This is a genomic window from Staphylococcus sp. GDH8C109P (genome assembly GCF_017893405.1).
Lineage (GTDB): Bacteria > Bacillota > Bacilli > Staphylococcales > Staphylococcaceae > Staphylococcus > Staphylococcus cohnii.
Map to the genome: position 1 here is coordinate 115344 of NZ_JAESMX010000019.1, position 115343 is coordinate 230686.

General features: G+C 32.2%; 105 protein-coding genes, 1 tRNA gene, 2 pseudogenes and 1 riboswitch (2 of these 109 cut by a window edge). Of the genes and pseudogenes, 32 read left to right on the forward strand and 76 right to left on the reverse strand.

Annotation, left to right across the window (positions count from 1 at the left end):
- The 3 genes from rsmH to bshC form a co-directional block, all read right to left on the reverse strand.
- Positions 1 to 461, reverse strand: the 5' end (the start) of a protein-coding gene (gene rsmH, locus KA867_RS10165; protein WP_210137922.1) for a 16S rRNA (cytosine(1402)-N(4))-methyltransferase RsmH. 475 nt of this gene lie to the left of the window's left edge; the window shows 461 of its 936 coding nt (coding positions 1–461); its start codon is at positions 459 to 461; the stop codon falls past the left edge of the window.
- A gap of 14 nt (positions 462 to 475) precedes the next feature.
- The gene (gene mraZ / locus KA867_RS10170; RefSeq protein ID WP_046208714.1) at positions 476 to 907 is read right to left on the reverse strand and encodes a division/cell wall cluster transcriptional repressor MraZ; all 432 of its coding nucleotides are present in this window, start codon (positions 905 to 907) and stop codon (positions 476 to 478) included.
- A 149-nt stretch (positions 908 to 1056) separates the two neighbouring features.
- Positions 1057 to 2670: a bacillithiol biosynthesis cysteine-adding enzyme BshC gene (gene bshC / locus KA867_RS10175; RefSeq protein ID WP_210137923.1), complete on the reverse strand. Its 1614-nt coding sequence runs from the start codon at positions 2668 to 2670 to the stop codon at positions 1057 to 1059.
- A gap of 275 nt (positions 2671 to 2945) precedes the next feature.
- Here bshC and KA867_RS10180 point away from each other — a divergent pair, with 275 nt between their 5' ends.
- The gene (locus tag KA867_RS10180) at positions 2946 to 3386 is read left to right on the forward strand and encodes an N-acetyltransferase (protein WP_210137924.1); all 441 of its coding nucleotides are present in this window, start codon (positions 2946 to 2948) and stop codon (positions 3384 to 3386) included.
- 153 nt (positions 3387 to 3539) lie between these two features.
- Here the strand turns inward: KA867_RS10180 and KA867_RS10185 are convergent, their stop codons facing one another.
- From KA867_RS10185 to zapA, 17 genes are all read right to left on the reverse strand, one after another.
- Entirely contained in the window at positions 3540 to 4226 is a 687-nt protein-coding gene (locus tag KA867_RS10185) for a YjjG family noncanonical pyrimidine nucleotidase (protein ID WP_210137925.1), read from the reverse strand.
- A gap of 162 nt (positions 4227 to 4388) precedes the next feature.
- Positions 4389 to 4523 carry a beta-class phenol-soluble modulin gene (locus tag KA867_RS10190; protein WP_210137926.1) on the reverse strand — a complete coding sequence of 45 codons (135 nt, stop codon included), beginning with the start codon at positions 4521 to 4523 and terminating at the stop codon, positions 4389 to 4391.
- Positions 4524 to 4570: 47 nt separating this feature from the next.
- On the reverse strand, positions 4571 to 4705 hold the full coding sequence (locus KA867_RS10195; RefSeq protein ID WP_019469302.1) for a beta-class phenol-soluble modulin: 135 nt from the start codon (positions 4703 to 4705) through the stop codon (positions 4571 to 4573).
- 30 nt (positions 4706 to 4735) lie between these two features.
- The gene (locus KA867_RS10200) at positions 4736 to 4870 is read right to left on the reverse strand and encodes a beta-class phenol-soluble modulin (RefSeq protein ID WP_019469301.1); all 135 of its coding nucleotides are present in this window, start codon (positions 4868 to 4870) and stop codon (positions 4736 to 4738) included.
- 986 nt (positions 4871 to 5856) lie between these two features.
- Positions 5857 to 5930: transfer RNA gene (locus KA867_RS10205), tRNA-Arg, on the reverse strand.
- A gap of 275 nt (positions 5931 to 6205) precedes the next feature.
- A complete protein-coding gene (locus KA867_RS10210; RefSeq protein WP_210137927.1) occupies positions 6206 to 6715 on the reverse strand; it encodes a metallophosphoesterase family protein in 510 nt (169 codons plus the stop codon).
- A complete protein-coding gene (locus KA867_RS10215) occupies positions 6715 to 7296 on the reverse strand; it encodes an XTP/dITP diphosphatase (protein ID WP_210137928.1) in 582 nt (193 codons plus the stop codon). The genes KA867_RS10210 and KA867_RS10215 overlap by 1 nt, the downstream gene beginning before the upstream one ends.
- A gap of 15 nt (positions 7297 to 7311) precedes the next feature.
- On the reverse strand, positions 7312 to 8106 hold the full coding sequence (gene racE / locus KA867_RS10220) for a glutamate racemase (RefSeq protein ID WP_019469298.1): 795 nt from the start codon (positions 8104 to 8106) through the stop codon (positions 7312 to 7314).
- 369 nt (positions 8107 to 8475) lie between these two features.
- The gene (gene sdhB / locus KA867_RS10225; protein WP_210137929.1) at positions 8476 to 9300 is read right to left on the reverse strand and encodes a succinate dehydrogenase iron-sulfur subunit; all 825 of its coding nucleotides are present in this window, start codon (positions 9298 to 9300) and stop codon (positions 8476 to 8478) included.
- Between the two features lies 1 nt (position 9301).
- Complete coding sequence (gene sdhA / locus KA867_RS10230; protein ID WP_210137930.1) at positions 9302 to 11065, reverse strand: succinate dehydrogenase flavoprotein subunit; 1764 nt, start codon at positions 11063 to 11065, stop codon at positions 9302 to 9304.
- Positions 11066 to 11105: 40 nt separating this feature from the next.
- Positions 11106 to 11717 carry a succinate dehydrogenase cytochrome b558 subunit gene (locus KA867_RS10235; RefSeq protein ID WP_019469295.1) on the reverse strand — a complete coding sequence of 204 codons (612 nt, stop codon included), beginning with the start codon at positions 11715 to 11717 and terminating at the stop codon, positions 11106 to 11108.
- Between the two features lie 339 nt (positions 11718 to 12056).
- A complete protein-coding gene (gene uvrC / locus KA867_RS10240; RefSeq protein WP_457315162.1) occupies positions 12057 to 13892 on the reverse strand; it encodes an excinuclease ABC subunit UvrC in 1836 nt (611 codons plus the stop codon).
- 442 nt (positions 13893 to 14334) lie between these two features.
- The gene (gene trxA / locus KA867_RS10245; RefSeq protein WP_019469293.1) at positions 14335 to 14649 is read right to left on the reverse strand and encodes a thioredoxin; all 315 of its coding nucleotides are present in this window, start codon (positions 14647 to 14649) and stop codon (positions 14335 to 14337) included.
- An 81-nt stretch (positions 14650 to 14730) separates the two neighbouring features.
- Complete coding sequence (locus KA867_RS10250; RefSeq protein ID WP_210137932.1) at positions 14731 to 17079, reverse strand: endonuclease MutS2; 2349 nt, start codon at positions 17077 to 17079, stop codon at positions 14731 to 14733.
- Positions 17080 to 17088: 9 nt separating this feature from the next.
- Complete coding sequence (polX, locus tag KA867_RS10255; protein WP_210137933.1) at positions 17089 to 18801, reverse strand: DNA polymerase/3'-5' exonuclease PolX; 1713 nt, start codon at positions 18799 to 18801, stop codon at positions 17089 to 17091.
- A 111-nt stretch (positions 18802 to 18912) separates the two neighbouring features.
- Positions 18913 to 19434 (reverse strand): CvpA family protein, encoded by a 522-nt coding sequence (locus KA867_RS10260; RefSeq protein ID WP_210137934.1) that lies wholly within the window; start codon positions 19432 to 19434, stop codon positions 18913 to 18915.
- Positions 19434 to 19700, reverse strand: coding sequence for a cell division protein ZapA (gene zapA, locus KA867_RS10265; RefSeq protein WP_019469289.1), 267 nt, complete (start codon positions 19698 to 19700; stop codon positions 19434 to 19436). The genes KA867_RS10260 and zapA overlap by 1 nt, the downstream gene beginning before the upstream one ends.
- 300 nt (positions 19701 to 20000) lie before the next feature.
- Here zapA and rnhC point away from each other — a divergent pair, with 300 nt between their 5' ends.
- Entirely contained in the window at positions 20001 to 20939 is a 939-nt protein-coding gene (gene rnhC, locus KA867_RS10270) for a ribonuclease HIII (protein WP_210137935.1), read from the forward strand.
- Between the two features lie 93 nt (positions 20940 to 21032).
- Here the strand turns inward: rnhC and pheT are convergent, their stop codons facing one another.
- From pheT to KA867_RS10300, 6 genes are all read right to left on the reverse strand, one after another.
- On the reverse strand, positions 21033 to 23435 hold the full coding sequence (gene pheT, locus KA867_RS10275) for a phenylalanine--tRNA ligase subunit beta (RefSeq protein ID WP_210137936.1): 2403 nt from the start codon (positions 23433 to 23435) through the stop codon (positions 21033 to 21035).
- Positions 23435 to 24493 carry a phenylalanine--tRNA ligase subunit alpha gene (pheS, locus tag KA867_RS10280; RefSeq protein ID WP_107386411.1) on the reverse strand — a complete coding sequence of 353 codons (1059 nt, stop codon included), beginning with the start codon at positions 24491 to 24493 and terminating at the stop codon, positions 23435 to 23437. Before pheS ends, pheT begins: the two co-directional genes overlap by 1 nt.
- A 327-nt stretch (positions 24494 to 24820) precedes the next feature.
- Entirely contained in the window at positions 24821 to 25561 is a 741-nt protein-coding gene (locus KA867_RS10285) for a TrmH family RNA methyltransferase (RefSeq protein ID WP_210137937.1), read from the reverse strand.
- Positions 25562 to 25578: 17 nt separating this feature from the next.
- The gene (locus tag KA867_RS10290) at positions 25579 to 26523 is read right to left on the reverse strand and encodes a M23 family metallopeptidase (RefSeq protein ID WP_210137938.1); all 945 of its coding nucleotides are present in this window, start codon (positions 26521 to 26523) and stop codon (positions 25579 to 25581) included.
- A 124-nt stretch (positions 26524 to 26647) separates the two neighbouring features.
- The gene (gene rpmF / locus KA867_RS10295) at positions 26648 to 26821 is read right to left on the reverse strand and encodes a 50S ribosomal protein L32 (protein ID WP_019469283.1); all 174 of its coding nucleotides are present in this window, start codon (positions 26819 to 26821) and stop codon (positions 26648 to 26650) included.
- 81 nt (positions 26822 to 26902) lie between these two features.
- Positions 26903 to 27439, reverse strand: a complete 537-nt coding sequence (locus KA867_RS10300; protein WP_192946792.1) for a YceD family protein — start codon at positions 27437 to 27439, stop codon at positions 26903 to 26905.
- Positions 27440 to 27565: 126 nt separating this feature from the next.
- Between KA867_RS10300 and KA867_RS10305 the strand changes: the two genes are divergently transcribed.
- Positions 27566 to 28705: a nucleotidyltransferase gene (locus tag KA867_RS10305; protein ID WP_210137939.1), complete on the forward strand. Its 1140-nt coding sequence runs from the start codon at positions 27566 to 27568 to the stop codon at positions 28703 to 28705.
- A 224-nt stretch (positions 28706 to 28929) separates the two neighbouring features.
- Here the strand turns inward: KA867_RS10305 and KA867_RS10310 are convergent, their stop codons facing one another.
- The 3 genes from KA867_RS10310 to rsmD form a co-directional block, all read right to left on the reverse strand.
- Positions 28930 to 29436, reverse strand: a complete 507-nt coding sequence (locus KA867_RS10310) for a MepB family protein (RefSeq protein WP_210137940.1) — start codon at positions 29434 to 29436, stop codon at positions 28930 to 28932.
- 172 nt (positions 29437 to 29608) lie between these two features.
- Positions 29609 to 30094: a pantetheine-phosphate adenylyltransferase gene (gene coaD / locus KA867_RS10315; protein WP_210137941.1), complete on the reverse strand. Its 486-nt coding sequence runs from the start codon at positions 30092 to 30094 to the stop codon at positions 29609 to 29611.
- A gap of 1 nt (position 30095) precedes the next feature.
- Complete coding sequence (rsmD, locus tag KA867_RS10320; RefSeq protein ID WP_210137942.1) at positions 30096 to 30638, reverse strand: 16S rRNA (guanine(966)-N(2))-methyltransferase RsmD; 543 nt, start codon at positions 30636 to 30638, stop codon at positions 30096 to 30098.
- Positions 30639 to 30703: 65 nt separating this feature from the next.
- Between rsmD and KA867_RS10325 the strand changes: the two genes are divergently transcribed.
- Entirely contained in the window at positions 30704 to 31093 is a 390-nt protein-coding gene (locus KA867_RS10325; protein ID WP_210137943.1) for a DUF7147 family protein, read from the forward strand.
- A gap of 94 nt (positions 31094 to 31187) precedes the next feature.
- On the opposite strand, the gene KA867_RS10330 is transcribed toward KA867_RS10325, so the two are convergent.
- Complete coding sequence (locus KA867_RS10330; protein ID WP_210137944.1) at positions 31188 to 31439, reverse strand: YlbG family protein; 252 nt, start codon at positions 31437 to 31439, stop codon at positions 31188 to 31190.
- A gap of 131 nt (positions 31440 to 31570) precedes the next feature.
- Here KA867_RS10330 and KA867_RS10335 point away from each other — a divergent pair, with 131 nt between their 5' ends.
- Positions 31571 to 32497: a glycerophosphodiester phosphodiesterase family protein gene (locus KA867_RS10335; protein WP_210137945.1), complete on the forward strand. Its 927-nt coding sequence runs from the start codon at positions 31571 to 31573 to the stop codon at positions 32495 to 32497.
- A 67-nt stretch (positions 32498 to 32564) separates the two neighbouring features.
- Here KA867_RS10335 and KA867_RS10340 read toward each other — a convergent pair whose 3' ends face one another.
- Complete coding sequence (locus KA867_RS10340) at positions 32565 to 32999, reverse strand: YlbF/YmcA family competence regulator (protein ID WP_210137946.1); 435 nt, start codon at positions 32997 to 32999, stop codon at positions 32565 to 32567.
- A gap of 11 nt (positions 33000 to 33010) precedes the next feature.
- A complete protein-coding gene (locus tag KA867_RS10345; protein WP_210137947.1) occupies positions 33011 to 34060 on the reverse strand; it encodes a CAP-associated domain-containing protein in 1050 nt (349 codons plus the stop codon).
- 180 nt (positions 34061 to 34240) lie between these two features.
- Between KA867_RS10345 and KA867_RS10350 the strand changes: the two genes are divergently transcribed.
- Positions 34241 to 36496 carry an ATP-binding cassette domain-containing protein gene (locus KA867_RS10350; RefSeq protein ID WP_210137948.1) on the forward strand — a complete coding sequence of 752 codons (2256 nt, stop codon included), beginning with the start codon at positions 34241 to 34243 and terminating at the stop codon, positions 36494 to 36496.
- Between the two features lie 195 nt (positions 36497 to 36691).
- Here KA867_RS10350 and KA867_RS10355 read toward each other — a convergent pair whose 3' ends face one another.
- Positions 36692 to 37168 (reverse strand): DUF420 domain-containing protein, encoded by a 477-nt coding sequence (locus KA867_RS10355; protein WP_210137949.1) that lies wholly within the window; start codon positions 37166 to 37168, stop codon positions 36692 to 36694.
- 24 nt (positions 37169 to 37192) lie between these two features.
- Positions 37193 to 38104: a heme o synthase gene (gene cyoE, locus KA867_RS10360; RefSeq protein ID WP_210137950.1), complete on the reverse strand. Its 912-nt coding sequence runs from the start codon at positions 38102 to 38104 to the stop codon at positions 37193 to 37195.
- Between the two features lie 279 nt (positions 38105 to 38383).
- Here cyoE and KA867_RS10365 point away from each other — a divergent pair, with 279 nt between their 5' ends.
- Positions 38384 to 39292, forward strand: a complete 909-nt coding sequence (locus KA867_RS10365; RefSeq protein ID WP_210137951.1) for a COX15/CtaA family protein — start codon at positions 38384 to 38386, stop codon at positions 39290 to 39292.
- A 62-nt stretch (positions 39293 to 39354) separates the two neighbouring features.
- On the opposite strand, the gene KA867_RS10370 is transcribed toward KA867_RS10365, so the two are convergent.
- The 3 genes from KA867_RS10370 to KA867_RS10380 all read right to left on the reverse strand — a co-directional run bounded on the left by KA867_RS10370 (position 39355) and on the right by KA867_RS10380 (position 45047).
- The gene (locus KA867_RS10370) at positions 39355 to 42810 is read right to left on the reverse strand and encodes a pyruvate carboxylase (RefSeq protein ID WP_210137952.1); all 3456 of its coding nucleotides are present in this window, start codon (positions 42808 to 42810) and stop codon (positions 39355 to 39357) included.
- A gap of 367 nt (positions 42811 to 43177) precedes the next feature.
- Entirely contained in the window at positions 43178 to 44413 is a 1236-nt protein-coding gene (gene ftsW, locus KA867_RS10375) for a cell division peptidoglycan polymerase FtsW (protein WP_210137953.1), read from the reverse strand.
- A 358-nt stretch (positions 44414 to 44771) separates the two neighbouring features.
- Positions 44772 to 45047, reverse strand: a complete 276-nt coding sequence (locus tag KA867_RS10380; RefSeq protein ID WP_019469266.1) for an Fpa/YlaN family protein — start codon at positions 45045 to 45047, stop codon at positions 44772 to 44774.
- 343 nt (positions 45048 to 45390) lie between these two features.
- On the opposite strand from KA867_RS10380, the gene KA867_RS10385 reads away from it, so the two are divergent.
- Positions 45391 to 45873 (forward strand): hypothetical protein, encoded by a 483-nt coding sequence (locus tag KA867_RS10385; RefSeq protein ID WP_210137954.1) that lies wholly within the window; start codon positions 45391 to 45393, stop codon positions 45871 to 45873.
- The gene (locus KA867_RS10390) at positions 45874 to 46047 is read left to right on the forward strand and encodes a DUF2197 domain-containing protein (RefSeq protein WP_107384369.1); all 174 of its coding nucleotides are present in this window, start codon (positions 45874 to 45876) and stop codon (positions 46045 to 46047) included.
- Between the two features lie 610 nt (positions 46048 to 46657).
- Here the strand turns inward: KA867_RS10390 and typA are convergent.
- The gene (gene typA / locus KA867_RS10395) at positions 46658 to 48505 is read right to left on the reverse strand and encodes a translational GTPase TypA (protein ID WP_210137955.1); all 1848 of its coding nucleotides are present in this window, start codon (positions 48503 to 48505) and stop codon (positions 46658 to 46660) included.
- A 100-nt stretch (positions 48506 to 48605) separates the two neighbouring features.
- On the opposite strand from typA, the gene KA867_RS10400 reads away from it, so the two are divergent.
- A complete protein-coding gene (locus KA867_RS10400; RefSeq protein WP_019469262.1) occupies positions 48606 to 48797 on the forward strand; it encodes a DUF5325 family protein in 192 nt (63 codons plus the stop codon).
- 194 nt (positions 48798 to 48991) lie between these two features.
- Here KA867_RS10400 and KA867_RS10405 read toward each other — a convergent pair whose 3' ends face one another.
- Complete coding sequence (locus KA867_RS10405; RefSeq protein ID WP_210137956.1) at positions 48992 to 49807, reverse strand: inositol monophosphatase family protein; 816 nt, start codon at positions 49805 to 49807, stop codon at positions 48992 to 48994.
- Between the two features lie 247 nt (positions 49808 to 50054).
- Between KA867_RS10405 and KA867_RS10410 the strand changes: the two genes are divergently transcribed.
- Positions 50055 to 50666 carry a YktB family protein gene (locus KA867_RS10410; RefSeq protein WP_210137957.1) on the forward strand — a complete coding sequence of 204 codons (612 nt, stop codon included), beginning with the start codon at positions 50055 to 50057 and terminating at the stop codon, positions 50664 to 50666.
- Between the two features lie 735 nt (positions 50667 to 51401).
- Here the strand turns inward: KA867_RS10410 and KA867_RS10415 are convergent.
- On the reverse strand, positions 51402 to 51914 hold the full coding sequence (locus KA867_RS10415) for a DUF4064 domain-containing protein (protein WP_210137958.1): 513 nt from the start codon (positions 51912 to 51914) through the stop codon (positions 51402 to 51404).
- A 237-nt stretch (positions 51915 to 52151) separates the two neighbouring features.
- Between KA867_RS10415 and KA867_RS10420 the strand changes: the two genes are divergently transcribed.
- A complete protein-coding gene (locus KA867_RS10420; RefSeq protein WP_107521390.1) occupies positions 52152 to 53477 on the forward strand; it encodes an Nramp family divalent metal transporter in 1326 nt (441 codons plus the stop codon).
- A gap of 240 nt (positions 53478 to 53717) precedes the next feature.
- Here the strand turns inward: KA867_RS10420 and auxB are convergent, their stop codons facing one another.
- The 12 genes from auxB to KA867_RS10480 form a co-directional block, all read right to left on the reverse strand.
- The gene (auxB, locus tag KA867_RS10425; RefSeq protein WP_210137959.1) at positions 53718 to 54911 is read right to left on the reverse strand and encodes a lipoteichoic acid stability factor AuxB; all 1194 of its coding nucleotides are present in this window, start codon (positions 54909 to 54911) and stop codon (positions 53718 to 53720) included.
- 74 nt (positions 54912 to 54985) lie between these two features.
- The gene (locus KA867_RS10430; protein WP_210137960.1) at positions 54986 to 56059 is read right to left on the reverse strand and encodes an ABC transporter substrate-binding protein; all 1074 of its coding nucleotides are present in this window, start codon (positions 56057 to 56059) and stop codon (positions 54986 to 54988) included.
- The gene (locus KA867_RS10435; protein ID WP_210137961.1) at positions 56059 to 56868 is read right to left on the reverse strand and encodes an ABC transporter permease; all 810 of its coding nucleotides are present in this window, start codon (positions 56866 to 56868) and stop codon (positions 56059 to 56061) included. The genes KA867_RS10430 and KA867_RS10435 overlap by 1 nt, the downstream gene beginning before the upstream one ends.
- A gap of 5 nt (positions 56869 to 56873) precedes the next feature.
- On the reverse strand, positions 56874 to 57677 hold the full coding sequence (locus KA867_RS10440; protein WP_210137962.1) for an ABC transporter permease: 804 nt from the start codon (positions 57675 to 57677) through the stop codon (positions 56874 to 56876).
- On the reverse strand, positions 57670 to 58764 hold the full coding sequence (locus KA867_RS10445) for an ABC transporter ATP-binding protein (protein WP_210137963.1): 1095 nt from the start codon (positions 58762 to 58764) through the stop codon (positions 57670 to 57672). Before KA867_RS10445 ends, KA867_RS10440 begins: the two co-directional genes overlap by 8 nt.
- 11 nt (positions 58765 to 58775) lie before the next feature.
- A complete protein-coding gene (locus KA867_RS10450; RefSeq protein WP_210137964.1) occupies positions 58776 to 59315 on the reverse strand; it encodes a helix-turn-helix domain-containing protein in 540 nt (179 codons plus the stop codon).
- Positions 59316 to 59479: 164 nt separating this feature from the next.
- On the reverse strand, positions 59480 to 59758 hold the full coding sequence (locus KA867_RS10455) for a UPF0223 family protein (protein WP_210137965.1): 279 nt from the start codon (positions 59756 to 59758) through the stop codon (positions 59480 to 59482).
- A gap of 240 nt (positions 59759 to 59998) precedes the next feature.
- Positions 59999 to 61405, reverse strand: a complete 1407-nt coding sequence (gene lpdA / locus KA867_RS10460) for a dihydrolipoyl dehydrogenase (RefSeq protein WP_210137966.1) — start codon at positions 61403 to 61405, stop codon at positions 59999 to 60001.
- A 3-nt stretch (positions 61406 to 61408) separates the two neighbouring features.
- On the reverse strand, positions 61409 to 62710 hold the full coding sequence (locus tag KA867_RS10465; protein WP_210137967.1) for a dihydrolipoamide acetyltransferase family protein: 1302 nt from the start codon (positions 62708 to 62710) through the stop codon (positions 61409 to 61411).
- Between the two features lie 145 nt (positions 62711 to 62855).
- Positions 62856 to 63833: an alpha-ketoacid dehydrogenase subunit beta gene (locus tag KA867_RS10470; RefSeq protein WP_040030519.1), complete on the reverse strand. Its 978-nt coding sequence runs from the start codon at positions 63831 to 63833 to the stop codon at positions 62856 to 62858.
- Between the two features lie 3 nt (positions 63834 to 63836).
- A complete protein-coding gene (gene pdhA / locus KA867_RS10475) occupies positions 63837 to 64949 on the reverse strand; it encodes a pyruvate dehydrogenase (acetyl-transferring) E1 component subunit alpha (protein WP_019467848.1) in 1113 nt (370 codons plus the stop codon).
- A 264-nt stretch (positions 64950 to 65213) separates the two neighbouring features.
- On the reverse strand, positions 65214 to 65840 hold the full coding sequence (locus KA867_RS10480; RefSeq protein ID WP_210137968.1) for a YkyA family protein: 627 nt from the start codon (positions 65838 to 65840) through the stop codon (positions 65214 to 65216).
- A 122-nt stretch (positions 65841 to 65962) separates the two neighbouring features.
- Between KA867_RS10480 and def the strand changes: the two genes are divergently transcribed.
- A complete protein-coding gene (def, locus tag KA867_RS10485; protein WP_210137969.1) occupies positions 65963 to 66514 on the forward strand; it encodes a peptide deformylase in 552 nt (183 codons plus the stop codon).
- Between the two features lie 53 nt (positions 66515 to 66567).
- On the opposite strand, the gene KA867_RS10490 is transcribed toward def, so the two are convergent.
- The gene (locus KA867_RS10490; RefSeq protein ID WP_107505180.1) at positions 66568 to 66840 is read right to left on the reverse strand and encodes a hypothetical protein; all 273 of its coding nucleotides are present in this window, start codon (positions 66838 to 66840) and stop codon (positions 66568 to 66570) included.
- Positions 66841 to 67323: 483 nt separating this feature from the next.
- Here KA867_RS10490 and KA867_RS10495 point away from each other — a divergent pair, with 483 nt between their 5' ends.
- Entirely contained in the window at positions 67324 to 67539 is a 216-nt protein-coding gene (locus KA867_RS10495) for a DNA-dependent RNA polymerase subunit epsilon (RefSeq protein ID WP_210137970.1), read from the forward strand.
- On the forward strand, positions 67539 to 69404 hold the full coding sequence (gene rnjA, locus KA867_RS10500) for a ribonuclease J1 (RefSeq protein WP_210137971.1): 1866 nt from the start codon (positions 67539 to 67541) through the stop codon (positions 69402 to 69404). Before KA867_RS10495 ends, rnjA begins: the two co-directional genes overlap by 1 nt.
- A 268-nt stretch (positions 69405 to 69672) precedes the next feature.
- Here the strand turns inward: rnjA and KA867_RS10505 are convergent, their stop codons facing one another.
- The 3 genes from KA867_RS10505 to KA867_RS10515 form a co-directional block, all read right to left on the reverse strand.
- A complete protein-coding gene (locus KA867_RS10505) occupies positions 69673 to 70332 on the reverse strand; it encodes a potassium channel family protein (RefSeq protein WP_019467854.1) in 660 nt (219 codons plus the stop codon).
- A gap of 89 nt (positions 70333 to 70421) precedes the next feature.
- Positions 70422 to 71438: a cytochrome d ubiquinol oxidase subunit II gene (locus tag KA867_RS10510; protein WP_210138067.1), complete on the reverse strand. Its 1017-nt coding sequence runs from the start codon at positions 71436 to 71438 to the stop codon at positions 70422 to 70424.
- On the reverse strand, positions 71438 to 72790 hold the full coding sequence (locus KA867_RS10515; protein WP_210137972.1) for a cytochrome ubiquinol oxidase subunit I: 1353 nt from the start codon (positions 72788 to 72790) through the stop codon (positions 71438 to 71440). Before KA867_RS10515 ends, KA867_RS10510 begins: the two co-directional genes overlap by 1 nt.
- Positions 72791 to 72990: 200 nt before the next feature.
- Between KA867_RS10515 and KA867_RS10520 the strand changes: the two genes are divergently transcribed.
- Positions 72991 to 73230 carry a glutaredoxin family protein gene (locus KA867_RS10520; protein ID WP_210137973.1) on the forward strand — a complete coding sequence of 80 codons (240 nt, stop codon included), beginning with the start codon at positions 72991 to 72993 and terminating at the stop codon, positions 73228 to 73230.
- A 406-nt stretch (positions 73231 to 73636) separates the two neighbouring features.
- On the opposite strand, the pseudogene KA867_RS10525 reads toward KA867_RS10520, so the two are convergent.
- From KA867_RS10525 to auxA, 6 genes and pseudogenes are all read right to left on the reverse strand, one after another.
- Positions 73637 to 73904 (reverse strand): annotated as a pseudogene (locus KA867_RS10525) (transposase); the annotation flags it as partial.
- 265 nt (positions 73905 to 74169) lie between these two features.
- Positions 74170 to 75885 (reverse strand): phosphoenolpyruvate--protein phosphotransferase, encoded by a 1716-nt coding sequence (gene ptsP, locus KA867_RS10530; RefSeq protein ID WP_210137974.1) that lies wholly within the window; start codon positions 75883 to 75885, stop codon positions 74170 to 74172.
- A gap of 1 nt (position 75886) precedes the next feature.
- Complete coding sequence (locus KA867_RS10535; RefSeq protein ID WP_019467646.1) at positions 75887 to 76153, reverse strand: phosphocarrier protein HPr; 267 nt, start codon at positions 76151 to 76153, stop codon at positions 75887 to 75889.
- Positions 76154 to 76315: 162 nt separating this feature from the next.
- Entirely contained in the window at positions 76316 to 76861 is a 546-nt protein-coding gene (locus KA867_RS10540) for a DUF697 domain-containing protein (RefSeq protein ID WP_210137975.1), read from the reverse strand.
- 58 nt (positions 76862 to 76919) lie between these two features.
- Positions 76920 to 78089, reverse strand: a complete 1170-nt coding sequence (locus KA867_RS10545) for a class I SAM-dependent rRNA methyltransferase (RefSeq protein ID WP_210137976.1) — start codon at positions 78087 to 78089, stop codon at positions 76920 to 76922.
- A gap of 223 nt (positions 78090 to 78312) precedes the next feature.
- Positions 78313 to 79614: a lipoteichoic acid stability factor AuxA gene (gene auxA, locus KA867_RS10550; RefSeq protein WP_210137977.1), complete on the reverse strand. Its 1302-nt coding sequence runs from the start codon at positions 79612 to 79614 to the stop codon at positions 78313 to 78315.
- A gap of 239 nt (positions 79615 to 79853) precedes the next feature.
- On the opposite strand from auxA, the gene graF reads away from it, so the two are divergent.
- The 4 genes from graF (at position 79854) to KA867_RS10570 (ending at position 83461) form a co-directional block, all read left to right on the forward strand.
- Positions 79854 to 79988, forward strand: a complete 135-nt coding sequence (gene graF / locus KA867_RS10555; protein WP_019467642.1) for a glycopeptide resistance-associated protein GraF — start codon at positions 79854 to 79856, stop codon at positions 79986 to 79988.
- Between the two features lie 488 nt (positions 79989 to 80476).
- Positions 80477 to 80578, forward strand: a riboswitch (TPP riboswitch).
- Between the two features lie 74 nt (positions 80579 to 80652).
- On the forward strand, positions 80653 to 81228 hold the full coding sequence (locus tag KA867_RS10560; RefSeq protein ID WP_019468131.1) for an ECF transporter S component: 576 nt from the start codon (positions 80653 to 80655) through the stop codon (positions 81226 to 81228).
- Between the two features lie 12 nt (positions 81229 to 81240).
- Entirely contained in the window at positions 81241 to 82662 is a 1422-nt protein-coding gene (locus tag KA867_RS10565; protein WP_210137978.1) for an ABC transporter ATP-binding protein, read from the forward strand.
- Complete coding sequence (locus KA867_RS10570) at positions 82655 to 83461, forward strand: energy-coupling factor transporter transmembrane component T family protein (protein WP_210137979.1); 807 nt, start codon at positions 82655 to 82657, stop codon at positions 83459 to 83461. Before KA867_RS10565 ends, KA867_RS10570 begins: the two co-directional genes overlap by 8 nt.
- Before the next feature lie 208 nt (positions 83462 to 83669).
- Here the strand turns inward: KA867_RS10570 and purD are convergent, their stop codons facing one another.
- The 11 genes and pseudogenes from purD to purE all read right to left on the reverse strand — a co-directional run bounded on the left by purD (position 83670) and on the right by purE (position 94905).
- Complete coding sequence (gene purD / locus KA867_RS10575) at positions 83670 to 84914, reverse strand: phosphoribosylamine--glycine ligase (RefSeq protein WP_210137980.1); 1245 nt, start codon at positions 84912 to 84914, stop codon at positions 83670 to 83672.
- A 22-nt stretch (positions 84915 to 84936) separates the two neighbouring features.
- Positions 84937 to 86415 (reverse strand): bifunctional phosphoribosylaminoimidazolecarboxamide formyltransferase/IMP cyclohydrolase, encoded by a 1479-nt coding sequence (gene purH, locus KA867_RS10580; protein WP_245355970.1) that lies wholly within the window; start codon positions 86413 to 86415, stop codon positions 84937 to 84939.
- A 21-nt stretch (positions 86416 to 86436) separates the two neighbouring features.
- Positions 86437 to 86997 (reverse strand): annotated as a pseudogene (gene purN / locus KA867_RS13470) (phosphoribosylglycinamide formyltransferase); the annotation flags it as partial.
- Between the two features lie 2 nt (positions 86998 to 86999).
- A complete protein-coding gene (gene purM / locus KA867_RS10585) occupies positions 87000 to 88028 on the reverse strand; it encodes a phosphoribosylformylglycinamidine cyclo-ligase (protein ID WP_210137982.1) in 1029 nt (342 codons plus the stop codon).
- Positions 88021 to 89508: an amidophosphoribosyltransferase gene (gene purF / locus KA867_RS10590; RefSeq protein WP_210137983.1), complete on the reverse strand. Its 1488-nt coding sequence runs from the start codon at positions 89506 to 89508 to the stop codon at positions 88021 to 88023. Before purF ends, purM begins: the two co-directional genes overlap by 8 nt.
- Complete coding sequence (gene purL / locus KA867_RS10595; protein WP_210137984.1) at positions 89487 to 91676, reverse strand: phosphoribosylformylglycinamidine synthase subunit PurL; 2190 nt, start codon at positions 91674 to 91676, stop codon at positions 89487 to 89489. The genes purF and purL overlap by 22 nt, the downstream gene beginning before the upstream one ends.
- The gene (gene purQ / locus KA867_RS10600; RefSeq protein ID WP_210137985.1) at positions 91669 to 92340 is read right to left on the reverse strand and encodes a phosphoribosylformylglycinamidine synthase I; all 672 of its coding nucleotides are present in this window, start codon (positions 92338 to 92340) and stop codon (positions 91669 to 91671) included. Before purQ ends, purL begins: the two co-directional genes overlap by 8 nt.
- The gene (gene purS, locus KA867_RS10605; protein ID WP_210137986.1) at positions 92340 to 92600 is read right to left on the reverse strand and encodes a phosphoribosylformylglycinamidine synthase subunit PurS; all 261 of its coding nucleotides are present in this window, start codon (positions 92598 to 92600) and stop codon (positions 92340 to 92342) included. The genes purQ and purS overlap by 1 nt, the downstream gene beginning before the upstream one ends.
- Position 92601: 1 nt before the next feature.
- Complete coding sequence (gene purC / locus KA867_RS10610) at positions 92602 to 93303, reverse strand: phosphoribosylaminoimidazolesuccinocarboxamide synthase (RefSeq protein WP_210137987.1); 702 nt, start codon at positions 93301 to 93303, stop codon at positions 92602 to 92604.
- Positions 93303 to 94436 carry a 5-(carboxyamino)imidazole ribonucleotide synthase gene (gene purK / locus KA867_RS10615; protein ID WP_210137988.1) on the reverse strand — a complete coding sequence of 378 codons (1134 nt, stop codon included), beginning with the start codon at positions 94434 to 94436 and terminating at the stop codon, positions 93303 to 93305. Before purK ends, purC begins: the two co-directional genes overlap by 1 nt.
- On the reverse strand, positions 94423 to 94905 hold the full coding sequence (gene purE / locus KA867_RS10620) for a 5-(carboxyamino)imidazole ribonucleotide mutase (RefSeq protein WP_107384865.1): 483 nt from the start codon (positions 94903 to 94905) through the stop codon (positions 94423 to 94425). The genes purK and purE overlap by 14 nt, the downstream gene beginning before the upstream one ends.
- A 204-nt stretch (positions 94906 to 95109) precedes the next feature.
- On the opposite strand from purE, the gene folD reads away from it, so the two are divergent.
- The 7 genes from folD (at position 95110) to rihC (ending at position 102830) form a co-directional block, all read left to right on the forward strand.
- Positions 95110 to 95967 (forward strand): bifunctional methylenetetrahydrofolate dehydrogenase/methenyltetrahydrofolate cyclohydrolase FolD, encoded by an 858-nt coding sequence (gene folD / locus KA867_RS10625; protein WP_019468145.1) that lies wholly within the window; start codon positions 95110 to 95112, stop codon positions 95965 to 95967.
- Between the two features lie 758 nt (positions 95968 to 96725).
- Positions 96726 to 97043, forward strand: coding sequence for an immunoglobulin-like domain-containing protein (locus KA867_RS10630; protein ID WP_210137989.1), 318 nt, complete (start codon positions 96726 to 96728; stop codon positions 97041 to 97043).
- A 266-nt stretch (positions 97044 to 97309) separates the two neighbouring features.
- Complete coding sequence (gene qoxA / locus KA867_RS10635; RefSeq protein WP_210137990.1) at positions 97310 to 98431, forward strand: cytochrome aa3 quinol oxidase subunit II; 1122 nt, start codon at positions 97310 to 97312, stop codon at positions 98429 to 98431.
- A complete protein-coding gene (gene qoxB, locus KA867_RS10640; RefSeq protein WP_210137991.1) occupies positions 98431 to 100419 on the forward strand; it encodes a cytochrome aa3 quinol oxidase subunit I in 1989 nt (662 codons plus the stop codon). Before qoxA ends, qoxB begins: the two co-directional genes overlap by 1 nt.
- Positions 100409 to 101014, forward strand: coding sequence for a cytochrome aa3 quinol oxidase subunit III (qoxC, locus tag KA867_RS10645; RefSeq protein WP_107385238.1), 606 nt, complete (start codon positions 100409 to 100411; stop codon positions 101012 to 101014). The genes qoxB and qoxC overlap by 11 nt, the downstream gene beginning before the upstream one ends.
- Entirely contained in the window at positions 101011 to 101301 is a 291-nt protein-coding gene (gene qoxD / locus KA867_RS10650; RefSeq protein WP_107385237.1) for a cytochrome aa3 quinol oxidase subunit IV, read from the forward strand. The genes qoxC and qoxD overlap by 4 nt, the downstream gene beginning before the upstream one ends.
- Before the next feature lie 620 nt (positions 101302 to 101921).
- On the forward strand, positions 101922 to 102830 hold the full coding sequence (gene rihC / locus KA867_RS10655; protein ID WP_210137992.1) for a ribonucleoside hydrolase RihC: 909 nt from the start codon (positions 101922 to 101924) through the stop codon (positions 102828 to 102830).
- Between the two features lie 608 nt (positions 102831 to 103438).
- Here rihC and KA867_RS10660 read toward each other — a convergent pair.
- Positions 103439 to 104617, reverse strand: coding sequence for a serine hydrolase domain-containing protein (locus KA867_RS10660; RefSeq protein WP_210137993.1), 1179 nt, complete (start codon positions 104615 to 104617; stop codon positions 103439 to 103441).
- Positions 104618 to 104635: 18 nt separating this feature from the next.
- Positions 104636 to 106294, reverse strand: a complete 1659-nt coding sequence (locus KA867_RS10665; RefSeq protein ID WP_210137994.1) for a phospho-sugar mutase — start codon at positions 106292 to 106294, stop codon at positions 104636 to 104638.
- A 462-nt stretch (positions 106295 to 106756) separates the two neighbouring features.
- Here KA867_RS10665 and KA867_RS10670 point away from each other — a divergent pair, with 462 nt between their 5' ends.
- From KA867_RS10670 to KA867_RS10685, 4 genes are all read left to right on the forward strand, one after another.
- A complete protein-coding gene (locus KA867_RS10670) occupies positions 106757 to 108040 on the forward strand; it encodes an LCP family protein (protein WP_210137995.1) in 1284 nt (427 codons plus the stop codon).
- 22 nt (positions 108041 to 108062) lie between these two features.
- The gene (locus KA867_RS10675; protein WP_019468155.1) at positions 108063 to 108533 is read left to right on the forward strand and encodes a DUF2538 family protein; all 471 of its coding nucleotides are present in this window, start codon (positions 108063 to 108065) and stop codon (positions 108531 to 108533) included.
- A gap of 78 nt (positions 108534 to 108611) precedes the next feature.
- The gene (locus KA867_RS10680; protein ID WP_210137996.1) at positions 108612 to 109034 is read left to right on the forward strand and encodes a GNAT family N-acetyltransferase; all 423 of its coding nucleotides are present in this window, start codon (positions 108612 to 108614) and stop codon (positions 109032 to 109034) included.
- Between the two features lie 235 nt (positions 109035 to 109269).
- Positions 109270 to 113868, forward strand: a complete 4599-nt coding sequence (locus tag KA867_RS10685; RefSeq protein ID WP_210137997.1) for a GW dipeptide domain-containing protein — start codon at positions 109270 to 109272, stop codon at positions 113866 to 113868.
- A gap of 416 nt (positions 113869 to 114284) precedes the next feature.
- On the opposite strand, the gene KA867_RS10690 is transcribed toward KA867_RS10685, so the two are convergent.
- A complete protein-coding gene (locus KA867_RS10690) occupies positions 114285 to 114707 on the reverse strand; it encodes a MarR family transcriptional regulator (protein WP_019469107.1) in 423 nt (140 codons plus the stop codon).
- A gap of 204 nt (positions 114708 to 114911) precedes the next feature.
- Here KA867_RS10690 and KA867_RS10695 point away from each other — a divergent pair, with 204 nt between their 5' ends.
- A protein-coding gene (locus tag KA867_RS10695; protein WP_210137998.1) for an acyltransferase family protein crosses the window boundary here: on the forward strand, positions 114912 to 115343 show its beginning. 573 nt of this gene lie beyond the right edge of the window; 432 of the gene's 1005 nt are visible here — the first part of the coding sequence; the start codon lies at positions 114912 to 114914; its stop codon lies beyond the right edge, outside the window.

The following is a 115343-nucleotide window of genomic DNA, read 5'->3' on the forward strand; positions in this document are numbered from 1 at the left end:
TAGCGATGAAAAATTCTAACTAATTTTTCAAACGACCATTCATTCACTACTTCATATGCTGATAATGATTGTGTTTGATCCATACGCATATCTAATTTCGCATCATTATGATAACTAAAACCTCTTTCAGGCACGTCTAATTGTGGGCTAGACACACCTAGGTCATAATAAATGCCATCTACTTTTTCAATATTTAAATCATCTAAAATTTCAGTCAATTTTCTAAAGTTGCTGTGCACGAAGGTAACTTTATGTATATGGTCTTTCAATACTTCTTTTGCATTTTCAAGTGCTGTTGTGTCTTGATCAATTGCAATAAGTCTACCTTCGTCTCCAATTTGATTTAATAAATAGAGGGCATGACCTGCTCCACCTAATGTACAGTCGACATATATGCCATCTTTTTTAATATTTAAGTAATCTATAGTTTCTTTTAGCATAACGCTGACATGATGAAACAATTTAACGCCTCCATTTAAAAATCAAAGTCAATTAAGTCTTCGGCAATATCTTCAAAACTATCTTCTGATTCATCATAAAAATCATTCCAAGTTTCTCTATCCCAAATTTCTATGCGATTTGAGACACCAATTACCGTACATTCCTTACTTAAATTGGCATATTTCCTCAAATTCTGAGGAATATTAATACGCCCTTGCTTATCTAATTCTACTTCGACAGCGCCTGAAAAGAACATACGCATAAATTTACGCGCATCTTTTTTTGTCATTGGTAAGGTTTTCATTTTCTCTTCAATTACTTGCCATTCTTCTAAAGTGTAACCAAATAAGCATTTATCAAGGCCTCGGGTAATTATAAAACGCTCATTTAGGTCGTAACGAAATTTGGAAGGAACAATCATACGTCCCTTAGTATCCAATTGATGCTCGTATTCACCCATGAACATTTATAATCACCTCACCTTCTTATGTATATAATTTACCACATCTCACCACTATCCTCCACTAATTATACAAATTTCACCAAAATTTCTTGAAACATAGAAAAAAACACCCGATTCATCTTAATGATGAATCAGGTGTTTTCGTTGTCGCTCTAAGGTTTTATCAATATATGATCAAATGTGTAAGAAAGTGGTGGATAGGTGGAGGGACTAAACACATCTATCCCAAAATCATTCATAATTTGAAGTGGATTCCATATTCTTTCTTGTAATCCACCCATTGGATGGAGTGTTTTACTTAATGTCTCAAAATGTTTCATGCTAATGTCATTTTCTCTTTCGATATTTAATAAGTACCGTTTTAGCAAATAATCAAATTGTTTTTGATGTATTTCATTATTTTTATTTAACAATACTTTATTATCATGATTGTCTGTAACTTCTGCTTGCAGAGATTGAAATAAATCCTTTTGTTGTTCTTTCAGTGCTTCAATTTGTTCTATAAAAGATTGTGACGCTTTGGATCTAATAAACTGTGCTTTGTCTGCCTCGATTCCTTTTTCAATGATATCATTACGGTTCAATTGATAATGTGCTAATAGCTTTTCAATTCTATCATTTATATAAGTAATTCTTAATCGAGGTAAAACGATAGGCATGGATACTTCTAATGTTCGAAAAACTTCACTTAATTCTGTCCAATATTTAATTTCACTTGGACCGCCTATAAAGGCTACTGTATTAAATAGCCACTCTTCCATTACTGGCCTTGTAACGACATTATTAGAAAATCTTTCTGGTTCTGTTTCTACTATATTAAGAAGCTCTTGTTTCGAAAACGACTTCTCTGATTTATTTAAATAAAATCTCCCATTTTCAAAAGTTAATAGTTGTCTTACACCCTCATCATGCATGAACAAATGCACATTCGTCTCTGTCTGTATCATTTGCTCTAAGCCATCAGCCATCGTTTGAGCTTGCGTTTGTCTAAAGGCATCGTCCACTGAATGATGCTTTTCAATCATGTTTCTAAACATTGGTTTTTCTAATTGACGCAACGCTTTATCATTTGCATCTATCAGTAATAATCCATAATGTTTGAAAACTTCGTGTAATAACGCTTTAAACATGTCAGTCCAACCATCATAATGATCGATAATATTTCTACACATGTTTAATAATTTTGAAGAAGCCTCAGTTTCTTTTAGTTCTTTAAAAAATTGATTTAAAGCTTTATGTAACGCTTCTTTATCTGGCAAATACTTTGAAACACTAGACTCTGGTGGCATCATTGTACTATATCTAATTTTTTGTAAAGTTGCTTTGTGCTCATTAAAAACATAAGTATGATTTACTTCATCAAAATCATGATCTTCACCCGCAATCCAAAAAACAGGGACAACGTGCGTATCGTAATCTTTTGATAGTTTTTCACTTAATGTAATAATTGAAAATATTTTATGGAACGTGTATAAGGGTCCACCATACAAACCGGCTTGTTGGCCTCCGATCACAACTTTCGCACCATTACTAAGTGCTTTTAAATTGTCATTTTGTTGATGATCTAACGTTAAATCACCCATGTATGCTTCAATGATTTTAGCTAGTGACGCTTCTCTTCCGTTATTTTCGATAAGTAGTCTTTTTTTATAATCATGTTCATTCATCGCATCAAGATGATAATATTTAGCTAAAGTTGAATCACTATTTTTAACATTCGATATAAATTGATCTTTTTCATTAAGTTTCGTTGTCATACAATCCATTCGTAATTCTCCTTACGTTACTCTATTCCTATATAGTATAAAGTTTATATTCAACATTGACAATTTTACGGCTTATAAATTGATTGGAAATTATTTTAAATATGTATAAACGTTGTTGTCCAATATTCATACAAGTTATCAGCACTGTATATTATATAAAAACAATGAGCAAATTATTATTGTTATTTTACAAAATGTTTTAAGCATTCATTTTTGTGAAATATTCAATAAAATAAGGTATAATAGTTAGTAATAAAGCAAAGGGGGAAGCTAAAGTGAGTAATGTTAAACGACTAGATATTAATTACAAAACCGACGAATTATTTGAAGATTTTAGAAACTTCGGAAATGAAGATTTATATTTAGTAGATGAATTACGCGGTGAAATGATAGACGCTAGTTCAGACTCACCATTTTATGGCATATATGTTGGTGATAGGTTGGGCGCTCGTATGGCTTTATACCGTAAAGGAGAAGTTGAAGATGTATACTTCTCAGATTTTGATGATTATAACATTTTATGGAAACTAGAAGTTTTACGTGATTTCCAAGGTCGTGGTTACGGTAAAGCGTTGTTAGATTTTGCTAAGGAACAAGGCCAACCTATTAAAGTTATTGCACGTAATCAATCAAAAAATTTCTTCATTAATCATGGATTTAAAGATATTGAACAACAAAATAAAGATGGTCACGATATACTTATTTGGACACCTTAATTTTCATTTCCAATACCTTTAAAATAATACACTCATTTTTATAATATAGTAGATACTTATTAATAAAGTAATTTTTTCATTTCTTGAATGATTATTAACATAATATGAAGCGTGAATTAAAATCAATTTTTCTGATTGTAATTCACGCTTCTTTTATTTTGCTATATCTAACAATTGATCAAGCGATTTGATAGTATAATCCGGATTAATTTCTGTGTCATTTATTTTATTTCTTGGATTAAACCAACATGTTTTTATTGCAGCATTTTTCCCACCTAAAATATCTGATGTTATTGAATCACCAATAATCATTGCATGGTCCCTTTTATCATGACCAATTTCATTAAATACAAAATCAAAAAATTCTGGCATCGGCTTTTGATATCCTGTTTGCTCAGATACATAAACACCTTTAAACCAATTTCCCATTTTTGTTTTTGCTATGCGTCTTTCTTGTGTTTCTAAAACACCATTTGTAACAATATATAGATCATGTGTATCTTTGAGCATTCTCAACGTTTCCACCGTGTTCATAAAATACTTTATTGGAGCATTTGCGAGTTCATCTCGAAAGATTACGTCTGCTTCTTCTCCATTAACATTGATTTGATGTAAATCAAAATACACTTCAAACCTTTTACTTAAAACTTCAGTTTTTGATAATTGATTTTGTTGAAATGCTTCCCAATGCGCTTGATTTACAGTCATAAATTGATTTAAATCATCTTGGTTTGTCTTTAAATTATATTTTTTTGTAAGTTGATGAAATGCATATGCTTCTGCGTCATGAAAATCAACAATTGTATCGTCAAAATCAATAAGCAAACATCTTTTATTCATATTTCTAACCCCTTAATGATATCTTTTAAAAAACTATGTTAGTTATGTCGTCATCAATATGTATACATAGCAGAATTTTATTTCATCATACCATATTTTATATCTCAGCAAACAAAAAAGGCCAAGGTTATTACCTTGGCCAGTCCGTCATAGAAATTTATATTAGAATCCGAATAATTTACTTGCTAAACTTACGCCATTTTCTACGATGCTTACAATACTTGTACCTAATTTAGCACCATCGCCTGCTATACCAGCTTGTACTGTATCTTTAATCGCATTAAATAAACCTTCCATTATAAACACCCCTCACTATATTTTTAAAATAAGCTAAGTACTCAATTTTAAAATCCGAAAAGTTTACCTAGTAAACCTACACCGCTTGAAACGATATCTACAATACTTGTACCTAATTCTGAACCGTTACCTGATTTTGCTGCTTCAACTGTGTTTGCAATTGCTTCTGCTAATTTAGTCATAATTTATTTCTCCTTTATTATTTATTTATATTAGAATCCGAATAATTTACTTGCTAAACCTACACCGTTTTCTACGATGCTTACGATACTAGTACCTAATTTAGCACCGTCCCCTGCTATGCCAGCTTGTACTGTATCTTTGATTGCGTTAAATAAACCTTCCATTATAAACACTCCTCATTATATGATAGATGCTTATGACTGCTTTTTATGTTTTAAACGATACTGTTAATTTGTTATTTAATTAAGTATCGTTTGTTATCTATAACTATAAGACATTTACATATAAAATTGTGCTTTAATTCATACTTCATTAAATAATCGTAAAAACTGTAGTGAAAAACATATCTTCTTACAGTTTTGAATGCTCAACTGTATTTTGTACAATTCTATGTTATACAACTTAGACGAGCATTTTTAATTATAATATATATATAATTAAACTTACCGAATAATTTAATGCTAATTAAGCTCGCTATGTAATATATCAATGTTTTTAATACGAAAGACTTTTTATTAACTTTATAAATAACATTAAAAATGCACTACTTCAAATTGAAGTAGCGCAAACGCAAAATGATCATTAAATTATATATTACCTTATAGTTATATATTAAATACCATTTATTGTTAGACTGAAACAGAGTTTAATGTCTCAATTATCTATAAACAATTTCAGCACCTTGCAAATTTGGATGATTAAACATTAAAAGACAATGTATTTTGATAGTTATAGTTTAATGATCAAGTGGAAGTTTAAATTCACTATATTAAATAATACTTATTGGCATAATTTTCAAAATGCTAATTCACTTTATGCAATAACTAATTTCATCTGTAAATTTACTTTTGCAGTGGGCTGATTAACTATTTTATGATTTTAATAAACAGTATGTTTGTATCCACTATGTGTGTCAACTATATGTAAATAAAATTTAAAACAAAATAAAAAGACTGCTGATATATCAGCAGTCTAGTCAGAAATGCATAAATTAATTTATGTATTTTTACACTTTTAGTGTCCTGGGAGTGTTTATACACATTTACTTGAAGAACATAAAAAAAGCAGGGCCAACATGTAAGAGAAATATTCTCTTGACACATATTTGACACCTGCACACTTGAAACGTTGTCATAACAACGGTTTTTAGTGTCCTGGGAGGGATTCGAACCCCCGACCGATGGCTTAGAAGGCCATTGCTCTATCCAGCTGAGCTACCAGGACATTATCTTTTGAACACAAGAATAATTATATCTAACTTGCACTGATAAAGCAATACTCTATCCCTTAAAAATAAATATGATTTTTCACTATTGTAAACTTTTTATCATAATATTGCTAATTTATTTAAATTCTTTAAATTGAGAAATTCATTAACGTTAGCGTTTTTTTTACAACTTTATATTCCTTAAATATTTGTTGCATCTAACTATTTATAGAAATAAGAGAATGACGCTACGATTAAATTATTTCTAAACGTAGCTCCATCCTCCGTCTTTTTATATTGTAAAGTTTTCACTGCTAATGATTTCATGATTTCGATTACGGAAATTTAAAGTCGCATCTAAACTCGTATCATCAATAAGCAATTCTGCATATGTTTCTTCAATATTACTTCTCGACTGTGAAATACTGCCGGGATTTATTACATGCACACCATTTATTGCTTCATGTTTAGCAACATGCGTATGTCCATAAAATGCAAATTTGCAGTCTGCTGCTTTTGCTTGTTCTGCTAAAGGTATTCTTGTACGATTCACTTGATATAAATGACCATGCGTTAAAAATGCATTGATACCATTTATTTTAATTGTTTGTTCATTTGGAAACTCAGGATAAAAATCGGTATTTCCTTTTACTCTATAAAAATGACTGAGTTCACTATCATCATAAGCAAATTCAGAGTCACCTAAATGAATAGCAGCATCTACATGTTCATGTTGATTTATAATATCAAACAACACACCATGTTCGGTATGATTGTCACTAACTATAATCCATTTCGACATTATTGATCACCTTCTAGGTATTGTTGTAGTTGTTCTATTGCTTTACCTCTATGACTAATTTGCCCTTTTTCTTCAGCAGTTAGCTGAGCCATTGTTTTATTTTTGTCTTCTACGAAAAAGATGGGATCGTAACCAAAGCCATGTTCACCAATTTTATTTAGTGTGATTTCTCCTTGTACAGTTCCTTTAAACTGTACTGTATCTTCACCTGGTGCACTCATGCTAATAACACAAACAAATTGCGCACTACGGTCGGTTTCATCACCCAATTTAGTTAAAAGTTTTTCAATATTTGCATTATCATCTTTAGTTTCTCCAGCATAGCGAGCTGAATATATACCAGGTTCACCATTTAACGCAAAAACTTCCAATCCACTATCATCAGCAATAACACGTTTATTTAATGCTTGCGCAGCTGCTTCAGATTTTAATTTTGCATTTTCTTCAAAGGTGTCACCCGTTTCCTCAACATCAAAACCTTCGATGATTTCTGATATACCTATAACATTATAATCAGGAAAAATAACTCTAAAATCGTTTATTTTCCCTTTATTATTTGATGCAATAACAATATCTTCCATTATTTACGCCTCACTTTAAACTTCTATTTTTTCAACTGTTGCTTTCATATTTAACCATTCTTCAATAATGCGTTCAATATGTTCTGTTTCTCCTGTAGCAAAAAATTTATGTTCGGGCTGCTTTTTATAACCTGCATGTTCGTTACTGAACGTTAATAATGCACTCACTTCTCTCGCTGTTTCTAAACCAGATGAAATAACTACTTTTTCTCCGTGAAAATAATCATTAATTGGTTGATACAGTAATGGATAATGCGTACATCCTAAAATAACTGTATCTGCTTTGCTGTTCCTCCACTGTTTTAATGTTTGATGTATAACAATACTCGTAATCGTTGGATCTTTGTATCTCATTTGTTCTACAAGTGGAACAAAGCCTGGACATGCAACCCCAGATACTTCTACATTCGGATTAATTTGTTTAATGTGATGTCTGTAGGCCTCTGATTTAATCGTACCTTCTGTACCTAATATTAAAACATTTTGATTTTTTGTTGTCATAATGGCTGTTCTAGCACCTGGTTCTATTACACCAATAACAGGTATCGCTAATAAATTTTGTAAATGTTTTAATGCGACTGCCGTTGCGGTATTACACGCAATCACTAGCATCTTGATATCGAACGTCATAAGCTTTTCAGCTAATTCCGTAGTAAATTGTCTTACCTCCGAAGCTTCTCTTGGCCCATAAGGACAACGTTTTATATCTCCTAAATAGTAGATTGTTTCATTTGGTAATTGGCGCATGATTTCTTTAGCTACTGTCAAACCTCCAACGCCAGAGTCTATAACTCCAATTGGTTTTTCCATATATTGTTCATCCTTAAATATTTTCTTGTCTTTTATTGTAGCATAGCTGTGTTTTCAAAATCATTTTACAAGAACTAAAATTCTAAATAACAGGCGTTTCAGATATTAAATTTAGTCATATGATTCGCATAAATAAAAGGTAGACATGTTGTACATCTTCGCCCTTTTAATTATAATAAAACGAATTATTAGTTATATATAAAGTACTGCGCCACTGATTAACCTTTACAACGTCAGTGATTTAAACATGTTTAATACGAAATCTACTTTTACTATACACTTAATCATTAAGTTAAATTTATAGTTATATCATATTTCATAAAAAAACTGCCAACAAAGTTAGTACTTTGTTGACAGTCTTAATATATATTAATTTACTTGGTGGTCTGAACCAAAGAATGATTTAAACATATGGAAAGAAGTTTCACGGTTTAATGCTGCAATTGAAGTCGTTAAAGGAATACCTTTAGGACATGCGTTAACACAGTTTTGTGAGTTACCGCACTCTTGTAAACCACCTGCGCCCATCAATGCATTTAAACGTTCATCTTTAGTCATTGAACCTGTTGGGTGTAAGTTAAACAATCTAACTTGTGAAATAGCTTGCGCACCAACAAAGTCGTTATTTCTTGTAACATTTGGACAAACTTCTAAACATACACCACATGTCATACATTTAGATAATTCATATGCAGTTTGACGTTTTTTCTCTGGCATACGAGGTCCTGGCCCAAGATCATACGTACCATCAATCGGTACCCATGCTTTCATACGTTTCAAGTTATCGAACATTCTACTACGATCAACTTGTAAGTCACGAATCACTGGGAATGTACTCATTGGTTCTAACTTAATTGGTTGTTCTAATTGATCAACAATTGCTGTACAAGATTGTCTTGCTTTACCATTGATAACCATAGAACAAGCACCACAAACTTCTTCTAAACAGTTCATATCCCAAATAACAGGTGTTGTTTTCTCACCTTTACTATTAACCGGGTTCCGTCTAATTTCCATTAAACAAGCAATAACGTTTAAATTCTCTTTATAAGGAATTTCAAACTCTTCTTCATAAGGTTTAGATTCTGCATCATCTTGTCGTTTAATGATAAATTTAATTGTTTTTTGATTTTGTTGTTGGCTTTGTTGTTCGTTTTGCACTTGCGTTTCATTTACTTCTTTAGTATCTGCCATTTTATTTACCTCCTTTAGAACTACTTGAATAGTCACGTTTACGAGGTGGGATTAAACTTACATCTACGGGTTCGTATGTAAATTTAGGCGGTTCTGTTTTTCCTTGATATGATGCTAAAGTCGTTTTTAACCATTCTTCGTCGTTTCTCTCAGGGAATTCAGGTTTATAATGTGCCCCACGAGTCTCATTTCGGTTGTATGCACCGATTGTAATTACACGTGCTAGTACTAACATATTCCATAACTGACGAGTAAAGAAGACTGCTTGGTTACTCCATGTTTGTGTATCTTCAATGTCAATATTTTGATAACGTTCCATCAATTCTAGAATTTTTTTGTCTGTTTCCAATAATGCTTTATTATCACGTACAACAGTAACGTTTGCTGTCATAACTTCACCAAGTTCTCTATGAAGTTTATATGCATTTTCTGTACCATTCATATTCAATAAATTATTGAATTTATCTTGTTCTTCTTTAACGCGTTTTTCATAAATGCTATCGTCCAAATCAGTATATGATTTTTCAATATTTGCAACATATTCAATTGCATTTGGTCCTGCAACTGTTCCGCCGTAAATAGCAGATAACAATGAATTAGCACCTAAGCGGTTACCTCCATGTTGTGAGAAATCACACTCACCAGCTGCAAATAAGCCTTTGATATTTGTCATTTGATCATAATCTACATAAAGGCCACCCATTGAATAGTGGACTGCTGGGAAGATTTTCATTGGTACTTTTCTTGGATCATCACCTGTGAATTTTTCATAAATTTCAATGATGCCACCTAATTTTACATCCAGTTCGTGCGGATCTTTATGTGAAAGATCAAGGTATACCATGTTTTCACCGTTAATACCTAATTTTTGATTAACACATACATCAAAAATTTCACGTGTTGCAATATCACGAGGTACTAAGTTACCATAATCTGGATATTTTTCTTCTAAGAAGTACCATGGTTTACCATCTTTGTATGTCCAAATTCGTCCACCTTCACCACGAGCTGATTCACTCATTAATCGTAATTTGTCATCGCCAGGGATTGCAGTTGGATGAATTTGAATAAACTCACCATTTGCATAAATTGCTCCTTGTTGGTAAACGATTGATGCAGCAGAACCAGTATTAATCATTGAGTTAGTTGTTTTACCAAATATAATACCTGGACCACCAGTTGCCATAATAACTGCATCTGAACCAAATGATTTTATTTCAGAAGATGTCATATCTTGAGCCACAATACCTCTGGCCATATTGTCATCATCTTTGACAATACCTAAGAATTCCCATCCTTCATATTTTGTAACTAAACCATCCACTTCATAACTACGTACTTGCTCATCTAAGGCATACATTAATTGTTGTCCAGTTGTCGCGCCAGCATATGCCGTTCTGTGATACATCGTACCACCAAAGCGACGGAAATCTAGCAAGCCTTCATTCGTTCTATTAAACATTACACCCATACGGTCAAGTAAATGTATAATATTCGGCGCTGCTTCTGCCATTGCTTTTACTGGTGGTTGATTCGCTAAGAAATCTCCACCATAAACTGTGTCATCAAAGTGAACAGCAGGTGAGTCACCCTCACCTTTCGTATTGATTGCTCCGTTTATGCCACCTTGTGCACATACGGAGTGTGAACGTTTAACAGGCACTAATGAGAACAAGTCAACGTGTGCGCCTTGTTCTGCTGCTTTAATTGTTGACATCAGACCGGCAAGTCCTCCACCGACAACAATAATTTTCTTCTCTGCCATAAATAGTCACTCCCCTAAATATATCTGAAACATTTTTAAATTATACGAACGCAAGAATAGCACTTATTCCGATATACGAAACTACGATAAATACAACAAGTGATACCCATGTAAAAATTTGTTGTGATCTTTTAGATTGTAAAACACCCCATGTAACTAAAAATGACCATAAGCCATTTGCGAAGTGGAATGTTACAGAAAGTAAACAAATGATATAGAAAATTAACCAACCTGGATTAGATACAATATCATGTACCATATCGAAGTTTACTTCTTGACCTAATGCACGTTGAATACGTGTTTGCCATAAATGTATAGCAACAAAAATAAACGTTATAATACCTGTGATACGTTGCAATAGGAACATCCAATTTCTAAATTGAGAGTAATGTCCTACGTTTTCTTTTGCCGTGAAGGCAATATGTACACCATATACCGCATGATATAGAATTGGAATATAAATTACGATAAACTCCAATGCAATCAAGAATGGTAAAGATTCCATAAATCCTGCAGCCTTGTTAAACGCTTCAACGCCTTTTGTAGCTTGGTGGTTAACAAGTAGATGAACTAATAAGAATCCACCTATCGGTATTACGCCTAACAAAGAATGTAAGCGTCTTAAATAGAATTGATTTTTCGAATATGCCAAAAGGAAGTCCCCCCTGTGAAACAATTAATTTTTTGGTATCCTTTTTTAAAGTATAAATGTGATGATACTTATCAACTAAAACTAAACAACAACATGTTATGCAATCGCTTTATATTTATAGCAATACAAACTTCAACATGTATGTATAAAACAATGAAGTAATACCCCTAGTTGAATTTAACAATTGTTTTATTATTATTTAGATTTAAGTGATAATTTTTCTCAATTAGTAAACGCTTCCATATACTTTTAAAAAAAGAATCCCTGTTATTTGTTATTGTAACACTAATTCATAAAATTTTGGGCATGAGAATGATTCTCATGCCATATTCTTTTTTTCTATCTGTTATATAGTGCGTGATGAAGATTCTCAGCGACTTTTTGAGGTAAACCAGAAGATTTTAAATCTTCGATACTTGCTTCTTTCATTTTCTTTATGGAACCAAAAGTTCGTAATAGTTTTGTTTTGCGTTTAGAACCAATACCATCTACGGTATCTAAAACTGATTGTAAACCGGATTTCTGACGTGTCTGTCTATGGAACGTAATTGCAAATCTATGAACTTCGTCTTGTATTCTTTGAAGTAAATAAAACGCTTGGCTATTTTTTTTCAAAGGTACAATCTCTGCACTTTCACCATACAGTATCTCTGAGGTTTGGTGTTTATCATTTTTACGTAGCCCAGCAACTGGTATATCCAAACCCAATTCGTTTACAAGCACATCGATTACTCCATTCATATGACCTTTACCACCATCGACGATGATTAAGTCTGGTAATGGCGTACCTTCGTTTAAAACACGTGTATAACGTCTACGCACAACTTCTCTCATCGATTTATAGTCATCTGGGCCATCCACCGTTTTAATTTTATATTTACGGTATCCTTTTTTATTAGGTTTGCCATCAACAAATGAAACCATAGCTGAAACAGGGTGCACACCTTGAATGTTTGAATTGTCAAAAGCTTCAATACGAATAGGCGTTTGAATCCCCATATGATCTCCTAATTCCTCAATCGCCTTCACGGTACGTGATTCATCTTTAGCAATGAGTTCAAATTTATTCTCTAGCGTAACTTCAGCATTATGATTCGCTAAATCAATCATTTCTTTTTTCTTACCTTTAATAGGTTGGACTATTTTCGTATCAACTACCGATTGAATGATGTCTTTGTTTAAATTTTTAGGAATATGGACTTCTTTAGGAAGTATGTGCTGATTTAAATCATAAAATTGACCTATAAAAGTATAAAATTCTTCTTCTTCTGTTTGTTGCAATGGAATCATTGTTGCATCTCGCTTAATCATATTCCCTTGTCTAATGAAAAATACTTGAACACACATCCAACCTTTTGACACACTATATCCAAAAACATCTCTTATAGTATTATCCGAAGTTGTAATTTTTTGTTTTTTAGTTAAATTGTGAATATGTTGTATTAAATCTCGATACTCTTTTGCTCTTTCAAAATCTAGTGCTTCACTCGCTTCATTCATTTTTTGTTCTAAATTATTCAATATTGTTTTATCTTCGCCATTTAAAAAGTCAGTAATTTCTTTGGTCATTTCAGCATATTTATTTAAATCTACTGGGTAAACACAAGGACCTAAACATTGGCCAATATGGTAATACAGACACAATTTATCGGGCATTTTATCACACTTTCTAAATGGATAAATTCTATCTAATAACTTTTTTGTCTCTTGTGCTGAATATGCATTAGGATAAGGCCCAAAATATTTTCCTGTTCCTTTTTTAACTGTGCGTGTCACAATTAACCGAGGATATTTTTCTTTAGTGATCTTAATAAAAGGGTAACTTTTATCATCTTTCAACAAAATGTTATATCTCGGTTGATATTGTTTAATCAAATTAAGTTCGAGCAACAATGATTCTGTTTCACTCGAAGTTACAATATATTCGAAGTTTCTAATTTCTGAAACGAGCCGTGTCGTTTTTGCATCATGTGCACCTGTAAAATAAGACCTTAATCTATTTCTTAATTTTTTAGCCTTGCCGACATAAATAATTTGATCATTTCGATCTTTCATTAAATAGCAACCCGGTTCAGTAGGAACGACAGTTAATTTTTGTTTAATATCTTCTTGGTATTTTTCCACATTAGTCCCCCCTTTCTTGTAAGAATATACTATTAAAATAAGAAATATCATTTGCATCACAGTTGTATAACACTGAATGTTTATGTGCAAATATAAAATTGCAATTCTAATATTCATTATAGATTATACATTATCATTAAACCAAAGTATTCGTTTGAAGATGAAATATGTGGCAAGTAAAAAATTTTAAATATTATATATAAAGCGCCTTAATCTATAAGCGCTGGTGAATCAAAATATTTTAAACACTGAAACTTTTTCGTAAACTTAATTTAGAGGTTAAACAACACAGAATAATATAGAGTATAGAGATACAGTCAATTTTAGTTATGAAGATAAGGTGAGTTCGCATTTTTATACCAATGCTCTAAATAATCAGAATGTAAACCTAGCTCTATAAAAATCATAAAAGCTACGATTTCAGCCAAACTGACAAAAAACACAGAAAAAACCTGAGACAATCATTGATGTCCCAGGTCGTTTCGTTGTGCTTTTATAAGTGTTTCTCAATTACTTCTGCTAAGTTTTCTTTAGGTTGGAAACCTACAACTTTATCGACAGGTTCACCATCTTTAAATAAAATTAAAGTTGGGATACTCATTACTTCAAATTTAGCAGCTGTTGATGGATTTTCATCTACATCAAGTTTTAAAATATTAGCTTTTCCATCATAATCACCAGCTAATTCTTCTAATACTGGAGCAATCATCTTACAAGGGCCACACCATGTTGCCCAAAAATCTACTAAATTGACACCTGATTGAATATTTTCATCAAAGTTTGAATCTGTTACTTTTACGATTGCCATAACTGCCAATCCTCCTTAAATTTCAAATGATGAAGAAATTATAACAGACTTTGTACAAATCTGCATACCTCTTGCTCACATTTATTTCAATTCTGCTACGGTCACGCCAAATCCGCCTTCACTTGGCATGCCGTTCCTATATGATGACACATTTTTATGTTGTTTTAAATGTTTTTGCACACCTTTTTGCAATGCACCTGTACCTTTACCATGAATAATATATACTTGTTCATAATTACTTAATACAGCTTGGTCTAAATATTGATCAACCGCAACCATAGCTTCATCATAGCGGTAGCCACGTAAATCAAGTTCCATTTTAATACTTTGACGATTTTCACGTTTTACCATTTTAGAAGGTGCTTCTTTCGTCTTTTGTGTTTTTTCTAAATCACTGGTTGGTAATTTCATTTTAATGATACCCATTTGAACAACTGCTTCATTATCATCTAATAATTCTAATATTTCACCTTTTTGCCCATAAGTCAGAACTTTTACTTCATCGCCAACCTTAATCTCATCCCATTTTTTCTTTTCAACATTTTGCTTTATTGACTTAGCTTCATATTGATCATCCAACTGTTTCTTTTTATTGATAAGCTCATGTTCTTTTACATCAGCACCTTTTTTATCTCTAAGTTCGCGTAATTCTTTAATGATCTCATCTGCTTCTTGGGTAGCGGCTTTCACGCGTTGATTGGCTTTTTCTTTGGCTTCACTCATTAATTGCTTCTCTTGATTACGATATTTATCGTACTCTTTTTCAAGTTCATCATGTGTTTCTTGAGCTTCTCTTAATAAACTATCTAATTCAATTCTCTGTTCGTCTACACGTTTAGAATTTTTTTCTAATGAAGCAATCATTTCATTTATTTCTTGCTCATCCTGTCCTATCATTGCTTTCGCATTTTGAATCACTTTCATATTGAGTCCTAATTTTTTTGAAATATCGAAAGCATTAGAACGTCCCGGTACACCCATGAGCAATTTATATGTTGGGCTTAATGTATTAACATCAAACTCTACACTAGCATTCATCACACCTGGTCTATTGTAACTATATGCTTTAAGTTCAGGGTAATGCGTTGTCGCCATTACTAATGAACCTATTTCATGAACATGATCTAAGATACTCATCGCTAAAGCTGCGCCTTCGCTTGGATCTGTCCCAGCACCGAGTTCATCAAATAGAATTAAACTATTTTTAGTTGTATGGTGTAAGATTTCAACAATATTTTTCATGTGTGATGAAAAAGTTGAAAGTGATTGTTCAATAGATTGCTCATCTCCGATATCACAATAAACATTTTCAAAAATGCTTAATTTACTACCGTCTAAAGTAGGAATCAACATCCCTGATTGTGCCATTAATATAACAAGTCCGAGGGTTTTTAGCGTTACAGTTTTTCCCCCTGTATTAGGACCAGTGATAATCACAGTTTCAATATCGTCTGCAAATTCAATCGTATTCGCTACAACGCTATCACTATCTAACAAAGGATGAAATGCCTTGGGTAAATAAACAGTTCGATTGCTAGTAAACTCAGGTTTCGTACCTTTGATTGAACGTGCATAACGTGCTTTAGCGGTTAAAAAGTCAATTTGCCCCATAATATTTTCTGAAATTAAACAAGCGTCCGCTTCAGCTGCTACATAACCCGTTAACTCAGTTAAAATACGTTCACGTTCAGCCGCTTCATCATTTCGTAGACGACTAATTTGATTATTCATTTCAACGATAGACGAAGGTTCAATGTAAAGTGTTTGCCCAGAAGCTGATTGATCATGAACGATGCCATTAAAATCTTGACGGTATTCTGCTTTTACGGGAATAACATTGCGTTCATTGCGCACTGTTATAATAGCATCTGACAACTTTTTCTGGTTAGCTTGACGCTTAACAATTTTGTCCAAGTTTTGTTTTATTCGTTGCGTCGTACCAGAAATTTTACTCCGGATACCTTGTAATTCGTAACTAGCGTTATCGAACAAGTCATTAGCATCACATTTTTGATGGATATTTTGATACAACTCTGAAAGCACAGGTAATTGTTCCATCCGATCGTGAAGAATAGCATAATTCACTACTTCTTCTTCTTCTAATAAATTATTATAAAATGTCTTATATTGATTTTGAATTTGAATTAAACGTTTAATTGCATTAAGTTCTTTAACACTTAATACACCACCGATTGTCGCCCTATGAATCAGTGATGAAATCTTAGATAATCCACTCAAACTGGGTAAACGATGCTTATTATATATTTGAGCAATTTCATCCGTTTCATTCATTTGAAATTCGACAGTTTGAAAATCAGTTGCTGGTACCATTTCAACAACTTTCTCTCTACCTAAGTCACTCATGGTTTCTTTTTCAACAAGTGCTTTTATTTTATCGAATTCTAAGACATTTAATGATTTTTGTCTCATATAATCCCTCTATTTCTTCAATTTTATATTATTTTCAATAAATGTTTTAAAGGACGCTCTATCCATTGTATTAATAACGCTTTCTTTTTTTACAAAACCTTTTTGTGCAGTAGCTATACCATATTTCATAAATTCTAAGTGATCTACGTGATGCGCATCAGTATTAATCGTTAGTTTAACATTAGGATGTTTTTTAACGATATCTGCATTTAAGTCCAAGCGTTTAGGATTCGCATTGATTTCTAAAATAGTATTTGTTTCTTCTGCGATTTCACATAATTTATCAATATCAGGTTCATAACCTGTACGTTTACCTATGATACGTCCTGTTGGATGTGCAATATGTCGGACATAAGGATTACGACATGCTTGTTCTAGTCGATACATAATATCTTCTTGAGATTGGTTAAAACTTTGATGTATCGCTGCGATGACATAATCTAACTGTGCTAATATTTCATCATCATAGTCTAAACGGCCATCAGGTAAAATGTCCATTTCAATGCCTGAATATATATCAATGTCATCATATTTTTCGTTTAACGCTTTAATTTCTTCATTTTGTCGCAACAACCGTTCAACAGAAAGCCCATTGGCGACTTTTAAGCTTTGAGAATGATCTGTAATAACCATAAACTCATAACCTTTTGCGATATTTGCTTCAATCATATCTTCAATACTAAAAGCACCATCACTATATGTTGTATGCATGTGAATATCACCATTGATATCATTGATATTGATAATATCTGTTAAATCTTTGTCAAATTCGCTACCATCTTCACGTAGTGCAGGTTCAATCCAATTCACCCCAAAGTGATTATAAATCTCTTGTTCACTGTTATATTGGATTAGTTCGCCATTCGCTTTTTCTATACCATACTCACTAACCTTTTCGTTGCTTTCCTTTGCCAATTGACGGATTCGAATATTATGATCTTTTGAACCTGTAAAGTGCTGTAGTGTATGGTAAAAAGCAGATGGTTCGATTAATCTAAAATCTACGCCAATGGTTTCATCATCATATGTTAACTCTAATGACACTTTTGTTGCTCCAACTGCCACTTCTTTAACCTTATTAGGAATTTTTAATAAAGCTTTTTGAACTTCTAAAGGTTGATTCGTGCTTATAATATAATCTAAGTCTTTACTCATTTCTTTATAGCGTCGGAAACTACCTGCAACTTCATATTTTTCTATCGTCTCAATCGATGACAAATAATCACTAATTTCTATATTTAGTCCTCTCATTTGATCAATTGGATAACGCTCTTTTTTCGCGCCTAATGCTTTTACTGCTTCAAGAATATTCTTTTCAGTTTTCTTAGCGAATCCACTTAGTTCACTTACTTTTCCTTCTTCACATGCTTTTTGCAATGCTTCTTTTCCATCAATATTAAGCGCTTTATATAATTTCGCTATTTTTTTGCTACCAAGGCCTTGTATTTTAAGTAAAGAAATTAACCCTTCTGGCACCTCTTCTTGTAATGTTGCTAAAGTCTTAGAATTACCTGTTTCTCTATACTCATTGATTACGTCTCCTACGCCCTTACCAATTCCTTTTAATTCTGTAACATCTTCGATTTGGTCTAAAGGCCGTTCATCTATTTCTAAGCTTTGAGCCGCTTTTCTATAAGCTGAAATTTTGAAAGTGTTTTCGCCTTTTATTTCCATATAAACCGCAATTTTTTCTAATAATTGAATAATTTCTTTTTTAGTCATTTATTTCACTCCATAGAAAAAGGTCAAGACAGCAAAACCAAACCATTTTGGTATTTTAGTTATGCCTTGACCCCCTAGTTTTTTAAATCTATAAATTTCATATCAATATCTTTATAGTTGCGTGATAAACATTGTGATAAATGGAATATGTAATAATATATGTTCTGTTATAATCGAATGAGAAAGTTGTTGTTGTATCGTCGCATTAGGATAAATCGCACAACTATATAACAAAATAGCATTGATGATTAACGATGGAAAAACACTTAAAATTACACCACATAACCTGCTCGTAATATTTGGTAACTTTTGTTTAAGCGTATAATCAAATATAACAATAATGCCATAACATATTACTTTTGTAATCAGAGCAATCGTTACAAAGGCGACAATATGCTCAAAACGTTGTTGTAAATTATCAAATTGAAATGCAAAATTCATGTCGTAAGCACGTGTCTTTGGATATGGTACAAATAGCTCCAAGCGTTGTGCTATTTGTAAATAATATTGTTGAGACATCCACAAAGAAAAAATGGTTGCACTTAAATGTATAGCTGATAACCACACGCCTCTTCTAAATCCAATAATGCCAATATATATAAAGATGACAGCTATCACTATATCAACAATCATTAATCTTCACTGTGTTTCAATTGATTTATTTCTTGTCTTAAACGATCATTCTCTTCTTCCACTTGTACTTTTTCATGCATGATATTAACTGCAGTAAGAATGGCTTTTCTAGTTGTGTCTAAACCCGCACTTTTACTTGCTAACTCTTTGAGTCTCTCATCTACCAAATGTGCTACATAACGGATATGCTCAGGATTATCTTCTCCGACGATTGTATAATGTTGATCATTTATAGTTACGTTAATCCGATTTTTAAACTCACCCATATAATAACTCCTGACTTTTGTATTTTATTTCTAATCTAAATGTTTTTACTTTATTTATATTTATATGTTGGTAATTTATAATATTTATTACGAACTATTATACACGACAAGATATTTTTTTGTAAGAGGTGGGAATTGTTCTATTTGAAATATTTAATGATTATAAAACAATTGTTTAATTCACATTCATTAAAGTCATATTGCTAGTTATATCATAAATAGCTTACTTATTTAAATTTATGATATGATATGCATTGTTAAATTTTAAAATACGTTATACGAACAAAGAGAGGTCACTAAATGACTAATATAGTACATAAATTAACAAATTCAGAGATTCAACAATTAATGACTAAAATCAATTTTGATACAACTAATCTTTCACAAGGTATGAAAGCACGTACAAAGCATCGCAATACTGCGATTACGATATATAATTCTAATAAAGTAATGTTTCAGGGTAAAGATGCTGAAGCTGTAGCAAACGCTTTATTACCTAATAAATCAGTTTCACCCAAAAATAATACAAAACATGGTAGTACCAAACAAACTAATCAGCACATCTCCTACAACCAATACCAATGTATCGGCAGTGACGAAGCAGGTAGCGGTGATTACTTTGGACCACTAACAGTTTGTGCAGCTTATGTATCAAAAAAACACGCTCAAATCTTAAAAACACTTGGCGTAGACGACTCTAAAAGACTTACTGATCCTAAAATTATAGAAATTGCTGAACAAATTATCACTTTCATTCCACATTCATTATTAACAATGCATAATGAAAAATACAACGAGAAACAAAAAGCCGGTTGGTCTCAAGTTAAAATGAAAGCAGTTTTGCATAACGAAGCAATTAAAAATGTCGTTGCAAAAATTGACACAGACGAACTTGATTATATCGTTATTGATCAATTTGCTGAACCTGGCGTATATAAAAGATATGCACTTAGCGAACTGCCGTTTGAAAATAAGACAAAATTTGAAACGAAAGGTGAATCAAAATCCATAGCAATTGCTGCTGCTAGTATTATTTCACGTTATGTCTTTGTGAAAAATATGGATCAACTTTCAAAGTACGCTAAAGTTGAGTTACCTAAAGGCGCCAGTAATAAAGTGGATTTGGCCGCTGCAAAAATCATTGATAAAAAAGGTGTCCATTATTTAGATACCATGACCAAAAAACATTTTGCTAACAGAACAAAAGCCTTAAATTTAATAAATAAAAAGCATCAATAATCACTTCCTTGTAAATCATACCATTACTAATGCAAAATAAAGCCTTGAATCATCGCCACAAGCGACATAGATTCAAGGCTTTATTTATATATACTATCTAATCGTTGCACCTTCTGCTTGTAAAGCTTCTAAAATACGATCATGTACTTCATTTACTTTATCATCAGTAAGTGTTTGTTTTGTATCTAAGTATGATAAACGCAGTGCAATTGATTTTTCATCTTCTGCCACATGTTCACCTTCATAAACATCAAATACTTCTGTTTTTTGTAAAATGTCGCCACCGTTATTTTTAATCACATTAACGATTTGCGCTGATGGCGTTGCACGATTAATGACTAGTGCTATATCTCTTGATACACCAGGGAATCTTGGTATTGGTTGATAATTAATGTAACCTACTGAAACTGACATCAACTTATCGTAATTAAGTTCAAATACATAAGTTCGTTTTAAATCATAATCATTTTCAGTTTGCGGATGTAATTCCCCTACGAATCCAACAATTTCATTATTTAATTTAACCAATGCAGTTCTACCAGGGTGTAATCCAGTTATTTCACCAGCTTCATATTCAAATTGAATGTCTAAAATTTCTGCAATACGTTCTACGATACCTTTTGCTACAAAGAAATCAATTACTTCCTTTTTACTTTGCCAAGTATTAACAGCATAATCTCCTGTTAGTATACCACTTAAATATTCTACTTCGTCGGGTAATTGATCTTCCCCATTGCCGAAGAATACACGGCCTAATTCATATAGCGCAACATGATGATTGCTTCGAGCTACATTATAAGACACACCATCAATGAGATGAGGAATCAAACTCTGTCTCAAAGTAGCATGTGCTTCACTCATAGGCATCAACAATGATATCGTTGAGCGATCTTGCAATGCAAAATCAGTTGCACGTGCTTTATCTACAAGTGAATAATTAATCGCTTGGCTTAAACCGGCACCTTCTAATGTCGCTTTTACTATTCTTGTTTTTGCTTGTCTATCATTTAATGTACCCGGTGTTACATGTTCAAACACAGGTAGCGTTGAAGGAATTTCATCATAACCGTATATTCGAGCAATTTCTTCGATTAAATCTTCCTTGATTGTAATATCTTTACGACGAGACGGAACCATTACTGTTAATGTATTACCTTCCCGTGTTGTTTCAAAGCCTAGTTGCACAAAAATCGCTTCAATTTCTGCTCTCGATAAATCAAAACCAATCGTTTTGTTCACTTTTTCAACAGTAATTTCAATTGGAGTAACAAATTGGCCAAGGTCGCCTTCAGCTACACGATCTTTAACCACCGTTCCACTCGCATATTGTTGTAACAAGTAACAAGCTCTATCTACAGCTTCATCTACAAATTCTGTCGCAATACCCTTTTCAAATCGACTTGAAGCTTCACTACGCAAATTTAAACGTCGGGATGTGTGTCTAATTGAAACTGGGTCAAAAATTGCACCTTCGATGATGACATTTGTGGTATTTTCAGTCACCTCTGAGAAATCACCGCCCATAACACCAGCAATTGCAATAGGACTATCACCATTAGTAATAACAATATCACTTTCTTTTAATGTTCTCTCTTGATCATCTAGTGTTGTCATTTTTTCTTCTGCTTTGGCTTGGCGCACTTCTATTTGATTAGAGCCAATGTGGTCTTTATCAAACATATGCAGTGGTTGACCATATTCTAATAATACATAATTTGAAATATCTACAACATTATTGATTGGTCGTATACCTGCTTTAATCAATCTCATTTGCATCCATTCTGGTGATGGTTGAATTTGAACATTTTTTACTATTCTAGCACTGTAGTATGGTACCTTGTCTTGGTTTTGAACATTAATACTTAATTCATCAGTGGCTTGTTCGTTCGTTGTCTCGCTTTGTGTTTCTGGTTTTTTTAATGGCATATTATAAAGTGCAGCTGTTTCGTAAGCTGTACCTATCATACTTAACGCATCTGCTCTATTTGGTGTTAAATCAAATTCCATAACTTGGTCATTTAAATATAAAGCCGTAAGCGCATCTGTTCCAGGTTTGACATCTGAGGTAAATACATATATGCCCTCTTCAAATTGTTTAGGAACAAGATTTGAGGAAATACCAATTTCTTGTAATGAACAAATCATGCCTTCTGAACGTTCACCTCGTAATTTTGCTCTTTTGATTTTTATTCCACCGGGTAAACGTCCACCTACAGTTGCCACAATGACACTCTGACCTGCATCTACATTAGGTGCACCACAAACAATTTGCACTGGTGCTTCTTCACCTATATCAACCTGACATAAACTTAGTTTATCAGCATCTGGATGCGGTGCTTTAGATTGAATATGTCCAACTACTAAATTTTTAATGTCTTTTGTGTAATCAATAATATCATCTACTTCAATACCTGTACGTGTAATTTTTTCTGCTAGAACATTAACAGGTTGATTAATTTCTACAAATGTTTCTAACCATTCTTTTGAAATAAACATTATAACTCACCTCTATCTTCTACTGCTTTAAATTGGTCTAAGAAACGCACATCATTCGTATAGAAATGACGTATATCTTCAATACCATACTTGAGCATCGCAATTCTATCTGGTCCCATACCAAAAGCAAATCCTGTATATTTCGTTGCATCAAATCCAGCCATTTCTAGTACATTCGGGTGAACCATACCAGCTCCTAAAATCTCTATCCAACCTGTTTGTTTACAGACATTGCATCCTTCACCACCACATTTAAAACAAGAAACATCAACTTCTACAGATGGTTCAGTAAATGGGAAGTAGCTTGGACGAAGACGAATTTCTCTGTCTTCTCCAAATAATTGTTTAGCTAACAACTCTAATGTCCCTTTCAAATCACTCATTTGAATATTTTCGTCTACAACTAACCCTTCAATTTGCGTAAATTGATGACTGTGTGTTGCATCGTCAGAATCACGTCTATAAACTTTACCAGGACATAATATTTTCACTGGTCCTTGACCATTACGCTGTTCCATTGTTCTCGCTTGAACTGGTGACGTATGTGTACGCATTAAAATATCTTCTGTAATATAAAAGCTATCTTGCATATCTCTCGCTGGGTGAGATTTTGGTAAATTTAATGCCTCAAAATTGTAGTAGTCTTTTTCAACTTCATATCCATCAACAATTTCATAGCCCAATCCTAAAAATAAATCTTCAATTTCTTCAATCGTTCTTGTTAAAGGATGCTTAGCACCTATTGAAATTTTACGGCTAGGCAACGTTACATCAATTTTTTCTTCTTTTAACTGTTGTTCTAATTTTGCATTTGCTAAAACCTCTCGACGAGATTCAATCTCACCTTCGATCGTTTGTCTCACTTCATTTACTTTTTGGCCATATGCTGGTTTCTCTTCGTTTGATAATTCTTTCATATGTTTCATCAAACCAGTCACTGAACCTTTTTTACCTAGATATTTGACTTTGACATCTTGTAACTCTTTTTCATTTTGAGCTTCATTTATATCAACTAATGCTTGTTGTTTAATCTCAGACATTGCCTCTGTTTGTGCCATACTTTTCCTCCTATTTAAGATCTGTATTTTCAAATAAACAATAAATGCATACAAAAAAGCTTTCATCCCTTGAAACTGGGACGAAAGCTTTCCGTGGTACCACCCAAATTTATGCGCACGCATACACTTGTAATCTTTGATAACGGAAATGATTTCCGACTTAAATTTCTTTAAGTAACCAAAAAGATGAAAAAAACCAATCACAGCGGATTATCTTTCAGTCTATGAATAATCTCCCTTGAACAACTGTCTCAATTAGTTTACGTCTTTTTATAGGTTATTATTTTTCATTGATATTAGTATTATATACGAAGTTCATTCAAAGGGTCAACCTTTGAGGTGATACAACAGTATGCTACCAGCTATGGCAACATTTAAACTTTCGGCTTGCCCATATATGGGAATGTTTAAATTCTGAGTCGTTTGTGTTAATAAATTAGGGTTGACACCTTCTCCCTCATTTCCCAGGAGCAGTGCAAAATTTTCTTGATGTTCCATTTGATTATAAGGAATAGCGTTCTCTAACGCTGTGCCATAAACATTTCCACTAAAACCATCTATAAATTCACTTAAATCTCTAGTGATAATAGGAATATGAAAAACACTACCTTGACTTGCACGTAGTACTTTATCTTGATAAGGATCTGCGGTTCCTTTTTCTAACACAATTAAATCAATACCTGCCGCATCGGCAGTACGTATTAATGTACCCATATTGCCAGGATCTTGGATACGATCTAACAATAGTACTTGCTGGTATGCGCGGTCCTCATAATGTACTTTTTCTATAATCGCAAAGAATCCCTGTGGTGTCACCGTACCAGACAACGACTCCGCAACTTTTATATTTATTTCATATACTTCTTCTGCATCATTCACTAATTGCTCATCTAGTCTATCGATATCAATAGCGAATAATTGTAATATTTTTATATTACTCTTATATGCTTCATCTATTAAGTGTACACCTTCAATAAGTACATGACCTGTTTTATCTCTTTCACGTTTCTTTTTTAATTTATTTGCACTTTTAATTTTATTATTTTGTGCAGAAGTTATCATTTCCATAATATAGCCTCTTTATTTCAATTTTTAAATATATGCCTGATATTTGAACTTAACTGCTTACATCTGCTAGCTAAGTCAAATTGATTTTCTATAATAATACTGTCTCCACTATAACTTACCATATCACCTTTTTCAGGCAAAACGTTATCTAGTAACCTAATCTTATATGTTTTGGCGAATTGTGGGTTGTTTTGATTCATAATTTGAAAATGTATGTGCGGTTCCATTGTATTACCCGAATTTCCTACTCGTGCAATTAATTGCCCACGCCTTATATAATCTCCAACATTTACTTCAAAGGCGTCTGGTTTAAGATGTGCTATCATACTATACTCTTTACTTGTATGTTTAATAATAATGTAATTACCTTCAGGATGTTTCATATTATTTTCACCTGGTGGTGCATCTGGTATTCCATCTACAATGTCTATGACAACGCCATTTGCTGGTGCAATCACACTTTGACCATAACTATAGTAACTTTCACAGCTATTAGGATTGCCCTGATAAGTAAGATGATCCTTCTCAAAAATTAAATCTAATGCATGACTTTGATTTTTGTATGAGTAATGATGGTTTAAAAGTTCATTTTCACCACCAGCGTAAACAAACCAACTGTTTAAAACTGGTATCGTATACCTTAATTTCGTTTCTTTATACTTGTTTGCCAAGTTAATAGGCATAAGAACGAAACCAATAATTTCATGATATTTATTTAAAGTCACACTAATACCAGATGTTTGTTTTACATCCAACCATATGTATTCTTCTTTATAATTGAGTTTTATGTGTTTATATAATATATTTTGATGTCTCATTGTATTATAAGATTTCAATAATCTTTCTAATTCCTGATAGGAAGAAATTTCTTGAAAATAATCACTAAACTGATTATATAACCATTCGCTATCACTTTTTTCTATTTTTTCTAAAATTACTTGTGCATTTATTTCAATCATCATTTACACAACCCATCAATTGTATATAACATTAGTATTATAAAATAAAAAATCGCTCAAAAATTATTATATGAATAATTAATGAACGATTAATCTCGGCTATACATTAGCCTTTAAATAAATGAAATTATTTAGATACAACTTCTTCACCTTTGTATGAACCACAGTTCTTACAAACACGGTGAGATAATTTGTATTCACCACAATTTGGGCATTCTGTCATACCAGGTACTGAAATTTTAAAATGCGTACGACGTTTATTTTTTCTTGTTTTTGACGTTCTTCTTTTTGGTACTGCCATGATATATCCTCCTTATAATCATACATTACTAAATTATTTTCAGACTCAATAATCTATTATACTATAAATTATTTAAATCCGCTATTGCTCTTCGTCATATAATTGTTGTAGTTTTTGAAGCCTAGGATCGATTTGCTCAGTTTCCTCTTCTTCAGCAAGCTCAACCACTTGTTCCTCGTCAATAACTTCCCAACCATTACCTTCACGTAACATCTGATCGCTATTATTTGCAAAAGCACGCATTGGCTTTTCTATAATAACAAGTTCTTCAGCAATATCTTTTAGATTAATCATGCCGTCTGTGGCATCATGATAATGCTCATCTTCCTCGTCATCACTTATATACGCGTTACCTTCTAAATCAAAAATTTCTTGTGATTTTATATCAATAGGAACTTCGACTGGTACTAACGTACGGGCACATGCCATCGTATAGGTCCCAGTTATATGCATATCTGCAATGACTTCATTTGATTTGACAGTTAGTTCACCCTCAACATCAATATCAGATAGATCTATTAAATCTAATGATTTTACTAAATGATCAAAATTCACCGTTTGATGGAACTCAAATGGTTTATCTTGGAATTTTCTTAATTGTGTTATTGACCATTTCATATGGCTTCACCTCTAACAAGCACAAAATTTATTTTAACTTTATAGATAAAAGTTGTCAAGATTTTTTCTTAACACAAATTAATCTGATACAATATCTATAATGAATTCTGAAAGGGAGAATTGCAAATGAAAAGCGTTGCACTAGTCACTGAATATAATCCTTTCCACAATGGTCACTTATACCACGCCCAGACATCAAAGTCAATAACTGATTCTGAAATATCAATAGCCATTATGAGTGGTAATTTTGTTATGAGAGGGCAACCAGCTATATATAATAAATTTATACGCACCCGAATGGCATTGAGTGCTGTCGATTTAGTCATTGAATTACCAGCAGTAGCTGCTTTATCAGCAGGCCAATATTTTGCTGAAACAGCTGTCCAAATCGCAAGTTATGTTGATGCAAATCATCTATCATTTGGTAGCGAATCAGGTGACATCGATTCATTTCACGAATTGCAAAAAGACATTTCTAAAATAGAACAAACATCTGAATTTTCAATGAAACTAAAAGAAGGCAAAAGTTATCCCAGAATATTAAGTGAACTTTTAAACAATCATACGTTATTATCTTCTCCTAATAATACACTAGGTGTTTCTTATATGCGGGCAATTCAAAAGCTAGCACCACATATCGAACCTTGGACAATATCAAGAGAAAGTAGTCATCACCATGATTTCAACATTTCAAACTTAAATTTCGCTAGCGGCACTGCCATTCGCAATGCATTACATACTCAAAACGACCTATGGAAATCGGTTGTTCCCAATTCAATACAACAGCTTTACCAAGAACCACACGCGACTGTAGAAGATACGTTTCCGTATATTAAATATGCTATTTTAAGTCATACAGCCCATTCATTGAAAAATATCTATACGATGAGTGAAGGATTAGAAAATCGTATTTTAGATAAAATCAGATATGCTTCATCATTTGAGCATTTAATATCATTGATTAAAACAAAAAGATATACATATACACATATACAACGTATATTAATGAATATTTTACTAAACTTTCAACACAATCATAAACATAACGACATAAAAGCAGTGCATATCCTTGGTATGTCACCAAAAGGTCAACAATATTTAAAATACTTAAAACAAAAATTTCCAGAACGTCATTTCATTACGCAACTAAATCAACAAAATGCGCATTTATTTGAGCAAGAAATCCATTCAACACACATTTACAATTTGCTTTCTAATCGTACAGAAACAGATTTTAATACACATGTATTACGTATTGAAAATTGAATAATTACTACTCGAAAACATCTAAAATTTCATTTCTAGTATAATCACCCTGAGAATGAATTTATTAAAATTTCTTTCTCAGGCTTTTTTATAGTATGACACTTTAGTATTCGGTTCATTTTTTTGATAGTATTTCAATATATGATTTGCGCAATATTATGTATCATTTACTGTTCGCAATTAGTCGAAACAAAATGATTGATGTCCATATTAAATATCTTGAGTTAACACTTTGAATATAATTCAATTAGCTTTTGTTCATCAACACCATTTGACAAATCAACAAAATATTCGAGTTGCCATTTTTGACTAAACTGTGCAGTTTTGTTTAAATCATTTTCCCAACTTGGATAAACACGAAAAGCCATTTTCCCTTTGTTATTTTCAGAACTAATTATACCCTTATGCATGAGTATTTCTTTTTGAAAAACGAATTGTCCTTTATGTACGCCATCTATAATATTTACAACCAATTTATCTGCTATTTCATCATAAGTAAAAGGTACATTACTCCCTTGATTATTTTTATGCCATAATGCAACAAAGTAGCCGTGTTTCTTCGGTGTTTTTTTAGCTAATCTACTTTTAAAAGTGATGTTATTAAAAATAAAATTGATAGCTTCATAATCTTGATTCCAGGTTTCTATATTTAAATCTTTCAATGAAAATGCTAATTTCGTTTCTTTTAATTTATTAAATAATAGACTCGAGTTAAAATTGATGATTATCACCCTTTTATATTCTATTGTTCATCTTGAAGTGTGCAACGTTTATTTTCTCCCGTTCTGCTCAAAGCATAAAGAACCACTAACCCAACAAGTTGCGAAGTGGTATTAAGGATTACCTGAGCTTTAGCTCATGCATAAGAACCACTAACCCAACAAGTTGGGAAGTGGTTCTTTATCATTTCTTAAACTTTTCATTCAACGCTTTTTCAACATGTTCTGGTACAAAATCTGATACATTAGCCTTATATGCAGCCACTTCTTTCACTACACTCGAACTAATAAAGGAATAATTTGTACTTGTCATCATATACATAGTTTCTACATTACTATTTAACTTTTTGTTCATTGAAGTCAATCTCAATTCATATTCAAAATCACTTACAGCTCTTAATCCTCTAATAATTGTTTGCGCACCAATTTCATCACAAAAATCTACAAGTAATCCATTAAAATGATGTACTGTAACATTATCAAGATGTTTTACAGATGCTTCTATTAATTCAATGCGCTCATCAACTGAAAAAGTCCCCGATTTACTGTTATTTTTTAAAACACAAATATGCAATTCATCGAAACGATCGGCACTCCTATCAATGATGTCAATATGACCATATGTAATTGGATCAAAACTTCCTGGAATCACTGCTTTAGTTGTAGACATTTTAATCTCCTTTTTCTAATAACAAAGTGTCTGTTAATCCATAATGATATCTTTTAATCACTTGAAATGATTTTGTATCAATCTCTTCTTTATGATTGAACTCACAAACGATAATACCATTTTCTTTTAATAAATTAAACTTTATAATTCCGTCCAGCGCTTCATCAATTAATCCTTTATCATAAGGTGGATCTAAAAATATAACATCAAATTGCATTGCTCTTTTTGAAAGTGCTTTAAGGGCTCTATCTGCATTATTTTTATATACTTCCGCTTGGTCAGAGATGTTTAAGTTTTGAAGATTCGCTTTGATGATTTTTATTGCTTTAAAATTTTGATCTACAAAGATTACTTTTTCCATTCCCCGAGATAATGCTTCAATACCTAAAGCACCACTTCCAGCAAATAAATCTAAGCCGATACCTGATACTTCATGTAGGCTGTTAAAAATACCTTCCTTAACTTTGTCCATCGTAGGCCGAGTGTTACGGCCTTCCATACTTTCTAATGGTTTACTTTTATGGATTCCAGAAATCACTCTCATTGAGAAACACTTCCATTCTTTAAGTTATTTTTATATAATACATACTGCATGAAAGGAGGGGCAAAATGAAACAAGCATTTATACAATTGGGCGAAGGCCTTACGGACTTATTTGAATTTACAACACTTATTGAATACAATCATGCAAGAATTGAGCATATCGTTTATTTCCACACCCCTACTTTTGATAAACAATTATCTTCAGTGGCTATTATTATGAAACCTACACATGGTAAACATTTCCAAGCGATGTATATTATGGTAAACGCGGTTAAATATCCATATCCTCATTCAAACAAAAAATTCGATTTAATTAATGAACATGCAACACATTTCAATATTGATGTAAAAGAAATTGATGTGCAACCACCTGAGCATTTTCATTCCAACAGTATTTATTTCAATTATCTCATCAGTGTATTGCGACTTCAAAGATGGATACCACCATTACAATAATCGTAAATAAAACAAAGTCAAGTAGCTATATATAAATCTAATGTGACTTTGCTTGTTAATTAAAAATTTATTTAAATATCATATAATCATGTAATCAAGAAAATTCATGTTGTTCTTTGGGGTATTCCTTTTTAAGGTATTTATAAGGAGAACCTGCAATATGTTTTACATATTTTAAGTTCATAAGTTTATCTACAATTGCGTCCGCTTCTTCTTCATTTATATACATAATAACATAGCGTTGTAGTTTGTTCGTACTGACAATATGTCCAAATTTTCTAATTTGGCGTTCGTGTTTCATATGTTTTAAATATATAACTAAACTTGTTCTAGATACAATATTCATACAATTATCACTCCATTTATTAGCCACTTTATAATATCATGTCTAATTCGATTAATAAATAACAATTATTTTGAACAATAGCTAACATTTGCTATATTACTGTATATACTCAAATCAAGGAGGATTTGCGCATGACAACAATTAACAAATTAATAAAAGGTGCATTTCTAGGTACCGTTGGTTTAGTAGGTAGCGTTATTTTCTTTTCTAAATATAAAGCTAAACCTATGAATCAAGAAATCCCGCCCTTTTTCTCTAAGCCTGCACCGTATATCTTTGCACACCGTGGTGGCATGGCAGTGAAACCTGAACTGACAAAACTCGCATTTGACAATGCTTTATCACATCACATTGATGGATTCGAAATTGATGTGAGATTGACTAAAGATCAACAATTAGTGGTTTTTCATGATGCAGACGTTGATCGTACGACAAATGGCTCAGGAAAAGTAGCAACACATACTTTAACAGAATTAAAGCAATTAGACGCAGGTTACCATTTCACTGATTTAAATGGGGCAACACCTTATCGTAATCACACTGACGCTAAAATACTAACTTTTGATGAATTATTAAAATTATATCCTAACACACTTATAAATGTTGATCTTAAAGATGATTCACAAAGTGATCAAGGTAAATTAGCACCTAAAATCATTTATGATATCATTGTTAAAAACCACGCGCAAAATCGCGTTTTAGTTACTAGTTTTCAAAGTGATCAAGTTGAAAGATTCAAAAAAGAAAGCAACTACACAATAGCTATTGGAGCAAGTCAAAGCGAAGTGGCAGAAGGCTTCTTAAAATTCAAATCAGGTTTAGGCAATACATTTAAACCACAAGCACATACATTTCAAATGCCAGTGACTTTTAAAGGTATTAAATTGACTTCACCTAAATTTATACAGTGGTTAAATGAACGTAATATCGTCCCTGGCTTTTATGGTATTAATAATCTAGATTTAATGAATGATTTAACCAAAAACGGGGTGCATACTATAGTCACTGATAGACCTGATTTAGCAGAACGTTTTAAAAACACTTATCAAAATAAATAGTTATATAAAAGCTGGGTCACAACAAGTGCCCAGCTTTTATATTAATTAACATTACAGACCTGATTTGCTATAAGGAGCAGCTACAAGAACCACCCGTTGCACAACCACTAGCATCTTTTTGGAAAAATGGATTACCTGTTTCAATCTTTACATTTTCAGACACAGCATAAGCTATTTTCACTATAACTTCGTCTATTAAATCTTGTAATGCAACCTCTTTTTGTTTGTAATCCATAACTACTGGTAGCATTTCATAAGCACGTTTTCGTTTGCGTGTTTCTAACATCACTTTTTGATAATCTGGATGATATTTTCCAAATCTCATTATTTCATCATATTGCGCTTTTGATTTTAAAAAAGCTTGATAGAGCAAATGCGCTTCATCATTTTCTTGTAAATTTTGTTCTGCTATTTTAAATGAATGATATAATCGTGAATCAAGTATTTTATCACTTAAATCCTCAATATCATCAAGAATGTTCAAAGTTTCTTCTGTTATCATTATAACCTCTCCTACTTATCTTCAATGAAAATAATTGTATAATAACCGTTTGACACTTCGCCGCCGACTTCATTGTATTTAGAATTTAACATTCTTGATCTATGAATATCAGAGTTTAACCAACTATGGATTAAAGTTGGTACTTCGTTAAAATCATATCCTACATTTTGACTAGTAGAAACAAAAGAAATATTTTGTTCATTAAGCTTTTGTTTTAAGGCATCTTCTGTAAATTCTACACTATCAGTATCAATTGCTTCGTACAAATTATACGATGCAATATGAGCTACGTCATTATTGATTTTTAAAGGCTTAGCATCTTTTAATTTACGCATCTCATTAGTTATTTCATAAAGTGTCATCAATTGATTTGCATTTTGTTCATATGGTATTTTTTTATAATTATTTTTCACTTTTTTATCTTCTTGCGCAGTAATCATTTGATAGGGTTTAAATGCTATTAATGCTTCACTATCTAAATATCTTACACCTACGATTTCGTTAGCTTGTTGATCAATATAAACTTGTGCATAAACATTATTGAATTTTATTAGTGTCTGTGTTTTCATATCTGAATCTGAAAGTTCTATTTCATACGCTTTTCCATTAGCTTTAATCGTTGGCTCTGGATTGATACTGTACTTTTCAAAAACATGTGCCGCATTATCACCAATTTCTACTGGATTAACGTTAGCATTTTTACCAGTGGCATAAACTGATTTAATTTTATTTTTTTTCGTTGTGACAAGATAATACTGATCTTTTTGTTTATATACGTAGTTTTTAAAACCACCTTTATATGAATAGACTCTATCTGCTTGACCATAATTATCAGTTAAATTATGTAAATCTTGTCCAATCCAAGTACCCACACCTTTTTTTAGTTTAGGATTTTCAACATTTGTTTTTTTGTTTTGAAAATCTTTGTTTTGTGTTGTTTTTGAAGTTTCTTTATTAGGATTTTCTAAAACATCAAATTTCAAACGCGGTGAGTAAAATAGATAAATTATAAAACAAATCAATAATAATACACCAATAACTTTAATTATTAGTTTCTTCATCGCTCATCCACCTACATTATTCTTTGGTTCATTGTACATGTTTATAACAGATACAAGCAAGGCATGTCCTCAAATTTGTTAATTTGTAATAAACCCTTTACATTTTCACCATAGATTATATTTGCATGACGTAATATACAATAGAATTTTGGGTATAAAATAAATGAAGGGGTGACAAATATGTCAATCATTCGTATACATGGTGCGAAACAAAATAATTTAAAAGATATTTCTTTAGATATACCAAAACATAAAATTTCTGTATTCACGGGTCGTTCTGGTTCAGGTAAGTCATCATTAGTCTTCAATACAATTGCTGCCGAATCGGAACGTTTACTTAACGAAACATATTCTACATATATACAAAATCAATTAAAACAATTTAGTAAAGCAAATGTAGATTTAATAGAACATTTACCCGTAGCTATGATTATCAATCAAAAAAGGTTAGGTGGTAATTCGCGTTCTACAGTAGGTACAATCTCCGATATTTATGCTTCAGTGCGTTTATTATGGTCCCGTATCGGAACACCATTTGTAGGATATTCTGATATTTTTTCTTTTAATAATCCAAACGGTATGTGCGAAACATGCTCTGGTCTTGGATACGTAGAAGATATTAATTTGGAAGAACTGTTAGATTTTGAAAAATCTTTAAATGAAGACGCAATCCGTTTTCCCTCTTTTAGACCGGATAGTTGGCGTGGTAAACGTTATTTATATTCTGGATTGTTTGATAATGACAAGAAATTGAAACATTATGATAAAAAAGAATTGGATACTCTGTTATACACAAAACCTACTAAATTGAAAAGCCCTCCAGCAAACTGGCCAAAAACTGCAAAATTCGAAGGACTTATTCATCGATTTAGACGCTCTTTTTTATTAAATGACAATTTTGAAAAAAATAAATTCAAACATGATATTGAAAGAGTTGTCACATCAAAAAAATGCCCAACATGTGGTGGTAAAAGATTAAATCAAAATGTATTACAATCCAAAATTAATGGCTTAGATATCGCTGAGTTCACGCATTTATCTATTGATGAAGCAATGACTTTTATTCAAAAATTAGAATCTACCAAAGCACAATTTATAATTAGCCCTTTGCTAAAGCAATTAGAATCTCTTAGTTATATTGGACTTAATTATCTCACTTTGGATCGTGAAACGAAAACGCTGTCTGGTGGGGAATCTCAACGTATTAAACTTATCAGGCATCTAAATAGCCCTTTAAGTGACTTAGTATATATCATAGATGAACCGAGTATCGGGCTACATCCTGAGGATATTCAAAAAATAAATGAAATCATTCAATCATTAAAAAATAAAGGTAACACAGTTCTGGTAGTAGAACATGACCCGGACGTAATCAAAATTGCAGATCACGTCATAGATTTAGGGCCGTATGCTGGGAAAAATGGTGGTGAAATTATTTTCACTGGTAACTATTCTGATTTATTATCATCAAATTCCAGTACTGGAAAAGCATTAAAGAAAAAACATAAATTGAAATCATCCATAAGGCAAACAGATGCGTTTATTGACTTAAATCATATGACGCAAAACAATTTAAAAGATATTTCAGTTCGTATCCCTAAACATGCAATGACCGTTGTAACTGGTGTAGCTGGTTCTGGCAAGAGCACACTTATACATGGCGGCTTACAAAACAATGAAGACGCTATTATTATCGATCAAAAACCCGTACACGCTTCAAGTCGTTCTCACTTGTTAACATACCTAGATATATTTGATGATGTTCGTACCTATTTCAGTAAAAATACTGGGTTGAAGAAGTCATTATTCAGTTACAACTCTGAAGGTGCCTGTCCTGAGTGTCATGGAAAAGGTGTGCTAAAAACGGAGCTTGCATTTATGCCAGACTTCACCCAAATTTGTAGTGTTTGTGGTGGTAAAAGATATAAGCCTGAAGTTTTAAATGCAACTGTCTCAGGCTATTCTATAGCAGATATATTGAACTTAACAGTGGATGAAGCTTTAGACTTTTTTAATACAAATCAGTCTATTGCACAACCTTTGCAATCACTGAAAGCAACAGGTTTAAATTATATGAATTTAGGACAAACACTTGATACATTATCTGGTGGAGAAATACAACGTGTTAAACTGAGTAAATATTTGACACACATTGTGAGTAATCACATTTTTGTATTTGATGAGCCTACTACTGGCTTACATGAAGATGATATACCAATCATTTTAGCTTGTTTTGATAATTTAATTGACCAAGGTAATACAGTAATTGTCATTGAACATAATTTAACAATGATGACAAATGCAGACTGGATTATTGATATAGGGCCATATGCTGGAAACAAAGGTGGTAAATTACTTTACCAAGGAAATCCAGATGGCCTGTTAGCAAACACTGCTTCTGTTACGGCTAAACACTTAAAAAGATATTTATCTTAAGTTAATTTTTAAAACTTTCATTTAAATCATTTGAGTGAAACGACACGCAAAATTGGAGTTACAAAAATTATAAAAAAGAATCTATCACTTAAACAGATAACTTCTGCAACTTTAAAATAAAAATAACCTGAGACACTGCTGTGTCTCAGGTTATTTTTAGATGTAATGATTATTTTAGCTTAGTCCATCAATATTTTAACTAAGTATATTTATAAAACCGAAAGTTGCTTTCAACAATGATGTTGTTTCTCCACCTGGATATAATACATAGAGTAATACATAAACCATCACTCCTGTGATAGCAGTACAAAACCAAACAATTGATGCAATTGGTCCTACAAATCTATGAAGTTTAAATTTGTCTTTGAAGGCAGTGATGATTTGGAAAAGTCCTAGCAGACCACCGATAGTAGCTAAATTGATATGAAAAACCAAGAAGATTGTATAATAAATCTTAATTGAATCTGGGCCACCAAAAGCAGTATTACCAATAAATATCGTTCTCGAAGCATAAATAATAAAGAAAGTTAGCGCAAATATAGCAGCAAGTAACATAAATTTTTTATGACTTTCGATTTCTCTTTTCCATATTTTACGCCATCCTATTGCAATAAAGATTGCGCTTATCACTATACATGTTGTGCTAATTGTAGGTAAGATTGGTAAATTCATATATTCCATCCTTATTAATATTTATTAGAACATTTTAATTAATGAAACAACAACAACGAGTACGAAGAAAACTACTAAATAGTTTAAAGAGTATATAAACATTTTTGTTGCCCATTTTGTTTGATCTGAATCTTTTTTAAAACTCGTTAAACCTAAATATAACCAGCCTAAATTTAATAATGTAGCTAATATGATAAATGTTGTACCAAGATCACTCAATAAAAATGGTAGTGGTAATAACAATACTAGCCAGATAAACATACTCACTCTCGTGCGTTTGAAACCTTTAACAGAAGGTAACATTGGAATATTTGCCAAACTATATTCATCTTTACGCTTTATTGCCAATGCATAAAAATGTACTGGTTGCCAACAAAATATTACTAAGAAAAGCGCTACAGCAATCATACTAATATTGCCTTCGATAGCTGTCCAACCTATTAACGGTGGCACAGCACCCGGAAAACTCCCAATCACTGTATTCCAAACTGTATGACGTTTAGACCAAATTGAATAAAATGACACATATCCAACAATACCTAACAATCCTATTACACCAGATGGTATATTTAAAGCAAATAATAATGCTTCCCCTACGAGCATCATTCCAAAACTAAGTAATAATAAATTTCTATTTGAAATTTTTCCATTAACTGAAGGTCTTTGCTGTTTACTTGGCATGATACTGTCAATATCTTGATCATAGTAATTATTTAAAGCGCATGCGCCCCCCATAATTAATGTCGAACCTACCAACATCATTAAAATCTGTGGTATTGACGAGAGGAAGGAATGATTTGCCAACACAATTGCAAGCCATGAACCAGCGAATGCTGGAATTAAATTGCCCTGAACTAGTCCCATTTTAATAATTTGTTGTAACTCTTTAAACGTTACACGACTAGAATTATGCGACAAAGTTTGTTCTTTGTTCATAATTTCCCTCCTAATTTTTCCATATAATACAATGATATATCAATTTACTGTGATTGACTACATTTATACAAAGTTATTTGTGACACTTTATCGACATTCACAAATAGTCATTTTTGTGACACAATTAGAAACGTATTTCTTGTTATAATAATAGTTAAGTTTTATTTAAAAATATAAAAGTAAATGTAAAGAGTCTTTGGTTTAAACTATAAATGATTGATATCATTGTAGCTGAATCATTACTCATATCTGTTTTATTTATTTGTGGGGGGTTAATTCTTGTTTAACAAAAAAAACCTGAAATGGTTATCTGTATTGGCAGCAATAATAATGGCATTTGTACAGCTCGGAGGTGCGTTGGTTACTAAAACTGGTTCAGCTGATGGTTGTGGCTCTGACTGGCCATTATGCCATGGTGCTTTTTTACCTCAAAATTTGCCTATACAAACAATAATTGAATTAAGTCATCGTGCAGTATCAGGTCTATCTTTAATTCTTGTTTTATGGCTAGTGATTGTTGCTTGGAAACACATTGGTTATATCAAAGAAGTTAAACCGTTATGCATGATTAGTATTGGTTTCCTATTATTGCAAGCACTTGTTGGTGCAGCAGCAGTAATGTGGCAACAAAACGATTATGTTTTGGCATTACATTTTGGTATTTCATTAATTTCATTTTCTTCAGTATTTGTTTTAACTTTAATTATCTTTGAGATAGACCGTAAATACGAAGCTGATGAATTATTTATTCGTAAGCCGCTTAGAATTTATACGTGGATTATGGCAATCATTGTATACTTAACGATATATACTGGTGCGTTAGTTAGACATAAAGAAGCAAGTTTAGCTTATGGTCAATGGCCGCTTCCATTTAATGATTTAATACCTCATAACGTTCAAGATTGGGTGAATTTCACTCACAGAGGTATGGCTTTAATCGCTTTTATTTGGATTTTAATCACGTTTGTTCATGCAATTAATAATTACAAAGAAAATCGAACAATTCGTTTCGGCTATACCGCTGCATTTATTTTAATAATTTTACAAGTGATAACAGGTGCTTTATCTATTATTACTGAAGTGAATTTATTAATCGCTCTATTACACGCATTATTCATAACAATATTGTTTGGATTGATTGCTTACTTTATTGTATTGATGCTAAGAACCATACGAAGTGGCGGTTAATCCACTTTAATTAACATATAAAATGGCTGTGATACATTAACCGTATCACAGCCATTTTTTGTTTAATCTTCTTGTTCTTTTTCAATTTCTATTAATAAGTCACCTGTTTCAATGGCATCGCCATTTTGAACTGTCACTTTTCTTACGACTCCATCAAACGGTGCTTGAATCGTTGTTTCCATCTTCATTGCTTCAGTGATCAATAATGCTTGTCCACTCGTCACAGATTCACCCTCAGCAATTTTTACTTCAGTAACTGATCCTGGCATTTGTGCGCCAATGTGATTTGGATTTAGTTTATCTGCTTTGGGTTTGACACTTGCATTGGCTTTAACATTTTCATCTTGTATGAAAATACGTCTTGCCTGACCATTCATATCATAAAATATTGTACGTACACCTTTTTCATCAGGTTCCGTAATCGTTTTAAGTGTAATAATTAATCGTTTTCCTGTATCAATTTCTATTTCTACAGTCTCATTAGCTCTCATACCAAAGAAAAATGTTGGTGTATCTAAAAGTGATACATTTCCAAATTGTTCTTGCGTCGCAATAAATTGTTCATACACTTTTGGATATAACACATAACTGATTACATCTTGTTCAGTGACTTCTTTTTGTTGTTTTTCCTCTAATTCTTGTCTTACTGTTTCGAAATCAACTGGCTTTAAATATTCACCTGGTCGTTCAGTTAATGGTGTTTGACCTTTCAATATTACTTTTTGAAGGTCTTTATTGAATCCATTAACTGGCTGACCAATTTCTCCTTTGAAAAATGATACTACTGATTCAGGGAAATCTAATTTATGTCCATCTTTGATTACGGATTGCTCATCTAAATCATTTTGAACCATGTATAAGGCCATATCGCCAACAACTTTTGATGAAGGTGTTACTTTAACAATATCACCGAATAAGAAATTAACACGCTTATACATATCTTTTACTTCATTAAATCTGTTACCTAAGCCTAAACTTTTCGCTTGTTGACGTAAATTAGAATATTGTCCACCCGGCATTTCATGTTGATAAATTTCTGTGTTAGGTGATTTAATATCACTTTCGAAATCGCTATAGTATTGACGTACAGTACCCCAATAATGTGACAATTCTTCCATTCCATCAATGTCTGCACGCATGCTTCTACCGAAACCATTCAGTGCATAATACAATGAATTAGCACTTGGTTGACTTGTTAAACCACTCATTGATGCAACTGCTGTGTCAATAACATCTACGCCTGCATCAATAGCTTCTTTATAAGTTAATAGTCCATTACCACTCGTATCATGTGTGTGTAAATGAATTGGTAAATCAACTGCTGCTTTTAACTCACCGATTAATTCGTAAGCTGCTTTCGGTTTTAATAAACCAGCCATATCTTTAATAGCTAATATATGGAATCCTTCTGATTCGAGTGTTTTCGCCATATTTACATAGTAATCTAACGTGTAAATATTAGAACGATTTGCATTTAAAAAATCTCCTGTATAGCAAATAGCGCCCTCTGAAATTTTACCTGCTTCTTGAACTGCTTCATTTGCAACTTTCATTTGATCTATCCAGTTTAACGAATCAAAAATACGGAAGACATCTATACCTGCATCAGCACTTTCTTTCACAAATTTTTTAATGACATTATCTGGATAATTTTTATAGCCAACAGCGTTAGATGCACGTAAAAGCATTTGGAATAATACATTTGGAATCGCTTTTCTCAATCTTTCAAGTCTTTCCCATGGATTTTCCTTCAAGAAGTTGTAAGCAACATCAAATGTTGCACCGCCCCACATTTCTAATGAAAAACTATCTTTCATTACATCAGCTGTTTTAGAAGCAATATTCATCATATCTTTAGTTCGTACGCGTGTAGCCAACAATGATTGATGTGCATCTCTGAAAGTAGTATCTGTAATTAATACATCCTCTTGCTGTTTCAACCATTCTGCAACTGCTTGTGGTCCTTTATGATCTAATAACTGCTTCGTGCCTTCAAATTTTTCGACAACCTTTTTTGGAACCTGAGGGATTGGTGACGTTTCATAAATTGGTTTCGGTCTTTTTTCTACGTTAGGAAAACCATTGATAGATACATTACCAATATACTCTAACGTTTTCGTACCTCTATCTAATGTAGGCTCAATATCAAATAATTCTGGCGTACTTTCGATAAACTTAGTTGTGTAGTCGCCAGTCTTAAATTGTGTATTTCTCATAACATTGATTAAAAATGGCACATTTGTTTTCACACCACGAATACGCATTTCTTGTAAAGAACGGTCCATTTTTTCATTTGCTTGTTTAAATGTCATACCATGTGTAGATAATTTTACAAGTAATGAATCATAATACGGTGAAATTTCAGCACCTTGGAAACCATCACCTGCGTCAAGTCTGACCCCGAAGCCACCACTTGAACGATAAGCTATAATTCTACCAGTATCTGGCATAAAGTCATTTGTTGGATCTTCAGTTGTAATACGACATTGAATTGCATAACCTAATGTTTGAATATCTTTTTGTTGTGGCATGCCAATTTCATTATCAAATAGCTTTTCACCATCAGCTACAAGAATTTGAGTTTTAACGATATCTACGCCAGTCACCATCTCAGAAATCGTATGCTCAACTTGTACACGTGGATTGACTTCTATGAAATAAAAATCGTCTCCAGATACTAAAAATTCAACTGTGCCAGCATTCACGTACTCAATTTTCTCCATTAATTGAATCGCAGCGTCACATATACGTTCTCTCAAATCATCAGTAAGTGCAACAGATGGTGCGACTTCAACAACTTTTTGATGACGTCTTTGAACAGAACAATCACGTTCATATAAATGAACAATGTTACCATGTTCATCCCCAATGACTTGTACTTCAATATGCTTTGGATTATCTATATATTTTTCAATATAAACCTCACTATTACCAAAAGATTTTTCCGCTTCAGATTTTGCTCTGTGGAACGCTTCCTCTAATTCATCTTCGGAACGCACAATACGCATACCTTTTCCACCGCCACCACTTGTAGCTTTAATCATCAAAGGATAGCCAGCTTCATTTGCAAAAGCAATTGCATCGGATTGACTATCAATTGGTCCATCTGTACCTGGAATAACTCTCAAATCAGCATTAATTGCTGTAGTTCTTGCCTTAACTTTATCACCAAACATGTCTAAATGTTCGACACGTGGTCCGATAAACTTAATCCCCTCTTCTTGGCAACGTTTGGCAAAGGTTTCATTTTCGCTTAAAAATCCATAACCAGGATGAATTGCGTCCACTCCTGCACGCTTCGCAACATCTAAGATGCGTTCTATATCCAAATATGATTCTGCTGGTCCTAAGTCTTTCCCAACTAAATATGACTCATCAGCTTTATATCTATGTAATGATCCTTTATCTTCATTTGAATAAATCGCAACCGTTTTTATATTTAATTCTGTTGCAGCCCTAAAAATCCTTATTGCTATTTCTCCACGATTGGCTACCATAAGTTTATTAATTTGTTTCAAATCATGGTCCCCCTTAAATTTTGAATTTTCTAAAAAGTTGAATATAAAATTGATTATAGCAAAATACGAACTATGTATACAGTAAAATAGTTTTCACATTATTTAAAATTACAATATGATTAATGCTTTTATTTTTAACATAGCAATCTCCTTTTTAGTGCAATGAGTACTTAAAATTTGATACCTATCGCATTTAAAAGAGATTATATCACAAAACTAACATAACACAAAGTTATCATTATTGATAACTTTAACTTATTAAAAGCGTTATATTTGCTAAGTTTTTCAAAAGTAGCTGATATCGTTAAAAAAATAAGCAAACGTTTTCAACATCTGAATGTTGAATCGTTTGCTTATTTTGCGCGTATTAACCATTTTTAGGAACGCTAAAATGTTGCGTATGTTTACGTTGTTGTCTTTTTTTTGATTCATCAACTTTAATTTGTTTAGCGGTAATTAATAATAGTCCCATTGCAATACTTAGACTGATCATTGACGACCCACCAAAGCTAATAAATGGTAATGGAACACCAGTTAAAGGAATCGTACCTGAAATACCACCTAAATTGACAAATGTTTGACTACCTATATAACTAGCAACACCTACACAAACCAGTTTATAAAAGTATGAACTCGTCTTACTCGCAAGTTCAAATGCTCTATATACAATAAAGAATAATAAGCAAATGACAATTAGTCCTCCAACAAGTCCAAGTTCCTCACAAATAATAGAAAAAATAAAGTCAGTATGTGGTTCAGGCAAGTAACCTAACTTCATAATGCTGTTTCCTAAACCGCGGCCTAATAAACCGCCATTACCAATTGCAATTAATGAATTAGAAATATGATAACCTGTACCTCCTTCATTGCTGAACGGATCTGTAAGCGTACTAAATCTAGCAGTTAAATAATCTGGCACAAGTCCTATCAGTAAAAACAAGCCACCAATGAGTACAATACCTGTGAGTATCATTAATCCATATTTTAGCGATTTTTGAACTCCAATACCTGCATAAAATAGGATTGAGAAAAAAATTATTAATATTAATAATGTTTGACCAACATCGCGTTGTAAAAATACAAGACCGATACAAATAGCAGATAAAATAATTGGAGAAGTCATAAGTTTAGGATTTTTAAAAACTTTTGGCCTTTTCTTTTCAATCATATATGGAATATATAATATCAAGGCAATTTTTAATAATTCTGATGCTTGTAAATTCATAAAACCTAAATTAATCCAACTTTTTGAACCATTAATATTACTTCCTACTAATAGAGTTGCTACTAACAATAAGATAATGCCAAGCATCATCCATTTTTGAAACTTAATCGTTTCTAGTAACTTCACATTCATTACGAATGCCATAAAAAAAACAAGAATGATACTCATAATTACGTACATTAATTGTCTAGTATAAAAATATGTTCCTGTTACAGGTACACCACCTGTTAAAGAACCTTTAGTGGCTGCAACCATACTTGCACTATATACCATGACTAAGCCAATGAGACATAACAACAAATATGTAATTACTAACGGATAGTCAATATATTTAGCATTCTTGCTAATATACTGAAAAAAATTCTTTATGTTATTCATTCGACATATCATCCAATTCTATTTTATATATTCTTTACATATTAATCATTTTTTAATAAACGTTTCAATCATTTTCATTAATCCAAATACTGAAATTGTTTTAAAATTTCATTGTACCTTTAATAGTATATCAAAAAATGTATTCATTTTTCGAACAAATATAATCTGTTGTTCAATCATTATCAAAGCGTAACATCATTTATTATCCAACAAAAAAAGTGGCTACGATACAATCAATATAATATTGACATCTTAGCCACTTCAAATATCTTATGTAGTTTTTTAACTACTTTAATTCGTTTTATATCATTTTATCTAGTAAAAATAAATTTATACTTTTCAAAATTAGCGAATCCAATTAAACGTTTGTAAATGCTTCGTGTAATTTAGACAATTCTTTTTCTAAACGAAGCATTAAATCTTTGCCCGCTTCTCTATCCACTAAGCCTAGTTCAACAGCAAAATCAACTTCTTTTTGTAAACCAAACATTTGTGTATCAAGAACTTCTTCATACAATGGGCATTGAGGTAATGTAAGATTATCCATTTGAACTTTAATCAATTGAAGAATCCTGTCTGCATCTTTATTTAATTGGTCATATGCCGCACTGTTTAATTTTTGGCCCTTTACCATGACATACTCCCCCTATCAATTGTAACTTTATATGTAAAAGTTTATCTTACTGATACAGAAAAAGCAAGTGAATTCAGTAATATACTAAGGCTAGTTATTTATGATAATATTGGAATTAGTGATATATTTATTTTAGTTACATATACAATTAATAAAACGAACTACACAATTCATTGTGATATGAGCGTTCAAACAATAGGTATTTTTAATTTTGCGATGCGTCTTCAATGATACAAACTATTTAATTATGTTCAAATTCACAAAAATGTCAATTATTGTAACGACTGAACTTGTTGTCGAATCGTTTTATTTAAAATTTTTAAAATATATTAGGAGTGGGATTATGATTCAAATTAAGGGCGAAGTTAAATTTCCAATTACTTTAGACAGTACTACTTGGATATTTGATGATAGAAAAGTTAAATTAGAAGATTTAGAGAATGGTGTATTTGATGGTACTAAACCTATCAATTTCAATGACAACCGCGAATGGAATCGTGCAATCTTAGAAGGACAAACAAATCCTCCAACACTAAATTCAGAAATTAAATATCGAAAAAGAGCAGTTTTAAAAGATTCATTTGTAATTAATATGTCACCATTTTTCAAAAATGCTGAACCACATGATCATGCAAAAGCAATACGTCTGTTTAATGATGAAGCTTCTATGGAAGTACCAATAGACCTACTACCATATCTTTTCTTCCAATTTGCTCGTGATGGCAAAAGACTTTATGACGATAACTTCGTTGATAGTTTTGTCTATATACCAGAACAAGGTTATTCATATGAGTTCAAGTATGTTACTCATATCGAGGTGATTTAAATGATAAAAGTGCAATGTATTATCTGTGATACTGAAGTATTCATTGATCAAAATACATTAGAAGCTAAAAGATTAAGAAATGATCCAATGCACACTTTTATGTGTGACGAATGTAAAAGTCGTCTAGATACCCCAAAACAACGAAAACAAGAAAGCACTTTCGACCATCGATAACATATTTTTTATAACCTTAATGTTGTTTTAACCGAAAAATTAAAACCTGTCATCATAATATTAGTAATCGTTGAAAGAAGTCCACGACGATTGTCAATGATTATTAATATTACAAATTAAACGGATCGTTTAATTCTAAAAATTTACCCCATGAAAGTTTCTATTAATTTGAAACTTTCATGTTTTTTTATATCAACGTTTCTTTTTTAATTACTTTCTTGATGTGAAACAATACTTAGCATGTAAATACAAATATACACGCTAACGTTGATCAATGAAAATTATTTTAAATCTCATTGATCACTTTCTAGGCATTCACCACACAATCAAAGTATTTACCTACACTTTAATAAATGCAATTAAATCAATTTACCTTAGTGTAATACATATAATAGTTATACTCTAATGCAACACATCTCATACTAAATCCTTCAAATTAGAAGATTGAAATTTGAACTGACTTTATTACTAAACACCACTCATTATCTGTTTACTCAACGATATAATGTCATAAAAAAAACAATGTCAATCTCTATATTATTCCAATAGAAATTGACATTGTCATGTGAATCAACGATATTTATCTCTCGTTATTTTGAAAATTTACTAATTATTCTTCTTCTTGCATTAATTGTTTGATTCGTTTCGATTCTTTTTCACGCGCTGCTTTTTCTAAAATTGTTTTTCTAATACGAATCGTTTCAGGTGTTACCTCTACTAATTCATCATCATTGATAAATTGTAATGCTTCTTCTAAAGTTAATTTTCTTGGTCGTTTCATTGTAACTGTTTGATCTTTTGTAGCTGAACGTACGTTAGTTTGATGTTTTTCTTTCGTAATATTTACTGTTAAGTCATTTTCACGATTGTGTTCACCAACAATCATACCTTCATAAACTTCAGTTCCTGGTTCCATAAAGTTTGTACCACGATCTTCTAGTCCCATAATCGCATATGAACTTGCTTGACCTTTATCCATTGAAACAAGCGCACCATTTCTTCTACCACCTATACGGCCTTTAACACGAGGTTTGAATTCTTCAAAAGTATGGTTAATAATGCCATAGCCACGTGTCTGTGACATAAACTCAGTAGTATAACCGATTAAACCACGAGCTGGAACCATGAATATAAGACGAGTTAAACCATTATCCGTTGTCACCATGTCTAACATTTCACCTTTACGTTGTCCTAATGACTCAATGACAGCACCTGTATATTCTTGAGGTACTTCACATTGCACACGTTCAAATGGTTCACATTTAACGCCATCAATTTCTCTTAAGATAACTTGAGGTTTAGAAACTTGTAATTCATAACCTTCACGTCTCATATTTTCAATTAAAATAGATAAATGTAGTTCCCCACGTCCTGCAACGATCCATTTATCCGGTGATTCTGTTTGAGTTACTTTTAATGATACATCTGTTTCTAATTGTTCATCTAAACGTTCTTGAATTTGACGAGATGTTACGAAGTCACCTTCACGTCCAGCAAATGGTGAATTATTCACTCTAAATGTCATTTCCAATGTAGGCTCATCAATTCTTAGAACTGGTAAAGGATCTTGATGATCATTAGGTGTTACAGTTTCACCTACGTTAATATCTTCCATACCTGAAACAGCAATTAAATCACCAGCATAAGCTTCTTCAACTTCTTCACGTTTTAATCCGAAATAACCGAAAATTTTAGTTACTCTGAAATTCTTAACTGAGCCATCTAATTTTAATAAAGATACACTATCACCAACACGCATCGTTCCTCTAAACACACGTCCTACACCAATACGTCCAACGTAATCGTTATAATCCAATAATGCTATTTGGAATTGTAACGGTTCATCTCTATTATCAATTGGAGCTGGTACATAATCAATAATTGTCTCGTAAAGTGATTGCATGTTTTCATCTTGTTTTTCAGAATCTAAACTTGCAGTACCATTAACAGCTGATGCATAAACAACAGGGAAATCCAATTGCTCATCGTTAGCTTCTAATTCAATAAATAAGTCTAATACTTCGTCTACTACACCTTCTGGTCTAGCTTCAGGTTTATCAATTTTATTTACAACTACTACAGGTTTTAAATTTTGTTCAAGTGCTTTTTTCAAGACGAAACGTGTTTGTGGCATTGTACCTTCATAAGCATCTACAACTAAGATTACACCATCAACCATTTTCATAATACGTTCAACTTCTCCACCGAAATCGGCGTGTCCTGGCGTATCTAAAATATTGATTCTGTTATCTTTATAATTAATTGCCGTATTTTTAGCAAGAATTGTTATGCCTCGTTCTCTTTCTATGTCGTTAGAATCCATTGCTCTTTCATCTACATGCTCATTTTCACGGAATATTCCTGATTGTTTTAATAATTCATCTACTAATGTTGTTTTACCATGGTCAACGTGAGCGATGATTGCGATATTACGAACATCTTCTCTTATTTTAGTCATTTTATACAATTTCCTTTCTCGAGTAAATTCCCACTTTTCTTTGCAACTTTTTTATTATATCATATAATTGGTTAAAGAAAACTATAAAGGTGTGGTTGGGATGCAACAAAAAAAATCTAAATCAATATTCTGGGTACTCGCTATCATAGCTGTTATATTATTGCTTTTATTTAGCTTTAGTATCGCTGCTACAAATGTTCCAATGATGATTTTAACATTTATACTATTCATTGCAACATTTGGGTACGGTTTCACTTTAAAAAAGAAATATCGTGAAAATAACTGGCTATAATTGTCAAAATAAATAGGGACAGAAAATCATTTTGAAAATGTATTTTCTGTCCTTTTTTTACGTTGACTTAAATTTTAAAAATGAATTAAAGTTTTTGTTTTGTTCTCTACTCGTTATCTTATTCATTGTTTTTTCATATATCTTTTACTTAAAGATATAAAATTTTGCCTAATAGTATGATTAAAGTGGTTAACTTAATGTTTCAAACGTTTTTGTAATGCTTCGATGATTTCATTATTTTTTTGAAAATGAAATTCTAATAATTCCGCATGTAATTGTGGATTTGCCATTACTATGGAACTTGGTTCATATATAGACAAGGTGTCACCCATTAAATCTGTACCAATGCCACCTACTTCCTGCAGTATGATTAAACCGCCAGCAAAATCCCAAGGTTGTAATCTTGGTGTAATGTAGCCTCCTAATTTACCAGTAGCAACATGAATGATTTCTAGCGCAGCTGAACCATAAGCTCTCGCGCTTCTAGCTTCGTCCACAATTGGTTTGAACACTTCACCCAATCTTGGTTTTGTAAGCCAATTAGGATTGATGCCAATTATGCTTGTACTTAAGGGACTCGATTGAATTGCAGGTAGCAAGTTGCCATTTTCAAATGCACCTTCACCAACTTTTGCATGGTAAAGTTTATCATTTATAACATCGTATACAAATCCTGCGTATGGTTTACCATCATTAAATATACCAATAGAAATTGCAAAGTTTTCTTTTTGGTGTACAAAATTCAACGTTCCATCAATTGGATCAATAACCCATACAATGCCTGATTCATCTTTAAGGTCATGTCCATGTCCTTCTTCACCAATCACTAAATGCTCTGGATAAGTCTGCTTGATATTGTCAAAAATATATTTTTCTGTCGCTTTATCAACATTTGTCACTAAATCATTGGGATTTGACTTAGTTTCTATTTCTATACCTTTTTTCATGATTTTTTTTACATTGATGCCCGCTTCTAAAATAAGGCCTTTTGCAAACTCATAAACAGTCATTGTATCCCTCTCCTTTTTACGACTCACTTTTCATTAATATTTAATAAGATATAGAACTATATATTTAAAATAGTCAATTGTATGTAATATCATATTAGTTAATAATACTATGTTTTTACCCTAATTCATAGGTTTATACACGTTGCTGTACAATGTGCGATTGTTCAAATAAAAAAACAAAGTCAATGTTTATAGTGTTATAATTATGCTAAAATATAAACGAATAGATGCACACTAGGAGGTTAAAATGGCTAAATATATATTTAAAACAAACGATTTCAAAGCATTTACTGTTGATGGTTTAGATAACAGAATGGAAGCTTTGAATAAACATGTTCGACCACAATTGCATGAACTAGGAGAATATTTTTCTCAATATTTAGAGGCAACAACTGGAGAAGTTTTTTATCCACACGTTGCTAAACATGCAAGACGAAGTGTAAATCCACCTAAAGATACATGGGTCGCTTTTGCAACCAACAATCGCGGTTATAAAATGTTACCACATTTTCAAATAGGTCTTTTTGAAAACCAATTATTTGTCATGTACGGTGTTATGCATGAAGCAAAAGATAAAGCACAGCGTGTGAAGGTTTTTGAAGAACAATTTCATTCACTTAGAAATTTACCATCTGATTATAGCTTAAGCTTGGACCACATGTCTCAAGAAAAAACATATATTAAAGATATGTCAGATGATGAAATACAAAGTGCAATTGATCGTGTTAAAAAAGTAAAAAAAGGTGAATTATTTGTTGCACGTACCCTTGCTCCAAATGCGGACGAATTAAAAACAGATAAAACCTTTTTAAACTTTTTAGAAGAAACCTTCGAACAGCTATTAAAATTTTACAACTAAAGTTTTATTTTTAATTCTATAAATAAACTAAGATATCAATAGATTTATTCAACATAATAAACACCACCACTGCTTAATTTACATATATTATAATATTGACAGTGATTTGGGACGACTCTTGCGAGAAGAGCTCTAGCCGAAGACTACAGGCTAAGGCAGTGCCCGCGGAAAGCGTGCATAAAAAACTGCTAACAAAGTCGGAGGCTTTGTCGACAGTCTGAACCACCTTTTATAAAAAGGTGGCTTTCTCATCTCAATTTTTAGAAATTCAAATCAATGAGACAAGATAGTCTTTGAATTAGTAATATTTTAGTGTGATATTAGCAGTGATTTATGCCGACTCCTGCGGGAATAGCACTAGCCGAAGACTACAGGCTAAGGCAGTGCCCGCGGAAAGCGTGCATAAAAAAAACTGCCAACAAAGTCGGAGGCTTTGTCGATAGTCTGAACTAAGATATAAATATTTTAGACTATAAACAGCGACAATTTCTATTTAAAATAGAAGTTGTCGCTGTTTTACGTTTATAAATAATACATTAGCATGTTGTGATATCTATCTTGTTATTAATATAATCAAGAAAAAAGGATGGTGTCTTAAACTCCTGAATTTGTATTGTATATAAAATCAAAATTTGTACTAACAACTAAACTGCTAACATAGTTAATACTTTGTTAGCAGTTAGCGTATATTTTCAGTTTTTATAGATCATTTATTACTAAGCCTTTTCACATAACTTAATAAATATAAGGATCCTCATCTTTTTTCTTTTTTAATTCTTGTTCTGGATTCATATCACTCTTTTGTCGTTGACCAATATCTTTGGCATCTTCACTAAAGTCATTTTGTTGTATTTGATTATGATATTGTGGTTGACCCTTGTCTTTTTTCACTAATAGCATAATTCCAGCAATAATCCAAAGTATTAACGCAATAAAATTACCAGTAAAAAGACTAATTAAAGCTGCAGCAATTAAAAGACAACCAGCTAAAATTCTGTTTCCTTTAATTGTAAATACGCCACAGAATCCTAGAATCGTCGCGAATAATAAAAATCCACCTTGCATTAATATTGAAGCTTTAAGTGCATCTGCCGATATTGACATACCTTGTTGTTCATATATTTGATTTAATGCTTCCTTGGATTCGGGAAAATTCAATAAAATTAGTCCCAAAATCATGAGTATTAAAAATAATAAACTAAGACCGTTTGCAATCCAAGCAAGGATTTTTTCTGCTTTCCGATTCATCATTTTTCCTCCTATTCTTTCATTATCACTATCATAGCAAATTTAACAAAATTACAAAATTACAAAGTGTTATTTTCTATATTTCAAAATATTAATTTACTAATAAAAAATTAAAAGCAGTAAAATTTTATCTAAATAATTACTTGTTATTAGGTTGACCTAATATTTTTTTTGGAGTAACCTATAAAAAGTTAGTTAGAAGTATAGGAGGTATCATTATTGGCTAATAATATAAAAATGCATAATAAAAGTTTAGAAGAAATCAACAATACGGTTTCTATTAATAGTAATGGTAAATTTAGTCAAAAGTTATTATCTTATTTAGGTCCAGGGTTATTAGTAGCAGTTGGTTACATGGATCCAGGAAATTGGATTACTTCAATGCAAGGTGGTGCACAATTTGGATACATTTTGCTATTCGTAATTTTACTCTCTAGCTTATCTGCAATGTTACTTCAAAGTATGACGGTAAGATTAGGAATAGCGACAGGTATGGATTTAGCACAAGCTACAAAATATTACTTAAACAAACCTTTAGCTTTTGTTTTTTGGATTATTGCTGAATTAGCTATTATTGCAACTGATATCGCAGAAGTTATCGGTAGTGCGATAGCATTAGATTTATTGTTTGGCATTCCACTACTTGTCGGTGCACTTATCACGGTATTGGACGTATTTTTATTACTCTTTATCATGCGATTTGGATTCCGAAAAATTGAAGCGATTGTAGGTACGTTAATTTTCACGGTACTTGTGATCTTTATATTTGAGGTGTTTATTGCTTCACCTCATGTCAATGAAGTGTTAACTGGTTTTGTACCAAGCAAAGAAATAATAACGAATAATAGCGCATTGTTTATTGCTTTAGGAATTATTGGGGCTACGATTATGCCACACAATTTATATCTACATTCTTCAATTGTTCAATCAAGAATGTATGATAGAAATAGTTTAAAATCAAAAGCACATGCAATTAAATATGCTACGATGGATTCTAATATTCAACTTTCGATTGCATTTATCATTAATTGCTTATTACTCGTTTTAGGAGCTGCCTTATTTTATGGTGTTAATACTGATCAATTGGGTGGTTTCTACGATTTATATCACGCTTTACAAAATCAGCCTGTATTAGGAGCTTCTATGGGTGCAATTATGAGTACCTTATTCGCAGTTGCTCTATTAGCATCAGGCCAAAATTCTACAATTACTGGTACAATGGCTGGTCAAATTGTAATGGAAGGGTTTTTGCATCTTAAAATTCCAAACTGGTTACGTAGACTAGTTACGCGTCTACTTGCAATTTTACCTATCATATTCTGTATCATTATTTTCAAAAGTGATGAAGCAAAAATTGAACAATTGCTAGTATTCTCACAAGTATTTTTAAGTTTAGCTTTACCGTTCTCATTAATACCTTTACAGCTGGCAACAAATAATCGTTATTTAATGGGTCAATTTAAAAACAGAACCTGGGTTAATACAATTTCATGGCTATTAATCATTATTTTAAGCATATTAAATGTATACTTAATATTAGAAACATTTAAAGAACTCATGTAACCATGCGACTGCAACTCAAATATTTACAGAGAAACAAAACTGACGATTTCTTTGCGAAATTGCGGTTTTGAAATGTGCTGACGCCCGGGGTAATGATATGAGCGAGAGACTACAGGCTCGAGCCATATCCCCAGGCAAGCATGCACGATCAAAATCGAAATATTTTAAATATAAAGAGGGCCAATCCATATTAAGGATTGGCCCTCTTATTTTGTGTATAGCATAGTGCAAATAAAATCTTTATTTTTCTTTATCTGAATCTACCGCTTCATTTTGTTTAGTTTTACTTGATTGACTTTTTGCTTCATCAATCTCTGATGATTCAGCAGTTTGACTTGTGATTTTCTTTCGTTCTTCAAAGTTCATTCTTCGTTGACTAACTGCACTTGGTTGTTGTTTACGTCTTTCTTTTTCACGCTGTTTACGTGCTTTTTTTTCTTGCTTAATTCTAGCTTTTTCTTCAGCTTTTTCTTGTTTCAATCTAGCAGCTTCCTCAGCTTTTTCTTGCTTGATTCGCTGTTGTTCTTCATAAGCTTCTTGTTGAAGTTGTTGTTCTTTTTCAAAAGCTTCTTGTCTTTGTCTAGCTTCTATTTCAGATTCTTCACTATCGATATTTGCGTCCTCTTGTTCATTTTGAAGATTTTCATCAAAATCATTTGGCTGCTTTCTTGATTTATAATTGTATTTAGCCTGTCGAGATAATACTTGAGGTTCTTCCTCTTTTGAATTAATATCCGAATTTACTTTGTCTGCAATTTCGGAACTATATCCACCTCTTCTTAATTGTTGTTCTTGATTTGATGGTTGTTCTAAGTCAGAAGTATCTTGTTGTACATTATATTGTGGATTTGGTTCAGATTTTGGCTCAGGTCTCGGTTCAGGGTTTGGCTCATATTTTGGTTCTGCTTCTTTTTCTTGACCATAGTCATTATAACTTCCTCGATAACCACCTGAATAATAGGATGGTATCATTTCTACTTTATCTTTGCGTGCGAACATCATAATTGCAACTATTAAAAATAGAATCGGTATAATGAGCGGTACAAATAATAGAACTAAAGGTAAAGTGACGATGGTAGCTATTAAAAATAAAAATCCAGATAATATTCTAATATTCATTGAAATTAACGCTAAAAATGATATTAATAAACAAACAATGAAATATACAATAACTGCCCATATACCATTTTGTAACCAAATAACAAATTGAATCGTATTTAATCCATTATTCGCCAATATTTGCTGAATAAAATCATTACCATTTAACGACGTTTCTAAATTTTGAATAGAACTTTCACTACTAAAAGAAACTAATGCAATAAACATTGTGATGATTGTTAGTAATAGTAAGAATATCCAGCTCAACCAACCCAATACCTTTTCTGCTAGTCGACTCACTGGACGCCTAACTTGAGTATATTGTTCTCCTGACATTTCTATACAACTCCTTATACTACTTATCAAACTATTATATCGAATAAACGATAAAATAACTACTATACTATGCTTTAATTTAGCGACATTTTAAAATTTAAAAATCGTTCATTATATTCACTTAGTGTATCTTTACCTAAATCTTTATAGACTTCTAACCGTGCTTGTGTACGCTTTGAAGGATAAAAACGTTCATCATCTTTGATGTCTTTTGGTAATTGTGCTCTTGCAGCCTTATTAGGTGTTGCATAAGCTACCCACTCCGTATTTTGTTTACTATTCTGTTCATCTAACATAAAATTGATAAACTTATGTGCACCTGCTTTATTTTGAGCTGTCTTAGGAATTACCATGTTATCAAACCATAAGTTTGATCCTTCTTTTGGCACGACATAATCAAAATCATTATTATTTTGCACAATCGGCGCTGCTATACCGCTCCACACAACCGCAATGTTAGCTTCGTGTTGTTCAAGCATCATAGTTATTTCATCACCGACAACACCTTTAATATTAGGGCTTAATTGTTTTAAATCTTGTTCAACTTCTGCAAGATGTTTTGATTGCTTATCATTTAAACTGTAGCCTAATTTGTTTAAACCTAAACCCATAACTTCTCTTGCACCGTCTACTAATAAAATATCATTTTGATATTTGGGATTATATAAACTTTCCCATGAATTAAAGTTATCTTGTGGATATACATTTTTATTATATAAAATACCTACTGTCCCAAAAAAATATGGCACCGAATAATGATTACCCCTATCAAATGACATATTCATATAATCTTTATCTAAATTTTTCATATTTGGTATTTTCTCATGATTTAAAGGTAATAACAAATCTTCTTTTTTCATTTTTTCTATCGTGTATTCACTTGGAAAAGCAACATCATAATTTGTACCACCATTACGTATTTTTGCTTCCATAGCTTCATTTGAATCGAATGTTTCGTACACGACTTCAATGCCAGTTTCTTTTTGGAATTTTTTTACTAAACTCGGATCAATATATTCTCCCCAATTATACACATAAATTTTTTCACCTGAAGCAGAATGCTCTTTTTCAGTGAGTTTTTGGCTTACCAATAAACATAGTAGTCCAACAAAAATTGAAAGCACGATTAATTGTAAAAATCGTTTCATTATTGTGTCACCTGCTTCATTGCTTTATTTCGTTTGATAAATTTTTGTATCAAATAATAACCAAGAATACTTATGATGATCGTTATAAATAGTATTGTCGATATGGCATTAATTTCCATGCTTATACCTTTTCTAGCCATAGCATAAACTTCTACTGATAATACACTAAATCCATTTCCTGTAACGAAAAAACTAACCGTAAAATCATCCAAAGAATAAGTTAATGCCATAAAAAAGCCGCCAAGTATTGCTGGAAACAAATGTGGTAACATCACTTTATTTAAAACTTGCAATTCACTAGCACCTAAATCTCTAGCAGCATCTAAAGTATGTACATTCATTTCATATAACTTGGGTAACACAATAATCACTACAATTGGAATGCAAAAAGCAATATGTGAAATTAATACAGTGATAAAACCAAGACCTAAACCTGTAAAATGACCTATTGCCGTAAACACAATCAAAAATGATGCACCAATAACAACATCGGAAGAAACCATGAGCACATTATTTAAAGTGAGTAACGAGATTTTTAATTTTTTGTTTCTTAAATGATATAAAGCAATGGCCCCCATTGTTCCAATTACCGTTGCAATTACAGCCGCTAATAATGCCACCGCAATCGTATTAAAAATAACTGCTAATAACCTGTCATTATTAAATAAAGATAGATAATGCGCTAATGTAAAATGCTCAAAATGAATCATATTACCTGCTGAATTAAATGAATAAAACATTAAAAACAGTATAGGGGTATACAACACTGCAATTAATATACCGATATATAATTTGCCATACCATTTCATATGATTCACCCATTTCCATTTGTAGATTTTTTATTTGTAATGATTAAGACAAAAGCCATGAAGAGAATGAGAAACAACGCAATAGTTGAACCCATCCCATAGTTTTGAATTACAAGAAATTGTTCCTCAATCGCCGTTCCAATATTAATTACTTTATTACCAGCAATTAACCTTGTGATCATAAACAAAGAAAGTGCAGGAATAAATGTTACTTGCACCCCTGTTAGTACGCCACGTTTTGTCAAAGGCATAATTACTTTTTTAAAAGTCATTAATCGACTAGCACCTAAATCGCTTGAGGCCTGTAATAAATTATTTGGTATGTCCTTCATATTATTAAAAATTGGTAAAATCATAAATGGAATATAAATATAACTTGCTACAATTATAAAGGCAGGACCTGTAAATAAAAGTTCCGCTTTAGGTAAATGCAAACTATATAATATTCGGTTGATAATACCATCATGACTGAACAAGCCAATAAATGCATAGGTCTTTAGAAGTAAATTAATCCAAGTAGGTATAATTAATATCAGTAACCATAAATTCTGATGTTTTGCTGTACGAATAAAGTATGCTGCTGGATAACTAATAAGCAACGTAGTCATCGTGATTAGCACAGCATACAATATAGAGTCCCATATCATCAAAAAATATTTTGGTGTCAGCATTTGTTTATAATTATCTAAACTAAAATGACCATGTATATCAATCATTGAGAAATAAATTAACAAAATGACTGGCACAACGATAAATAAAACCATCCATAAGATATATGGTATAAATAAAAATCTGTTTATTTTACGCATTATCATTAACCTCATAACTATTAATACGTTTATCAAATTCTGCTTCGGTTTCGCCCGGCACCATAATATGAATCGCTTCTGGTTCAAAAAACAAACCTACTTTGCTACCTACTTCAGTTTTCTTTGTAGAATGTACCATCCACTCATAACCTTTTCTATCAATACAATTGATTTCATAGTGTACACCTCTAAATAGCATGGAATCAACAGTTACTTCAAATAATCCTTCGTTGGGATTTACTAATGCAATGTCTTCTGGTCTGATTACGACTTCAACTTGTTGTTGACTAGGAATTCCCATATCAACACACTTAAATGCTTGGTCATAAATATTAACGACATAATCTTTGACCATTGTACCTTTCAAAATATTAGACTCTCCAATAAAATCAGCAACAAAACGATTTACTGGTTCATCGTAAATATCTGTGGGTGTACCAAATTGTTGTATTTTCCCATCTTTCATAACAAAGATATAATCACTCAGTGCCAATGCTTCTTCTTGATCATGTGTCACAAAAATAAAAGTAATACCTAATCTAGATTGAATCTCTCTTAATTCATATTGCATTTCAGTTCTTAATTTTAAATCTAATGCCGATAATGATTCATCTAAAAGTAAAATCTCAGGTTCATTTACGATAGCACGCGCAATCGCAATTCGTTGCTTTTGTCCACCACTCATGCCATCTATCATTCTATTTTCAAAGCCAGTTAATTTCACTAATTTTAAAGCTTCTTGCACTTTAGCTTTAATTACTTCTTTATTTAATTTTTTTATTTTTAATCCAAATGCGATATTATCAAATACAGTCAAATGCGGAAATAAGGCATAATCTTGAAAAACAGTATTTACTTTTCTCTTATTAGCAGGAACTTGATTAATTGATTTTCCTTGATAAACGATTTGTCCATGATCAACTTGTTCAAAGCCTGCAATCAGTTTCAGAATTGTAGTTTTTCCACAACCAGAAGGGCCTAATAATGTGTAAAAATGCCCAGACTCAATATTCAAATCTATATTATCTAATATTTGAGTTCCATCATAAGCTTTACTTACTGATTGGAATGTCAATAAAGGGTTCATGTATTGTCCTCCTATAAATATGATGCTGTAGCAACAACCAGAACTTTCACATCTTGTGACGTAAAGTTCTTTAATCTATGTATTTGATTTGCTTTAAAATATAACGCATCCCCTTCTTCAGCATGATAATAATCACTTCCTAATAAAAGCGAAACTTCGCCTTGTAGACAGTATATAAATGTATCGGAATCTGATGGATCAAAACTTTTATACGATGCATTAGGTTTTATAGTAAGTATTAACGGTTCCATTTCAAAATTATTCGACTGTGTGATTGGCCAATTTAATAAATATCCTTTATCAGATTCATCATAATGAATTTGTTCATTTTTCTTATATAACACCTTAGTATTTGCTGAATCGTAAAAAAATTCACCAGGGGTAGTACCTAACACTTCTAAAATATTAAAAAAAGTTTCCATGCTTGGTGAAGCATGTTCACTTTCTATTTGAGAAACATATCCTTTAGATAAATTTGTACGCTCTGCCAGCTCACCTTGAGTGAGTTGCTTAATATTTCTAAGATTCTTTAATTTTTTCCCAATCTTCATTCTGTCACCTTATTTTATAATTTCTTATTTTGTACATTTAGGGAACAATAGTTAACCAAAACGTGAGCATTATTTATACAAAAAAGCTATATTTTGTTTACTTTTATCAAACATTTTGTTTAGTGCTTAATAAAAATATCAAAATATAGCTAAGATGACAATAGTTAAATTTGTTTTGAACTAAAATATTTTTGATTTGACGCATCTTTGACTGATTTTACTGCTTTGTAACTATTATAGCCACTCTGTTTTTCAAATTCTTTAAATATTTGCTTTTCTTGGGCTTTACCTGGAACTATTTTTTTAAATTGATTGTAACGTTCTAACAGTACTTTACCTTCAACTTTGGATTCATAGTATTTTTCAATAGCATTAAAAAAAGCAACCACTTGCATCATTTCTTCATTTGTCCATTCAAGATCAATCGGATATGAATATTCCATATACTTATCCTCCCTTTATTTAACAAATAGTTACCAAAATATTAAAAGATGTAAAAAAAGAGCGGGACAGAAATCAAAATATAATAAATTGATTCCTTATTCCCGCCCCTATATATTTGTTATCAGCTTTAAACATTGATACATTGATTTGAAAGCAGTGGAACAGTAAAATCGTTCATTACTTTCATAACCATTTAATATAAAACATTTAAAATGTAACTATTTATACTTATTAATTTATTACATTGTATGAATTGGTAATCCTAAAGCTTTTTCAGCAGCTTCCATAGACATTTCACCTAATGTTGGGTGAGCATGTACTGTTAACGCTAAATCTTCAGCATTCATACCAGCTTCTATTGCTAAGCCTAATTCAGAGATAATGTCAGAAGCACCAGTACCAACTACTTGTGCACCAACTAGTGTATTATCTTCTTTAAGTGTTAACAATTTAACGAAACCAGTTGTATCATCTAATGATAATGCACGACCGTTTGCTGCGTATGGGAATTTAGAAGCTGTAACTTCTAATCCTTCTTCTTTTGCTTGCGCTTCAGTGTAACCTACTTGTGCTAGTTCTGGTTCTGTGAAACATACAGCAGGCATACCAATGTAATCCACTTCTGATGCTTCTCCAGAAATAACCTCAGCAGCTACTTTTGCTTCATAGCTCGCTTTATGAGCTAATGGTAGCCCAGGAACGATATCACCAATTGCAAAAATGTTGTCGATAGAAGTGCGGCTTTGTTTGTCTACTTCTAATAATCCACGATCTGCGAATTTAAGGCCTAATTCTTCTAAACCTAATTCATCAGTGTTTGGACGACGACCAACAGTAACTAATACATAATCAGCATCAATCGTTTGTTCTTCACCTTTAACTTCATAAGTTACTTTAACACCGTTATCTGTTTCTTCAGCAGATTTAGCCATTGCTTCAGTAACAATTTCAACGCCTTTTTCTTTCATACCTTTTTTAACAGGTTGTGTCATTTGTTTTTCGAAGCCGCCTAAGATATCTTTAGCACCTTCTAAAATAGTAACTTCTGAACCAAAGTTTGCAAATGCAGTACCTAGTTCTGAACCGATATAACCGCCACCAACGACTACTAATTTACCAGGAACTTCTTGTAAATTTAAGGCACCAGTTGAATCAATAACACGGTTACCAAATTCGAAATTAGGAATTTCAATTGGTCTTGAACCAGTTGCAAGGATTGCATGTTTGAAGTTATAAGTTTGAGCACTCTTCTCATCCATAACACGTAAACTATTATTATCTACGAAATAAGCTTCACCTTTAACGATTTCCACTTTATTTCCTTTTAATAATCCTTCAACGCCACCTGTTAATTTTTTAACAACTGATTGTTTGAATTCTTGAACTTTGTCAAATTTAAGTGAAACACTTTCAGCAATAACACCTAAATTTTCAGAGTTTTTAGTTTCATCATAACGGTGAGATGCGTGTAATAATGCTTTTGATGGAATACATCCAACGTTAAGACATACACCGCCTAATTCGCCTTTTTCAACGATTGTTACTTTTTGACCTAATTGTGCTGCACGAATTGCTGCAACATATCCTCCAGGTCCTGCTCCGATTACAATAGTATCTGTTTCAATTGGGAAATCTCCAACTACCATGTTTTACCCCTCCATTAATAATAATTCTGGATTATTTAATAAACGCTTGATATGGTTCATTGCATTTTGTCCAGTAGCACCATCGATTTGTCTATGGTCAAAGCTTAATGATAATGATAATACTGGCGCAGCTACAATTTCTCCGTCTTTAACGATAGGTTTTTGGGCAATACGACCAATACCTAAGATAGCTACTTCTGGGTGATTTATAACTGGTGTGAACCATTGTCCACCTGCTGATCCAATATTACTAATAGTACAAGTAGCACCTTTCATTTCATCTGAAGTTAATTTGCCATCGCGTGCTTTAACAGCTAATTCATTAATTTCATCTGAAATTTGGAACATAGACTTACGGTCAGCATGTTTGACAACAGGTACTAATAAACCTCTATCTGTATCAGCAGCAATACCAATATTCCAATAATGTTTGTGTACAATTTCTCCAGCTTCTTCATTAAATTCTGTGTTAAGTGCTGGATATTTCTTAAGTGCAGAAACAAGAGCTTTCACTACATAAGGTAAGAATGTTAATTTAGTACCTTGCTCAGCTGCAACTTCTTTGAATTTTTTACGATGATCCCATAATTCTTGAACATCAATTTCATCCATTAAAGTTACGTGAGGTGCAGTGTGTTTAGAATTCACCATTGCTTTTGCGATTGCTTTACGCATAGCAGGAATTTTTTCTGTTGTTTCTGGGAATTCACCTTCACTAGATACTGGCGCTGATTGTGCTGTGCTCGCAGAAGTTTCTTCTGCAGTTTCACTTGCACTTTCAGTTGAAGCTGCACTTGCATCTCCATTTAAGTATGCATCAATGTCTTCTTTCGTTGTACGTCCATTTTTACCTGAAGCTGCAACTGCTTTAATGTTTACGCCATTTTCACGTGCATATTTACGTACTGAAGGCATTGCTTTAACACGTTTATTTTCATCTACATCTTCATCAGCTGATGATTGTGTTGCTGCCGCTGCTTCAGAGCTTTCTTCTTTAGCAGGTTCTGCTTCAGCTTCATCTGTAGATTCACTGCTATCGCTACCTTTAAATTCCATATCTTCTGCATCAGGCGCGTCAATTTTAACAATTGTATCTCCGACAACAGCTACTGTACCTTCATCTACAAGTACTTCTTCCACTGTACCTGACACAGGTGATGGAATTTCTACTACAGATTTGTCATTTTGAACTTCAGCTAAAACATCGTCTTCTTCGATAGTATCTCCAGCTTTAACAAACCATTTTACAATTTCACCTTCGTGGATACCTTCACCAATATCGGGTAATTTAAATTCAAATGCCACGTTATTATCCTCCTAAAAATTCATATTTAGTCAAAAATTAGAAAATGAGAACGGAACTTAAGTTTCGCAATCTCATGCTGTTTTATTATTAATCAATGAAGTTGGGATAACATTTTAAAAGCTATCCCAAACTTATTAATAGTTATTAGAATTCTAATGTTGCTTTTGCTTTTTCAACGATATCGTTTTTGTTTGGTAACCAAACATTTTCAGCTTGAGTAAACGGATAAACGGTATCAGCAGCAGCTACACGAGCAATTGGTGCTTCTAATGACAGAATTGCGCGCTCTGCTAATTCTGAAGCAACTGTAGCTCCTACACCAGCTTGACGTTGTGCTTCTTGAACTACGACTGCACGTCCAGTTTTTTCTACTGAAGCAACTAACGTTTCTATGTCGATTGGTTGTACCGTACGTAAATCAATAACTTCCACTGAATGACCATCTTTTTCTAATTCTTCAGCAGCTTTTAATGATTCTTGTACCATGGCACCATAAGCTATTAATGTAATGTCATTACCTTCTTGTTTGACACTCGCTTTGCCAATTTCAATTGTATACTCTTCATCAGGCACTTCTTCACGGAAAGAACGATACAATTTCATGTGCTCTAAATATACAACTGGATCATTACTTCTAATTGCAGAAATTAATAATCCTTTTGCATCATAAGGACTAGATGGGATAACTACATTCAATCCTGGTGATTGAGCTAAGATACCTTCTAAATTATCTGCGTGTAATTCAGGTGTGTGTACACCACCACCAAATGGGGCGCGAATAGTTACTGGTGCTTGTTTTGAGTTACCAGAACGGAAACGTGTACGCGCAATTTGACCTGCAACAGAGTCAAACACTTCAAATACGAATCCTAAGAATTGGATTTCCATAACTGGACGGTAACCTTGTGTAGTTAAGCCTAAAGCTAAGCCACCAATTCCAGATTCTGCTAAAGGTGTATCAAATACTCGGTCTTCACCGAATTCTTTTTGTAATCCTTCAGTTACACGGAATACACCACCGTTAACACCGACGTCTTCACCGAAAAGTAAGACATTTTCATCATTTTGTAATTCGGTTTTAAGCGCATTATTAATCGCTTGAACCATTGTCATTTGTGCCATCGGTTACTTCGACTCCTTCTCTTTATAGATTTCATATTGTTCTGCTAAATGTTGAGGCATTTCTTCATACATATTTTCCATTAAGTCTGTAACTTTTTGTTTTTCTGTATTATCCGCTTCTTTAATAGCAGTTTTAATTTCAGCTTTCGCACGATCGATTACTTCGTTTTCTTTCTCTTCAGTCCATAGACCTTTATTTTCAAGATGTTTTCTGAAACGAACTAACGGATCTTTTTTCTCCCATTCAGAATCTTCGTCTGAAGTTCTGTATTTCGTTGGATCGTCTCCAGCCATTGTATGTGGACCGTAACGATAAGTGATTGTTTCAATAAGTGTTGGACCTTCACCATTTACAGCACGATCACGCGCTTCTTTAGTTGCTTGATATACTGCAAGTGCATCCATTCCATCTACTTGTATGCCTGGAATACCTACTGAGATAGCTTTTTGAGCTAAAGTTTCAGCAGCTGTTTGTTTACTACGTGGCGTAGAAATCGCATAGTTATTATTTTGAATTACAAATATTGCTGGCGCTTTGTAAGCTGAAGCGAAGTTAATACCTTCATAGAAATCACCTTGTGAAGAACCACCATCACCAGTATATGTGATTGCTACAGCTTGTTTCCCACGTTTTTTAAGTCCAAGTGCAACACCAGCTGTTTGTACGTATTGTGCGCCGATAATAATTTGTGGGCTTAGTGCATTAACACCTTCAGGCATTCTATTTCCTTTGAAGTGACCTCTAGAGAATAAAAATGCTTCAGTTAATGGCAGACCTTGCCAAATTAATTGTGGAACATCACGATAACCAGGAAGAATAAAGTCTTCTTGTTCTAATGCATATTGAGAAGCTAACTGTGAAGCTTCTTGTCCAGCAGTAGGTGCATAGAATCCTAATCTCCCTTGTCTATTTAGTGAAATAGAACGTTGATCAAGAATACGTGTCCAAACCATTCTTTCCATTAATTCTACTAATTGCTCGTCTGATAAATCAGGTACTAGATCTTTATTAACGATATTACCGTCTTCATCCAAAATTTGGATCATTTCAAATTGAGATTCAGTATCTTTCAATACTTTCTCTGCATCGAATTGGGCTTTCAATTTCGGAGCCATTCAATTCACCATACCTTTCCCGTATAATAGAAATTCATTTTATCCTTTAGCATTGTATCACAAAACTGTTTCACTGTTAAACAAATATGAAAAGTTCTGTAATACAGTAAATAGGTACAGTTTTAAAACTGTATTACTATTTTCAAACATACTGTACTATCTTTTTTACAAGTTTCAAAGTGTCCACTCCCAAAAAAATGTAAGCGTCCTCATTTATTATGCTATAGTTATTTAACTTAAATTTCAAATTAATAGCATTTTAAGTTAATTTAAATTATCTACATCTTGTTTTTCTTTATTTACTTTTTCCATTGCATCTTTGTATTTATTAAAAGATTTGTCCATAGTTTTATATGATTTGGAGACAGCTTCTGTCTTTTTATTCATTTCTTCTTGGTTAGCTTGATCACGTGATCCATATTCAAATAAATCTTTTTCTTTGTTCATAATATTTTTGTAAGCATTTGCATAGTTATCATGAGCTTTATATTTATCTTTCAAGGCATCATTTAATTCTTTCACTTCTTTTTTCTTATCTTCATCACTAATATTATCTAAATGTTTTTGTGCTTTTTTAAATTCTTTTTCTGAATTATCTAACGCATTTTCTTCTTTTTTAAATTCTTTTTTTCTTTCTTCAACATTATCTACAATTTTTTCAGAAGTTTGTTTTGCTGCTTGTTGATCTTTCCCATTGATTTTTTTAACAAGCTTTTGTTTGTTTTGTTCTAATTCATTAAGTTTTTTGCCTACTGATGAAACAGGCTTTTCTTCATCGAATGCTTGTTGTATTTTTTCATTATAATCTTTTATTTCACCTTTATCAGTTGTACACCCAGCTATAAGTACTGTGGAAGCTAGTATGGCACCAATACCATATTTAAATTTCATTTTGAGAAATCCTCCTTTTTCGTGTGCTATATTATATAATAAATTTTAATAAATCAAATTTATTACTGTATTTTATTTGGTAATCTTTGGTATATTTTATATTAAGGAAGGTGTATGAACAAATGTTAACAATGAAAGATATAATTAGAGATGGACATCCAACACTACGTGAAAAAGCTAAAGATGTCGAAGTCCCATTATCAGATGAAGATAGAGAAACATTAAAATCAATGAGAGCATTTTTAATAAATAGCCAAGATGAAGAAACTGCTAATAAATATGGTCTTCGTTCTGGCGTTGGACTTGCAGCACCACAAATCAATATTTCTAAAAGAATGATTGCCGTCTATTTACCAGATGATGGAGAAGGTAAAAGTTATGACTTGATGTTAGTAAATCCTAAAATTATGAGTCATAGCGTTCAAGAAGCCTATTTACCTACTGGTGAAGGTTGCTTAAGTGTAGATGAAAATGTACCTGGCCTAGTACACCGTAAATATAGAGTTACTGTTAAAGCAAAAGATATAGATGGTAATGATGTTAAATTACGATTAAAAGGTTATCCAGCTGTTGTTGTTCAACATGAAATAGACCATATTAATGGCATCATGTTTTATGATCACATAGATTCAGAACATCCACTGCAACCTCATGAAGATGCAGTAGAAGTATAAAAAAAGAACTGTTAGTAGATGTGGCAATTGCACACGTTTACTAACAGTTCTTTTTACATAAAATCGTCTCTTCTTTCATGATACATAATGTTCAATTCTTGTAATTCTTTCTTCAAAGCATTTAATTCTTGTATATCAATAAATACCGGATCATGATTATGCTTTACATAATTTTGGTCTTCATTCACAGTATCAATGATTTCATTGTAATTGAAAAACATGATAACTTGTTCCGCACGTATTTCAAATGTGATATCTTGAAAGACCTTATCAGTTCGTTGTTTTTCATTTTTAATATCTTCAACAATACGCTTCACTTTATCCATAGCAACCACCTTCATTTCATCTCTCTTACTTTTCACTTTTTATTATTAATTATTATATTTCATTTTAATCATAATTAATTTTTATTATCGACTCAAGCTATTTGATAATTCATTTAATATTTCAAAATGATTAGATTATATTTACTCAGTTAAATACCTTATATATAGTGAATCACTTTTTTCTACATATTAAGTATCAACAGAAAATAAAACTGCTTTATTTATTCTACTACATCATGTAAAATGAGAAATAACTGAAAACATACAAATGCTTTCTATTTTGTATTTTTCTATACGAACGAATTTAAAATGACCCTAGAAACATACTGGGCAAATGCTCGTATGTTCTCTTAATATAAAAACGTAGTTTCGATTCACTTTTAGTAAATATCATTTTATTTAAAATTAAGAAGCTCACAAAATAATATACATTTCAGGGTTTATATAAATAATTTAACCAAAATTTAGGAGGAAATAGATATAATGGCAGTATTTAAAGTATTTTTTCAACATAACAAAGAAGAAGTAGTTGTAAGAGAACACACACAAACTATTTATGTTGAAGCTCAATCAGAAGAACAAGTAAGAAGATATTTGAAAGACCGTAATTACAATATCGAGTTTATTACTAAACTTGAGGGCGCACATTTAGAATATGAAAAACAATCTAATCACTTTAATGTGGAGCAAGCTGAGTAATGAAACAAATTCATAAAAATGAAGTTGCGGTTTATGCCCTTGGTGGCTTAGGTGAAATCGGAAAAAACACTTATGCCGTAGAATATCAGGATGAAATCGTAATTATAGATGCAGGTATCAAATTCCCTGATGATAATTTATTAGGTATTGATTACGTGATTCCTGACATTACTTATTTAGAACAGAACCAAGACAAAATAGTTGGTCTGTTTATAACACACGGCCACGAAGACCATATAGGTGGTGTGCCCTACCTATTAAAACAAATAAACGTGCCTATATATGGTGGACCATTAGCTTTAGGTTTAATCAGAAATAAGTTGGAAGAACATCACTTGTTAAGAACAACAGAACTTATTGAAATTGAAGAAAGTTCCGTTATCAAATCTAAACATTTCGAAGTTTCTTTCTATTTAACAACACATAGTATTCCAGAATCATATGGTGTTATTGTTAATACGCCAGAAGGTAATATTGTTCACACTGGTGATTTCAAATTTGATTTTACGCCAGTTGGTGAACCAGCAAATATAGCGAAAATGGCAAAACTCGGAGAAGAAGGTGTACTTTGTTTACTTTCAGACTCTACTAACTCATTAGTTCCTGATTTTACATTGAGTGAACGTGAGGTAGGCCAAAATGTTGAAAAGATATTCCGTAACTGTAGTGGTAGAATTATCTTTGCAACTTTTGCTTCTAATATCTACCGTGTTCAACAAGCAGTCGAAGCTGCAATTAAACACAACCGTAAAATTGTAACTTTTGGTCGCTCAATGGAAAACAATATTAAAATTGGTATGGAACTCGGTTATATCAAAGCACCACCTGAAACTTTTATAGAACCAAACAAAATTAATAGTGTTCCTAAACATGAGTTACTCATTTTATGTACAGGTTCACAAGGTGAACCAATGGCAGCTTTATCAAGAATTGCTAACGGTACACATAAACAAATAAAAATTATTCCAGAAGATACTGTAGTATTTAGTTCTTCGCCTATTCCAGGTAATACTAAAAGTATCAACCGCACAATAAATTCATTATATCGCGCTGGTGCTGAAGTAATACACAATAAGGTTTCAAACATTCACACATCTGGACACGGGTCTAAAGGCGATCAACAATTGATGTTACGCTTACTACGTCCAAAATTCTTCCTTCCTATTCATGGTGAATATCGTATGTTAAAAGCACACGGTCAATCAGGAATTGAATGTGGCGTAGAACCAGACAATGTGTTTATCTTTGATATCGGTGACGTCTTAGCTTTAACACATAATTCAGCTAGAAAAGCTGGAAGAATACCATCTGGCAACGTGTTAGTCGATGGTAGCGGTATTGGAGATATTGGCAATGTAGTTATTCGAGATAGAAAATTATTGTCTGAAGAAGGTTTAGTCATCGTCGTCGTTAGTATAGACTTTAAAACAAACAAACTACTCTCAGGCCCTGACATTATTTCTCGTGGTTTTGTTTACATGCGTGAATCTGGTCAATTAATTTATGATGCCCAAAGAAAAATCAAAACAGATGTTATTTCTAAACTAAACCAAAATCCAGAAATACAATGGCATCAAATTAAATCATCAATCATTGAAACGCTACAACCATATTTATTTGAAAAAACAGCACGTAAACCAATGATTTTACCAGTGATAATGAAAGTAAATGAAGGTGATGCGCCTTCTCAAAATAAAAAACCACATAATAAACCAAATCAAAAAAAAGACAGTACTAAAAAACACAATACTAAAGCTCAAAACAAAAACACGAAAGTTTCTAACAATAAGGCTAATAAAAGCACAACTCAGAAACCAAATCAAAAAAAAGATGATAATCAATCAAATCAATCATCAGAATCGTAATCATAACCCAAATTACAATCAACTTTTCAAAATAAAGCGCTCATCCATTTGCATTGGATGAGCGCTTTTTATATTAAAAAACTTGCTATTTTGAACGTATTGTATTGTATTGGTTTGCCTGTGGATGAGGATATAGTACGCCTCTTCAGTAACGCACTTACATAATTCACGTCGCGCATCACCAGTTAACAAAATCATTTAAATATTAAAAAAAGGGGGTGGGCACCATTGATTTGTCCCTTCCCCTTCTTAAATTAAATATTATTATTTATCTAACTACCTTTTTTTCAAATCGGTTTAAGTCATTGTCATGGCCAATCATAATTAAAATATCTCCAATTTCAATATTTATGTTTGGATCCGGAGATACGATAATATCTCTGCCTCTTTTAATAGCAATAATACTTATACCATATTGAGCTCTAATATCTAATTCTATAATTGTTTGACCTGCCATCTTTTCACTAACTTTAATTTCTACTATTGAATGTTCATCTGCTAATTCTAAATAATCTAAAACACTAGCACTAGCTACATTATGAGCAATTCTTCTACCCATATCCCTTTCAGGATGAACAACAGTATCTGCACCAATTTTATTTAAAATTTTAGCATGATAATCATTTTGAGCCTTAGCCGTTACTTTCTTAACGCCCAACTCTTTTAAAATCAAAGTCGTTAACGTACTAGATTGAATATTTTCGCCTATTGCAACAATAACGTGATCAAAATTTCTAATGCCTAAGCTTTTCATCACTGCTTCATCAGTTGTGTCAGCAATTACAGCATGTGTAGCAATATCACTATATTCATTCACACGCGCTTCATCCATATCAATCGCCATGACATCCATATCTAAGGCATTTAATTCTCTAACAATACTACCACCAAATCGACCTAAACCTATAACCACATATTCTTTATCCATATGCGTCCTCCAAAAATAAGATAATTGAAATATATCAAATATTAGTAGTTTAAACAATAAACATTACTACTGTATTTAAGTATATTTGTCTACTTTTTACCTTCAACATATTTTTTATCAAAAACAAATAATCTCATTAATAATATTAGCGATGGAATTAATAAAAGTAAACCTAAAATAAACGCGATGATTAAAGCAATAGCCATACCACTATTAACAACATGTTCATCTATGCGAATATATGGATATAAAATATATGGTAATTTACTTGCACCGTAGCCGAAGAACGCAAAAGCCATTTGTAAAATTACTAAAATAAATGCAAAACCGTGCCATTTTTTCATCAATGTGAGTAACATTGCACCAGCAAAACATAGTAAGCTAAGTACAAACATCCACCAATAATCAAATACCGCTGTATAGAAATGGGTCTCATTTTGCAATCTTAATGATAGAAATACAAATAGTGAAATAGCGATCATTGGCGGTCCCCAAAATAAGAACCAGTATCTTAATAAACCATAAGCAGGCTTATCATTGGCTTTAGAAGCATAATAAGTTAAAAATCCAGATGAAATATAAAGTACGGATATAATTGCAAGAAATACAACTGACCATGAATATGGACTTAACAACAATTCAAACCAATTTAAATCTAAATGGTTACTTGAGCCAGTAATATAACCGCCTTCAGAAATCGTTAAAGTAGTGGCTAAGGCTGCAGGTATGAATAAACCTGCTAAACCATATAATACAAGCCACGGTAATTTTGTATCTGGTCCATAGTTTTCAAAAGCATAAAAGCCACCTCTAATGGACAACAATATCAACGCAATAGATGCTGGTAAAAGTAATACTGTACCGAAATACTTAGCTGAATCTGGGAAAAAACCAACCATTCCTACGAAAAAGAATACGAAGAAAACATTCGTTACTTCCCAAACTGGATTAAGGTAACGTGCAATCAAGTGATTAATTTTTTTATCTTGTTTTGTTATTTTAGCGTGTAGTGTAAAGAAACCAGCACCAAAATCAATTGATGCAACAATAATATAACAAAATAAGAATATCCATAGTACCGTGATACCTATATATGCGAATACCATCATGCATCACCTCTTTCCGACGAAGTTACTTCAAATTCTTCATATGCTGGTTTATTCTTAAACATTCTTATTAATACATAAGAAGAAGTAACAATTAATATTAAATATAATATACCAAATAATATTGTTACGAGTGTTAAGCCACCTGCTTGAGTAGCCGCTTCAGCCACTTTTAGATATCCACGTACAATCCAAGGTTGACGTCCTTGTTCAGTTAAGAACCAACCAAACTCTATCGCTAACATCGCTGCAGGTCCAGTTAATAAAGCACCGTATAACATTGGTTTTGAATAAGTGAATTTCCGTAATTTTTTAAAGCATAATGTCAGTACAAATGCAGCTGAAACAATTAAACAGAACACACCCATAGACACCATTAAGTCAAAGTAATAATGGACAATCATTGGAGGATGTAATTCTTTTGGAAATTCATCTAACCCTTTCACCTTAGTATTGATATTGTTATCAGCCAAGAAACTAAGTAGACTCGGAATTTTAATTGCTCCAGTCACTTCTTGTGTTTCTTCATTTAAAGAACCAAAAAGTACTAAATCGGCATTGGATTCCGTATCAAAATGCCACTCATAAGCAGCTAATTTTTCTGGTTGTTCTTGATGTAAAAATTTTGCAGATAAATCTCCTGCTAACATTGAACCTAAAGTAAAGATAATGCCAAGAATCATTGTTAACTTCAATGCTTTTTTATGATATTCGGCATCTTTTTTAAATTTATTTTTCACTAACTTGAATGCAGCAATGGCAGCTAAGACAAAAGCCATTGTCATAAAAGCAGTCGTTACAACGTGAAAAGATCTTATTAAAAATGAATCGTTAAACATTGCTACCCAAGGTTCAACATTTATCATTTTACCATTCTTAATATCAAAACCAGCTGGTGTATTCATAAATGAATTGACAGCCGTAATAAAGAAGGCAGAGAAAGAACCTCCAATAATTACTGGTATACTAATTAAAAAATGTGTCCATTTACTCTTAAATCTATCCCAAGTGTATAAATATATACTTAAGAAAATTGCTTCAAAGAAAAACGCAAATGTTTCCATAAATAACGGTAATGCAATCACATGGCCACCCATCTGCATAAACGTTGGCCATAACAGTGACAGTTGTAATCCTATAATCGTACCTGTTACAACCCCAACTGCCACAGTAATTGTATAACCTTTAGACCATCTTTTGGCTAATGTTATATAATGAGGATCATTCTTTTTAATCCCTAAAAACTCAGCAGCCGCAAACATCAATGGGACACCTACACCAATTGTTGCAAATATGATATGCACTGCCAGTGTCATTGCAGTTAGAAAACGAGCTAATTCAACTGAATCCATAATATCACCTTTTTAATTTATTTGTGACAAAAATCACAACGTCCATTCATTATAAACCCAATGGCTATGTTTTAAAATTAGTTAAACTCAGAATTAAGTGACAAATTAATGACCAATTACATGCAATTTTATAACTTGAATTTTAATTAAAAGTCACTTACTATTATAGAAAATGACTTTGTAGAAAGGATTGATGTTAAATGACTGATATCATCATTTACACACAGAATGACTGCCCTCCTTGTACCTTTATTAAAAATTATTTAACTGATAAAGGCTTTAAATATATAGAAAAAAACATCGCTAATCAGCAATATCGAAATGAAATGATTGATTATGATGCTTTTGCAACACCTTTTATATTATTGAATGGTGAACCATTGTATCAAGTTGATATGGAAAAAATTAACCAAACCTTAAATATTGAAACAACATTTTAAATCACTCAAATACAAATACATTAACTAATTCAACTGAAATAAAGCTAAATGCATCATTTTAAATGGTTTAACTAACCATAACCTAATTTCAACTATAATAAACAATTTAGTAAGTTGCGAATTCTCCAAAACCACTCAACTGCACATACATTTTCATACGATTTAAATAAATTTCAATATAACTATAAAAAAGCGACTAGGACATAAAATTCTTGAACAAGTGAAAAAAGCAATATCTATTGAATGATATAGATATTGCTTTTTTTCATTATTGTTTTGATTATAGTTACTTCGTTGAACAACTACTTTTCTAATATTAAGTACCGTTAATACAAAAATTAAAGATGTTAATAGGACAATTAACTCTACAACGATTCATTGTCTTATAAGAAGACGCTTGATTTTATGACAGCCACATTATTCAAATTCGATCATTAAGCAGTTTTTTATTTTACGAACAGAAAATATGGATTATTTCTAGGCATATAGATTAATTTTTAACATCATTTTGGAATGATATGAAGTAGCACCACGATGATGTTTGAATTCATCGAATTCATTTTCAGAGATTGTTTCAACGCTTTCATTCATATGTTGTGACATATCATTTGTGAGTATAAGAATTGAAATTCCATTGGTAATGTAAGTTGAGTCACGTTGTAATCTTTATACATAAGACACTTCGTTAATATAGTTCAATAGTGTTTATTAGATTATACTTGAGGACCTTATTTTTCAAGTATTTGAATGTAAAATCACTTATGAATGCGATGTATTTTGGCGAAACTCTTGAAGGAACAGGACAAGCTGAAGATTACAAGCTGAAGCTGTCCCCTAAGAAAGTGAGCCAACAATACGAAGCATTGGATAAAAAATAAGCACTCAGATGATTTAAATCATCTGAGTGCTATTTTTCTGGGATTTGCGTCCCAATCTTTTTTATTTTGTATAATTACTTACTAAGTCTTGTACTTCTTCAGAAGTAGCACAATTAATTGCTTTTTGTGCCAATTCTTCCATTTCATTTTTACTTAAGCCTTTAATTTGACGGCGTGCTTTAAGAATTGATGTAGCACTCATAGAGAATTCATCTAATCCTAAACCTAATAGTAATGGAATAGCAATTTCATCTCCGGCCATTTCTCCACACATTCCAGTCCATTTACCTTCTTTATGAGAAGCATTAATCACTTGTTGCACTAAACGTAAAATTGCTGGATTGTATGGTTGATACAAGTATGACACTCGCTCTGACATACGATCTGCAGCCATTGTATATTGAATTAAATCATTCGTTCCAATACTGAAGAAATCTACTTCTTTAGCAAAAATATCTGCTAATGCAGCTGTTGAAGGAATTTCTACCATGATACCAACTTCTATATCATCAGATACTTCAATACCTTCATTTGTTAAATTTTCTTTTTCTTCTAATAATAATGCTTTAGCATCACGGAATTCTTTGATTGTCGCTACCATTGGGAACATAATATTCAATTTTCCATAAACTGACGCACGTAATAAAGCACGCAATTGTGGTCTGAAAATCTCAGGTTGATCTAGACATAAACGAATCGCACGATAGCCTAAGAACGGGTTCATTTCTTCTGGTAAATTTAAATATGGTAGTTCCTTATCTCCACCTATATCTAAAGTACGAACAACAACACGTTTATCTTCCATTGTTTCAAGTACTTTTTTATAAGCTTCAAACTGTTCGTCTTCAGTTGGCATTTCGTCTCTACCCATATATAAAAATTCAGTACGATATAATCCGACACCTTCAGCACCATTTTCAATTACACCTTTTAAATCATTTGGTGTACCGATATTAGCAGCAAGTTCAGCATGAACGCCGTCAACAGTTGTTGTTTCTTCATCGCGTAATTTTTGAAGTTCTTTCTTATCTTCAAAGAAACGTTCGCGTTTGTTTTGGTATGCAATGACTTCGTCTTCTGTAGGATCAATTATCACTTCACCAGTCAAACCATCAACAATAATCATGTCGCCTTGTTTAACTTCTTGTGTTATTGATTTCGTACCTACTACTGCAGCAATTTCAAGTGAGCGACTCATAATTGCTGAGTGAGAAGTTCTGCCACCAATATTTGTAACAAAACCTTGTACAAATTCCTTGTTTAATTGAGCAGTATCTGAAGGCGTTAAATCGTTACCTATAATAACAACGCTTTCATCAATCATACTAGGATTAGGTAACTCCACACCTAATATATGCGCTAAAACTCGTTTCGACACATCACGAATATCTGCAGCACGCTCTTTCATGTATTCATTATCCATTGCTTCAAAAATAGTAATGAATTGTCCAGTTACATCAGAAAGCGCAGTTGGTGCGTTAACTTGTTCATTTTTAATTTTATCTTCAATCGGTTGAATTAACTCTGGATCATCCAAGACTAATAAATGCGCATCAAAAATAGCAGCTTTATCAGCGCCGAGATTTTTTTCAGCATTATTTCTGATTTTTGTTAATTCAACTTTAGATGTATCAATAGCATTTTGAAACTTAGCAATTTCTGCGTCGACATCTTGAATCTTTTCACTATCGTATGAAAGATCAGGTTCAACTAATAAATATGCTTTAGCAATTGCTACGCCATCTGAAGCAGCAATGCCATTAATATAATTAGACATATTATTTAGTTAATCCTTCTTTTGATAAGATATCAGTAATCGCTTCCATTGCATCTGTTTCATCACTACCGTCAGCATAGATTGTAATTTCAGCATCTTTACCTACGCCTAAACTCATAACACCCATGATTGATTTCAAGTTAACTTTTTTACCGTTATATTCTAATTGAATATCTGAATCAAATTTTGATGCAGTTTGAACAAGCATTGTAGCTGGACGTGCATGAATACCTGTTTCGTCAATAATTACATATGATTTTTGTTCCATAATATGATGTCTCCTTCGTATAGTTAGAATCGTTAGTTTATTATAAAACCTAGCATAGTTTTATATAATAACATTACCAAATTATACATATAAATTCAATTCGTTGCACCCATGATATGACAATATTCAGTGAATATTGTTTCTTTTTATGAAAACGCTCCACTATTCCATTAAAGATTTAGCAACCTTTTCACATTTTTCAATATGGTCATCGCCGATTTTTTTCATAAAGTAATAACTGATAGAAGCTGAGATGGCTTGGCCTACAAGTGGGAACCATTTTGTCTGTTTTGCAGCCATACGTTTTGCAACGTCTCTGATAACCACTTTTAATATAGCATTAGATACTTTTCTACCGACAAATTGACTGCCTTGTATAGCAGCTGCTGTAAAAATACGTTCTTTTACATCTTCTCTCATCGAATTAACTTGTTTGTGATCTAAGCCATAAATTTTATTAACGTCTTCAATAATATCTCTCATTAACTTGATATCTACACCAAAGTCAAGACCAGGTATTGGTACAATACTCACACTCGAAGATAACACTGATTTTTTTCTCACAATAGCTTGGGCACGTTGACGACGTTCATCCAATTCAATGTTCGTCGTCGGTATGCTACTTTTATTCTTTATATCTTCAATATTTAAAACTTTATTTCCGACTTTCTCTGTTACGTTATTAGTTATTTTATTCTTAAAACTCATGATATTCACTCCTTGGTAAAATCTAGTACTGTAAAATGATTACCCTATTTCAAAGAAATTACTGTATATTTACAAAAATAGCTTTCAAATACTTTGAAGGTTTGTAATGTGGATGTGTTTTAAAATCTTTTGGTAATCCCATAACTTCTGATAATTCAAAATCAACTTCTGCACTATTTAGCGTGTCTTTAATCATTTTCTTAAATGCTTTTAATGAAAATGTACTATTGTTTGTACACAATAATAAAGTTCCACCAGGAGAAAGTACGTCCAAAGCACCTAAAATTAATTTATCGTAATCTTTCAATACTGAAAATGTTTTTTTCTTATTTCTAGCAAAACTAGGTGGATCAATCACAATTGTGTCATACAATAAATCATGACGGCGTGCGTAATTAAAATAATCAAAAGTATCCATGACAAATATATATTGTGTTTTTGGATTAATTGCATTTAATCCAAAATTTTCTTCTGTTAAGGTACGTGATCTATTAGCTAAATCAACACTAGTCGTCACTTTGGCTTTTTCTGCTGAGACAACTGAAAAAGCGCCAGTATAACTAAACACATTTAACAAATATCTATCTTCAGCAAAGTGGTCTCGTAATTTCTTACGCACCTCTTTTTGGTCCAAGAAAATACCTGTCATAGGACCATCATTTAAATCCACATTATAAAACGTGAAATTTTCTTCGATGACAATAGGAAATTCTGGTGCTTCACCATCAACAAATCCCCCAGCTATCTGAGCATCTTTAAATCGCATTTTTTCAAATAAAGAATTATATTCAAAGACATTTTTTAAAGCACTTAAAATTTGATAACGATATTTATAAATACCTTTAGAATACCATTGTATTAAAAAGTGACCGTTATAGTTATCAATTGTCAGGCCACCTACACCGTCACCTTCACCATTAAAAATTCTAAAAGCGTTGGTACCCTCAATGTTATAAAAATATGCTCTTTCTTGTTTAGCGATTTCAAAAAGTTTCTCAAAAAATTGAGTATTAATCACTTCATTTTCATCATAACTTAATACCCAGCCAAGACCTTTATGTTGTCTTCCGACATATGCTGTTGCAATATAGCTTTGTTCGTCGTTGATTAATGAGAATAAATCGCCTTCTTTCAAATGATCATGCGCAAACACATCATCTTCGTCAATTAATGGATATCCATTTAGATATTTCGTCTCTTTACCTTTATTTAATGTGGCAGTTTTCATAATTATATGTCAGCCTTTCTACTAATTTTATAATTTATGCTTTCTTATTCTATCATCTCAATAATCATAGTAACATCATTTATATGAAATTGAATGCTTTCTCAATTCACACATTGTATCGTTTTTCATTAAAATCATCAGATGCTTTGTGACATTACAATCATGAACAAAAAAAGAACTGGCATATAGCTAAGACCAGTTCTTTTAAAAATATATTTACTTGTTAATCTTTTGAAGGTTCACGTAATTTAATAATGAATGATACAATCACCGCTATTAACATCACAAACAATATAGGCGTAATGAAAATAGACAATAAAAGACCATGAACCATGATATTCATAAATTCTGTGAACAATTTGAAAAATAATATACTTACCATAAATAACTGCAGATAATAGAATTTATCTCTCAAGTAGTTTGTTAATGTCGTTAATATATAAGCAATAATAATCAGCATCAATAATAATAAAGTAATCCATTCAATCACATATTGTGTTTGAGAAATTTCCCAATTACCTGAAACAAATAATGCATTTCTATTATTAAATTCTATGATTGTAAAGAATAATAATACAACACCACAAAATATTTCTACATAAGCTGATTTAACCCATTTTGGTATTTTCATCCAATTTGGTATATCATCCTCTTGAATATCAATAATATTCTTCCATTTTTCGATAAATTTGTCTTTTTTATCTCTTAATTTTTGAATATCAACACTTCTACGTGTTTTTCGAGTAAACTCAGTTGTCTTATCTTGTAAACTTTTCAAATGTTCTTTCGTTTGGTTTGTAACTGTACCTTTGCTTGTTCTCGATAATTCAGGTTCTTCTTCACCTAACTCTTGTTTTGTTAAAGGTAGTGCCCTTCTTAAAAACAAGAAATTCCAAATTGACATTTGACCTAATAACCACATCAATAAAAAGAATGAATTTACGCTCAAAATATCAATAGGTATGATTTCGTCACTATCTATTCTTCCATATAACACGATTTGTGTAATTAAATAGCTTATGCCATAACTGAAAATAATCAATAAATAATGATATTTTCTATGATTTGGATTTAATTCATCTTTATATACAATATACCCAATATGAATCACAAATGGGATGATAAAAATGATGGCAAAAAAACTATAAACTTGTGTCATTAAAATAAGTGTTATAATGAAAAACAGTATTCCAGTAACTAAGAAGAAGATTGAAACATCATAATCATATCTTGTTGTTCTTAATAGGGTGAATCCAAGTAGGATAACTGCAATACCAAATAAAATAATTAACACTGCACTTATAACTGGGAAATTCCCTATATAATTACTCATAACTCTTATGATTTCTGCAAAAAATGCATTTATAAAATCCCAAACATTATGAATATGTAATTCAATTTTACCTTTGTCCTTTAAGTCATGGATCATAGATAAATTTATTAAAATGATGAGACCTGTGAAGAGCGAAACGATGCCTATTATATAACTATATAATATCTCAGCGTGTTTCTTTAAAAAAGACATACCATTCACCTCAAAGTTATTATATATTAACATTTAGTTCTTGTCTTTAATAAATCAATAAATAAGTCTATAGTATGATAGAAAATAGTTGTACAGTCAAGTTTCCACCAAATATAATGAATTAAACAAATATTTTAAATTCAAAGAAATATAACCCGTTACATCTTTATTGTTTACTTTTTAAATGAAGTGGTATATTGAAAACATAAGTAATTTGAATATTGAAGGAGTGTTTAACTATGAGTAAAGAAGAATTAAATAAAAAAGCAGCTGAAAAAGCAAAAGAAGCTGAAGATAAATTAAAAGATAAGAAAGAATCTGCTGAAGAGAGCACTGAAGAAACGAAAAAAAATATTCAAGATACTTTAGATTAAAATATACGTTTGTGATTTCTAAATGCGCATTGTTATTTAACATAAAGGACTAATCTGTTTGTAAAAACGGATTAGTCCTTTATTTGATATCATGTCGTTTTTTACCGTGCATGTTTGCCTGAAGATATGCTCTACATAATCCGAGTCACTAGTCACTCATAACATCTTACCTAGGTGCCAAACGATACAATATCCCAGCAATGATGCATTCAAACAATAGAAAAACTTCAGCATAAATTAAACACCACCTAGCATTTATCATGATAGGTAATCTACCTTAATAATTTTATATCATTTCTAATGATCAACAAAACAATTTTTAACTACCAAAAACCACACAGCCATATCATCATATTTATTAAGCTAATGCGCTATATTTAACCTTATATTATGTTGGACGATTTAGTTTATAAATATTAATTTCAACGTGAATAGACCTTGACATAACGAATTAAAAGTCATACATTATAGTTAAAATTAAAAATTAATATTCGCACTAGGGGTGTTTTGTGACTGAGATGAGGTATACCCTCAAACCCTTTGAACCTGATCTAGATTAAACTAGCGTAGGAAAGTGTATCGTGATATGTTTTTGGTATCCGTATGCCTATATTTAACGCGCAACTTCTAGATGGTTGTGCGTTTTTTTATTGGAGGAGAATTTATGTCAAAAGGTTTAAAACTATCAGAAATTTTAGTAACCGTACTTATAGCTGTTGTTTTTGCAATTGTTTATAATATTTGGACTTTAGTATATAAAGCAGTGCAGGTTTCTGGGCTTCACTTAGAAGAATTAACATACGGTGCGTGGTTTATGGCTGCAATTGTTGCATACTTAATCATACCAAAAGCTGGTATTGCCATCTTAGCTGAATTTGCAGCAGGTGCAGGTGAAACGATTGTAATGGGAAGATTTGATATTCCCACAATGGTCTATGCGCTACTTCAAGGATTAGCATGCGAAATTATTTTCGCTATTTTTAGATACAAATCACGTTCGGCAATGGTAGCTATGTTAGCAGGATTTTTAGCATCTGTTGCGACACTCCCTCTTGATTTTGCTTATGGTTATTTAGGAGAAATTGCAGGTTGGAACTTAACACTTTATATCGTATTTAGATTAATTAGTGGTATTGTTGTGGCTGGATTATTGTCATATTATATTGTGAAAATATTAGATCAAACTGGCGTAACTAAATTATTCAGACCTGCAACACAAAAAGATTATGACAATTTATAAGGAGCATAAACGTTGATAGTCACTGAAAATCTACGTCTAAAATACCCAAATGGACAAAAGAAAATATTCGACAATTTATCACTTCATATTAAAGATAAAGAAAAAGTGCTTATACTCGGCCCTTCTGGTTCAGGTAAAAGTACGCTACTAAATGTTTTAAGTGGTATCGTACCAAATCTCATTGATTTACCGATAAAATACGATAAATTAGAGATTGATCATGATTGTGGTGTTATTTTTCAAGAGCCTGATAGTCAGTTCTGTATGCCAAAAGTATATGAAGAACTCGCTTTTGTCCTAGAAAACCTACAAACACCACGACACAAAATGGATGCCTTAATTGAAACAGCACTCGACGCTGTCGATTTAAACGTAAATAAAGACCAATATATCAATAATTTAAGTGGCGGTATGAAACAAAAATTAGCTATTGCAGAAACATTATTGCAGCAAGCCGACACTTTATTTTTAGATGAACCAACTGCGATGTTAGATGTAGCATCAACAGAAGATTTATGGAATAAGATTAAAGCCCTATGGCAAGACAAAACTGTTATCATAGTTGAACATAAAGTAGAACATATATGGCAACATATTGATCGTGTTATATTATTTAACTATGATGGTGTCATTATTGGCGACGCCTCACCAACTGACATATTAAAAAACTATGAACACCTTTTATCCGAATATGGTGTTTGGCATCCAAAAGCGTGGGACAATGCACCCTCACCTATAGATTTACAACCAACTAATGTACAAAATGTCGACGATCATCAATTGCTTTTTGAACAAGGGTCTGTAAAAAGAAGAAAAAAAGCACTTATTGATATACCAAAACTCAATGTTGCTAGCGGTGAATGGATTACAATTACTGGAGCAAACGGTTCAGGTAAGACTTCCTTATTAGAATCGATCATGCAGCTCATTAAATATGATGGCACAATGTTTTTTGATGGCAAAAAACTTACTAAAATTAAAGAAGCTGCTAAAAATATGTATCTTGTATACCAAAATCCTGAATTACAATTTATTGCAAATTCGGTTTACAAAGAAATCTTCATCCAAAATAAAGCCATTTACCCTTCCATATCAGAAGCTGATGATAAAACTGTACAAATGCTTAAAATGTTAAATTTAGAAGATGTGCAGTCACAACATCCGTATGAATTGTCAATCGGTCAGAAACGTAGATTGAGTGTCGCCATAGCTCTAAGCTCTTCATCAGACTATATTTTATTGGATGAGCCAACATTTGGTTTAGATAGCCATAATACTTTTAATTTAATTAAATTATTCCAGCAACGCGTTAAAGATGGTCAAACTATCATTATGGTTACACATGATCCTGAGATTATCGCACGCTATCCTACACGTAAATTGTACGTAAGAAAAAAGCAAATACTAGAGATAGCAGGTGATAATCATGTTTGAAATGTGGAAAAAGCATTACTCCTTCATGGATGACGTGAATATCATTACGAAATTGTCGTTAGCCATTATTTTGTTTTTCTTTGTTATATTTGTACATCAATTTGATTACATGATTTATATTTGCTTATTGATGTTCCTATTTTTATTACTATTCAATGGTATAAAATTAAAAATTACATTTGCTTTTATTTTCTTCACTATTACTTTCAGCTTAATTTCAGCTTTATTCATGATTTTTTATGGTGAAGGTACACATATTTTGTTTAAATTTGGATTTATTCAAATTAGCACTGAAAGTTTGGTCAGAGGGTTACATTTAGCATTACGTACAACAACCGTCTCATTTTTTGGGATCTTAATTGCTTTCACATCTGAAATTGTAATGGTCTTTTACAGCCTTATGCAACATTTAAAAGTTAAACCCAAAGTTGCTTATGCATTTATGGCTGCTATACGAATGGTTCCATTAATGATCAGCTCTTTAGTTCAACTTAGGAAGTCTTTAAAAATGAGATATCAAATTATCTCTCAACAAAATTACAATATATTAAACAGAATCAAACATCTTATGATTCCACTTTTAAGCCAAAACATTAGAAAAGCACATCAACTTGCTGTTGCAATGGAGAAAAAAGGTTTTAAAGATGCTCCGCGCACCTATTATTATCATGCGCCTTTCTCGTATAAAGACGTTCTATTAATCATCGTTTTTAGCATCATTTTGATAGTTGCTTATTTTCTAGCACTTCACTTACCGATTACTGGTATAAACGATGTTCGTATAAAAAATATATATTAACGATTACCTTATTTTATCCAAAATTCATTACTATCCAATAAATAAAGATAAGACAAAACCTAAACCACTTTGTCTTATCTTTTTGATATGATCATTTACATAAATTAGTATGTGATTGTATATCCTTTAATAAAAATGCTATGTTAAAAATTAAAAAATCGTAATTTCTATACACTGTTAAATAGAAATTACGATTTTTTATGAATATTTATAGATGTTTTATTGCTTTATTGCTAATATCTTTTCGATAAAATAACGCGTCACTTTGGATCTTTTCTGCAGCTTTATAAGCATTTGCCTTAGCGCTTGCAATATCATTGCCCTCTCCCAAAGCTAAGATGACACGTCCACCATTGGTTACAAATTTATCTTTATCTCGTTTTAAACCACTGACAAAATAATTACCATTTAAATCAAACCCTGAAACTACTTTACCTTTTTCGTAATTACCAGGGTATCCTTTAGACGCAAGCATTACACCAACAATCGAAGCATCTTTCCACTTAAATGCTATTTTATTTTTAGCTTCTAAGTCTAAGATGTGTTGCATTAAATCGCTTTCCAATCTTGTCAGTAATACTTGTGCTTCAGGGTCACCAAATCTTGCATTAAATTCTATTACCTTCGGACCATCTGCTGTTAAAATCACACCGATATAAAGAACGCCAAAAAATTCATAACCTTCTTTATACATTGCCTGAGCTATAGGTTGCGCAATTACTTCATTAGTAAGCTTAAGTACTTCCTTATTTATGTGAGGGACAGGGCAATACGCCCCCATCCCTCCAGTATTGGGCCCTTTATCATCGTCATATGCACGTTTGTGGTCTTGTGCAATACAATCAAATGGCACAGCGTAATCACCATTTACAAATGTCATCAATGAGAATTCTTCACCTTCTAAGAATTGTTCAAAGACAACCGTACCAAGCTCTTGTGGATACAATGAGTGAACTGCTTCTTCAGCTTCATCATAATTTTCAGCTATAATAACACCTTTACCAGCTGCCAAACCATCCTTCTTTAACACGATAGGATATTGGCATGTTTTAATATAACGTAACGCATCTGATTTGTTTGATATTTCTTTGTATTCTGCAGTAGGAATATGGTATTTCTGCATTAACTGCTTTGCGAATAATTTCGATCCTTCAATCTGAGCAGCTGCTTGATTAGGACCAAATACTTTGATCTGTTTTGCGATTAATTTGTCTGCTAAACCTTCAGTAAGTGGCTGTTCTGGTCCAATAATGACCCACGAAATATTATGTGCAACAGCAAATTCAACAATTTGATTATGTTCTGTTTCTGCTATTTCACAATGTACATTTGCAATGTCTGACATTGCATCATTTCCTGGAATTGCAAAAATTTCATTTACGAGTGAAGACTGTTTTAACTTATGTGCTAAAATATGCTCTCTTCCACCTGTGCCAATGACTAGTACTTTCATAAATAATTTTGCCTCCAATATTTTAATGTTTAAAGTGTCTAATGCCAGTAGTTACCATTGCAATGCCATATTTATTAGCCATATCTATTGAATCTTGATCTTTAATTGAACCACCAGGTTGAATGATGGCTTTAATACCATGTTGCGCAGCAAGTTCTACTGTGTCATCCATCGGGAAGAAACCATCTGATACCATTACGACATTATCATTAATTTCAACCGCACGTTCTATTGCAATTTTTGCTGATCCTACCCGATTCATTTGTCCAGCACCAATACCGACTGTTTGTCTATCGTTACATAAGATAATTGCATTACTTTTAACAGAAGCGACCACTTTCCATCCAAGTAACATTGCATTCCATTGCGCTTCTGTAGGTACACTTTCTGTAACAACTGTTAAGTCGTCACTTTTTATTAATACATTATCTTTATCTTGTATTAAATATCCACCTGAAACAGATACTATTTCTTGTTCATTATTATCGATTGTCATATCAATTTCTAATAATCTTATATTTTTCTTTTTACTTAAAATAGCTAACGCTTCCTCAGAAAATTTTGGTGCAATAATCACTTCCAAAAATATACTGTGTAGTGTTTCTGCCAAAGTGGCATCAACGGTTCTATTTAATGCTACTATGCCTCCAAAAATAGATTGGCTGTCTGCTTCAAATGCACGCTGATATGCTTCAGAAATATTTGTACCAACGCCTACACCACAAGGATTCATATGCTTAACTGCGACTGCAGCTGGCATTTCAAATTGTTTAACTAGTGACAACGCCGCATCTGCATCTTTAATATTGTTATAACTCAATTGCTTACCATGCAATTGTTTCGCGCCACCTAACGTATGATTAGCATCAGATGTTCTTACAAATGAAGCTTGTTGTTGTGGATTTTCGCCATATCTTAAACTTTCTTTATTTTCCTTAAAGAAATCAACAATTGCACGATCATATTGATTCGTATGTTCAAATACTTTAATCATCAATGATTTTCTATAAGATTCATCTAGTTGATTTGATTTTAATTTTTCAATAACTTCATTATAATCTGATGGATGTACAATTGTAGTAACGTGTTTGAAGTTTTTAGCTGCTGCACGTAGCATTGTAGGTCCACCAATATCTATATTTTCAATCGCATCATTTTCTGTAACATCTGGATTTGCAACAGTCTCTTTGAATGGATATAAATTTACGACAACCATGTCTATTAAATCAATTTGCTGTTCTTTTAATTGTGCTAAATGTTCTGGTTTATTGCGATCAGCTAAAATACCGCCATGAACAGCTGGGTGTAATGTCTTGACTCTCCCATCCATAATTTCATCAAAATGTGTAAGTTCTGATATAGATTTAACCGCAATATTTGCTTCGACTAACGTTTTCATCGTACCACCAGTCGAATATAACTCGTATCCTAATTGCTGGAGTGATTGTGCAAAAGGTACAATACCTGTTTTATTAGATACACTTATAATTGCCTTTTTCATGTTTATTGGCACCTCTTGTTGAATAATTTTTGAAATAACTTCTGGATATAATTCATGTTCAATCGCTTTTATTCTTTCTTCTAATTGCTCTTTCGTATCGTCCGGTTTTATATCACATGTACGTTGTTCAATAATTTCTCCTGTATCCATCCCACTATCAACGAAATGTACTGTTGTACCTGTAATGTTGTCACCACTATTTAATGCTTGACCAATCGCATCTTTACCTCGATATTTTGGCAATAACGAAGGGTGAATATTAATGATACGTTTTTGATATGCATTTAATATATTTTCACCAATTAATTTCATATAACCAGCTAAAATAATCCATTCAACTTTTTCTGTAGTTAACCATTCAATAATTTTCCGTTCATAGTCTGCTTTAGAATCAAAATTTTTAAGCTCATTAATATGTACATCTAATTGATATTTTCTTGCGCGCTCAATACAATAAGCATTTACCTGATCTGTATATAATGCAGTCACTTCAATTTGAGGTAAATTACCTGATTCTATTTGTGACATGATACTTTCAAAGTTACTTCCTGATCCTGAAGCAAAGATAGCAATTTTCGTCACTTTTATACCCCCGTCAGATGAATTGGTTCTTCACTTTTAACAATTTCACCAATTTTATACGCATTTACTTGTGCTTCTTTTAGTGTGTTTAATACTTTAGCTTCATCATTAGCATCAACAACTATGGTAAAACCAATACCCATATTGAATACATTGTACATTTCTTTGGTTGAAATGCTGCCTTGCTTTTGTAACCATTCAAATATTTTTGGTGTTGGAAATTGTGTTACATCAATTGCTGCACCCACTCCTTCAGGCAATGCTCTTGGAATATTTTCTATAAATCCGCCACCAGTGATATGTGTCATCGCATGTATATGTACGTGTTCTTTTACAGCTAATACAGGCTTGACATATAATCGAGTAGGTTCTAAAAAGATATCCAAAAATGTGTGATTTTGATCAAATTTATCTTTTAGATCAATACCTGATTTTTTAATTAAATTTCTCACTAAGCTATAACCGTTGGAATGTATACCACTTGATTCAAGTCCTATAATTACATCACCTGATTTTACGGCAGAGCCATCTATATACGCATCTTTTTCAACAGCTCCTACAGCGAATCCAGCCAAATCATATTCACCTTCATGATACATCTCACCCATTTCAGCTGTTTCACCACCTATAAGTGTTGTATTCGTAGCTTCACAACCATCACTAACCCCTTTGACAATCTGTTCAATAACTTCTGGAACTACTTTGTTAGTAGCAATATAATCTAAGAAATATAAAGGTTCTGCACCAGTAGTTAAAATATCATTGACACACATTGCTACTGCATCAATACCTATCGTATCGTGCTTGTCGTTATCAATCGCTAACTTTAATTTAGTACCAACGCCATCTGTACCAGATACGAGTAATGGTGCTTTCATATTTAACTGAGACAAATCAAATGTTGCACCAAATCCTCCTAATCCACCTAAGACCTCTTTACGCATTGTTCGTTGAACATGGCTTGACATACGTTCAACCGCTTCGTAACCTGCATTAATATCAACGCCTGCTTGTTGGTATGCTTTAGACATTTAAATTACCCTCTCTATCAAAGTATTGTTTATGATTTGCTAAATATTCTTTTTGACGCTCACTTAAATGTTCATAATAATCTTTTTCATAATCATAAAGACCTGCAGGATAATCACCTGTAAAACTTTCTACGCATAGCCCTTTATAAGGCGCGTCTACTTCAAGGCCAATTGAGTCTATCAAACCAGCTACAGTTAGATAGGCCAAAGAATCAGAGCCAATATGTTCGCTGATTTCTGAAGGTGATTTATTCGCTGATATGAGTTCAGCAGTTGTTGAAACATCTATGCCATAAAAGCTAGGAAACATAAATTCAGGAGAAGCAATACGTACATGTACTTCATTTGCTCCAGCATCTTTTAGCATTTGAACAATACGTTTGCTTGTCGTACCTCTAACAATAGAATCATCCACTAAGACAATATTTTTACCTTGTACGATATCTTTTACTGCTGATAACTTGACCCTTACACCTTGTTCTCGTAACTCTTGTGTTGGTTGAATAAATGTACGTGCTACATATTGGTTTTTGACCAAGCCCATTTCATATGGCAAACCACTTTGTTCAGCATAGCCAGATGCTGCTGAGAGTGATGAATTAGGTACGCCAATAACCATATCCGCATTATCAACTGGACTTTCTAACGCTAATTGTTTACCAGATTGTTTACGAATCGCATGAACATTTTTCCCAGCAATTGTAGAATCTGGTCTAGCAAAATAAATGTACTCCATTGCTGATATTGCTGTCGTCGTATGTCTCGTATAAGATTCTATTCGAATACCTTCATCATTAATAACCACATATTCACCTGCATGAATATCTCTAACGAACTCTGCACCTAAAACATCTATGGCACAAGTTTCACTTGCAATGATATACGCACCTGTTTTCATTTTTCCTACAACTAATGGTCTAATTGCATTTGGATCAACAGCACCATATAACGCATCCTTTGTTAATAGTGCAAATGTAAAACCACCTTTTATTTTACGTAAACTCTCCTGTAATGCTTCTTCAAAGGTTGGCGCTTTACTTTTACGAATTAAATGCATAATTACTTCTGTATCTGATGAAGAATGAAAAATAGAACCTTGATGTTCTAAAGACTTTCTTAAACTTTGTGCATTAATTAGATTTCCGTTATGACAAACTGCAACACTCATATCATAAAAATGGTACAAAAATGGTTGAATATTTTCTATACCTTTATTGCCTGACGTAGCATATCGTACATGACCAATCGCATGTTGGTAAGATTTAAATGCTTCCAACTGGGTATCTTTAATAGCTTCAGTCAAAAGACCAAGTCCTCTTTCTCCAGTAAGTTTTTGGCCGTCAGAACACACGATGCCCGCGCCTTCTTGACCTCTATGTTGTAAACTGTGTAACCCCATATATGTCAATTGCGCTGCCTCATGATGATTCCAAATACCAAAAACGCCACACTCTTCATTTAATCCGTTGTAGTCATACATTTAGGAATTGCTCCTTCCCACTGTTCATTCAATTGTTTCACATCCCGTGAAATTATAGTGTCACCATTTGAAACTACAAATTTTCCATTTTCTGTTAATGTACCAACTTGAATAGCATCTTCCATTTCTAAAGGTTGATCGCCTTTTACAGCCACAATATAACGTCCTTGTGTTTCACTGAATAATTGCTCATTCTTAAGATTTAAAGTTACATCTAAGCCTATTTGATAATGTGCACTAATACGAGCTAATGCCATTAACAGTCCACCTTTACCAACTGTTTGTACGTGAGAAGCAATGCCACTGCGGATTGCTTTTTTAATTGACTCTCCTCTTTTGACTTCATTTGATAAATCAATGGTTTCAACCTCGTGATTCACTTTACCGTAAAGTAATTTTTCAACTTGGCTCCCACCAAAATCGCTATGTGTTTCGCCTACAATATAAAGCGTATCACCTGCTCTTGGCATGAAATCATTGAAATAATCAATTGCTTCAATCAAACCAACCATGCCTACAACGGGTGTAGGGAATATTGAAGTCTCTTTTGTTTCGTTATACAAGGAAACATTACCCGAAACTACTGGCGTCTTTAATATTTCACATGCTTCTGCCATACCTTTAGTAGAATCTGCTAATTGTTGATAAATTTCTTTTTTCTCTGGTGATCCATAGTTCAAACAATCAGTCATCGCTAAAGGCGTAGCACCAACAGAAATCAAATTACGGTATGCTTCTGCTACTACCATCTTTCCACCTTCATAAGGATTATTAAAAACATATCGTGCTTCACCATCTATCGTAGAAGCAATTGCTTTATTTGAACCTTCGACACGAACAACGGAAGATTGTAATCCTGGCTTCACAATAGTATTCGCACCAACTTGTTGATCATACTGTTCATATAAATAGCGTTTGGAAGCAATCGTTGGATGAACAAGTAAACGATTAAATATATCTTCAACATCAATGTCGCTATAGTCATTTTGTGGTTCATTATATATCGGAGTTTCACCTTCAAGCACATATACAGGCGCTTCATCAGATAATGGCTGTACTGGTATATCAGCAAAAATTTCATCTTCATATGTAAGGACAAAACGATCTGTATCTGTAACTTCACCGATGATTGCACTATCCAATTCGTGTTTATCAAATAAATTCAAAAACTTAGCTTCAGATCCTTTTTCTACTACTAATAGCATACGTTCTTGGGTTTCAGAGAGCATCATTTCATAAGGAGAAATACCTTTTTCTCTTGTTGGCACTTTTTCTAATTGTAGATGTAAGCCACTGCCACCTTTAGCAGCCATTTCTGATGAGGATGATGTTAATCCTGCTGCACCCATATCTTGAATACCAACTAACTCATCGAATGTAATTGCTTCTAAAGTTGCTTCCATTAATTTTTTCCCAACGAATGGGTCTCCGATTTGTACTGAAGGTCTTTTACTTTCACTATCTTCACTTAACTCTTCAGATGCAAAAGTTGCACCATGAATACCGTCACGACCTGTTTTCAACCCTACATATATAACCGAATTACCCGAACCTTTAGCAGTACCTTTTTGAATTTTATCGTGATCAATAATACCTACACACATTGCATTCACCAGTGGATTGCCATCATATCTATCATCAAACTCTATCTCACCCGCTGTAGTTGGAATTCCAATACAATTACCATAGCCACCAATACCGGCTACTACACCACGTAATAAACGACGATTTTGTTTTTCTGTCAATTCACCAAAGCGTAAACTATTCAATAGATTTATTGGTCTAGCACCGATGGAAACAATATCTCGAATAATGCCTCCTACGCCAGTAGCCGCACCTTGATAGGGTTCAATAGCTGAAGGATGATTATGTGATTCAACTTTAAATACCACTGCTTGATTGTCACCAATATCTACCACACCTGCACCTTCACCAGGCCCCATCAATACATGTTCACCTGAAGTTGGAAACTGAGTTAAAAATGGTTTTGAATGCTTATAAGAACAATGTTCACTCCACATTACAGAGAAAATGCCAATTTCAGTAAAATTGGGTTCACAACCTAGAATTTCACATACTTTATCGTATTCTGACTCCGATAACCCCATATCTTTATATAGCTTTTCTAACTTAATTTCTTCCACACTTGGTTCAATAAACTTAGACATTTTGTTCCCTCCAACTATTTACCATTGCTTCAAATAATTTAACGCCACTATCAGTTCCTAATAAAGCGTCCATTGCGCGTTCGGGATGCGGCATCATGCCACAAACATTTCCATTTTCATTGACAATACCTGCAATATCATTGTATGAACCATTAGGATTATCCTTATACTTTAATATGATTTGATTGTTTTCTACTAATCTGTCATACATTTCTGATGTACAATAGTAATGACCTTCACCATGCGCTACAGGATATATTACTGTTTCATTTTCTTCATATAATTTGGTATAGGGTGTTTGGTTATTTACAACTTTTAATAGCTCATTTCGGCTTACAAATAAATGTGAATCATTATGCAATAAAGCGCCTGGAAGTAAACCTATCTCTGTGAGAATTTGAAATCCGTTACAAACACCTAATACTGGTTTTCCTTCATTCGCGAAACGTTTAACTTCTTCAGTGATAGGTGCAACACTTGCCATCGCACCTGAACGTAAGTAGTCACCAAAAGAAAAACCACCAGGTATTAACACGCCATCAAAACCTTCTAAAGATGTATTTCTATAGTCTACATATTCTGCTTCTACGCCGGATTTCAATGCTGCATTATACATATCTCTATCACAATTAGATCCTGGGAATTTTAGCACTGCAAATTTCATTATGCTTTCTCCCCTTCTTCCAATACTTTATAGCTATATTCCTCAATAACTGTATTTGCAAATAGTCTTTCACTTAAAGTAGTAACGACATTGTGAAGTGCAGCATCAGTCGCTTCATCAACTGTCATGTACAATAATTTACCAACACGTATATCATTTACTTGTGTGTATCCTAGGTCATGTACTGCGCGATTTAAAGCTTGTCCTTGTGTATCTAATACTTGTGGTTGTAATGTGATATGCAATTCAATTGTTTTCATTTTATAGTTCCTCCAATTTATTAAGAAAAGTTTGATAAGTTTCTATGATTGAACCCGTTTCTTCACGATAAACATCTTTATCAAAATTTGTATCACTATATTTATCCCAAATACGACATGTATCTGGTGAAATTTCATCTGCTAATAGAATTTGACCATCTTTACTGCGTCCAAATTCTATTTTGAAATCTACAAGTCGTAAATCCATACCATCCATTAATTCAATCAACACTGTATTTATTGTTTTTGCTGCCTCTTTTAATTTTTCAATTTCTTCTTTACTAGCTAAATGTAATAACTGTATGTGATCTTCTGTGATTAAAGGATCATTTAAATCATCGTTTTTATAGAAGAATTCAACTAAAGGACTTTCAAACGTATGTCCTTTATCAAAGCCTAATCTCTTTGTTATAGAACCCGCAGCGATGTTTCTCACTACCACTTCTAATGGTATAATTTCCACAGATTTCACAAGTTGTTCAGTTTCTGATAGTTGCTCGATAAAGTGACTATCAATATCACGTTCTTGAATAAAACTAAAAATTCTAGAAGTAATTTGATTATTTAAACGACCTTTACCTTCTATAAAATCTTTTTTCGCTCCATTGCCGGCAGTGACTTCATCCTTATACTCAATTCGAAGTACATCCGATTGCGCCGTAGAAAAAATTCTTTTCGCTTTTCCTTCATATAACAAAGACATTAGCTATGTCTCCCTTCAAAATGATTTAGTAATGTTTGTTCTGTTTGTTCTACATGATTTGTAAGCATAGTAAGGTGACCCATTTTTCGGTCGGGCTTGCGGCTTATTTTGCCATAAATATGGACATGCCATTCAGGATGAGCATCGAATTTATGTTCCAATAAATCTAAATCTCTTCCTAATAAATTCATCATTACACTAGGTTTTAATAATTCAATTTTTTCTGGTAACCGATGACCTGTAACTGCTAATATATGTGTATCAAATTGCGAATAATCACATGCTTCGATTGAATAATGTCCAGAGTTATGAGGTCTAGGTGCAATTTCATTCACAAACAATTGATTGCTTGCATCGATGAAAAACTCCACCGTGAACGTGCCCACAAAATGAATATGTTTGATAATCTTCTCAACTTCTTTGCGTGCCATTTGTTCAATTTGTGGTTCTACACGAGCAGGTACAACTGTCTTAAATAATATTTGGTTTTGATGTTCATTCTCTTGTAATGGAAAATACGTGATTTGATTATCGTTACCAATGGTTACTGTTAAAGAAACTTCTTTTTGTAATTCTAAAAATTTTTCAGCAACACATTCTTGTTTATTAATTAATGTTTTGGCATTATCCAAATCTGCTTCATTTGTAATAAGTACTTGCCCTTTTCCGTCATATCCACCAAATCTTGTTTTTATCATAAATGGAAAATCAAGATTTTCTACAGCTTGAGATAAACCGCCTGTATCGGATAACTTCACGAATGGTGCTACTTGAGTTCCGGCATTTTGCAATGTCTGTTTTTCAATTAATCTATCTTGTAATAGTTGTATAGCTTGGTAACCTTGAGGAATATTATATTTGGAAACTAAAGTTTGTAATTGATTCGCAGAAATATTTTCAAATTCATATGTAATAACGTCGGATAATTCACCTAGTTGAACAAGTGATTGTTCGTCATCATAGTTTGCATTTATAAACTGATGTGCTACATGTTGGCACGGACAATTTTCATCGGGATCTAACACAATAACTTTAAAACCCATTTTCTGAGCAGATTGTGCCATCATTTTACCTAATTGCCCACCACCAATAATTCCAATCGTTGATCCAAATGATAGTTTATTGAAGTTCATGTTGCATCTCACTCACTTTCTCAACCAATGATTTTTCATAATTTTCCAAATTCTTTTGGACTACTTTATTACCAATGCTGAGCATTCTGGCAGCAAGTATTCCCGCATTTTTCGCCCCAGATTTCCCTATAGCTGTTGTAGCCACAGGAATACCACCTGGCATTTGGACAATAGATAGGAGAGAGTCTAATCCTTTTAAGCTTTTAGATTCTATAGGTACACCAATTACTGGTAATGTCGTCATTGATGCAACCATACCTGGTAAGTGTGCAGCACCACCAGCGCCAGCAATAATGACATCATATCCATCATCTCTGGCTCCTTTAGCAAATTCATACATTAATTGAGGCGTACGATGTGCAGAAACAACTTTCTTTTCATACGGTATGTCTAGTTGTTCTAACATTTGACAACTTTCTTTCATAGTCTCCCAATCGGAAGAACTACCCATTATGACTACCACTTTCAAAATGAACACCCTTTCAGAAATTTGAAATGTTATGACTATTAGATGTATATTACAGATATAGCATAACAACTAAAAATCGCTTTTTCAATCAAAAATCGAACTTTAACACAAAAAAAACGTTAAATTTTCGTCTTTTGATTGAAAAACATGGTAGTAATTATGTTAAAGTTAAGTAAAGTTCATACATTGGAGGAGGATTTTTTCATGGTCGCAAAAATTTTAGACGGTAAACAAATCGCAAAGGATTATAGACAAGGTCTAAAAGATCAAGTCGAGGCTTTACAAACTAAGGGTTACACACCAAAATTATCAGTAATATTAGTAGGTAATGATGGAGCAAGTAAAAGTTATGTGAATTCAAAAAAGAAAGCTGCAGAAAAAATCGGTATGATTTCTGAAATCGTACATTTAGATGAAAGTGCTAGTGAAGATAAAGTATTAAGTGAACTTCAACGCTTAAATGAAGATGATAGTGTGAGTGGTATATTAGTTCAAGTTCCGCTACCAGATCAAGTAAGTGAACAAAAAGTTTTAGAATCGATTAATCCTGCTAAAGATGTTGATGGATTTCATCCTGAAAATATAGGTAAATTATATATTGACCAACAAACATTTGTACCTTGTACACCACTTGGTATCATGGAGTTACTAAATCATGCTGACATTGATTTAGAAGGTAAAGATGCTGTTGTCATAGGTAGAAGTCATATTGTAGGTCAACCAGTTTCAAAACTATTATTACAAAAAAACGCGTCAGTTACGATTTTGCATTCAAGAACTAAAGATATGCATCAACATTTAAAAAATGCTGACATTATCGTTAGTGCTGTCGGACGTCCTGGTCTTGTTACTAAAGATGATGTTAAAGAAGGCGCAGTTGTCATTGACGTAGGTAATACACCTGACGAAAACGGCAAATTAAAAGGTGATATTGCCTATGATGAAGTTAAAGAAATTGCTGGAGCTATTACACCTGTGCCTGGTGGCGTAGGTCCAATGACGATCACAATGGTATTAAACAATACTCTTATGGCAGAAAAAATGCGTAGAGGCATTGAATAACATGATTGTTTCAAGAAACATATTTCAAAAAATGAACAAAGTTGAGACATCTTATCTTTAACTACTAAGTAAATAAACGTCAATTTCTAGAAAGTTACAATAGAAGTTGACGTTTATTTTTTATGAAATGGTGCAACACATTTATTCATTAACTTTCCTATATAACTTGTATCTTAAAAATTATTTTTAATCTCACTTATTTCATTCAAATCATTTGGTTTAATTGTAAAAGATGCCTATTATTTCACTGTATGAAAATAAGGCCTATTATAAAAATTGTGTGAGAACCTCATTAATTCGTCCCAGATGCATTCATATTGTCAGTAGATAACTGAACTAAAAATTAAAGTACCACTTCTCAATTTATTGAGTTAGTAATACTTATACCTGACCTGCAGCTCAAGTAATCATTTTATATTTTTTGATTCTCGTCATCTTTACCGAGATGAGTCAACAATCTATTGTTAATAAAATTAGATTTCTCCCCCCACCATATCTGCTTTTAAATAATGTGCTAAAATAATCCATCCGTTTTAATACATACATTCATGCAGTTTTCTTCGATTATCACTCAATTTTGTTTAATTGCTATTATGCTTATCAAAAAATATTACAATTAACTGAATTTTTTCAAAAAATTATCACTCAATTTACACTATTACGTTATATTAAGACTATAGTACGATGTAATTTCATTCAAAATAAAATATAGTGTATTTAAGATAAAAATAAATGACGCTCATACGGAGGTTAACGTTATGAATAAATTAATACAGTCATTATCAGCTCTCGGTGTATCTGCAACACTTGTTTCACCTAACTTAAGTGCAGAAGCTACAGAAAATGCAGTACCTGAATTAAAAGGAACAAACGATATAATCATTGATAAAGGAAATAATTATAATTTATTAAATGGTGTCCGTGCTTATGACAAAGAAGATGGTGACTTGACGCACAAAATTTCAGTGAATGGAAATATAAATACAGAAAAAGAAGGAAAATACAAAGTTGAATATACAGTGGAAGATTCAGAAGGTGCAATGAATAAATCAGTAAGATATATTGAAGTAAAATAAAATAATTTATGAATACATATGTCACGATGAAATTCACACCAAATAATCAATATTTGGTGTGAATTTATCCTATCGTCTAAAATATGACACTTTTCACAAAATGTACACATAATTTTAACAAATCTTTGAAAGCCCGTCAGACGTTGAGTTTGTTGGGTTTCTTTTAATTTTACAATAATTTTTTTTACACAAACACTTGTAAATATTGCGTAATATCTTAAAATTGATGGTAAGCCCTACAATTGTAGTATTAGGAGGTCAAAAAAGTGTCAAAATTTAAGTCTTTGCTTCTACTCTTTGGCTCACTAATTATACTTAGTGGTTGTTCAAATGTAGAAGTTTTAAACCCAAAAGGGCCGGTAGCAAGTGACTCGAAGTTCTTGATTATGTATTCAATCATCTTCATGCTTGTTATTATTGCCGCCGTACTTATCATGTTCACTCTGTTTCTATATAAATATAGATTACACAAAACAGAAGAAGCAGGTAAGATGCATCACAGTGCTTTAATGGAAACAATTTGGTTTATCATTCCGGTGATTATCGTTATCGCTTTAGCTATTCCTACTGTAAAATCACTTTACATGTATGAAGCTAAACCAGAAAAACAAGACGATCCACTTGTTGTTTATGCAACAAGCGCTGGTTATAAGTGGTTCTTCAGTTATCCTGATGAAAAAATTGAAACTGTTAATCACTTAACAATACCTAAAGATCGCCCTGTTGTCTTTAAACTCCAATCAATGGATATGATGACAAGTTTCTGGATTCCACAATTAGGTGGCCAAAAATATGCGATGACTGGTATGACAATGGATTGGACATTAACTGCTAGTGAAGAAGGTACGTTCCGAGGACGTAACTCAAACTTCAATGGTGAAGGATTCGCTCGCCAAACATTTGATGTTAATTCAGTAAGCCAAAATAAATTTGAGGATTGGGTAAAAGATGCTCAAAGTCAAAAGAAATTAGATCAAGATACTTTTGATAAACAACTTTTACCAACTACTGAAAATAAAAACTTAACTTTCAGTGGTACGCACATGGCGTTTGTTGATCCAGCAGCTGATCCTGAGTATATTTTCCATGCTTATGATCGTTTCAATTACGTACAGAAAGATCCTAACTTTAATACACCTGAGGAAATTAAAGCGGATGTATTAGATAAACCTAATAAACCTGCACGTAAACCACAAATCACAAACGCAAACTATGAACGTCATGGTATGAAAGCTATGATTTTAGGCAATAATGAACCATATAATAGTGAATTCAAAGATGAAGAATCACATAATATGGACGAAATGGAAAAAATCTCAGAAGGTGCTAAAGATGAAAAAGCATCTAAAGCTGAGAAAAAAGACCATGAACATGGAGGTGGACATTAATGAATTTCCCATGGGATCAATTACTCGTTCAAGGTAACTGGATGATTACAATGGCACAAATTGGTGCACCGTTTGCTATCATCGCAGTGATCGCAGTAATTACTTATTTTAAATTGTGGAAATATCTATACAGAGAATGGTTCACATCTATTGACCATAAAAAAATTGGTGCTATGTATTTAATCTGTGCTGTATTAATGTTCGTACGTGGTGGTATTGACGCCCTAATGATGCGTACACAATTAGCAATTCCAGATAATACATTCTTAGAAGGAAACCACTATAATGAAGTCTTTAGTACGCACGGCGTAATAATGATTATCTTTATGGCAATGCCTTTCATTTTTGGTTTATGGAATGTTATTGTACCTCTTCAAATTGGTGCAAGAGACGTTGCATTCCCTGTATTAAATAACGTAAGTTTCTGGTTATTTTTCTCTGGTATGTTGTTATTCAACTTATCATTTATAATCGGAGGCTCACCTGCAGCTGGCTGGACTAACTATGCACCGCTTGCAGGAGAATTCAGTCCAGGACCTGGGGTTAACTACTACCTAATCGCGATACAGATTTCTGGTATAGGTACCCTAATGACTGGTATTAACTTCTTTGTAACAATACTTAGATGTAAATCACCTACGATGAAATTTATGGAAATGCCAATGTTCACGGTTACTACTTTCATTACAGCATTAATCGTTATTTTGGCTTTCCCAGTATTGACAGTAGCTTTAGCACTGTTCACAACAGATAGAATCTTCGATACTGCATTCTTTACAGTCGCAAATGGCGGTATGCCAATGTTATGGGCTAACTTCTTCTGGGTATGGGGGCACCCCGAAGTTTATATCGTTATCCTACCGGCATTCGGTATTTATTCAGAAATCATTCCAACATTTGCACGTAAACGTCTGTTTGGTCACCAAAGTATGGTCTGGGCAACAGCAGGAATCGCATTCTTAAGTTTCTTAGTTTGGGTTCACCATTTCTTCACTATGGGTAATGGTGCATTAATTAACTCATTCTTCTCAATCACAACTATGCTGATTGGTATACCAACAGGTGTTAAAATCTTTAACTGGTTGTTTACGCTTTATCAAGGCCGTATCACTTTTGAATCACCAATGCTATTCGCATTAGGTTTCATACCTAACTTCTTAATTGGTGGTGTAACAGGTGTCATGCTTTCTATGGCAGCAGCCGACTATCAGTATCATAATACGTACTTCTTAGTTGCTCACTTCCACTACACATTAGTGGCTGGTGTTGTATTTGCTTGTCTAGGTGCTTTAATTTTCTGGTGGCCTAAGATGACTGGATTTAAATTAAACGAGACATTAAACAAATGGTGTTTCTGGTTATTCATAATCGGATTTAACGTTTGTTTCATACCACAATTCATTCTTGGTTTAGATGGTATGCCTCGTCGTTTATACACTTATATGCCAGAAGATGGATGGTGGATGTTAAACGCAATCTCTACTGTCGGAGCATTAATGATGGCATTAGGCTTTATGTTCTTAGTTGCTAGTATCGTATACAGCTTCTTCAAAGCACCACGTGAAGCTACTGGTGATAACTGGTATGGCTTAGGACGTACATTAGAGTGGTCAACTGCTTCAGCAATGCCACCTAAATACAACTTTGCTGTTACACCAGATTGGAATGACTATGATACATTTGTGAATATGAAAGAACACGGTAGACACTACTTAGATAATCACAATTATTCTGATATCCATATGCCAAATAATACACCAGTTGGTTTCTGGATAGGAATTTTCTTCACAATCGGAGGATTCTTCCTTGTCTTTGAAACAATACTCCCTGCAGTTATTTGCTTAATAGGTATCTTTGGTACTATGATTTACCGCAGTTTCCAAGTAGACCACGGTTATCATATTCCAGCTTCTGAAGTAGCAGAAACCGAAAAACGTTTACGTGAAGCACGTATAAAAGAAAGGGAGGCTGTAAGTCATGAGTCATGATGCAAACACTATTGATCAACGTTCGCATGAAGGTAATTTAAATAGACTTGGCTTTTGGATATTCCTTACAGCAGAAGTCTCATTATTCGGTACGCTATTCGCAACCCTATTAACGCTTCAACATGGTGGCGACTATGGCGGTAAAATGACAACTGAAATGTTCGAATTACCCCTAGTTTTAATAATGACATTTGCATTATTAATTAGTTCGTACACTTGTGGTATTTCTATTTACTATATGAGACAAGAAAAAGCAAAATTAATGACAATATGGATGGTTATCACTTTACTATTCGGACTTGTGTTCGTAGGCTTTGAAATTTATGAGTTTGCTCACTATGTTTCAGAAGGTGTTAACTTAACGATTGGTTCTTATTGGTCTAGTTTCTTTATTCTATTAGGAACGCACGGTGCCCACGTATCATTAGGTATCGTTTGGATTACATGTTTATTAATTCAAGTTGCAATGCGTGGATTAAATAAAGATAATGCTCCTAAGTTATTTATAGTAAGCTTATACTGGCACTTCTTAGATGTTGTTTGGATCTTCATCTTTACTGCCGTATATATGATAGGGATGGTGTTTAGCGGATGAATACAATTGTAAAACACACAGTCGGTTTTATTGGCTCAATCGTATTGACTATTTTAGCAGTATTCGTAACCTTATACACATCAATGGCACTTAATGCTAAGATTACAATCATCTTTGGCTTTGCCTTTATCCAAGCTGCAGTACAATTATTAATGTTCATGCACTTAACTGAAGGTAAAGATGGAAACTTACAAGGATTTAAAGTTATATTTGCGGTTATCATTACTCTAATTACAGTTATTGGTACGTATTGGGTAATGCAAGGTGGACACTCAAGCCACTTATAAACCTAAAAAAGACTTCTCTCTCAAGGAGTCTCAAACTGCCAACAAAGTCTCAGACTTTGTTGGCAGTTTTTTTGTGCACATTTTTCGCAGGCACTACCTTATCCTGAAGTCTTCGGCTAGTGCGCTTCCCACAAGAGTTGGCTCAAATCACTGTCAATATCACACTAAAAATGTTACTTATTCAGAGACTATTTCATCTCAAATCAATGGGACAAATAATCAAAGAAATTGTGAGAAGATTTGGCGATATAAAAGAATATCACGGTATGCGATGAACGAGATATATAGACCCCATGACAAAGTTTTTATGGATACCATACTAATTTGTGTTGTCATGAATCTTTACAAATTGGCAATGTGGTTAGTAAAATGGCTAGTAATGGTCTGAAATACCACTACTATTTTGAAAAAAATATAAAAATAGACAAATCCTTCGCAAATTAATGCAAAGGATTTGTCTACATTCTGAGACTTCTCGAAACAGAAGTCTTTTTTATAGTTTTATTTATCAACCTCCCCTATGACTTCAATCAATAATTTACTTTGTAACATTTATTTCCACAAAAGATGTAGAATATAATTGATAATGTTATTTTTGCAATAGGAGGATTAGATAAATTATGAAACAACCAATTATTATTGATACAGACCCTGGCATTGATGATGCAGCAGCAATAAGTTTTGCATTAAACCATCCAGAATTTGATTTGAAAATGATTTCTACAGTCAATGGTAACGTTGGCATCGAAAAAACGACTGCTAATGCTTTAAAACTCAAGCGTTTCTTTAATAGTAATATACCTGTACATAGAGGTGCCTCACAACCATTGTTATCAGATATTGTAGATGCAAGTGATGTACATGGTGAATCGGGAATGGAAGGATATACTTTCCCAGAAATTAATGAAAGTGATCTCAATTCTACACATGCCGTTGAGGCCATGAGAGATGTTTTACTTAAAAGTGAAGCGCCCATCACACTTATTCCCATTGGCCCATTGACGAATATTGCATTATTACTAATGACTTATCCTGAAGTAAAGACATTTATTAAAGAAATTGTATTAATGGGCGGTTCAGCATCTCGAGGTAATGTAACACCATTAGCTGAATTTAACATTTATTGTGATCCTGAGGCTGCTCAAATCGTGTTTAATGCTGGTCTACCCTTAACAATGATAGGATTAGACGTTGCTAGAAGTTCTAGTTTAACGCATGACACAATTAATGAGCTTAACTTTATCAACGATACAGGAAGGATGTTACATCAGTTATTCAAACATTATAGAGGAGACGATTTTGAAAAAGGCATTAATGTATATGATGCATACACGTTGCTTTACCTACTACATCCAGAACACTTTGATGTACAAGAAGCTGATGTGCAAATTGAAACAGATGGCAAATTAACCAAGGGTGCTTCAGTTGTTGATTTCAAATCTCAATTTCCTAATACAACCGTAGTAATGTCCGTACAAGCAAATATCTTTAAACAGATGTTTATTGATACTTTAAAATATTGTAAGTAAATTTTAAATACACAAAACGCTAGTAACATTAACATGCTTTCTCATAAAAAGAAGTAAGACAGAAATCTAATTTTATTAAAAAGATTTCGCCATAATATCATAACAATGATAACTAGAATTAGTAAAAATATAAAATGATTATCTGAGCTAAACCTCATGCTTAACTCCCACTAACTCAATAATTGAGAAATGGGAGTTTCTTTTTCAATTCAGTCATTCGCTAACAATATAATTGTATCTGAGATGAATCAATGGTGTCCTAGAATCCTTTTTAATCTTGACAGTTTTTTATTATGGATATAAGCTCGAATCTGGCGTTTTTGACACATATGATTATCCAGTTAGCACCTTACAAATCATAAAAATAAATATTTTGTAGATATACAAAGATACTTTCATCTATGTAAATTCATAGATAAACTAATTTAATGAGAAATCTTAAAAATAATCATTTAACATTATTCTTAGTTTCACTCTTAGAAGCATTAATTCTTTTAAGCACAAACCAATTTATAAAAAGTAAAAAACCGTCAATTTCTATAAAAACACGATAGAAATTGACGGTGATGTTTTAATCAGAGATATTTATACCCCTATCACTTAATTTTTCAATACAGCTGTTTTACTCTATTATAATGACCACCTTGATGTAATAACTTATAGTAAATATGTTTCATTTTATATTCGTTATTTATTTTGCTGTTGTCATAATTTGTTGCTAATACAATTACATAATTATCATTAAAATATACAGTGAATATATTACCAAAAAAGATACCATTAATTCTATTTTTATCAGCAAATGAATAAAACCCATATCGATATGGTTTAGGATATTGTGTAGTTAAACTTTCATGAATAAAAGGCATGGTAGTTGTTGCATCAAAAATTCTATTATTTTGCAAATTTAATACTATTTTTCCCATATCATAAGGAGACATATAAATATTACCTGCCCCATCATATTGATTTAAAATATTAGGTTTTTGACGGATACGTTTTCCAGTTAATTTATCATTTTTATAACCAACAGCCATATATTTTTTGAAATTCAAATTACTATATCGTGCTGTATATTCTAAATTATATGGTTTTATTAATCTATCATTTAAATTTTGCGTATAAGATTTATGTGTTACTTCTTCTATAACTTTTGACAATATTAAATAATTAGCATCGTTATATTGATATTTATTATAATCTAAAGGGTTGATGCCCTTCTGTTGTATCGCGTGTGTCGCATCATTTAAATCTTTAAATTTTGGATTAGCTTTATATTTATATAATCCACTTTGATGTAACATCAGTTGTTTAATAGATAGTGGATAATTTGAGTCAAACCATTTTAAATAATGCTTCACAGGTGTCATCATATGAATCTCACCATCAATTTCTAATTGTTTTAACATGATGCCTGTCATGAATTTTTGGGCTGAACCTATTAAAAACATCGTATTGGCATTATTTTCTTCATTCTTTTCAAAGTCTTTATAACCATAGCCTTTATTCAGTTTGAGTTTACCTCTTTCAAAAAGCGCAATGGTTCCATTAAAATGAGTTTGTTCTAAATACTCATCAATTTTATTAATTTGTGGATGTTTGTGATCAACAACTGTTTTTAACTTTTTTTGAGTTTTCGAAGATTGTTTTTCATTTTCCTTGGTCAAAACCTTTGAAGGACTAATATAATCTTTCATTTGCTTATAGTGTCTGTATCCAGTAAATCCTAAAATCAAAAATATGAAAATGATTAAAACAATAAATATTTTAAATTTGTTGACTTTCATGTTGTTGCCTCTTTGTTGTTATTTTATATGATTGATATATTCATCTTTAAATTGATTTGTTAAGACATCAATATCCTCTATATTTAAAGAGAAATACAATTTAATTTTAGGTTCAGTACCAGAAGGTCTCAATGCAATGAAACCTTCATCAAAAATAAAACGAATTAAATTTGTCTCAGGTAAAGATAAAGCTTCGTTACTACCCTCTGTTACATTTTTAATGGTACCTACTTGATAATCTTCAATTTGTTTTACTTCAAGACCACAAATCGTTGAAATATCTTCTTTTCTAAATTGGTCCATTATTTTAGTGATCTTTTCAATACCTTCTGCACCTTCAAAAGTTGGTGATAAAGTTTTATCTTGATATGCACCTATATGAGCATATATATCATCTATTGTATCTTTAAATGTCATCCCATTGTTCGCTAATAAATTTTTATATTTGATTAATAAAGGTACCATTTGGATTGCATCTTTATCTCTCGAAAATGGCTTTGCTAAATAGCCATGACTTTCTTCAAAAGCAATTAGTAATTGTTTACCTTGTTGTGTGCTTTCTTCTTCCAATAAATTTGAAATATATTTAAATCCTGTTAACACATTATTTACTTCAACATCTAATGCTAAAGCTAGTCTTTCCGCAAGTTCACTTGTGACTATAGATTTAATCATGTAAAGTTGCTTACCTTCTTCTACCAAATCTTGAAATCTTAATTTAGTAAGTAATATACCTATTTCATTTCCATTAAAATACCTATATGTTTCGTCATCATAACGTTCAATTAAACCTAGTCTATCAGCATCAGGATCAGTTGCTATAATTAATTGTGCATCAGTATCATTTGCCAACTTAATACCACGTTCGAACACAGCTTCATCTTCAGGATTAGCTATCGCAACAGTTGGAAAATTACCGTCTGGTGTGGATTGCTCTTTTTCAATAACAAAATTATCATAATCTAATTCCGATAATATCGTAGAAGCTAAAGGTAAACTTGTACCATGTAAACTCGTAAGTACTACTTTTGCATCTTTCTCAGGAATATCCCCGACTAAATCTTTCACTTCACTTTTATAAGCTTCAGTAACTTCATGTGACATATATGTGATTTTCTTATCATTTAGTAATGCATTAAAATTGCCTCCATCAATTTGTAATGGACGTTCAATAGCGTTAATATATTGACTTAAATCTTCCGATTCATCTGGCAATAATTGGCCACCATTTTGATCGTATATTTTAATACCGTTATAGTTTTTAGGATTATGACTGGCAGTGATCATCACACCTGCACTTGATTTTAAATACCTAACCGCAAATGATAATTCTGGTGTAGATTTATAATTTTCTGATAAGATCGTAATAATATTATTTTGAGCTAAAACAGATGCCATTTCTTCTGAAAATGCTTTAGATAATAATCTTGTATCAAAATGGATTACGACGGATGGATTATCATATTTTTCTTTCAAATATTGTGATAAGCCTAATGCTACTTTACGAATTGTAAATGCATTCAATCGACCCGGCCCTAAACCAAAAGTACTACGTATACCAGCAGTGCCAAACGTTAAATTCCCACTAAACCCTTCTTCTATTTCTTTGTCGGTTTGTGCTTCATAAAATGTTTTTACTAAACTTTCATCTAATTTATCCAACCATTCTGACTTCATGGTTATATCCTCCTTGAAACTCCAATATATTAAACAATTATTTACGAGGTATTATCTCATCGTAGAATTGATTTAATAAATACCAAAAATCGTTTTGAATTTGAAATCTCTGTTTTAAAATTTTACTTTAATAAAAATATTAATGTTATCAATGTTCAATAACATTTAACATATGTTAATTATATCGTATGTTCATAAATAAATCATTTTTAGATATGTTGATTTTCTTATAATTATTTATATTATTATCATTAAGAATAATTTAATGCTTATCTGTATGCTAATTTATAATTCAAACTTTAGTAGGATAAATTCTTAGTTGATATTTTTTTATGTTAGTTATAAAATTATAAGTTATAGTACAAATTTCTCTTTACAATATTTTAATGAAACAACCAAAAATTTAACACTAGATTAATATTGTAATATACACAAAATCACATACGATGGGGAGCTTCATACATGAATAAATTTTTAAAATACTTTTTAATATTTCTATCTTTAATTCTTGTAGTTGTTCCAGTTATATTTGCCATTTTATTACTTAAATCGTCACAAGGTGCATTTGAACATTCATTGAATACGAGCGATACATCAAGAGAATCAAGTATTCGTGAATCGAAAATAAACCCGTCTAAAGATCCAATTTCTATTTTATTTTTAGGTATCGATGATAATAGTGGTCGTCAAAAAAATGGTCAAAGTACTGAACAATCAAGAACTGATGCAATGATATTATCCACTTTTAATGCAGATAAAGAACAAATTCGAATGCTAAGTATTCCACGCGATACGATTAGTTACATTCCAGAGGTTGGGTATTATGATAAAATCACACATGCACATGCATACGATGGCCCTACAGCTTCTATGGATTCAGTAGAAGCTACATTGAATGTTCCCGTTGACTATTATGTAAGAATTAACATGGAAGCATTCGTAGATGCCGTTGATGAACTCGGTGGCATTGAATATGATGTTCCATATAATATTTCTGAACCAAATACAAATGATACTGGGAAAATAAAAGTGAAAAAAGGACATCAAAAGCTAAATGGAGATGAGGCTTTAGCAGTTGCTAGAACACGTCATCAAGATTCAGATTTAAAACGTGGCCAAAGACAAATGGATTTAATCAAAAAGCTATTTATTAAAGCTCAAAAGGCAGATTCTTTCAGTAAATTAGATGATGTAATTGAAATAGTAGGAAAGAATGCGAAACATAATTTAAGTTATAAAGAAGTAAAAGCACTAGCTACTTCTTACTTAAAAGATGATGTTGAAATTAAAAGTAAACAACTAGAAGGTCAAGATGATTATTTGAATGGTGTTTATTACTATAATCCTAATATTAAAAATATAAAAGATACTGCAAATCTTTTGCGCAGCGATTTAAATTTACCTAAAATTAAGGATACAGACGATTTCTTGAATAAACGTGTTATTGATTTTTATGGTACACTCGTACCACAAACTGAAATTGACAGTAGCTTATTACGTAAAAATCAACAAGATAGCTCTGAAAAAGATGAAGACAATTCAAATTCACAATCAGAACAAAATAATTCAAATTCGCAAGACCCAAATTCAACAAATGAAAATCAACAAGATAATAATCAAACAACACAGCAACCAAATGATTCATATCAACAACCTGATTCAAATCAACAAATAGATCCTAATCAACAGCAACAGGATCCAAACCAACAACAAAACACGCAAGAATTACAAACAAATTTATATTAAGCTGTAGAGAGGAGATCGCGACATGTCACGAAAAACATATGAAAAATTAGCAAATATAAACGGTATGTTTAACGTTTTAGAACAACAATTAATCCATAGTAAAGATATGGCACTTTTTAGAAATGAATTTTTCTATGTTAATCACGCACATCGTGAAAACTATGAAGCTTTACGAATCTACTACAAGGATAGTGAAACCAATCCTGTTGTAGATGGCGCATGTTATATCGTAGCCCTACCTGAAATTTTTGATAAAGTTGATGTTTTTGAATCAGAACTACCTTTTTCTTGGGTTTATGATCAAAATGGTATAACTGAAACAATGAAAGAACTCAGTGTACCGCTACAATATTTAATTGCAGCAGCGCTTGAAGTAACAGATGTTAATTTATTTAGACCATCAGGTTTTACCATGGGCATGAACAATTGGAATATTGCACAAATGAGAATTTTTTGGCAATATACTGCATTAGTACGTCAAGAAGCTCAATAACTCATTAAATAACTACCCTATTACATTATAATTGTGATAGGGTAGTTTTATTATATTTAAAAGAAGTGAGGTTTTATCATGTTTGAAGTAGTTACTACATCTAAAATGTTAGATGACGCATATGAAATTAGAAAAGCAGTTTTTGTTCGTGAACAAGGTGTGCCAGTTGAAAATGAAATAGACCAATTTGAATCATCCGCCACTCATGTTATTGGTTATGATGAACAGTGCTCCCCTTTTGCTACTGCAAGATTTAGACCCTATCAAAATGGAGCGAAAATTGAGCGTGTAGCAATTTTACCAACACACAGAAGGTCAGGTTATGGTAAAGCATTAATGCTTTTTATTGAAGAAGCAGCTAAAAATCGAGGATATCAAACGTTATCGCTTAATGCCCAATGCCATGCACAACGCTTTTATGAATCCTTAGGTTATAATGCTTCAGGTGATATTTTTTTAGAGGAAAATATTGAACATATTTTAATGAATAAAACAATTTAAGCTAAAGGATTTAATAAAGTTTTATTTAATGTACATCTTTACAATGTAACATTCTAAAAAGTGTAATATTTTAATATATTTAAAATTAGGCGTATTTCCGCCTTTTTTTAAATTATATCTCTTTTATAGTGTCTTAATAAGATTAATTTTATATTACAAATCTATGAATTCAATTCAATTAAACTATCTTCGTATTATAATGGTAATAAATATTAATAATAAAAGGGGCAGTTAAATGACTAATAAAAAGTTGAATTATAAGGTACCTTCAATAGTTGCATTAACGTTAGCAGGTACAGCTTTGACAACCCATTATGCACATGCAGCTGATGATACACAAGATCAGAAATCAAATAAAAATGTGTTAAATGATGAAAATACCTTAAAACAAAGCGAAGAAATAAAATCTGAAGTAAGTAATCCAACGACAAATATTTCAGGAACACAAACATACAATGATCCAAGTCAAGTGCAAGAGCTTAAATCAGATGAACCTGAAAATTATGATGCACAGTTAGACGAACTTAATAAAGACACATCAAGTCAAAATACATATCTTACTCAAAATCAAGAAGACCAAAATAATTCTGACGTCAATAATTACACAGAGGCTCATACTGAACAATTAGCTACTGATGCTCAAGATGAAAGTAATGATGCTTCTAGCGTTGCAGATAATAAAGATGATAATGCTAATGTTGTTCAAAATGATGATACTTCAGATATTTCTAATTCAGAGGTACCTTCTTCTAATGCTGAAAACGAAAATCAGGTTGCTTCTAACAGTTCTGAAGATGCAGAGGACAACACTGACGTTGCTCAAAACGTTAATGATTCAGAGATTTCTAATTCAGAAGTAAATTCCGAACAAACAACTTCTGATTCACAAAATATAAATAATGATACTTCTAACGTTGCTGATAATAAAGATGATAATGTTAATGTTGTTCAAAATAATGATGATACTTCAGATGTTTCCAATACAGAAGTACCTTCTGACCAATCAACTTCTAATTCAGAAAACGAAAATCATGATACTTCTAACAGCTCTGAAGACAAAGACGACAACACTAACGTTGCTGATGATAAAGATGATAGTACTAATGTTGCTCAAAGCAATGATGATTCAGAAACATCTAATACAGCGGTAAGTTCTGACGATTCAACTTCTGATACAGAAAATGAAACTCATAATGCTTCTAACAGTTCTGAAGACAAAGACGACAACACTAACGTTGCTGATGAAAAAGATGATAGTACTAATGTTGCTCAAAGCAATGATGATTCAGAAACTTCTAATACAGAGGTAAGTTCTGACGATTCAACTTCTAATACAGAAAATGAAACTCATGATGCTTCTAACAGCTCTGAAGACAAAGATGTTAACACTAGCGTTGCTAATGATAAAGATGATAGCACTAACGTTGCTCAAAGCGATGATGATTCAGAAACTTCTAATACAAAGGTAAGTTCTGACGATTCAACTTCTGATACAGAAAACAAAAATCATGATACTTCTAACAGCTCTGAAGACAAAGATGTTAACACTAACGTTGCTGATGATAATGATGATAGCACTAACGTTGCTCAAAGCGATGATGATTCAGAAACTTCTAATACAAAGGTGAGTTCTGACGATTCAACTTCTGATACAGAAAACAAAAATCATGATACTTCTAACAGCTCTGAAGACAAAGATGTTAACACTAACGTTGCTGATGATAATGATGACAACACTAACATTGTTCAAAATGATGATGATTCAGAAGCTTCTAATACAGAGGTAAGTTCTAACGATTCAACTACTACAAATGAGTCTGGCAAAGAAGCACAAACTGAAAAGGTTAATACTTTAGAATCAGATATAAATACTTCACCTAAAACAGTTCAAGTTTATAAAAGTGATGCAACACCAAAAGTAAGAATGACTAGATCAGTTAGTACACCTACTGTAGCTACAAGATCAGCTGTCACAAAAGAATCTACAACTAAAAGTTCATTACCTAAATATACACCAAAAGTAAATTCATCAATAAATAATTATATTCGTAAAAACAACTTCAAAGCACCTAACTATGAACAAGATATTGCAAGTTATTTACCAAAATACCAATATCGTTATGGTAAACCTGAAGGTATCGTTATGCATGATACTGCGAACGATAATTCAACAATTACTGGTGAAATTAATTACATGAAAAATAATTATAATAGCGCATTTGTACATGCATATGTAGATGGTAATCGTATCATTGAAACAGCTAATACAGATTACTTAGCATGGGGAGCTGGTCCAGCTGCAAACGATCGCTTTATTCATGTAGAATTAGTCCATACACACGACTATGATTCATTTGCGCGTTCAATCAATAACTACGCAGACTATGCAGCTACAAACCTACAATATTATGGACTTGCTCCTGACAGCGCTGAGTACGATGGTGTTGGAACTGTTTGGACGCATAAAGCTGTAAGTAATTATTTAGGTGGATCAGATCATATCGATCCACATGGTTATTTAGCTAACCATAATTATAGTTATGATGAACTTTATGATTTAATTTATGAAAAATATTTAATTAAAACAGGTAAAGCTGCTGCTTGGGGTACAACTTCATCTGGAAATACAAGTGGAAGCAAAAACGAGTCAAATGGTTCTACTACAAAACCATCTACTAATACTGGTAAATTAACAGTATCAACTAACAACGGTGTTGGTCGTATAAATACAAATAATGATGGTTTATATACTACTGTTTATGATCAAAATGGTAAGAAAACAAGTAAAACAAATCAAACATTAAAAGTTACAAAATCGGCTACTTTAGGAAACAAAAACTTTTACTTAGTTTCTGATTATAATAAAGGTGATTTAATAGGATGGGTACATCAAAATGATGTAAGTTATAACTCTGCTAAGTCCATTGTCAAAAACAACCAATCCTATAAAATCAAACCTGGTGAAGTTGTTTATACTGTACCTTGGGGTACTAGTTCTCAAAAGGCAGGCACAGTTTCAGGTAGTTCTAGTCAAACATTCAAAGCATCAAAACAACAGCAAATTGGCAAAACAAATTATGTTTATGGTACAGTAAATAATTTATCTGGTTGGGTAAGCTTAAGTAAATTAACTTCGACAACAAAAACAGCTACGTCCCCTACTACAAATAATCATTTAACTGTCAATACACTTACAAATCAACAAGGTACAGTGGCTAAGACAAATCATGGTGTTTATACATCTGTATATGATAAAAAAGGTATTCAAAAATCTTATGTTAATGGTAAAACTTATAAATTAAGTAAAAAAGCTACATTAGGAAATAATTCATTTTATTTAATTACAGATAATAAAACCAATACTAACTTAGGTTGGATGCAAACAGCTGATATCACGGTTAAAGAAGCAGTTACAAAAGCTACTGCTACGACATCTGTTAGTAAAATCGGACAATTAAATACGAATAATTCTGGTATTAAAACAACTGTTTATGATAAAAAAGGTAAAAATGCATCGAAATTTGCAGGCCGTACGTATACTGTAACTAAACAACGTACGCAAGGTAATAACACTTATGTGTTAATTCAAAATACTAAACAAAATACGCCTATTGGTTGGGTTAATACTAAAGATATAAATACTCGTGACTTAAGCAAAACAAAAGCTAAAAGTGGACAATATACTGTAAAAGCAACGAACAATGGTTTATATGCAATTCCATGGGGTACAAAAGCTCAGCAATTAGATACTCAAAATAATATTAAAAATAGTAAATTTAACGCATCAAAATCTGTGTTTGTTGATAAAGATGAATATCTATATGGTAATGTAAATAATAAAACTGGATGGATTTCAGCTAAAGATTTAAATAAAGCTCAAACACAGTCAGCTATCACACCACAAAAATTTGACTATGTTATTTACAATGCAAATGGTAATTATTACTTGGATCCAAGCGTTACAAAATCAGCTGGATCATTGAAAGGTTTCCATGAAAGCATCTTTACTGTTTTTGAAAAACAAATCATTAATAGTGTAACTTGGTATCATGGTAAGTTATCAAATGGTAAAATTGTTTGGATTAAAGAAAGTGATTTGCGTAAAGAGCTAGTAAAATATTATAAATCTAATCTTACTTTAGAACAGGCTGTCGCGTTGCAACATGGTTTGAAATTCAAACCTCAAATTCAACGTACACCTGGAAAATGGGAAGATGCAACAGCGAGTGAGATTAAAAATGCTATGAATAGTAGTAAACTTGCTAAAGATCCAACTCAAAAATACCAATTCTTACGATTAGATAAATCTCAAAATATTTCTGGTACTGATTTAGATAAATTACTAGTTGGTAAAGGTATATTAGAAGGTCAAGGTGAAGCATTTAGTGAAGCTGCAAAAACTTACAACATCAATGAAGTTTACTTAGTTTCCCACGCTCTACTTGAAACTGGAAACGGAACTTCTAAGCTTTCTAATGGTGGCGACGTAGTAAATAATAAAGTTGTTACTAATGGTGCTAAAAAATATTACAATATGTTCGGTATTGGAGCCGTTGATAAAGATCCTGTAAAACAAGGTTTTGCTACCGCTAAAAATAATGGTTGGGATACTGTTAAAAAAGCAATTGTCGGTGGCGCTAAATTCATCGCTAATTCATACATCAATCAAGGGCAAAACACTTTATATAAAATGCGTTGGAATCCTGATAATCCAGGCGTTCATCAATATGCAACTGATGTAGCATGGGCATCTCATAATGCTACACGTATTAAAGGGTTCTATGATTCTATGAATAAATTAGGCAAATATTTTGATGTAAACACATATAAATAACAAGAAACCATAATTATGTATATTTAAAAACATAGATAAACCTTAGGTAAAATTTCACCTAAGGTTTATTTTTTATATAATGTATGCATTTTAAGAATTCTATTACTAACTAGGCCTATCATTCTGTTTATTAGTCATATTGCTATTCTTTTAAACATACATTTTCCAAATTGTCATAGGAACCTTTAAAAGCTTATGACAATAGCATTTTTGGTAATGCACACTCTTTTTTAATTATTAAATATGAATTTTAAGTTTCTGTTTCTAAACGTTTTGATTTATTTGAGCTTTATAATATTAAAAAGAACTAATCCTTATTTATAGGGATTAGTTCTTTATGTTAATCATGAAATTTTTGTTACAGTCACTTTAATTTTTATAGCATGCTACGAGAAATTTTAGCAATTGTTTATCGTCTATTTTATATAATTATGATGGTTGTTTAATTTATTTAATAAGTAATTCAAATTTTCAATATCATTTGATGTTAAACTTTGACATCTTGCTTCTATCAAAGCTACCCTAACCTCGTTAATTTGCTGGACAAGGGCTTTTGTTTTTTCTGTAATCATTAAATCCTTACACCTTAAATCTTTATTTGACTGTTTGCTAGTAATATAGCCCATATGGCATAATTTTTTGATCCACCTAGACACTATAGACTGCTCTTTATTAATTTTCATTGTTAAATCGTACTGCGATAACACATTATAATGATACAAAATTCTTAACATTTCTAACTGTTCGGAAGTTAAATCTGTCCGTTGACCGAACCTTCTACTGACTAAATTTAAATCATTACTTGTAAGTGTAATTAATTGTTCTAGTTGTTTATACATGTTGTTTCATCTCCACTACTTTAATTAAAATGTTCAATAGCATTTAAATTTATTATTTTATTTTCTAATATTATAATGTTATTCCTCATAATATACAATAATAATCTACAAAACAGTCGGTTTTGTTGCATTTGTCATATGTTTTATAATAAATTAGTAACAGTGATTATAAATTTTTACCAGCATTAAAAAAGGAGCAACTACATGACACAGATAAAAGAAAGAGATTATTTCTTTGACAATGCGAGAATGATATTAATATTTCTTGTTGTATTTGGTCATTTATTACAACCATATACTGAAGAAAGTCAATATCTTTCGTCACTTTATTTAACTATATATAGTTTCCATATGCCATGCTTTTTATTCATCTCAGGTTATTTTGCTAAAAAATCAGGCAAGGCTGGTTATCTAGAAAAAGTTTCAAAAAAGTTATTGATACCTTATTTTATTTTCTTTGGCTTTTTCACCTTTTACTACTATTTCACAGGAAAAGAAGACAGTGTTAAATTTGATCCATTTGACCCTGTATTTGCATTATGGTTTTTACTTACATTATTCTTCTTCCATGTCATATTAGTTATAGTCAAAGATTTTAAACCATATTTTGTATTACCAATATCCATCATTATTTCT

Excerpts from the sequence above, each read along its gene's own strand:
- mraZ (WP_046208714.1), bottom strand. The coding sequence starts at position 907 with ATGTTCATGGGTGAATACGAGCATCAATTGGATACTAAGGGACGTATG.
- bshC (WP_210137923.1), bottom strand. The coding sequence starts at position 2,670 with ATGGATTGTATGACAACGAAACTTAATGAAAAAGATCAATTTATATCG.
- KA867_RS10185 (WP_210137925.1), bottom strand. The coding sequence starts at position 4,226 with ATGAATAAAAGATGTTTGCTTATTGATTTTGACGATACAATTGTTGAT.
- KA867_RS10190 (WP_210137926.1), bottom strand. The coding sequence starts at position 4,523 with ATGGAAGGTTTATTTAATGCGATTAAAGATACAGTACAAGCTGGTATA.
- KA867_RS10195 (WP_019469302.1), bottom strand. The coding sequence starts at position 4,705 with ATGACTAAATTAGCAGAAGCAATTGCAAACACAGTTGAAGCAGCAAAA.
- KA867_RS10200 (WP_019469301.1), bottom strand. The coding sequence starts at position 4,870 with ATGGAAGGTTTATTTAACGCAATCAAAGATACAGTACAAGCTGGCATA.
- KA867_RS10210 (WP_210137927.1), bottom strand. The coding sequence starts at position 6,715 with ATGTCGAAATGGATTATAGTTAGTGACAATCATACCGAACATGGTGTG.
- KA867_RS10215 (WP_210137928.1), bottom strand. The coding sequence starts at position 7,296 with ATGGAAGATATTGTTATTGCATCAAATAATAAAGGGAAAATAAACGAT.
- racE (WP_019469298.1), bottom strand. The coding sequence starts at position 8,106 with ATGGAAAAACCAATTGGAGTTATAGACTCTGGCGTTGGAGGTTTGACA.
- sdhB (WP_210137929.1), bottom strand. The coding sequence starts at position 9,300 with ATGGCAGATACTAAAGAAGTAAATGAAACGCAAGTGCAAAACGAACAA.
- sdhA (WP_210137930.1), bottom strand. The coding sequence starts at position 11,065 with ATGGCAGAGAAGAAAATTATTGTTGTCGGTGGAGGACTTGCCGGTCTG.
- uvrC (WP_457315162.1), bottom strand. The coding sequence starts at position 13,892 with ATGATATTTCTTATTTTAATAGTATATTCTTACAAGAAAGGGGGGACT.
- trxA (WP_019469293.1), bottom strand. The coding sequence starts at position 14,649 with ATGGCAATCGTAAAAGTAACAGATTCAAACTTTGATGAAAATATTCAA.
- KA867_RS10250 (WP_210137932.1), bottom strand. The coding sequence starts at position 17,079 with ATGAGACAAAAATCATTAAATGTCTTAGAATTCGATAAAATAAAAGCA.
- polX (WP_210137933.1), bottom strand. The coding sequence starts at position 18,801 with ATGACTAAAAAAGAAATTATTCAATTATTAGAAAAAATTGCGGTTTAT.
- KA867_RS10260 (WP_210137934.1), bottom strand. The coding sequence starts at position 19,434 with ATGATTGTTGATATAGTGATAGCTGTCATCTTTATATATATTGGCATT.
- zapA (WP_019469289.1), bottom strand. The coding sequence starts at position 19,700 with ATGGGTGAGTTTAAAAATCGGATTAACGTAACTATAAATGATCAACAT.
- rnhC (WP_210137935.1), top strand. The coding sequence starts at position 20,001 with ATGACTAATATAGTACATAAATTAACAAATTCAGAGATTCAACAATTA.
- pheT (WP_210137936.1), bottom strand. The coding sequence starts at position 23,435 with ATGTTTATTTCAAAAGAATGGTTAGAAACATTTGTAGAAATTAATCAA.
- pheS (WP_107386411.1), bottom strand. The coding sequence starts at position 24,493 with ATGGCACAAACAGAGGCAATGTCTGAGATTAAACAACAAGCATTAGTT.
- KA867_RS10285 (WP_210137937.1), bottom strand. The coding sequence starts at position 25,561 with ATGGAAATGATAACTTCTGCACAAAATAATAAAATTAAAAGTGCAAAT.
- KA867_RS10290 (WP_210137938.1), bottom strand. The coding sequence starts at position 26,523 with ATGATGATTGAAATAAATGCACAAGTAATTTTAGAAAAAATAGAAAAA.
- rpmF (WP_019469283.1), bottom strand. The coding sequence starts at position 26,821 with ATGGCAGTACCAAAAAGAAGAACGTCAAAAACAAGAAAAAATAAACGT.
- KA867_RS10300 (WP_192946792.1), bottom strand. The coding sequence starts at position 27,439 with ATGAAATGGTCAATAACACAATTAAGAAAATTCCAAGATAAACCATTT.
- KA867_RS10305 (WP_210137939.1), top strand. The coding sequence starts at position 27,566 with ATGAAAAGCGTTGCACTAGTCACTGAATATAATCCTTTCCACAATGGT.
- coaD (WP_210137941.1), bottom strand. The coding sequence starts at position 30,094 with ATGTCTACAACTAAAGCAGTGATTCCAGGAAGTTTTGATCCAATTACA.
- rsmD (WP_210137942.1), bottom strand. The coding sequence starts at position 30,638 with ATGAGAGTGATTTCTGGAATCCATAAAAGTAAACCATTAGAAAGTATG.
- KA867_RS10325 (WP_210137943.1), top strand. The coding sequence starts at position 30,704 with ATGAAACAAGCATTTATACAATTGGGCGAAGGCCTTACGGACTTATTT.
- KA867_RS10330 (WP_210137944.1), bottom strand. The coding sequence starts at position 31,439 with ATGAATATTGTATCTAGAACAAGTTTAGTTATATATTTAAAACATATG.
- KA867_RS10335 (WP_210137945.1), top strand. The coding sequence starts at position 31,571 with ATGACAACAATTAACAAATTAATAAAAGGTGCATTTCTAGGTACCGTT.
- KA867_RS10340 (WP_210137946.1), bottom strand. The coding sequence starts at position 32,999 with ATGATAACAGAAGAAACTTTGAACATTCTTGATGATATTGAGGATTTA.
- KA867_RS10345 (WP_210137947.1), bottom strand. The coding sequence starts at position 34,060 with ATGAAGAAACTAATAATTAAAGTTATTGGTGTATTATTATTGATTTGT.
- KA867_RS10350 (WP_210137948.1), top strand. The coding sequence starts at position 34,241 with ATGTCAATCATTCGTATACATGGTGCGAAACAAAATAATTTAAAAGAT.
- KA867_RS10355 (WP_210137949.1), bottom strand. The coding sequence starts at position 37,168 with ATGAATTTACCAATCTTACCTACAATTAGCACAACATGTATAGTGATA.
- cyoE (WP_210137950.1), bottom strand. The coding sequence starts at position 38,104 with ATGAACAAAGAACAAACTTTGTCGCATAATTCTAGTCGTGTAACGTTT.
- ftsW (WP_210137953.1), bottom strand. The coding sequence starts at position 44,413 with ATGAATAACATAAAGAATTTTTTTCAGTATATTAGCAAGAATGCTAAA.
- KA867_RS10380 (WP_019469266.1), bottom strand. The coding sequence starts at position 45,047 with ATGGTAAAGGGCCAAAAATTAAACAGTGCGGCATATGACCAATTAAAT.
- KA867_RS10385 (WP_210137954.1), top strand. The coding sequence starts at position 45,391 with ATGATTCAAATTAAGGGCGAAGTTAAATTTCCAATTACTTTAGACAGT.
- KA867_RS10390 (WP_107384369.1), top strand. The coding sequence starts at position 45,874 with ATGATAAAAGTGCAATGTATTATCTGTGATACTGAAGTATTCATTGAT.
- typA (WP_210137955.1), bottom strand. The coding sequence starts at position 48,505 with ATGACTAAAATAAGAGAAGATGTTCGTAATATCGCAATCATCGCTCAC.
- KA867_RS10400 (WP_019469262.1), top strand. The coding sequence starts at position 48,606 with ATGCAACAAAAAAAATCTAAATCAATATTCTGGGTACTCGCTATCATA.
- KA867_RS10405 (WP_210137956.1), bottom strand. The coding sequence starts at position 49,807 with ATGACTGTTTATGAGTTTGCAAAAGGCCTTATTTTAGAAGCGGGCATC.
- KA867_RS10410 (WP_210137957.1), top strand. The coding sequence starts at position 50,055 with ATGGCTAAATATATATTTAAAACAAACGATTTCAAAGCATTTACTGTT.
- KA867_RS10415 (WP_210137958.1), bottom strand. The coding sequence starts at position 51,914 with ATGAATCGGAAAGCAGAAAAAATCCTTGCTTGGATTGCAAACGGTCTT.
- KA867_RS10420 (WP_107521390.1), top strand. The coding sequence starts at position 52,152 with ATGCATAATAAAAGTTTAGAAGAAATCAACAATACGGTTTCTATTAAT.
- auxB (WP_210137959.1), bottom strand. The coding sequence starts at position 54,911 with ATGTCAGGAGAACAATATACTCAAGTTAGGCGTCCAGTGAGTCGACTA.
- KA867_RS10430 (WP_210137960.1), bottom strand. The coding sequence starts at position 56,059 with ATGAAACGATTTTTACAATTAATCGTGCTTTCAATTTTTGTTGGACTA.
- KA867_RS10435 (WP_210137961.1), bottom strand. The coding sequence starts at position 56,868 with ATGAAATGGTATGGCAAATTATATATCGGTATATTAATTGCAGTGTTG.
- KA867_RS10440 (WP_210137962.1), bottom strand. The coding sequence starts at position 57,677 with ATGCGTAAAATAAACAGATTTTTATTTATACCATATATCTTATGGATG.
- KA867_RS10445 (WP_210137963.1), bottom strand. The coding sequence starts at position 58,764 with ATGAACCCTTTATTGACATTCCAATCAGTAAGTAAAGCTTATGATGGA.
- KA867_RS10450 (WP_210137964.1), bottom strand. The coding sequence starts at position 59,315 with ATGAAGATTGGGAAAAAATTAAAGAATCTTAGAAATATTAAGCAACTC.
- KA867_RS10455 (WP_210137965.1), bottom strand. The coding sequence starts at position 59,758 with ATGGAATATTCATATCCGATTGATCTTGAATGGACAAATGAAGAAATG.
- lpdA (WP_210137966.1), bottom strand. The coding sequence starts at position 61,405 with ATGGTAGTTGGAGATTTCCCAATTGAAACAGATACTATTGTAATCGGA.
- KA867_RS10470 (WP_040030519.1), bottom strand. The coding sequence starts at position 63,833 with ATGGCACAAATGACAATGGTTCAAGCGATTAATAATGCGCTTAAAACC.
- pdhA (WP_019467848.1), bottom strand. The coding sequence starts at position 64,949 with ATGGCTCCGAAATTGAAAGCCCAATTCGATGCAGAGAAAGTATTGAAA.
- KA867_RS10480 (WP_210137968.1), bottom strand. The coding sequence starts at position 65,840 with ATGAAATTTAAATATGGTATTGGTGCCATACTAGCTTCCACAGTACTT.
- def (WP_210137969.1), top strand. The coding sequence starts at position 65,963 with ATGTTAACAATGAAAGATATAATTAGAGATGGACATCCAACACTACGT.
- KA867_RS10490 (WP_107505180.1), bottom strand. The coding sequence starts at position 66,840 with ATGGATAAAGTGAAGCGTATTGTTGAAGATATTAAAAATGAAAAACAA.
- KA867_RS10495 (WP_210137970.1), top strand. The coding sequence starts at position 67,324 with ATGGCAGTATTTAAAGTATTTTTTCAACATAACAAAGAAGAAGTAGTT.
- rnjA (WP_210137971.1), top strand. The coding sequence starts at position 67,539 with ATGAAACAAATTCATAAAAATGAAGTTGCGGTTTATGCCCTTGGTGGC.
- KA867_RS10505 (WP_019467854.1), bottom strand. The coding sequence starts at position 70,332 with ATGGATAAAGAATATGTGGTTATAGGTTTAGGTCGATTTGGTGGTAGT.
- KA867_RS10510 (WP_210138067.1), bottom strand. The coding sequence starts at position 71,438 with ATGGTATTCGCATATATAGGTATCACGGTACTATGGATATTCTTATTT.
- KA867_RS10515 (WP_210137972.1), bottom strand. The coding sequence starts at position 72,790 with ATGGATTCAGTTGAATTAGCTCGTTTTCTAACTGCAATGACACTGGCA.
- KA867_RS10520 (WP_210137973.1), top strand. The coding sequence starts at position 72,991 with ATGACTGATATCATCATTTACACACAGAATGACTGCCCTCCTTGTACC.
- ptsP (WP_210137974.1), bottom strand. The coding sequence starts at position 75,885 with ATGTCTAATTATATTAATGGCATTGCTGCTTCAGATGGCGTAGCAATT.
- KA867_RS10535 (WP_019467646.1), bottom strand. The coding sequence starts at position 76,153 with ATGGAACAAAAATCATATGTAATTATTGACGAAACAGGTATTCATGCA.
- KA867_RS10540 (WP_210137975.1), bottom strand. The coding sequence starts at position 76,861 with ATGAGTTTTAAGAATAAAATAACTAATAACGTAACAGAGAAAGTCGGA.
- KA867_RS10545 (WP_210137976.1), bottom strand. The coding sequence starts at position 78,089 with ATGAAAACTGCCACATTAAATAAAGGTAAAGAGACGAAATATCTAAAT.
- auxA (WP_210137977.1), bottom strand. The coding sequence starts at position 79,614 with ATGTCTTTTTTAAAGAAACACGCTGAGATATTATATAGTTATATAATA.
- graF (WP_019467642.1), top strand. The coding sequence starts at position 79,854 with ATGAGTAAAGAAGAATTAAATAAAAAAGCAGCTGAAAAAGCAAAAGAA.
- KA867_RS10560 (WP_019468131.1), top strand. The coding sequence starts at position 80,653 with ATGTCAAAAGGTTTAAAACTATCAGAAATTTTAGTAACCGTACTTATA.
- KA867_RS10570 (WP_210137979.1), top strand. The coding sequence starts at position 82,655 with ATGTTTGAAATGTGGAAAAAGCATTACTCCTTCATGGATGACGTGAAT.
- purD (WP_210137980.1), bottom strand. The coding sequence starts at position 84,914 with ATGAAAGTACTAGTCATTGGCACAGGTGGAAGAGAGCATATTTTAGCA.
- purH (WP_245355970.1), bottom strand. The coding sequence starts at position 86,415 with ATGAAAAAGGCAATTATAAGTGTATCTAATAAAACAGGTATTGTACCT.
- purM (WP_210137982.1), bottom strand. The coding sequence starts at position 88,028 with ATGTCTAAAGCATACCAACAAGCAGGCGTTGATATTAATGCAGGTTAC.
- purF (WP_210137983.1), bottom strand. The coding sequence starts at position 89,508 with ATGTATGACTACAACGGATTAAATGAAGAGTGTGGCGTTTTTGGTATT.
- purL (WP_210137984.1), bottom strand. The coding sequence starts at position 91,676 with ATGTCTAAGTTTATTGAACCAAGTGTGGAAGAAATTAAGTTAGAAAAG.
- purQ (WP_210137985.1), bottom strand. The coding sequence starts at position 92,340 with ATGAAATTTGCAGTGCTAAAATTCCCAGGATCTAATTGTGATAGAGAT.
- purS (WP_210137986.1), bottom strand. The coding sequence starts at position 92,600 with ATGAAAACAATTGAATTGCATATCACATTACAACCACAAGTATTAGAT.
- purC (WP_210137987.1), bottom strand. The coding sequence starts at position 93,303 with ATGTCTTTGTTATATGAAGGAAAAGCGAAAAGAATTTTTTCTACGGCG.
- purK (WP_210137988.1), bottom strand. The coding sequence starts at position 94,436 with ATGAACTTCAATAAACTATCATTTGGATCAACGATTGGAATTATTGGT.
- folD (WP_019468145.1), top strand. The coding sequence starts at position 95,110 with ATGGTCGCAAAAATTTTAGACGGTAAACAAATCGCAAAGGATTATAGA.
- KA867_RS10630 (WP_210137989.1), top strand. The coding sequence starts at position 96,726 with ATGAATAAATTAATACAGTCATTATCAGCTCTCGGTGTATCTGCAACA.
- qoxB (WP_210137991.1), top strand. The coding sequence starts at position 98,431 with ATGAATTTCCCATGGGATCAATTACTCGTTCAAGGTAACTGGATGATT.
- qoxC (WP_107385238.1), top strand. The coding sequence starts at position 100,409 with ATGAGTCATGATGCAAACACTATTGATCAACGTTCGCATGAAGGTAAT.
- qoxD (WP_107385237.1), top strand. The coding sequence starts at position 101,011 with ATGAATACAATTGTAAAACACACAGTCGGTTTTATTGGCTCAATCGTA.
- rihC (WP_210137992.1), top strand. The coding sequence starts at position 101,922 with ATGAAACAACCAATTATTATTGATACAGACCCTGGCATTGATGATGCA.
- KA867_RS10660 (WP_210137993.1), bottom strand. The coding sequence starts at position 104,617 with ATGAAAGTCAACAAATTTAAAATATTTATTGTTTTAATCATTTTCATA.
- KA867_RS10665 (WP_210137994.1), bottom strand. The coding sequence starts at position 106,294 with ATGAAGTCAGAATGGTTGGATAAATTAGATGAAAGTTTAGTAAAAACA.
- KA867_RS10670 (WP_210137995.1), top strand. The coding sequence starts at position 106,757 with ATGAATAAATTTTTAAAATACTTTTTAATATTTCTATCTTTAATTCTT.
- KA867_RS10675 (WP_019468155.1), top strand. The coding sequence starts at position 108,063 with ATGTCACGAAAAACATATGAAAAATTAGCAAATATAAACGGTATGTTT.
- KA867_RS10680 (WP_210137996.1), top strand. The coding sequence starts at position 108,612 with ATGTTTGAAGTAGTTACTACATCTAAAATGTTAGATGACGCATATGAA.
- KA867_RS10685 (WP_210137997.1), top strand. The coding sequence starts at position 109,270 with ATGACTAATAAAAAGTTGAATTATAAGGTACCTTCAATAGTTGCATTA.
- KA867_RS10690 (WP_019469107.1), bottom strand. The coding sequence starts at position 114,707 with ATGTATAAACAACTAGAACAATTAATTACACTTACAAGTAATGATTTA.